Genomic DNA, 114,080 nt, shown 5'->3' on the forward strand with positions numbered 1-114,080 from the left:
GGTGCTTGCCCGGAACTTTCAAAGGGTATTTCGCGATTTTGGGACGGAGACTGACGAAGAGCTCACATTTGGAAAAACTCGGCCTGCTCAGCGGTGGTGTTGGGCGAGACCATTTGAGCGATTTTACGACGAATCTCATCAAGGGTTACCTGCTCAAGTACACCGAGGATTTTGCAAAGAAGCATCTGCACTCGAACCAGTTAAAGCAAGTTCATGTCGAGCGGGTCAACTTTAACTACGAGACAAGACGCTGGCAGTCTGGACACTTTGTGCTGCCATGGCATGCCGGCGACTACGTCATCCTCACGCCATGTGAGATTCTGACCCGCGACGAAGCATGGATTAACCAGGGGGACATGCTGAGTCAGTTCTTTCAGCTCCGACAATCATTGCCGGACGAGCATCTCCGCGCTCAGGTCAATGACCACTTCCTGAGGCAAATCAACGAACGTTCAACGCAGGACGAACGGAAAGCCGCAGCCCTGCGAACTATTGAGCAGTTCACTATGCTGATTGACCATTACATTAAATGGAAGGAGGAGAATGCGTCAGAAGCGCATGTCGTCAGCAGCAAGAAGGTTCAAGAAACCCACACGCAGTTCGTAGACAACATTCGCGAGTTGGTTCTGAAACACTTGGTCGGCACAGAGTTTTACGAGAAGGGAGACTCATACGAGGAAGCTCTGCAGCGAGTAAAGTACCTGAAACATGTCATTGAAGACAACGACGGCTATCGGGTCTTCTATGTGAGCGGTACGCCCGTCAAGCGCGAGAGCGACCTTCACACCATGTTTCGCCTGACTTGGTACGCAACGATGTTCGACGTAAACGCCGAGGCCAACAATGGTCGCGGTCCGGTGGATTACAAGGTCTCGAAGGGAAAGCGAAACGCTAGCCTTGTTGAATTCAAGTTGGCGAGCAATTCAAGCCTGAGGCGCAACCTTGAGAAACAGGTCGAAGTCTATGCGAAGGCAAGTCAAACGGACCGTTCTATAAAGGTTATTTTGTATTTTTCGGATACCGAGCTGGTGAAAATCACGGGCATTCTCCGCGACCTGAAGCTTCAGGATAGAGAAGACATCGTACTTATCGATGCAAGCCGTGACAACAAAATATCCGGGTCGAAGACCTGACTGCCCCGGAGTCGAGTGATTTGCTCACAGTCACCGCGTGATAGAAGCATAAGGCCAGCATTTCGATGCCCCTCGGATGTGCTCGAGCCCTTGTGTGTTTCCGTCGCTCCTCGGCCAAAATCCTGACCAGAAAAAAGAAAAGCCTGTAAGTATCTGGGCTTACAGGCCTCCTCGGCTTTGGTCATCACAGCTCTGCGGCACAATCAAACTGGACTATCAGGGCAGCGCGCCCCATAAATTTCTCAGTTTATGCGTCCGTTTTTCTCAGGTTATGGGGCTATCTACAACACCCCTCAAACATCAATATTCCCCGCCCGCAACGCGTTATTCTCGATAAACGCCCGGCGCGGCTCGACATCGTCGCCCATCAAAGTGGTAAAGATCCCATCCGCCGCGATCGCATCTTCGATCTGCACGCGCAGCAATCGCCGCACGTTCGGATCCATCGTCGTTTCCCAGAGCTGCTCGGGGTTCATCTCGCCGAGCCCCTTATAGCGCTGCTTGCTGACATTGCGTTCGGCATCGGCGATCAGCCACTTCATCGCACTCTTGAAGTCCGTCACCGCCATCGACCGCTCGCCGCGTTTGATCACCGCGCCTTCGCCGATCAGCCCCTTGAACGTGTCCGCCGTCGAAACGAGCTGCTTGTAATCCGCGGTCAGTTGAAGGTCTTCATCAAACACGGAGACCTTCACGTTGCCGTGATGACGTCGCTTGATATGCAGCGAGCGCAGTTCGCGCACTTGATCGTACGCCGCCCCGACGCTCACTTCCGGCTTGAGCGGATCGGCACGGAGACGATCTTCCAGACGCTTCGCCGATGCCTCCGCCGCTTCCTGCGACGACAGATCGATAACGACGCCATCCATCACCGCTTCGAGCGCGGTGGCGTCATAAATGCGACTGAGCCGGTCGACGACAGCTTGCGCCAGCAAATACGCCCGCGCCAACTCACCCAGCGCATCGCCGGAAATAGGATCGGCGCCTTCGCTCGCGATCAGCTCAGACCCTTGCAGCGCCAGCCTCAACATATGCTGGTTGAGTTCGTGCGCGTCCTTCATGTACCGCTCGTCCTTGCCCGCCTTGATCTTGTACAGCGGCGGCTGCGCGATATAGATGTACCCGCGCTCGACGATTTCCGGCATCTGCCGATAGAAGAACGTGAGCAAGAGCGTGCGGATGTGCGCACCGTCGACGTCCGCGTCGGTCATGATGATGATGCGGTGATAACGCAGCTTGTCGAGGTTGTAGTCATCCTTGCCGATGCCGCAGCCGAGCGCCGTCACCAGCGTCACGATCTGCTCGGACGAAATCAGCTTGTCGAAGCGCGCCTTCTCCACGTTGAGCACCTTGCCGCGCAGCGGCAAAATTGCCTGGAACTTGCGATCGCGCCCTTGCTTCGCGGACCCGCCCGCCGAATCACCCTCGACGATATAGATCTCTGATTTCGCCGGATCCTTCTCCTGGCAATCCGCGAGCTTGCCCGGCAAGCCGATGCCGTCGAGCACGCCCTTGCGACGCGTCATTTCGCGCGCCTTGCGCGCTGCGTCGCGCGCACGCGCCGCATCGACGATCTTGCCCGTGATGATCTTCGCGTCGTTCGGCGTTTCCTGGAGATAGTCTTCGAGCGCCTTCGCGACGATTTCCTCGACCGGCGCGCGCACTTCCGACGACACCAGCTTGTCCTTCGTCTGCGAGCTGAACTTCGGCTCCGGCACCTTCACCGACAGCACGCACGACAAACCCTCGCGCATGTCGTCGCCGGTGGTTTCGACCTTCGCCTTTTTCGCGATGTCGTTGTCGGTGATGTACTTGTTGATGACGCGCGTCATCGCTGCGCGCAAACCCGTGAGGTGCGTGCCGCCGTCGCGCTGCGGAATGTTGTTCGTGAAGCACAGCACGCTTTCGTTGAAGCTGTCGTTCCACTGCATCGCCACTTCGACGGTCACGTTCTCACGCTCGCCCACCGCGTGGAACACGGTCGGATGCAGCACCTGCTTCGCCTTGTTGATGTACTCGACGAAGCCCTTCACGCCGCCCGCGAACGCGAAATCGTCTTCCTTGCCGGTGCGCTGATCCGTCAAGCGGATGCGCACGCCGTTGTTCAGGAACGAAAGCTCGCGCATGCGCTTCGCGAGGATGTCGTAGTGAAATTCGACATTGCCGAAGATGGTCGCGTCGGCGAGGAAGTGCACTTCGGTGCCGCGGTTTTCCGTATCGCCAACAACGGGCATCGGCGAATATTGCACGCCGTCTTCCTCGACGATCTCGCGGTTCTGCACGACGCCGCGCGCGAACTCCATGAAATGCTTCTTGCCGTCGCGGCGAACCGTGAGGCGCAACCACTCCGACAGCGCGTTCACGCACGACACGCCCACGCCGTGCAGGCCGCCCGACACCTTGTAGCTGTTCTGGTCGAACTTGCCGCCCGCGTGCAGCTCGGTCATCACGATTTCGGCGGCGCTGCGCTTCGGATCGTGCTTGTCGTCGCGCTTCAGGCCCGTGGGCACGCCGCGGCCGTTATCGGTGACCGAAATCGAGTTGTCCGCGTGAATGACCACGTGAATGTCGTCGCAATACCCCGCGAGCGCTTCGTCGATGGAGTTGTCCAGCACTTCGAACACGAGGTGATGCAAACCGGTGCCATCCGACGTATCGCCGATATACATGCCCGGCCGCTTGCGCACGGCCTCCAGACCTTCGAGGATCTGGATGGACGATGCGCCATAGCTGTTATCGGGCTTGTTGTCGGGTTGCGAATTTGTGTTTTCAGTCATGGAGATTTTCCGGTTCTGCGTCACTGCCTGGGTTACTGCTCGAACTTTTCAAAACACCTTAAAAACGCCAAAGGGGCGCGCCGCCCCTTGGAGTGTTCCCGGTATTGACTGCGTCAGATGCGCATCGGCATCACCACGTACTTGAATTCCTCGTTCTCGGGAATCGTGATGAGCGCGCTGGAATTGGCGTCGCCGAGGCTCACGTTGAGCGTGTCGACTTTCAGATTCGCGAGCACGTCGAGCAGATACGTGACGTTGAATCCGATATCGACGGCGTCGCCCTGATAAGCGATCTCCAGCTCTTCCTGCGCCTCTTCCTGGTCGGCGTTGGTCGACATGATCTTGAGCTGGCCCGGCTCGACGAGGCAGCGCACGCCCTTGAACTTGTCGGACGTGAGAATCGCCGCGCGCTGCAGCGAGCGCTGCAACTCTTCTCGGCCGATTTCGAACGTGTTCTTGTGCGACTTCGGAATCACGCGCTGGAAGTCGGGGAACTTGCCTTCGACGAGCTTCGACACGAGCTCCACCTGGCCGAAGCTGAACTTCACCTGCGTCGCGGCGATGTCGATCTTCAGCGAATCGTCGATGTCTTCCAGCAAACGCTGAAGCTCGAGAATCGTCTTGCGCGGAATGATGACTTCCTGACGCGGAAACGAGCCTTCGATCTTCATCGACGAGAACGCGAGACGGTGGCCGTCCGTCGCGACCGCCATCAACTGGTCGCCGTCCACCACGAGCAGCATGCCGTTCAGGTAGTAGCGGATGTCCTGCTGGGCCATCGCGAAATAGACCATGCCGAGCAACTGGCGGAAAGTCTTCTGCGGAACCGAAAGGCTCGCGCCGAAGTCAGTAGCCTGGTTGACGGTCGGGAATTCGTCGGCGGCGAGCGTCTGGAGCGCGAAGCGGCTCTTGCCGGAACGCACCGTGAGGCGCTTGTCGGAAAGGTCGAGTACGACCTCGCCCGAAGGCATCGCGCGCAGAATGTCGAGCAGCTTGCGCGCGGCGACCGTGGTGGCGACCTGGTCGCTGCCGACGCCGAAGTCGGCGCGCGTCGTGATCTGGAGTTCGAGGTCGGTCGAGAGGAACGACACATCGGCGCCGTTCTTGGTAATGAGCAAATTCGCGAGGATCGGCAACGTATGGCGGCGTTCTACGATGCCGCTCACGGTTTGCAGCGGCCTTAGAAGATTATCTCGTTCGGTCTTGACCAGTTGCATAGAGTTCCTTCGTTGATGTGACGGCCTGTCCGCCGGTTTCGCCACCAGATTTGCCCAGCGGACAACCTCGTAACACGCGTTGCCGGCCCCCCGCCGGTCACTCGCGAAAACTGCGCTCGAAAGCCGCCCAGGCCACGGACGGCTAAACCTATATTGTGCCTCAAAACGGAACCGCTCCCTAAAAATGGGGGCGTTTTCATCAAAAAACAGGCTCTCGAACGCAATTAATGACGCGTACGTTCTCCGCGCCGCGTCAATCGATCCCTTAGCCCTTCAGCGTCTGTTCGAGGACGTGCAGTTCGTGGTTCAACTGTGCGTCGGTTCCGCGCTCGGCCGCGATCTTGCGCACCGCGTGCAGCACGGTCGTGTGATCGCGCCCACCGAAGAGCTCGCCGATCTCGGGCAGGCTCTTCTGCGTCAGCTCCTTCGCCAGATACATCGCGATCTGGCGCGGGCGCGCAATGTTGGCCGGCCGCTTCTTCGAATACATGTCGGCGACCTTGATGTTGTAGAAATCGGCCACCGTCTTCTGGATGTTTTCCACCGAGATCTGCCGGTTCTGCACCGTTAACAGGTCTTTGAGCGCTTCCTTGGTCAGCTCGATCGTGATGTCGCGTCCATGGAACTTCGAATACGCGAGGATCTTGCGCAACGCGCCTTCGAGCTCGCGCACGTTCGAGCGCAGATGCTTCGCGACGAAGAACGCGACGTCTTCCGACAGGCTCACGCCTTCGGACTGGGCCTTGCGCATCAGGATCGCGACGCGCATTTCCAGCTCGGGCGGCTCGATCGCGACCGTCAGGCCGGAGTCGAAGCGCGATATCAGGCGATCGTCGATGCCGGAGATTTCCTTCGGATACGTATCGCTCGTGATGATGACCTGCGCCTTGTTCGCGACGAGCGCCTCGAACGCGTAGAAGAATTCTTCCTGCGTGCGCGACTTGCCGGAAAAGAACTGAATATCGTCGATGAGCAGCAGGTCGAGCGAGTGGTAGTAGCGCTTGAAGTCGTCGAACGCCTTGCGCTGATAGGCCTTCACCACATCCGACACGTACTGCTCCGCGTGGATGTAGCGGATGCGCGCGCCTGCCTTGTCCATCAGCAATTGATTGCCGATGGCGTGAATCAGGTGCGTCTTGCCGAGACCCACGCCGCCGTACAGAAACAGCGGGTTGTACGAAATGCCCGGATTGTCGGCGACCTGAATGGCCGCCGCGCGCGCGAGCTGGTTCGCCTTACCGGTGACGAAGTTGTCGAAGGTCAGCACCGGGTTCAGTTTCGAACGCTCGTAGGCGGAATCGGTTTCACCGCCCGCCGAAGGCGCGCCGCCCGGGCGCCATGTGCGCCGGCCAGCGGCGGCTTCGTTGGCGTCGAGGCTCGGGAGGTCGAGATCGGCCTGATCGTCCTGCGTGGCCTGGGCCTGCTGCGCCGCCTCGGCGGCGAGCGCGTTGATGTGCGCGGTGGCGTTCGCGTGCGCGACGACCGAAGGCGCCTGAGGCGCGGCCGCGGAAGGCGCCGGCGCGCGCGGCGCCGCGGGTGCGCTCGCGGTCGGACGGGGCGCGGCATTCAGGCCGCCGCCGATCGCGTTGCGCGCGGTCGCTTTCGGATCGAGGACGAATTGCACGTCGATGGGCGCGCTGAAAAACTCGCGCGCGACATCGGCGATGCGGCCGGAGAACTGGCTTTTCACCCAGTCGAGCTTGAAGCGATTGGGAGCGGCGATGCGCAGGGTGTTCGCGTCGGCATCGAAGTCGACCGGGGTCAGCGGCTTGATCCACGTGACGTACTGCTGCGGCGTAAGTTCTCGCGCAAGCAGTGCGGAACAGTGTTCCCAGAAATCGTTCATCGAATGCGGTCGTTATGGTTGCTCCGCGCCTGCTGGCCGTGCTTGCCGAACGTTCGGACAAGTCCCGGCACAGCCGAGCAGGTATGCTCCGGAGGCTTACGCCGCAAGGGTTTGCGGGCGGACGGCGGGCCGAAGCAGCGGGCGGATATTTGGGAGTAAGGCGAGATTCTAACGCCAAACGAGGGCGGCGCGCGAGTTATCCACAGGGTCAAATCAGCGCTCCGGACGGGCTGGAAATCCGCCGGAATGCACGTTCGTTCACGCTAAACTATTGACGGTCAATAGGAAAACGGTTTAAATAGCGGGTTCCGCGAAAACAGAATTCCTGAACCTCCGGCCATCGCGCTTGCAGTGACCACACTGGAGCCAAGCCCGCGCGGTCAATCAACTCAAGTGAGAGCACCATGAAACGTACTTACCAACCTTCCGTGACGCGCCGCAAGCGCACCCATGGCTTCCGCGTTCGCATGAAGACCGCCGGCGGCCGCAAGGTCATCAACGCTCGCCGCGCGAAGGGCCGCAAGCGCCTGGCAATCTAAGTCTGCGGAGTGTTTGCTCGCGGTTGGATGTTGCACACGACGGCGAGCCGCTCACGCGCCGCACAGAAGTCTTGAGACAGGACATCGTTCAGTTGCCGGCGCAGGCCGCGTTTCCCAAGGCCGCAAGGCTGCTGAAAACGGATGAGTTCTCATCCGTTTTTCGTTTGCGCCCTTGGCGCCGCTCGCCGCATTTCGTTCTGTACGGCAAGCCGTCCGGAAAGGAAGCGCGGCTCGGGCTGGTGATCGGCAAGAAGCAGGCGCCGCGCGCCGTCACGCGCAATCTGATCAAAAGGCTTGCGCGCGAGGCGTTCCGGCTGCGCCGCGCGCAGCTGGACGGATTCGACATTCTCGTGCGACTGCACGCGAAGATCGACCGCAAGGCGATGCCGAGCGCGAGTTCCCCGCCGCTTCGGGCGCTCGTCGGCAGCGAGCTGGAAACATTGTTCGACCGTGCCGTGCGCGAAGCCGTGCGCCGCAAGGCCGAAACCGTGGCGGCGCCGCCCGAGGCGCCCGCCGTCGACGAATCATCCGGCCCGTAAGGGTCATGAAGCGCGGATCGCGCCAGATTTGCCGTCCATGGTAAATCCGGCGCGCGGCGCGAAGCTTATGCAAACGGCACTCATCGCGTTGTTGCGCTTCTACAAGGTTGCCGTGAGCCCTCTGCTCGGCAACCGGTGCCGCTTTTATCCTTCCTGTTCCGACTACGCGCGCGAGGCAATCCAGTATCATGGCGCCGCGCACGGTACGTATCTCGCCGTGAAGCGGCTGTGCCGCTGCCATCCTCTTTCGGCGGGCGGCGTCGATCTCGTGCCGCCTCCCCGCGGACACGTCGGCTCTGACGACGCATCCGAATCGCGCCCGAAGTCCGATGATTCCGGGCAAGACAAGCTTTCAACACTAAACGGCGCTGAAGCGCTTTCCGATCGACACTGAGACAACGCATGGATATCAAACGCACCGTCCTATGGGTCATCTTCTTCGTGTCAGTTGTCCTGCTGTTCGACAACTGGCAACGCGACCATGGGCGCCCGTCGATGTTCTTCCCGAGCGCGACGCAACCGGCCAAGACCGCCAGCAATCCGGCACCGGGTTCCGCCGCATCCGGCGCGCAGCCGTCCGAACTGCCGAACGCGCCAGCCGGCGCGGCCGCTCCCGGCACGACGACGCCGCCCGCCACAGCGCAATCGCAACTCGTCAAGTTCACGACGGACGTGTACTCCGGTGAAATCGACACGCGCGGCGGCACGCTGTCGAAGCTCTCGCTGATGAAGGAAGGCGATGGCAAGCAGCCGGACCTCTACATCACGCTCTTCGACCACACCGCGAACCACACGTATCTCGCGCGCACCGGCCTGCTCGGCGGCGATTTCCCGAACCACAACGACATCTTCACGCCGGTTCCCGGCCAGACGTCGCTGACGGGCGACGAGAAGACGCTGAAGATCGCGCTCGAATCGCCGGTTAAGGGTGGCGTAAAGGTCATCAAGACCTACACGTTCACGCGCGGCAGCTATGTGATCAACGTCGACACGAAGATCGAGAACGTCGGCACCGCGCCGGTCTCGCCCAAGCTCTACATGGAGCTCGTGCGCGACAACACGCCGGTGGAAACGCCGCGCTTCTCGCATACGTTCATCGGGCCGGCGGTCTACACGGACCAGAAGCACTTCCAGAAGATCGATTTCTCCGACATCGACAAGAACAAGGCAACGTTCGAGCCGTCGTCGGACAACGGCTGGGTCGCGATGGTGCAGCATTACTTCGCGTCGGCGTGGATTCCGCAGCAGGGCGTGAAGCGCGACATCTACGTGCAGAAGATCGATCCGGAACTGTATCGCGTCGGCATGACGATGCCCGCGCAAACCATCGCGCCGGGACAGACCGTGAATGTCGACGCGCGTCTCTTCGCCGGCCCGGAGGAAGAGCGCATGCTCGAAGGCATCGCGCCGGGTCTGGAACTGGTGAAGGACTACGGCATGGTGACGATCATCGCCAAGCCGCTCTTCTGGCTGCTCGAGAAGATCCACAGCTATGTCGGCAACTGGGGCTGGGCGATCGTGCTGCTCACCTTGCTCATCAAGGCGGTGTTCTTCCCGCTGTCGGCAGCGAGCTACAAGTCGATGGCGCGCATGAAGGAAATCACGCCGCGCATGCAGCAGATTCGCGAGCGCTTCAAGAGCGATCCGCAGAAGATGAACGCCGCGCTGATGGAGCTGTACAAGACCGAGAAGGTCAATCCGTTCGGTGGCTGCCTGCCGGTGGTCGTGCAGATTCCGGTGTTCATCTCGCTGTACTGGGTGCTGTTGTCGTCGGTGGAAATGCGCGGCGCGCCGTGGATTCTCTGGATCCACGATCTGTCGCAACAAGACCCGTACTTCATCCTGCCGGTGCTGATGGCCGTGTCGATGTTCGTGCAGACCAAGCTGAACCCGACGCCGCCCGACCCCGTCCAGGCGAAGATGATGATGTTCATGCCGATCGCGTTTTCGGTCATGTTCTTCTTCTTCCCGGCCGGTCTCGTGCTGTATTACGTGGTGAACAACGTGCTCTCGATCGCGCAGCAGTACTACATCACGCGCATGATGGGAAAGAGTAAGAAGAAGGTAGCGTAAGCGCTGCTTCTGCTTTGGATGTGCAAACGCCCGGCTCCGGCCGGGCGTTTGCATTTGGAACGGCGTTTCGAACAATCGGCTTATTTGAGTCGCTCGCCCAGGTCCTTCAGATTGCCGAGGACTGCATAGACGGCTGCCGTCACCTCCTCGACACGTCGACGGAGTTCGTTCTTTCGCGCGTTGTCTCCCCAAGGTGATAACGCTTCTGTCGCCTCGGGGTGAAGGATCAGGAGATGTGAGATGTCCTCGCCATCGAGCAACAGTTCCGCGGGATGGCCGAGCAGCCGAACCAGCGAGATACGGTTTCTTCCTCTCGGAATTGCCTCGGCGTCGAACCAGGCTTTGATCGCCGTGGATGACACGGTCGCGTCAGGGTCGGCATGTTCCAGCGCGCGCAGCAAATCGCCGGCATGTCCAACGCGGAACGACCTGCTTCGGAAATACGGCACGGTTTCCTGAATGGCAGGCATCGCTTGCACCAGTAAGCGCCCGAGTCCATCCGCGAAAATCTTCTTTGTTCGGTTGGTTGCCATGGCTGGCAGTGTGTTGGACATCGGCGGCATCGTGTTGCGGTTCAAACTTGATCGCCGAGAGTCGAACTTGAGTGCGCCGTGTTCGTGACGATAAGTGCGGGCGCTATAAAGCTTTTCGCCAACAACGACGTCAGATAGCTCTATCTGGAAAAGTTGAAAAATTTCGTCTGCGCGACTGTTCCCTCACCGCTTCATCGATCCATAAAACTGCTCGACGAGTTCCTCGAGCAAATACCGATGATGCGGCGACAGCGCCTCGATCTTCGTCGCCAGTTCGAGCGTTTCCTCGGACGCGGGATATTGCTCGTCGCGCGCGAGCGGTTTCGGCGTCCCTTGCGGGTTGCCGCTTGGCGGCGGCCCGTAGTGCAGCCAGTGCTGATCGACCTTGAACCAGTCGGCGAGCGTCTTCAGCTTGTCGACGGTCGGGATCGAACGCGCGGTCAGCCACTTGTGCGCCGTCTGCGGCGAGACAGATTCGCCTTGATAACGCAGGTTGAAATGCAATGCGAGATCGGTCGCGCCACGCATCTTTTCAGGTGCGCGGGTCATCGAGAATTTGAGCCGCTCGGAGAAGTCGGCTTTTTCTTGCGGTGTAGGCATGGGCTGGATTGTGCGAGGAAATCGTTGCTTGACAGTCAACCAATCGAGCGATTTTTGGCGCGATTCTGCATTCATTTATCTTGACTAAGAGTTAATTTTGACTGCCTTTTAGCAACAGTTATTCGCCGGGACGTGAGCTGCTACAAGCATCGATCCATTTCCGGCGCGAAATTCCCCTGTCCTCCTCCGATCACCCACTCTATCTCAAAAAAGATAACTTGCGCGCCCTACTTCTTTCAGCACAAGACAGTGGGATCGGGGCACCGCGATACAATGCCCGCATTCCAAAACCATCCCACCGCACCGCTGACATGCTGAGCAACGACACCGATCCGATCGTCGCAATCGCCACCCCGCCGGGGCGTGGCGGAATCGGCGTCGTGCGTCTGTCGTTCGGCCGCGCGGGAGAGGCCGCCGCACAAAAGGCCATGCATGCCTTGTGCGGTCAGGCACTCGCGCCGCGCCACGCGAGCTACGTGCCGTTCATCGACGCCAACGGCGAAGCGCTCGATCGCGGCATCGCGCTTTACTTTCCCGCGCCGAACTCCTACAGCGGCGAGCACGTGCTGGAGTTGCAAGGTCACGGCGGTCCGATCGTGCTGCAACTGGTCCTGCAACGGGCGATCGAAGCCGGTCGCGACTTCGGCCTGCGGCTCGCCGAGCCCGGCGAATTCACGCGGCGCGCTTTTCTCAACGACAAGCTCGATCTCGCGCAGGCGGAAGCCGTCGCCGATCTGATCGAAGCCAGCACGGAAGCCGCCGCGCGCTCGGCCGGCCGTTCGCTGGAAGGCGCGTTCTCACGCGAGATCCACGCGTTGGTCGAAGACGTGATCACCCTGCGCATGCTCGTCGAGGCGACATTGGATTTTCCCGAGGAAGAGATCGACTTTCTCGAAGCAGCCGACGCGCGCGGCAAGCTCACGCGCATCCGTCAGCGGCTCGAAACCGTTCTCGCTGAGGCTCGTCAGGGTGCGCTTTTGCGCGAGGGTTTGTCGATCGTGCTCGCGGGTCAGCCGAACGTGGGCAAGTCGTCGCTGTTGAATGCGCTTGCGGGTGCGGAACTCGCGATCGTCACGCCGATTGCCGGCACCACGCGCGACAAGGTCGCGCAGACGATCCAGGTCGAAGGCATTCCGCTGCACATCATCGACACGGCAGGGCTGCGCGAGACACAGGACGAAGTGGAGCGTATCGGCATTGAGCGCACGTGGAGCGAGATCGAACGCGCGGACGTCGTTCTGCATCTGCTGGATGCGCGCGAAGGCATGACGCCGGAAGACCGAACGATCGCGGCGCGCTTTCCGTCCGGCGTGCCCGTCGTGCGAGTGATGAACAAGACGGACCTGGCGGGTGTGCCGCCAGCCGCGCGCGATGCCGAGAATCACACACGCGAAGTCAATTTGTCCGCGAAAACCGGTGATGGCATCTCGCTGCTGCGCGACGAGCTCTTGAAGATCGCGGGCTGGCAGGCGGGTGCGGAAAGCGTGTATCTCGCGCGCGAACGTCATTTGATCGCGCTGCGCGAGGCACGCGATCATCTTGCTTTAGCAGCCGAACACGCCGATCAGCACTCGCAAGTGCTCGATCTTTTTGCGGAAGAACTGCGGCTCGCGCAAGACAATCTCAACGCGATCACGGGCGAATTCACGTCCGATGACCTGTTGGGCGTGATTTTCAGCCGCTTCTGCATCGGCAAATGAGCGCCGACGACGCTACGCGCCCTCCGGTTTGCCGACCTCGCGCAGTTCCGCGCTGAGCTTTTCGCTCTCATCCGGCCGCCCGTGAAATGCCGCCGGCGTGTTCTGGAACATCTCGATTCGATACACGCCATCGCAAAGCGACAGCACCATCGTCTGAATGGCGTTCAGATTCGGTTCGAGTTCGGTTGCGCCGCGCGGCCACATGCCCGCGACGGCGCGCAGCAGCAATGTCTGCCCGTTCGCCATCCGCCTCACCTCGCGCACTTTGGCGATGAAACGTGGCGTCGGATGCCGGGAGAAAATTGGCTGAAGATGCGCCTCGATGCACGTGCGCCCGTCGATCGCACTACCGTCGAAGCCGACGAGGCTGCCACGCTCCGTGAAGCGCGCCGCCATCGCGGCTGCGTCCTGCCTGTTCCAGTCCTCGAGCAGGCCGAAGTACACTCGGCGCGCGCTCGCGGTCCAATCCTCGGCCTGGCTCATGCCGCTTTCTTCCACGCCGCCGCGAAGACACCCGCGCCCATCAGAAGCGCGCCGCCCGTGCGGTTCACCGCGCGCTGCACGGAAGGCTTGCGAATCGCCTTGCGCGCGCCGGATGCGAGCAGCGCGTAAGCGAACGCATTGGCCGCCGCCAGCCCAACGAAGGTCGCCTCGAGAATCGCGATCTGCGACACGCTGGCCGCGTGAGGATCGACGAACTGCGGCACGAAAGCGACGAAGAAGATGATGCTTTTCGGATTCAGCGTCGTGACGGCGTAGGCGTGCGCCATGATGCGGCTCGTGCGAAGTTCGCCCATGGGCTGCACGGCGTCCGTGTCGACCACGGGCGCGCGCCACAATTTGAAGCCCAGGTACATGAGATAGGCCGCGCCGATCCACTTCACCACCATGAACAACTCCGCGGACGCCGCCAGCAGCACGCCGAGACCGAGCATCGACGCGGTCATCGCGGTCAGGTCGCCCAGCGCGACGCCGATGGTGGTCGCGAATGCGTACTTGCGGCCGTGGCCGAGCGCGTAGGACACGACGAGCAGCACGGTCGGGCCGGGAATCGCGACGAGAATCGCCGACGCGATCGCGAACGGCAGCCATTGAGCGAGGGTCATGCTTGTTCTCCTTGGTTCGAACTGTCGATTTATCCATGAACGCCGCACGCTTGCAATAGGCCGTTCAGCCAGCTTGACTGCTCGCGTGTGGAACTCGCGGTTGGTTGGCGTTGCCTCGCACCCGCTTACTGCGGCGCACCAAGGTCATTGAGAGGCAAATTGTCGCAGCCCTGATAGGTCAGACGCGGGCTTTCTTTTCGCTCAGGGGAGCATTTCGATGATTTTCTTTTAATCGGCAAATCGCGCAATTTATTTAAACCTCCCTGCGACATTCTGACGTGTTGCGGTCGCACACAACATATGCTTGCAACTTTGTCTCACTCAACTAGCATGAGTCTTGCGGTTATCCGCTTTTAAATACATAGCTAATTTCGAAACGGTTTCGTTTGGAGGCTATACATGAAGAAAGGCGCCGGCGCTCTTCTCGCGATGATGGGTTTGTTTGCGGTTGTTTCCGCAGCGCAGGCTCAAGACAATGTCATCCAGCCGCAGCAGACATTCACCTTCAGGCCCAATTCATATGGCTGCTTGTCCAAGGACAAGTTCGATTCGGCCGACCAGCACGCGAAAGCCGGCGAGCAACAGAAGATGCAGCAATTCTTTGAGGGCTTCGAATGTATTTCGACTCCCGTCGATTCGCATTTTCGCGTGATTCGCGTCGTCGGCCACGACGTCGAATTCGTCAACGCCTCTAATAGCGACACGCAAGGCATGTGGACCGCTGATCGTTTTATCGATCAATAAGCGGCTTGCGGTTGCATTAATTCAGCAGACCGGCGCGATTTTTGAGTTGCGCCGGTGTTTCGATTTATCTGCATATTATTCATCGGCATAAACTCGAAGCCGGATTCATGCCGTGCCAGTCTTTGCCGCGCTGACCGATAGAATGCGCGCGCCCAGCGATCTTCCAAATTTCCGTCGATTCCCCGCACAATGTCGGTTTCGCGCGCGATCGATCGCGCCGTATCGACAATTTCTTTCCGCCGGCCCAACAACCGGCGCCGATGCTGAATGGCTCTCAAATCCACCATCTACAAGGCAGACCTTCAAATCGCCGACATGGACCGCCACTACTATGGCGATCATTCCCTGACCATTGCGCGCCATCCGTCTGAGACCGACGAGCGGATGATGGTGCGCGTCGCCGCCTTCGGCCTGTTCGCCGAGGAGCGCCTGGAGTTTTGCAAGGGCCTGTCCGATACCGACGAACCCGATCTCTGGCAGAAGGATCTGACCGGGCAGATCCGGACGTGGATCGAGGTCGGGCAGCCGGACGAGCGACGCATCTCGAAGGCGAGCGGCCGTTCGGAGCGCGTGATCGTCATCGCTTATGCCGGCAAGACGGCGGATATATGGTGGAACGGCGTGAGGGGCAAGGTCGAGCGACTGCAGAACGTGACGGTCTACTCGCTCGCGGACGGCATCGCCGAAGCGCTCGGCAAGCTGGCCCAACGGACGATGCGCCTGCAGTTGATGGTGCAGGACGGCGAAGCGACGCTTGGCAGCGAGACGGTCGACCCTGTTGCTATTCGCTGGACCGTGCTGAAGGCCGGGGCGGCCTGACCTTCAGGCTTCGGGCGGCCCTTTGAGCTCGATCATGTTGCCTTCGGGATCGAACAGATAGAGCGACGGGCCGAAGCCTTCGGCGCCATAGCGAGACGCCTCTTCGCCGATACGCGCGCCGTGCTCTTCGAGGTGCGCGCGTAATTCATCCGCATCGAACGGTTCGACGCGCACGCACAGATGATCCATGTTGCGCCCCTCGCCCGGCCGGCCGTTCTCCGGTCGGTCGATCTTTGCGCCGACGGCCAGCAGATCGATCAGCGAGCGTCCCGCGCGCATTTGCACGAGGCCGAGATCGCGCTGCTCTTTCTCGATCGGACAACCTAGCACGGTGCGATAGAAGGCCACCATGTTGTCGAGATCGACGCAGCGAATCACGACGTGATCGATTTCGCGGATCTGGAAGCGCATGTCGTCCTCTCACGTTCGATGTGAGACTCAGTTTAGCGTGATGGGTAAGAGAAGCAGGCGGGCGGGGGAATGAAAAAGGGCTTGGGGTTTAAGCTAAGCCCTTTGGAATTCGTGGTGGAGAGGAGGAGGATCGAACTCCCGACCTTCGCATTGCGAACGCGACGCTCTCCCAGCTTGAGACCCTTCAAGATCAAGGGGTTAGTGTTTCGTGCCCCCGTCGTCAGACTGGCTTGTCACCCCGCTGTCACCCTCGGAGGAGTGATGGCTACCATTCGACAACGCAACGACCGCTGGCAAGCAATCGTCAAACGACAAGGCTACCCGGCGCAATCGAAGACATTTGCCCTGAAGAAAGATGCGGAGAAGTGGGCGAGACTGCAAGAACGCCTCATGGACGCCGGACAGTGGATCGACGGCCCGCAATATCAACAGATGACAACCTTGGGAGAACTCCTCGACCGATACGCCAAAGAAGTCAGTACCGGTAAGCGGGGAAATCGCGCCGAGTCTTACAGAATTGAAACCTTCAAGAAACACAGCCTTGCAAAGCACGCGCTCTCCTCGATAACGCCGCAGATGGTCGCGTCGTGGCGGGATGCCCGCCTCGGAGAAGTCTCGTCCGGCACGGCATTGCGAGAACTACAGCTTCTTGGACACGTTTTCAGCATCGCGATTCAAGAATGGGGTATTCGACTTCCGAACAACCCTGTCAGCCTCATCAGGAAGCCAAAGTCGGGCAAGGCCCGAGACCGTGTTCTCACCGACGAAGAAAGGACCGCGCTCATCTTGGCGTGCAGTCAATGTCAAAACCCGTGGATCAAGCCTGTCGTGACCTTCGCACTGGAAACCGCTGCACGACGCGGTGAAATCCTCGCACTGGCGTGGAAAGACGTTGATTTGATGCGCCGAACAGCGACCCTACATGTGACGAAGACCGGGCAGCCGCGAAGGATTCCGCTCTCCCCTACGTGTGTCGCCATGCTGGAATCACTCCCGCACAGCTTAGACGGACGGGTCTTCCCCGTTTCCATCGAAGCATTGAAGCAAGCATACGAACGTGCGGTCGCGAGGGCCGGGATTATCAACTTCACATTTCACGATCTGCGACATGATGCGCTGACGAGACTTGCAAAGCGGGGCCTTTCGGTGCTCGAACTTCGCGCCATATCCGGTCACACAACGGCGAATATGCTTCAACGCTACGTGTCGATTGACGCTGGCGACTTAGCGATGAAGCTCGGTTGAACGTCAGAGGAACGCCACGGAATTCGGTGCGTCACCTTTCAGCGACGGACCGAACCGAGAATTCGGCGCTACGATTCGTCGTCATCGGGCGGGCGCGTGTCGAAGCTAATGCTAGCGATCAGGGCGGACCGGCGAAACGGCACTGTGAACGCGACATGACACCACGACAAGCGGCCAGAGGCGGCGAGCGTTAACAGGCCCTGAAAATGTCCCTCTGTCATATCAATCACGCCCTGTAGCTCGGGTTTGATCGATATGAAGGCGCCAATGTTAGGCTGGTCGGCGTTACCAATACCCGGCTCGTCCGTTGGGGAGACTTGAATCAAGAACCGGGTGACATCACGCACCGGTTCGGTGAATTCCCCTTCCACCTGAATCGATGCGCGACTCTCGCGCTCCGGGGGACAACCGCGAGGCCGGTCCACACGCTCCGTCATACTCGCATGCCAACTTGTGACGCGTCCGTATCGACTCAGCAGTTCGCGTCGGCGGGGTGGATGCTTCGCTTTGGTCATACCTCGGTATCCGAACACAGACCACTGAACCACGGCGAACGGCAGTGACGCTTTCAATCAAACTGATTCTACGCCCTTGACCGGCACACCGAATTGACCGCACTGCTCACGTATCCAACTGATCCCACTCGTCCCCGAGCGCCCATCGAAGTGCGGACAGCTTGCCGTTAATCATGCCCCACTCGAAATCCGACCAAGGACCATAGTTTCCCTCGCCTAACTTGCGTTCTGCGTTCTTGGCGGACTTCAATGCCCCTCGCCAAATGTCGTCAGAAATATGAGTCTGGGTGTTCAGCTTCCGCTTCGCCCACCCCTCCTCCCACTCGTCTTTGCTGATGACCTTGACCTTGCCCCGCTCGATCTGCCACTCGGTGTATTTGTGCCGGTTGTACCAGACTTGGGTCGTCAACCGATCCATTGCTCGCAATATTTCTGTAAGACTTCTCGTTTCCTGCTCCCACTCTTGCTCCCACATAGCGTAGGTGACGCGCATCGGATCGATACGCCGCAAGCACTCGGCCAAGTTGATGAAGTACATTGACTTGATCTTCGAGAATAGCGAAGCGAAGTCGGAGTGCGGCTGCCGTTGGTCCCCACTGACGCGACTGAAGTCATGCTTGTTATGCGTGACGAACGCGAACCGCTGCCCCGTGCCCCCCATCGTCCGTATACATTCAAAGTACGTTTCGAGTAGAACCGCGTCAGCCATCGAGTTCTTGTTTTCATGGTGGCACGGGGCCTTCCGATGGAGGGCACGGTCTGCTGCACGTAGTTTGACGGCATCACTGACTTCGATGACTGTCGATTCCGAAAAGATGGCAGCAATTTTCGTCAGTTCAGACTCGGCGGCACCGCCCATGATCGGGATGCGATGATCCAAGTCTGACAGGTAGTCGAGTACGCGGGACTTCTGCCGTTTGTCACCATCGGCCCGACGTATGGCCCCCTTGACGAGGTTGAAATGCGTTGAAAGGCTCTTCGCGCTCGACTTGGCGACGCGGTCGCGATTCTTGTGAAACTCATCCACGACGATTCGCGGCACCAGCAATCGCATCTGTCGGTCCTTTAGGAGACTTTCGACCGCGTCTAGTAGAGGCGTTTGCTTCGCGTCTTCGGCGAGGTCCAGCCATACGCTTGTATCGATGAGAACGTTGAACACCGGCCGTTACCTCGATTCTGACTTGCCGGATATGCCTTCGCTTGGCCTTGCGGGGGTCGGGAGCGCCTCTCGCCGGAACGTCATCGAATGGCGCATCATCCGACAAACACCGTCGAGACCGGGGAACAGACTGGCTGCGGTAACACCCATGAATGCCAAGTCTTCGAGAGCCTCGCTTGCGAACGAAATAGGGACTTCGGCAGCTACCAGATATTGCGTCGTGTGATGACCTTCAATGTTGCAAATAAACTGCTCGATGTTCCCAACGTTGGACACAAGAAACCGCCCTTGTTGCGCATATAGACGCGGGTTCTCGCGCGGAGAGACCTGCAAGAAACAAACGTATGGTTCCAAGAAGGGCAACGTCACCATCCGTGGGCTGAACCGTTCGATGAAGGACCGGGTCAGTGCGTAGACCCGGACACGGGTAGCGTTCGGTCGAGAATACCTGTTCTCCAACGCATCTGAGAAGGCGAAAAACGCAGCGATGTATGGTGAATCGGTCCAGTCGAGCAACGGAGTGGGAAGTCCGTGATGCTGCGCCAATCCAAGCAATGTCGAATAATCAGCGGAGTCCCCAAGGTTCAGCCTGCGGTTCGTCACCGCTTCGACGTGTGAATGAAAGAGCGGCAATGTCTCCGCGCAATATCGACCAAGTTGCGTTCGGCCCGCGCGATAGAGACTGGTCTCCAATCTGAACGCGTGCGAGCCATGTCCCCGGAACGCCACCGCCCCGGCAGCGCGGGCACGACCAGCCCACTGTTTGAATTCATCCCATGAGGCGCACTGATAAATGTCTGCCACGCCTCCGCGTAGTGCCAACGGCTTAAACGAGATTTTTCCACCGGCCCCGTCGGCGTCCTGCCATGTCCCGGTCATCCCGTTCTTCGTGGTTTTGAGGGAAGCACAGGTGGAAAGCATAAGTCGCCGTGCATTCTCCTCTAAGGACGACTCGACCATCTGACCTCTTTCATCATGCGAAAAGAGTTTGAAAGCCTGATATTCCGACACGCCCTCTCGATGCGAGACCCGTCTCGCCCACACTGCCACCGTCGGTTGACCAACCACACCCCACCAGTGAAACATTACGTCGTCGGGCCGGTCTTCATCGCAGCACATCATCGCTGTGGCTTTTCCCGAACGGGTCTCTATCGTTCCGAATAGTTGCCTATCCATCGAAATTGCGATCCCTATAACAGTGAGCGTTCAAGCGGGCAGATACGTCCGCTTCAACGGAACGAGGCGCTTCGTCTCGGCGTCGGTGTCTTCGTAATGGTCGATCAACGCGCGCACGACATGGTCCGAAGTCCACAGCGTCAGGGGCACTGATGCACGGTCAGCTTCGTAGTACGCCTCTTTGCTGAATCCGCCAGTGCTTACGAACAGGCCACGATCATCTGGGTGGCGCCCGCCAAGGAAGCTACGAATCTGGTTCGTACCCATTTGGCCCTTCCGATGCTTCACCTCCACGATGATTCGAGGATGTTCGAATCCGAAGCCGTCAGGAGATGCGATGATGTCCTTTCCTCGGTCACTTCCAGCCGGAGAGACCTGAGTCTTGTAACCCATCGCCCGAAGGATTCCGGCGACCAGTTCCTGCATCTCGGCCCAATCGAGTTTGCTGACGATGTCCTTGATCTGTTCGAGCGCGAGTACTTCCATTCCCGACAACGGATCGGCTTCGACTTGCTCTTCCTGTAGCTCAGGGGCTGGCTGCATAGGCTTGCCCGTCGCCTCTCCAAGAAGCTCCTGCATGGCAAATTCCGCAACCACAAACACCGTCAGAGTCGAGCCGAGGCTATTCTTGGTAGCATCGGTCAGGCTGTCACGTTCGACTTCCTTTTCCTTCCAAGCAACTGTCCTTACCAGCGACATCCCCGCGTCCGCCAAATCAGCGCGATATTCACAGTTACCCGTCACTTTGCCGATCAGGTACGTGCGGTTCGCGGGAGAATAGGTAACGACGAGATCGTCCGCCTTGATCTCGTTCATAAACCGCCATACCTGCGAGGCGCCGGAGATCGCGGTCTTTTCTTTGATCGCCGGTTCAAGGGACCTGTATAGATCGGTCAAATCCTTTCTGGTCATGCCGACTTTGGCGTGAGCGGCAAGTTGGCCCCACCCTATGGCCGCGATACCTCGTTCGCGAAACTCCTCGTAGAGGCTGCCTCCGTCTGCCCGGATCATCCACATCATTCCCATCGAACACACCCCGTCTAACTAGTTTGTCGTGTTGCTGGCCGCGTCGATGATCGGTTACATCGAGTGCTGCCGGTTCGGCCTCTGCTGGTACGGTGATCACGTAGAAGGCTGCGAGTCACGCGCCGCCAAGCACCGGAACTGTACCTCTGCGGACGCGTATGTGCCGAAGCCCGAATCTCTGCCGGTACTACCGACAGGCGACATAACCCGCCCCTGTTTAGCACAGTATGTCGAGGCGTCTTGGAACATGCGGGCCTTGACGGCGCTCGCCGAGAAATCGGTGAACTTACCTAGACCACCAATCATGTACAAGTCCGGGCCAATTTGTACTACTCCGTCTGTTCCGGTGGTAGCACAGCCGGACAAAACAGCAAGTACCAGCCCGATTCCAATTGCACGACGCGTCATTCCGGCCCTCTCTACTTAGCCAAAGTCGGTATAACGGTCGCGTCGTCGATGGTCTTTAATCGATCCGAGTTCGTCCGGTTCCAGCCTTTCCGCAAACGTTAAACAAACTAGGGTGAAGTCGTGGCGATCAATTGCGGCGATTGCAGTGTCCGATGTCTACGGCTCTGCAAACATATTGGTCGTGACGATCCCCTTCCATGCCCTACGTTGGGTTGTTACTCTGCGATGTCGGTACTCTAACAATAAGGAAATAGATGAAGCGCGATCTCTTCCGAAACTTCTTTGACGAACTTCGTCGTGCTGGCGCTGGCGGGATTAACGCACCACAATTCAGTCTCGGCCAAGCGGGAGCCTACGAGCTTCGATACATACCGTTTGAATACGTGAACCACCACGCAAAACTGGTCATAGTCGGAATCACGCCGGGCAACACGCAGCTTTCGCTGGCCTATGGCAAGGCGCAGGAGCTTCTTAGGCAAGGGCATCCCACCGACCTGATTCTCCGAGAAGTCAAGAAGGTCGGTGCATTTGGCGGGCCTTCGATGCGCCCCAACCTGCTAAAGATGCTGCGGCACTTCCGGTTTGAGCACCTGCTCGGAATTGCGGACGTTGAATCGCTATGGGGATCGGACGCCGATCTGCTGCATTCGACATCGGTAGTACCCCATGCCGCGTTCAAGAACGGGAAGATGTTTTCCGGGAGATTCGATGAAGTCTTGGCATCACCACTTCTCCGCGAATGTTTCCACGACTGCTTCGTACCGTCAGTTGAAGAGATGAAATCGGAGGCGTTGTTTGTCGGCCTCGGTCCATGTCCCGAAGCCGCCTTGGAATGGTGTGTACAGCAAGGCGCCCTCCGCCGCAATCAGGTCTTGGGATCGTTCTGCCATCCATCCAGTGCTGGGGGCAGCACAACGCGCTACTACCTTCGCGAAGTGGCAAAGCACGAACTGGGCGCCAACAATCCGGTCCTTCGCCGGACCGAGTGGCTGGACCGCGCGTATGACAGGATGCACGCCTCGACCAGTGCGCTTCTCGGAGGAACTGCGCCGAAAGCGCCAGTTCGCAACGAAGCCTCAGTGATGTCGAGTTCCGACGAGGCTTCATTGACAAAAGTTACGCCCGTCGCTCGACAGGGTCGGGATACTGCCAAGCCAAGGGCAGTCTGCGACGATGTCGCCGTCATCCTCGCCGAAGTCCGAAAAGCCGGATTCAGGCAGACGAAGGAGACGTTGAAACTAGCGGAGTTCGAGGCCCCCTGCGGTCAGGTCGTTTATGTCGTGAAGACAACTTCAACGATGAACCGCATCAACGTGATGGTGCATCCCGCTCTGAAACGGGAAGCGATGTCCGCATTGCCCGGAGTAGCATCGGTCAGCGATAACTATCGGTTCCACTCGAACATGACCCGGTTTCCAAAGCGAATCAACGGCGGAGCCACTGAGATCGCGCATGGATGGCAGGTGTCACTGGATACCTTCGGCGACCTTCCGCGCTTCCTCACCGCGTTTGACCGAACCGGTGTCGATTAGCCGCCTGTTCTTAGATTTAGATAGCAACGCGCGATGAACATGGCCTCAATGGTGATGGTTGTCACCTCGATGGTGATCGTGTCACCTCAATGGTGACGCCTCGATGGTGACGGTGTCGCCTCAATGGTGACGGTGTCGCCTCAATGGTGACGGTTCTCACCTCGATGGTGATCGTGTCACCTCAATGGTGACGATGTCGCCTCAATGGTGATGGTTGTCACCTCGACGGTGTCACCTCGATGGTTACGGTGTCACCTCAATGGTGATGGTTGTCACCCCAACGGTGATCGTGCGGCCTTGCTGTAACGGTACGGTAACGACGCTGCGCTGCCATCCGTTCTCGCTGACCATACCACTTATGGTCACTTGAGACGGCGGCGCTTCCGAGCTTCGGTCCAATCGATCAATGCGCACGGCACGCCGTCAGGCCCCATCCCGCACCATTCGTTGTCTTCGGTACTCTGCTTCAGTTTCTGGCCCAAACGGGAGAGCGTAGACCTTGAACAGCCAGTCGCCGCGATGATGGTGTTCCAACTATCGCCTCGACGCAGCATGTCCATGATGGCGGCGTTACGCTGCTCATCTGGTTTGCGACCACGGTAGCCGCCAGATTCCTTCAGCTTGGCAATTCCTTGGGCCTGTCGGCGGCGTCGGTCGTCGTAGTCCTTACGCGCAATGGCCGCGAGCATGTCCAGCATCATCGAGTTAAGCGCATCGAGCATTCGTCCGGTGATGTCGTCGGACTGGCTGGTCATCATCCAAGAAGTCGGCAGGTCCAAGGCAACGACACGGACGCGCCGTGACTGAAGCTCGGCCTTCAGTTTCATCCAGTCCTCCGAATTCAACCGAGAAAGTCGATCCACCTGCTCAACAAGCAGCAGGTCCCCTTCATGGCAGTCCGACATTAACCGAAACAGTTCGGGACGCTGAAGTGAAGCGCCCGATTCATGCTCAACGTAGAAGGAAGCAATACGCAGCCCGCGTTCCTTCGCGAACGCAACCAAGTCCTCCTTCGCGCGCGTCGCATCTTGCTCTTTAGTTGAAGCCCGTAGATATGCCCTGACGTACATGCGGCACCTCTTATAGTTCGTTTTGGGTAGTTCGCATATTATCAGTTCTCAATGGGTAGTGTCCAGCCACATATCGAACCAGCACTTCTGCGGTTCTCTAAAGGCATACCCGAAAGACACCGGTTGAACATCTGATCCGACAACCTCAGACAATGCGCCGTGATGTCGGCATGGACAACTAATTAACATTTGTGTTATAATACAATTTCGATTTGACCAGCCCCGACGTTTCACCTGTGGGTCAAGCCGACTCACCGGTTGTCCACGGCTGCAATCACATCCGCAGTCTTCCCACGACGCATTCCCCCTTCGCCTGATCTTCGCGGCACAACCGCACCTGATCGGATTTCGTGCGCCACCACCGGACCAGATCAGCCCTTGATCAGGCCACCGGTTCGCGTTCAGCGACGAATCACTGGTTGTGTGATGACATCAAGCAGTACCTAGGCCGAGGCAATGAGTGCATGCGCAGCCGTCGTTGATGCACCACGAATCCGATCAGGTCTGATCGCGGCCCATCGATGTAGGAAGCAAGCGGGAAGACCGGCGTCTTGTTCGCCGCCACCGGTCATATCAACCAGTTAGTGAATTCGACGGCACGAAGGGGCGGCGATTCACGGGGCCGTAGGCACCGCTTCATCTAGATGAGATGTGTCGGACAGGACCTATCTGGCACCGATGAAGACCTGAGATAAGGAAGAACGACTTGGTCTTCAGTTGTCACGTCGAACAGCCGATGAATTCGACGGCACGAAGTGGCGACGATTCACGGGGCCGAAGGCACCGCTTGATCTAGATGAGATGTACAGGACCAGACCTCACCCGCACCTATGGGACCGGCCAAGTCCGCCTTCGTGATTCAACAAGCCGATGAATTCGACGGCACGGAGTGGCGGCGATTCACGGGGCCGAAGGCACCGGCATGAGGTACATATCGGCAGAGATGTCGCGGCTATCGGGTCTTGATGGAGTCACATGTGTTGCACGTCCGCTGCGCGTCCGAGCGTTGCTGGCCTACGCTGCGCTTCGGCCATCACGCGAACTTGTTTTTTCGATTGATCAAATCAGATATGAAAAAGATGTGACCAACTAGCTTCGGACTATAGGCGGACTATGGTTCGACAATTTCTGTCAAATTGACAGGGTTTCGAGGGGATGTCTTTATTCATCACCTCATTTCGTGAAAGGAGTTTGAAATGAAAATTCACCACAACCGGGGGAACACCCCCAATCAGCCACAAGAGACAACGAATTGTCAACACGAAACATCAAGAGCGAAATCAAGGACGCGGCACGGGTCGCAAAGCGAGTTAACGAGTACGCAGAAGAGCAGCTAAATACTGTTGCATCCGGCAGGTCATTAAAAGTACAGCTCCGGGTCTTCCCCGAATCACGATTTCCCAAGTGGGCGACCACTCTGGCATCAATGCTCTGCACCGACCCCGAACTGGCGAATCTGACAAACAAGAAACTTGCTGCCCTCATCAAGAACGACGACGGGGAATCAGGACTTGATTCCACCATCCTTTCGAAGCCTCTTAGTAAAGAACAACGCCACTACGTGGCCCAGATTCTTCAAGACTACGGATATGCCATTGACACTTTGGTCAAAGGCACTGACCTCAAGAGAATCATAAGGGATAACATCCGCCTTGAATCTCAGAAGAGCGATTCAACAAAATTCTTCGCAGATTCAATTGAAATCGATGGTACCAGATACTCGTATAAATTGCGTCGCAATCCAAGCGGGAACCGCCTGTCAGACTTCTGTATTCGTATGCAAGGTTGCGATATACCGTTGATGGTCGTGTTGAAACTTCGCCGTGTTGGTGTCAATGAATTTTACAACATAGATGAACAAGCATGCCAGTTTGCGCATCATGAACACACGGCGAAGCGCACGAATATAGAAGCGAAGAAGACACTAAACAAATCACTGGACAAGCTGATCGACTATACAGCACATCGAGAACGCGAAGTGGATCCGAATTACTACACCGGTACGCAGGTCTTTGAAACGATGCGCACATGGTACTTTGGTCTTAGCGCCGCGCGCCAGAGCATGGCTACATTCATCGATTGTTGGAATGAGATGAAAAAGAACCACGTCTTCGTAGATGGACTGAAAAAACTCGTCAATAAAAGCGAAGAAGCTGTTACCGTTGAAGCGCACGGGACTGAAGATCCGGCCCCGGCAGAGAGTTTGCTGAAAGGCGACTATATAAGCGACGCCGATGGGAACCTTGTTGATATTTCAACTCTTCTGAAATCGATCTCATCTAAAGCGAACAAAACGTCAGATTTGCTCGAACATGTTTAAATTCTGCGGCTGTTGCCTCAAACGAACGCAAACTCAATGATGATCGGCGACCGGTGATAGGAAGAAGTCCCCGGTCAACATTGGCACCGCGCCGGACCATTGGTCTTCGACCGTGGCGACTATCGATATCGTCATGGTCTGAACGTTCTGCGAAACCTCTGGCACGATTCACACCCCTCGACCATCATTCGATTCCACCAATTGGTCAACAGTCGTCGCGATGACTGTACATCGAGGCGTGGCAGCAATTTCACGATCTATCCCGTCTCATAGCCCTCATAGCCCACTCAGCGCACCGCCCGACAGTTCGAACCGCCAACTCCCCGACGACTCTCTACTACTGGTAAAGATCGCCGTTCCGAGCAAAGGGCCATCTTCGGACTGATTTCGTTCAAGTTTTGATAGCAAATGATAGTTGTTTTGTGGCGCTTCGCAGTACGCACATGCGCTACAAAATGGGAACTTCATTATCTTCCCTTTGAATTCATCGAAACGTTTAATCGGGTTCAATCCGAGTGATACTAGCTCATCGTTGCGAATGAAACCGGATATTTTTTCAAGAACTGATGATGCGTTTGCAACCGTCTTCGCGACCTCCCCATACACATCGATAGAATACCCATAAACCTGCTTTACTTGTCGCCCGCATTGCCAACACTTATCTTTCAAGAAGAGGATATTGTAATCCCAAGGCACTTCTTCCCATTCAAGCTGCCTGTTCAATGCGCCGACGATGAACTGTGACAATGACACGCCGAATTCGCGAATCGAAGGTTCCTCTCCCGAACTAAACCGAGTCAGGTGAAAAAAAGGGATTTCTCTTGACGGAGCGATGTATTCGCTCTTGAACTTCTCGCCGGACACGATCCACGCAACACGGACCCCTGACTCACGATATATCCGACTCCTTCGCTTTAGTTCTTCTGCCGTCTGATACGATAGTTGAACTTCAATGGCAACCTTTGCACTCCCTTTGTGACAGAAAACATCAGCAATCCATTCTTCGCCGTTTGGCGTACTTCCCGGCCATTCCGTCTTTACAGTCCAGCCAGCACGCTTTACCGCCTTCCCAATGAGGCTTTTGAGGAATATGTGCTCTTGCCCTTCCGGCGCTGACGGGCAGTCGCCACGCACGGCGTGCGCGAAGAAGAAGTTCCCAAGTTTACTCGTCTTTGGAACCGCTGTTCGGCCACAGCATGGCATATGGACAGCCAAGTCTTTGTAATCTGCTTTTAGGCTTGTCCAGCCGACCTCATCATAGTCGAAGGCCAGAAGCTCGGCGTCACCATAAGTTGCTCTGAGCGGCACGTTAATCGCCCAATCGGAACGCTGGCAGTGCCAGTAATCGAATCGCCATGCTCATCGCGAAGGTGGCATCGTTGAGCAAGTGCATTTCTGCCGGAAGTCGAGTGTTCAAGATGCGCTGAGAAAGATTCGATGGGTCGTCGATGGAGCGGTAATGGGTAAGCGGATTTCGCAAGTTCATGAGGCGGCGCAGATCATCTGCGTCTCCCTGCGTGATAACGCCCCGCGCGAGACACCGGTTCAACGTGTCGTTGAACGCGACCCGGTCTGGTAGCTTTTCGCCGTCAAGTCCAAGCATAAGGTAGGCGGCAAGAATATGTTCGGCGAGACCTTGGCACAGCAGCACGGTCGCCACGTAATTGCCGTGAACGAAACTGGACCGTGCTTCTGTCCAAGCCGCGAAAGCAGTCTCGCCACCCGGCATCATCGTCCCTGATGAACCGAGAGCAATGGATAGGTCCGCAAGCTGCCGGAACCGCGCGACCTTGCCCGCCACGTCGTCGTGCAAATCCGCAAGCAAGGTTCTTAAGACGTCAACGTCCGTGACTTCGGACAATAGTTCGGACTGGACTTGTTCCGCCATACTTTGCCGCTCATCTTTCACGCCGACGCCCCTTCAAACTTCCATTGCGTCCGGTGCATCCTTCGTCATCAACTGTTCAACGGTCACGCCCGGATGCTGGACAGCAAGAGGCGGCAGCGACTTCACGATCTTCATCGTTTCAAGGCTCACAGTCACAACCCGCTGAAACAGTTCCAAGGGGTAGCGCGGGTTGCTCATCGTCTCGACGGCGTATTCGTTCGCGTCGTTGACGATGCCACTGTCTTTGTCGGTCTTCACGCACTGTCGTTCCACGACCCAATCCAGCGCGGGCTTGCCGTTGACTACATATTCATAGGCTTCGACCGGGATGCCCTTCAGCGTGATCTTATCGTTGTAGATCAGCGTGGTCAGGTCCTTGTCCTTGCCGTTCTTGCCATACCGCATCTTCTCGACCCGGTAGTCGGCATCGGTCAACAGCAATCCGCCGCCTTCGATCTGCAACGGGTGCTTCTCGACCGTCTCGTAGCTGATATGCAGGTCGGCCAGCTTCCGTCCGGCCTTCGAGAACGCCCAGAAATCAGCGACCGCCTTCACGCAAGGGATGCGCGGCAACTCCTTGGACAGATTGTCGGCATAGCGTTCCCTGTACTCTGGCGAATGCAGCAACCCGTAGATGTAGTAGAAGATGGCTTCCGTGCCGATCTGTTCGCCCGGATATGCGGACTGAAAGTGGGCCAGACCTTCGTCGGTCAGTGCGTCCCGGCGTTTGCGTTCATGCTTGGCTGGCTGCGAAGCATCAAACAGTCCGCTTTGCCGCGATTCAGACCTGATCTCATCGCTTGCATCGTCATAGAGATATAACGGGAAACACTGAGTTCCGCCTTTCATGGCTGAAACGCAAAGCTCAGTCGGTACATCGGACATCAACGCCGTGAAGCCTGAAATGAATCCCGGCGCGGAAATACAGATCACTCGATTCTCCGCCATCGCATCTGGGAAGATACGTGGCATTTGATAGACCCGTTCATTGAAACGGCGGTTGTAGTACAGCCACTGTTTGGTAAAGGGACGGTACAGGCTTCGCGTCAGACACTCGACTTCGAACGTGAAATGCTGACCTTTCACAAGCTCCTGCTTTAAATTATGCGTCCAGCTTATCTTGGCTGGGTCTGGGTCGATAACGGCGTCCACCTTTGCTTCCCGCGACTTCTTGTCCAGACCGACGAAGACTTGGTCGAAGTGAGCGACTTCGCTGTTGTAGAAATCAATCATGCGCGTCATGTTGCTTGCCACCGCCGCCCGGGAAGCGTTGAAGCACCAAGAATCACGCTGCGTTTTGACACCATTGGAATAGTTGGCAAACAGCTTACTAGCTTCGGTGCCATCTTTGTCGCCCAAAGCGATATATCCGCCAAACTTATCGTCGCGCTGCTTGAGCCAGTCGCCATGCTCATCTGGCCTGATGGACAGCCAGCCACCAGCTTGGGTGATACCGACAATGCTGGCAAAGGTGCCGATTCGTTCCAGCTTTTCTTCGCGGCTCAGATAGTCGCCAATATCGTGGAACTGAATCTGACCCCGCTGCGCGGCGTTCGGATTCTTCACCAGAACGGAAATGGCAATGGGGGCGCGACTTCCGCCACCAAAAATCTTGCCCCCTTCTCTGCGCGATACTTCGCCAGAACTTCGCTGGTTGCCCCGGAGATGGAACACGTAGATGTTGGAAAATTCGTCAGCCAGACACTTGCGAAGACCAGTCCCGGTCATGCCTTCGATCCAGCCAGCGTTAGTCACGAAACCAATCACGCCACTATCGCCGATGCGATCAGACGCCCACCGGACTGCGCGGATGTAGCTGTTGTAAAGGCCATTCTTATTTTGCGCACTCGTCAGCGCCGCATAGGTGTCACGTATTCTGGAATCGAGAGTCGGGTACTTGATGTTGGCGTTATTGTCGTTCGCATCGTCCTGCCCCACCGAATAGGGGGGGTTGCCGATGATGACCCGGATGTCCAGTTTCTTCTGGCGCTTGCGACGGGCGCTGTTGTTCGCCTGCACCGCATCAACCATGTCTTCCTTCTCGTACATCTGAAAGGTATCTGCAAGACAGATACCTTCGAAAGGCTGGTACTTACCACCAACGATGCCGTGATACACAGCTTCGATGTTGATGCACGCGATGTAGTAAGCCAACAGCACGATCTCATTGGCGTGGATTTCGTGCTTGTACTTGTGCGGCAGTTCTTCCGGCTTGATGAGACCGCTTTGCAGCAGACGCGTCACGAACGTGCCCGTACCCACAAACGGGTCGATGATGTGGACGCCCTTGCTACCTAAGGTCTGGCCGAATTCGGACTGCAACACATGCCCGACGCTATGAATGATGAAGTCCACGACTTCGACCGGCGTGTAGACGATCCCCAACCGTTCGGTCATCTTCGGGAAGGCGTTGCGGAAGAACTTGTCGTATAACTCCACGACGATCTTCTGCTTGCCCGCCGCGTTGTCGATACTTTCCGCCCGCAGTTTCACGCTCTCATAGAACCGTTCCAGCGTGTCGGCTTCTTTATCCAAACGGTGTTCGTGCAGTACATCCAGCACGCTCTGCATCGCCAGCGACATCGGGTTGTGCTTCGCGAAGCTGTAGTCGGCGAACAGGGCGTCGAATACCGGCTTGGTGATGAGATGCTGCGCCAGCATCTCGATGATCTCGCCGTCCGTGATGCTGCTGTTCAGGTCGCCACGTAGTTCGGCGGCAAATGCAGCGAACGCTTTCCGTTCCTTCGCGTTGTCCGTGTTCTCGATGATGCCGGTGATGCGGTCGATGTGGGTGCGGGCGATCTTCGCGATGTCGTTCGCCCAATCTTCCCAATGGTGACGGTTGCCGACCTTCTGGACCAGCTTGGCATAAATGGCCTTCTCGATCTCGCCGATCTCGAATTGCAGTTCGTGCTGTTCCTGCGGCGTCCGCTTCTTGACCGCTTCGCCGATGGTGAAGCCGCCCTTACCAGCGTCCTTGTTCTTCGTCCCGTTGGTTTTCTGCTGTTTCTTCTGAATCTTGTCAGTAATCGCGATGACTTCCATCTTGCTGGTGTCCTTGCCGATCAAGTCGAGCTTGTTCACCATCGCATCGAATCGGTCATCGTGGGAACGCAGTGCTTGCAGAACCTGCCAGACTACGGCATAGGTCTTGTTGTCGTTCAGTGCTTCGTGCGGTTCGACGCCAGCCGGGATCACCACCGGCAGGACGACATAACCGCGCTTCTTCCCCGGTGCATTGCGCATCACACGACCGACCGACTGCACAACATCAACCTGTGAATTACGCGGCGTCAGGAACAGCACGGCATCCAGTGCCGGAACGTCCACACCTTCCGACAAGCAACGAACATTGCTGAGAATGCGACAGGTGTTTTCGGGCGTCTCGGCTTTCAGCCATGCAAGCTTTGCTTCCTTCTCGCTGGCATTCATGCCGCCGTCAACGTGTTCGGCTTCGCAGCGAAGTCGGGCCACCTGTTCGAATTCCTCCGTTTCCTCGCTATCCTGATACGCTTCGACGACCGCTTGGAACATCCCGGCGATCTGTTTCGAACTGACCTTGTGCGTCTTGGCCCCTTTCGAGACTTCGATGACCTGACAGAAGGCCACAGCACGACTCATCGGCTCGCCGTCGCCAACCAAGTCCCCGGTCAATCCCTGCTTAGATAGTGCCTTCCAGCAGCCGACGATCTTGGCAGCATCGTCCACCTTCAACTGATTGTTCTCATCCCGGAGAAGGTCTTGCAGACGCCGGTTGACGTGCGTCTCTTCGACCGCCAGCACGATCACCTTGTAATCGACAAGCAACCCGCGCTTGACGGCTTCCGAGAAGGTGATGACGAACAGTTCGTCGCCATATAGGGCCTTGTCGTCCATCGAGCAAAGCGCGACATTGTCACGTTCAGCCGTGGCCTTGGCCGAATCGCCATAGATACGCGGCGTCGCCGTCATGTACAGGCGCTTGGCGGCGCGGATGTAATCGGCGTCGTGAACCCGAACAAAGGTGCTTTCGTCGTCATCGCCGAACGTCGCGCCGGTCGTGCGGTGCGCTTCATCGCACACGATCAGGTTGAAATCGGCCAGACCGAAGTCTTTCTGGGCGCGACGGATTACGTCGAGGGAGTGATAGGTGCTGAACACGACGCTCATGTGCGACGCATCGTGCCGCTTTGTCATCTCTTCAGCCAGTCGGGCCGAATTGGTAGTTGCCGGATAGCGCAGTTCATGCACGAAGGTCTTAACCTCGTCGTCCTCTTTCTTGCGCTTCTTGCCAACGTCGCTGTCCGAACACACGGCGAAGCTATGTAGCGGCGTCCCGCTCTCCTGCGTCCATTCGGTCAGGGTCTGCGACAGCAGCGACAGGCTCGGAACCAAGAACAGGACACGCTTGCCCGGACCGGCAATCGTCTCGGCGATCTTCAGGGCGGTCATCGTCTTCCCGGTTCCGCATGCCATTATCAGCTTGCCACGGTCGGCATCAGCCAGACCATGAACAACCGAACTCAGCGCACCTGCCTGATGCGGACGCAGTTGCTTCTTTGCCTTGATGACCGGCGCAGCCTTCGGCTTGTACTGGCCCCAATCGATCTGACTCTCTTCAAGGGCGGTCAGGTCGATTTTGCTAACTGGCGGCTGCTGATCGAGCAACGCGTCTTCCGCGTGTTCGCTCCAATGATCCGTCGTGGCGACGATGATCCGCCGCGTGAATGGCTTCTTGCCCGATGCCGTGAAGAAGCTGTCGATGTCGCTCTTCTGGACCTTATAGTCCGGGGCGTACATCTTGCACTGAATGGCATGGACTTCATCCGTGCCGCGCGTCTTCGCCACAAGGTCAATCCCGGCGTCCCGCTTATCCAGCCCCTGCACATTTGCCCATTCGGCATATGTCCATACATCGCTGTACAGGTCGCGGTACGTGGCTTCGTTCCGCAGATAACAGACGATCAACTCTTCGAAGTAGGTTCCCTTCTCGCGCTCGGTGACGGCGGCCTGACGGAAGGTATCGAGAAGTTTTTCGAGGGCGGTCATGGTCTTTTTTGCTGGGGAGAGCGTGAGGCAAGGACGATATTATGCCGCCCCGATCCGTTGTTTCGGCCTCTTTCGTCTTACCACAATCAGGGAAATACCCGCAGAATGCCGGTTGACTGAATTCCGACCGAGACCGGACTCATGGCGACAATGAACGAACACGGGCATGTCATTGCGAACTGCCCGACTTGCAGTGGTGCGCTGACGGCCTTCCTCGTCGGCGACCCGCAACGCGGGCCATACGGGCAGATTTTTCGACAGATCGACGCAAACCAGACTGAGGTATACAGGCTGGCTCGATGCACGGGCTGTGGTGCTGGCGCACTGATAACGCTCTCGACGACCAACGTGCATGGCAGCGGGCAGATGGAACTGACCGATTTTTACCCGGAAGCGGAAGTTCGCCACGTCTTGCCGGACGCGGTTCCCAAGGGCATCGTTAAGGAATTCCGGGAAGGCGAAGAGTGCGCAGAGGCTCGGTGCTACCGGGCGGCGGCAGCCTTATTCCGATCTGTGCTGGACAAGACCCTGCGTGCCAACGGGTACAAGTTGAAGAAGGGTACGCCACTTGAACAGCAGATCGACTTGGCTGCCGCAGATGGCGTTATCACTGCATCACGACGGAAACGCGCCCACGAAGAGATTAGGACCTTGGGAAACTACGTGCTGCACGAAGAATGGCGACAAGTCACCCGGTCCGAAGTGAAGGTGGCGAAGGAATACGCCGCCTACTTGCTGCACGACTTTTATGATGATCGTGAAACCGTGCTGGCCTTGCTTCGAGAGAAGAACCGCATCGCTGACGAAGACCGCCTATCGGACGAGGCGAACTAACAGGCAAGTTCGGAGTGGGCGGTGAGGTCTTGTCGCGACCGTTGACCCCATCTTGGAGCGTATGCGATCCTTCGCCAAGACAGGCAACTTTCCTGTCACCCTGATGTCACCCGGCGGGGTGTCAAACCAAACGATGACGGAAGCAACGCCAAAAGAAAAACCGGCCTAAGTGCCGGTTTTTTAAAGGAAATTCGTGGTGGAGAGGAGGAGGATCGAACTCCCGACCTTCGCATTGCGAACGCGACGCTCTCCCAGCTGAGCTACCCCCCCAACGAACCAAAATTGTACCACAGCAAATCCGCCCAAAAGCAACCCCTCGGACGCCCCCACCCGCCCCTCACTTCTGCGGCGCCCCGGCCAATATCCATATGACGACGGTCTTGATATCCGCGTCGCTCATCTTTGGATGCGAGGGCATTGGAATCGAGCCCCACACGCCCATACCACCGCTCTTCACCTTGTTTTCGAGCTTCGCGCTCGCCTGCGGATCGCCTTTGTATTTCTCCGCGACCTGCTGAAACGACGGCCCCACGAGCTTGCGATCGAGCGCGTGACAACCCATGCATGCATTGCTGCGCGCAATCGCCATCGCATTGGCGGACGAAACAGGCTGCTCAGTAGCAAACACCCCGAAGGATGCGGCAACGATCGCCGCGCCGACAATCAAACGCACCATACTCATTTCACGTTGGAAGCCGGACTAGGATTGCCCGGATGCACGTCCGAATTCTTCACGGGCGCGGGCGACTGCGAATCGAGCGGACGCGAAGTCACGCCCGAATCCGGCACCGTGCCCACAGTCGCTTCTGCGGGAGCCGGTGCGCTCGACGCGGACACCGCGCTCGCATCGGATGCGGCGGCCGCTTCGAGCGCCTGTGCCTCTTCAGGCTTGATGTACTGGAACACCTTCACGACCTGCTCGACGCCCGGCACGCGCGCAGCGACATCCGCGCCATGCGCGCCTTCGTCCTGCGTCACGAGTCCCATCAGGTAAATGACGCTACGCTCGGACACGACCTTATAGAAGTTCGCGCGCAAGTCCTTCTCGCCAACCATCGCGGTCTTCACGCGGCCTTCGAGATACGAGTCGTTCGCGCGCGACGAGATCGAGCTCGCGCCCTGAACGGACAGTTCGTTGACGATGCTGCCGACGTTGTTGATGTCGCGCACGACCGCTTCGGCCTTCTGCTTCGACGCGTCGTCCGGCACTTCGCCAGTCAGCAGCACGCGCCGGTTGAACACGGTCACGTTGACATGCGCCGTATCGGGCACATTTTCGTTGATCCGCGAAAGCGCCTTCACCTGAATCTCGCGGTCTTCGGTCTGTGCGCCGAGCGTGCGGCGATCCGTGGCGATCAACGTTCCGCCGGCCGCCGCGCCGACGACCGCGAGCGCGCAGCCCTGCAACGTCAATGCGACTCCCGACAACATGCTCACCACGAGTGTGGCCTGGGCCAGCGTCGCCTTGACGCGTGTCTTGTTCATCAACTCCGTTCCCCCTTTTCAGTTTCAGTCGTCTCCGAGCAGCATCGCGTCGATGCCGTCGCACAGACAGTGAATGGTCAGCAGATGGACTTCCTGGATGCGCGCCGTTCGATCGGACGGCACGCAGATATGAATGTCGGTCTCGGCGAGCACGTCGGACATCGCGCCGCCGCCCTTGCCCGACAGCGCAATCACGATCATCTCGCGCTCGTGCGCTTCCTGAATCGCCGCGAGCACGTTGACCGAGTTTCCCGACGTGCTGATCGCGAGCAACACATCGCCCGACTGACCGAGCGCGCGAACCTGGTTCGAGAAGATCTGCTCGAACGCGTAGTCGTTGCCGATGGCCGTGAGTATCGACGTGTCGGTGGTCAACGCAATCGCCGGCAAGCCCGGGCGCTCGCGCTCGAAGCGGCCGATCAGCTGCGCGGCAAAGCGTTGCGCATCGGCAGCCGAGCCGCCGTTGCCGCAGACGAGAATCTTGTTGCCGTTCGCGAGTGCGCCGAAGAGCGTATCGACGGCGGCCGCGATCGGGACCGCCAGCATGTCGAGTGCTTCGAGTTTGAGTGCCGCGCTGTCGCGGAATTGCTGTTGAATACGTTCGACTGACATCGACTCTCGATCATCGGCCGCGACGTGCGGCGGTATATGACTTGAACGCTCAAAGCGTCGGCTGTTGCGCAGTTTACCGCATGGATCATGCGATGAGCCGCGCTCAGGCTTCGTCGGCGCGGAACGCATCGGGCAGCCAATGGATGCGGCCCGCATCGAACGCGACGACATCGAAACGGCACGCGGGCATCGCGCCGCGCCAGGTCGCGAGAAAATGCTGCGCAGCCAGCACGAGGCGCGCGCGCTTTTTCGCATCCACGCTTGCGGCGGCATTCGCGTAACGCCTGCTCCTTCTCGCCCGCACTTCGACGAATACGAGCGCGCCGCGTTCATCGAGCATGACGAGATCGATCTCGCCGCCCCGGCACGTCACGTTGCGCGCAACGAGGCGCATACGCCGCCGCCGCAGGAACTCGAGCGCGTGCATCTCGAAAACATCGCCGAGCGTTTTGGACAAGACGCCTCCATAAAAGTTGTCGACGGTTCGGGCGAATCGCGCATGGCAAAATGACGTCCTTTCCTTCGAAGCCCGCGCTCATGCTTCAGATCTCCGAACTCGCCGCCGGGCAGCACTATCCGACGGGCGCGCTCTATGTCGTCGCGACGCCGATCGGCAATACCGCCGATATCACCGTGCGCGCGCTGCACGTGCTCGAACTCGCGGATCGCATCGCCGCCGAAGACACGCGCAACACCGCGCAACTGCTCGCGCGTTACGGCATCTCGAAGCCCTCGATCGCCGTGCACGAGCACAACGAGCGCAGCGCCGCCCAACGCGTGATCGAGCATCTCAGGAACGGCGAGCGCATCGCGTGCGTATCCGACGCGGGCACGCCCGGCATTTCGGATCCCGGCGCGCGGCTCGTCGATGCCGTGCGCGATGCAGGGCTGCCCGTCGTTCCGCTGCCGGGCGCGAGCGCGCTCACGACCGCCTTGAGCGCGGCGGGCGCGTGGGTGAGCGGCTTCTCGTTCATCGGCTTCCTGCCGACGAAGGCGAAGCAGCGCGCGGCGCAACTGCGCACGCTCGCGAATCATCCGATGGCGCTGGTTTTCTACGAAGCGCCGCATCGAATCGTAGAAACGGTGCGCGCGCTCGGCGAGGCGTTCGGCGGCGAGCGTCAACTGCTGATCGCCCGTGAGCTGACGAAGTTACATGAGAGCCTGCATCGCTGCACCCTGGCCGAAGGGCCAACGTGGCTCGAAGGCGATGCGAATCGTCAGCGCGGGGAATTCGTGCTGGTCGTGGAAGGCGCGCCCGAAGCGCAGGACGCCGACGACGCCCACGATGCGCTGCTCTCGACTCTGCTGGAAGAGTTGTCGGTGAAAAGCGCGGCGCGCATCGCCGCGACGCTGACGGGCGCCTCGCGCAATGCGCTGTACGAGCGCGCGCTCAAGCTCGCCAAACGCGACGAAAGCGACGAAAGCGAAGAAGAATGAAAAACGGGCCGTCGCGAGACGGCCCGTCATGGTTTTGCGAAACGCGACGTGGATCAGTTCACGTTGTCGTCGGCGAGCGCCTGAGCCTGCTCTTCACGCGCCGCACGCGCTTCCTGCTGCGTGAGACCCTCGATCTTCACTTTTTGCGTGCCCGCGCCGCGCATGCCGAGCACCGCCGCGGCTGCGTACGACAAGTCGATCACGCGTCCGCGCACATAAGGACCGCGGTCATTGATCTTCACGACCACCGTCTTGTGGTTGGCTTCGTTCGTCACGCGCACCCACGACGCGAGCGGCAGCGTGCGGTGCGCGGCGGTCATCGCGTTCATGTTGAACTTCTCGCCGCTCGCGGTCTTGCGGCCATGGAACATCCGGCCGTACCACGACGCCTTGCCCTTCTGCTCGAAGCTGCTGGCGTCCGGGCCCGTCGTGATCGGCTGGGCGTCCGAGAGCGACTGCGCCGGTTGCGCAGGCTTGTCGGCCGGCACGGCGGAGAGGTGCGAATCGAACGCGAGCGGCGCCGCCGAGCGGGCACTGCTCGTGCTGAGGGAGTTTGTGTTCTGAGGATTGGCTGCGACATCGCCCGAACCCGGCGCGGCGCAACCCGCCAGCACGCCAACTGCTAGCAGGCTCCCGACATGTCGAATAAATCGAGCATTCATAGACGGTTTTCAACGATAAAGGAGCGGCCGCGCTGCGCTGGTCGGCGCGCGCAAGGCTGCTCGAGGCTTTGCCGTGCAAAGCAGAACGCCGCTCGGACAAGCGAACGGCGAACTGTGCTCGGATGCGGCGCACTCGTGCCGCAAACGCCCGGTTATTGTTCACGTCTGGCGCAACCTGTCCCCGGCAGCCTGACCAGACCCCACAAGCCGCCATCGAACGTGGCATCACGTTCGTGCGCTTGAAACTCAAAGTGAGCGCAGGAACGGCGGCGTAGGCCCCATCCGGCGTGACGGCTGCAAAGGCCATCTGACAGACGCGCGGCGTCTGGCCGGACAAGACGTGTGCACCTACTGGAGGTGCTTGAGTTGCAATTGCGAGGCTTTTGGCCTCCAACAGCGTACTGACAGCGATTGTAAAAACGCACTAGCGTTTTGCTAATCGCCTATTGACGGCATGGTTAAGTCCATGCACAAGTACCCCCATTATACAAAAAAACCGCGGTTCGGCTCGCAGGACCCAACGAATCGTCATTGATTTTCGCTATGACCGTAAGAATTGCCACTTTCAGGGCTTGGAGAAGCGTGCTCTCGGGTGCCGTTGCATGCATTGTGGCGCCGGTACAATGGACGTTTTTACAGGCCTTCGCGTTCCGACGTCAGCTATATGAAAGTCATTCTCGTTCCCGTGACGCCTTTCCAGCAGAACTGTTCCATCGTGATCTGCGAGACGACTCTACGCGCCGCCATCGTGGATCCGGGCGGCGACATCGAACGCATCATCGCGGAGGTCGAGCGTCAGGGCGTGACGGTGGACAAGATCCTTTTGACGCATGGCCATCTCGATCATTGCGGCGGCGCCAGAGCGCTCGCGGACCACTACGGCATACAAATAGAAGGACCGCATCGGGAAGATGCGTTCTGGATCGACCAGTTGCCCGCGCAGACTCAGCGTTTCGGGTTTTCGAACGCCGAAGCGTTTGCGCCCGAACGCTGGCTCGTCGACGGCGACGCGGTGCAGTTCGGCAACGAGTCGATGGAAGTCTATTTCTGCCCGGGGCACACACCGGGTCACGTCGTGTTCTTCAGCCGCGCGCACAAGCTCGCGTTCGTCGGCGACGTGCTGTTCGCCGGTTCGATCGGCCGCACTGATTTCCCGCGCGGCAATCACGCGGAACTGATCCGGTCGATCCGCGAGAAGCTCTGGCCGCTCGGCGACGACGTCACCTTCGTTCCCGGTCACGGCCCGGCATCGACCTTCGGAGAGGAGCGGCGCTCCAATCCATTCGTGCGCGACGGAGTGACAGCGTGAACGCGATTCCCGAAATCTACGTCAGCACGGATGTCGAAGCCGATGGCCCGATTCCCGGTCCGCACTCGATGCTCAGCTTCGCGTCCGCGGCGTACACGGCCGACAAGCAGCTCATCGGCACCTTTTCCGCGAATCTCGAAACGCTCGAAGGCGCCGCGCCGCATCCGGTTCAGGCCGCATGGTGGAAGACGCAGCCCGACGCGTGGGCCGCGTGTCGCCAGGATCTGCAGAAACCGGAGAGCGCGCTGCCGGCCTATGTCGAGTGGGTGGAGGCGCTGCCCGGAAAGCCGGTATTCGTCGCCTATCCGGCCGGCTTCGATTTCACCTATATGTTCTGGTACATGATGCGATTCGCCGGGCGCTGCCCGTTCTCGTGGTCGGCGCTCGACATCAAGACGCTCGCCTTCGCGATGACCGGCCTGCCGTACCGGAAAGCGATCAAGCCGCGCCTGCCGAAACACTGGTTCGACGAGTTGCCGCACACGCATGTCGCGCTGGACGATGCGATCGAGCAAGGCGCGCTCTTTTGCAACATGCTCGCCGAGTTGCGGACCTCGCAGGCGAAGCTGGCTCGGATGTCCAACGATCCCGCTGACGATATCGAAGGTAAAACCGCGCAGTCAGGCCAGTGAGTTAGGGAAACTCCCTCAGTGCAGGCGCGTTTGCATTGCGTTTCTTTTCCGGCGCCTCTACCATAAGAGTCAAATCGCGACCGAACGGAGGCGCAGTTGACTCTCGATACATTCTCACAAAAAATCTTGCGTCTTCTGCAGCTTGACGCACGGCGCTCCGTTCAGGAAATCTCCGACCAGGTCGGCTTGTCGAGCACGCCATGCTGGCGTCGCATCAAGGACATGGAGCAATCGGGCGTCATTCAGCGCTATACGGCGCTGCTCGATCGCGAGAAGCTCGGCCTTCATGTCTGCGCGCTCGCACATATCCATTTGACACGGCACACGGAAGGCGGCGTCGAGCAGTTCGAGCGCGAGATCGCCACCTGCCCGGAAGTGACCGAGTGCTACAGCACGACCGGCGAATCCGACTACATCCTCAAAATCGTCGCGCCGGATATCAAGGCATACGACGCTTTTCTCCACGACCGCATTTTCAAGATTCCTGCCGTCGCGCAGGTGCGAACGAGCGTCGTGCTTCGCGAAATCAAGTTCGACACGCAGTTGCCGCTCTGAGCGGCTTCAGCGGGTGCCGATCACACGCGCCGGCTTCGCTGCCGGCGCGAGGTTCAGTGCTTGCGCGACGTGAATTTCCCGCGCTCCGATCTTGCGCACGAGTGCGTCGAAATCGATCGCCTTCAGCCTGTCGACCGTGTCCGTTGCGCCAGACGCGGGCAACGTGACGTCGACATTGAAACCGCTGCTCAGATAATGCAGGTTCAATGTTTCGACCGATAAGCCTTGCTGTGCGAACACGGCGCGCACAGACTCGCTCACGCTCGAGCGCAACGGGAAATTACCCGGTAAGGGATTGAGTTCATCGAGTTCGGGATCGACATGAATGAGTGCGTCGATGACGCGCGTATCGGCCAGCACATTCGCTCGTGCCGATTCGGCAATGTAATGTCCCTCTGAAACCGAAATAAGCGGGTCGACGAGAATATGGGCATCGACGATGGCGAGGTCGCCCATTTTCCGCGTGCGGAGTTCGTGGACTTCGCGTACGCCTGGCGTGCTCGACAAAATGGCGCGCAAATCCTCGGTGGTCGCTTGATCGAGTGCTCGGTCAGAAAGATCTTGTAATGCATCCCACGCGAACGTCCATCCCATTCTTCCGATCAGGAAGCCGACGAGCGCGGCGGCGATGGGGTCCAGAATTCGGAATCCCGCCAGACTGCCGATAATGCCGAGCGCGACAACCAGCGATGATGCGGCATCGGACCGCGCATGCCACGCGTTTGCAACGAGCATGGCGGAACGCACGCGTTCGGCGGCGCGAAGCATATAACGAAAGAGCGCTTCCTTGGAAACGAGCACGATTATCGCGACCGCCAGCGCACCGGCCTTAACCGGCGGAATATCCTGAAGGTTGACGATTCGCGTCCCGGCACGCCAAAGCATGCCGACGCCAACCGCGACCAGCAACCCGCCGAGGAATAAAGAGGCCACCGTTTCATAACGGCTATGGCCATAGTTATGGTCGACGTCGGGCGCGGCGCCGGCATGTTTGTTGGCGACGAGAACGATAAAATCGGACACGATGTCCGCAAGCGAATGGACGCCATCGGCAATTAATGCCTGAGAATGCGCAACGATGCCCACGACAAGTTGCGCCGCAGTGAGAATGCTATTAAGCGCTATGCTCGTCCAAGTCGTTCTTCGAGCGACATCCTGCCTCTCTGCCGCGTGCGTCGTTGAAAGCGACATGTAATTTCTCTCGACCCCGATATTCTTCTATTTTATCAGTCCGTTACTCGTGGTGTTTTTAAACACAGCCCATACTTCTTAAGAATCATTGACTTACAGGCCCAACTGGCGCGGGTTCTTCGCGCGATAAAAATAAAAGGCCGCGTCATGCGACGCGGCCTTTAAGAGTAGTTTTTGACCGAGCTTACTTGCCGATCAGAAAATTGTCCCGATCTTGTCCAGCGATCCATTTCGGCGGCTTGCCGCGACCCGACCAGGTGCTGCCGCTTTCCGGATCGCGATATTTCGGCGCCACGCCTGACCGACTCCGCGCAGCCTTCGCGCCTTTCGCACCTCGGCCGCCAGCGAGTTCCTGAAGCGTGATGCCATAATCCGCCATTTTCTGCTTGATCTCGTTAAGCACTTCTGCGTATTCACGCGACTTCGCTTCTTCAATCTGGCGTTCGAGAGACTCGCGTTGTGCGAGGAGTTCCTTGTATGAAGGCATGGCAATTCCCTAAGTGGTTTGCTGACTTGCGAATCGGCGCGCTCGCTTTCAGTTATCAGTATAGCCCCGGACTGGCACGCAGATTAACACAGTTCCGAATTGCACGACATGTGCGATTTGCCACGCAATAAAAGTTTAGCAATTTGCTCGTAACAATTGCCGAAAATTCCGATGCTTTGGAACGGGTGTTGATCCGACGTAATAGGCTCGTCCGCCATTTCTCCGACACTTGATGGCACCGGATGAAAACATGCCGATAAAATCGATGGAAAAGTTTCATGAAGTGGCAACTTCGTACGAATCGTTTTGGCGAACGCTTCGCCGACGCTAAATCGGGACGCAACATCCATGATTTATCGCGCTCAAATGCTCCCTTGGCGCTCAAAACAATCGATAAGCGCCGCCTTCAGCTGCTCGTTTGTCAGTTTCGGGTAATCGAATGTAAAACGATTGCGAGTGCCGGCGAGCAGCAAATCACAGCCGTAACGGTCTATCCCTAATAATCGGAGATTCTCCGGGCGTCCTGCGTAAGCATCAAAATATTCGCATAGCGATGATTCGTCCTCCGCCGAAACCGGTGACAGCGAATCGAGTTCCTCGCCGGCGAGCCATCCCATTGCGCCGAATCCGCCGATATACCGCATGCGCTCCACCGTCATCACCCAGAAAGAGAAATCGCCGAGTTCCAGATAACGCTCCGCATCCGGGTGATAACGCAAATAGCGCCGCGCGAGTTCGCCGCTCTCTTGCTGCGTCGCGGACGCGAAGCTGCCGAGCATCGTAAGGCGCTGGCCTTCCAGCACGCCCCCGTCGGCCGCATGGGCGACCAGAAAGCCGGCGCGCGCATCGGCATGAAGGTTGCGCGTGTGCTCGGCGAGATGGCTGACGAGCAGCATCGGCATGTGACGCGCGGTGGGCGCGAACGGCAGCGCCGTCGGATAGGGAAAGCCGCGCGGCTCGCGCGAATGCGTGGCGAGCGTGCCCTCGGACACGCGATGCAGCAAATGAAGGGGCGCTTGCGGCGGAATGTTCATCCGGGCCTCGTGCGGTCGTAAATGGTCGATCGATGGTAATGCAGCGGGTCGAGCGTGTCGCCTGGCCGTTCGATAGAATCGAAAGCCTTCGCGTCCGATGGCAACATGTCCGATTGCCTCGCATCTCGCGCAACTTCAAAGAACGTTTCTTCCGTGTCCGATTCGACCACTGCTTCCGCCGCCTGCGAATCCAATCCGACGCTCGCATTGCATCGCAGCCTCCCGCACGGCACGCGCGTGCGTGCGCGCTACTCGACGATGGCCGTTTTTTTCATCGCGGGCATGATGTACGCGTCATGGGGCGTACACGTGCCGACCGTGCGCGACAAATTCGCGCTCAGCCCCGGCATGCTCTCGCTCGCGCTCCTCGCCGTCGCGGGCGGCTCGATCTTCGCGATGCTGATAACCGCATCGTGGATCGCGCGCGCCGGTACGCGCACCGCGTGCATGGCGGGCGGCATCACGATGATGCTTTGCGGCTCGCTGATCCTCGTGACGCCTCAATACTGGATGCTGCTGATCGTCCTGGCGATTTTCGGCTTCGGCATGGCGACGCTCGATGTCGCGATGAACGCGGAGGCGAGCGCGGTCGAACAGGCACTGGGGCGGCCGATCATGTCGTCGCTGCACGGCATGTTCAGCATCGGCGGCATGGCGGGCGCGGCCGTGGGTGGCGCGCTGCTCGCGCACGGGCTCGCGCCCGCCGCGCATCTCGCACTGGCTTCCGGCGTGAGCCTGCTCGTCCTGCTCGTATCGATGCCCGCCGTGCTGCCGCACGTGCCGCACCACGAAGAGCACGCGAAGGCGTCGTCGTCGAACCGCTGGCGTTCGGGCGCGCTGTGGGCGCTCGGCGGCCTCGCGCTCGTCGCGCTGATCGCCGAAGGCGCGATGTACGACTGGGCCACGGTCTATATGCGCGATGTCGTCGAGGCCACGCCGTCGGTGTCGAGCGCCGCTTACGCCGCCTTCTCGGGCGGCATGGCGGCCGGACGCTTCGGCGGCGATGCAGTGCGCGCACGTTTCGGCGCGCCGCAACTCGTCTTCGGCAGCGCGGGGCTCGCGTTCATCGGCATGGTGATGGCGCTCGTCGTTCCCAACACCGTGGTCACGATGACTGGCTTCACGCTGATGGGCCTCGGTCTCGCGAACATGATGCCGGTGCTTTTCGCGGCGGCGGCGCGCGTCGAAGGCGTCACGCCCGCGGAAGGACTCGCGCAGGTCGCGGGCCTCGCGTACTTCGGCTTGCTGCTCGGACCGGTGCTGATCGGCGGCGTCGCACAGATCAGCACGCTGCCGATCGGCCTGTGCGTGGTCGCGGCCTGCTGCCTGATCATCACCGTGATCGGGCCGCGCATTCTCAAGCGCTGGAGGATATGAAAAAGCGCGCGGCCCTTGCGGAGCCGCGCGCTTCTCTGGACTTCGGAAAGCCCGAGGGAAATTACATCTTCACGACGTCGAGCAGCGTCTTCTTGCCGCCCTTGTAGTTGTACAGCGAGATCACGCCGTGCTTCAGGTCGCCCTTCGAATCGAAGGTCGTCTCGCCGATCACGCCCTTGTAGTCCGTGTTCGGCATCGCAGCGACGATCTTCGCCGGATCGGTCGAGTTCGCACGCTTCATTGCGTCGACGATGATGTACACCGCGTCATACGTGAACGGCGCGTAGATCTGGATCGGCTGGCCGAAGCGCTTCTGGAACTTCGCCGCGAACTCCTTGCCGCCGTCCATCTTCTCGAGCGCCATGCCGGCTTCCGAGCACACGACGTTGTCGGTCGCGTCGCCGGCCAGATCCGACAGCTTTTCCGTGCAGACGCCGTCGCCCGCGAGCACCTTCGCGCGCAAGCCGAGCTGCTTCGCCTGCTTGGCGAACGGGCCGCCGGTCGCGTCCATGCCGCCGTACATCACGGCGTCGGGGTTCTCACCCTTGATCTTCGTCAGAATCGCGCGGAAGTCCACGGCCTTGTCGTTGGTCGCGTCGTGCGAAATCACCTTCAGGCCCAGCGACTTGGCGGTCTTCTCGAACTCGTTCGCGAGACCCTGGCCGTAAGCGGTCGAATCGTCCACCACGGCGACGCTCTTCACCTTCAGGTTCTTCGCGGCGTAGTTGGCGAGCGCCGGGCCTTGCTGCGCATCGGTCGCGACGACACGGTACGTCGTCTTGAAGCCTTGTTGCGTGTAGGTCGGGTTCGTCGCCGACGGGGAAATCTGCACGATGCCCGCATCGCTATAAATCTTCGAAGCGGGAATGGAGGTTCCGGAGTTCAGGTGACCGACGACGCCGACAACCTTGTCGTCAACCAGCTTCTGCGCGACCTGCGTGGCGGTACGCGGGTCGGCTGCGTCATCCTGCGCGTCGAGTTCGAGCGTGACCTTCTGGCCGTTGATCGTCAGACCCTTCGCGTTGATCTCTTCGACTGCGAGCCGCGCGCCGTTTTCGTTGTCCTTGCCCAGGTGAGCAATGCCGCCGGTCAGCGGAGCGACGTGACCGATCTTGACGACCTGGTCGGCTGCTGCGGACGTTGCCAACGTGGCGAACAGCACGGCTGCAGCGCTGATCGGCAACAGTTTGTGAAGCTTGGTGTTCATGTAAGTCTCCAGTTTCGGTCCCAAAAACAACGTAATCGCCCTGTGCCCCGTCTTTCATCACGATCGCTCAGTCCCGTGGACGACCACGCCGGATGCATCGTCATGCACTTGGCAAGTCCTTCCGGCAGGCCGTTCGTGGCAGCCGCCATCCGCACTGCGCGCAAGTGTAGGGTTGTCAAATTAATTTAGGGAAGTTTTTTAAGATACTGGTGTCACTACCAATTAGCGGCCAGTTGTGATGCGCCGCCGTTTGTGGTGGCATTCCCGCGAAGACGTCCGGTACATGCGGGTTTCCGCGAGATCGGCGCGCAAAGCTTTGACCGTCATTCAAGCTCGACGGGCGCGCGCCGATAATCTCCGCCGGCCGGCATCATTAAGCTGCTTTTAATGCGTGGATTTAGCATGCGTTTAGATCGGCGCCTCTAAAAATCCGGCGACGCGTCAAAGGGCATGCCAGGCAACGCGCAGACCTTCAGGGCGACTGAAAGGGAAAGCTGGCAAACTCACACGCCTCTCGTTATCACTGACAAGGAGTATCGACGTGACCGTATCCACGACTTCCCGCTGGATCGACATTCCGGTGGATGGCGACAGCTTCCAGGGTTATCTCGCGCTGCCCAAGACCGGCACCGGACCCGCCGTGATCATCCTGCAGGAGATCTTCGGGGTGAACGGCCATATTCGCAGCGTCGCCGATCAATACGCCGCCGACGGCTATGTCGCCCTCGCGCCGGATGTCTTCTGGCGCACGCAGCCGCGCGTCGAGTTGGGCTACGAAGGCGCGGATCGCGAAAAGGCGATGGAATTACTGCAAAAAACCAAACTCGATGCCGCGGTTGCCGACGTCGGCGCGGCAGCCAAGGCGCTGCGCGCGCTGCCCGAGGTGACGGGAAAGGTCGCGGCGATCGGCTATTGCTTCGGCGGCCGGCTCGCGTATCTCGCGGCGGCCGAGGGTTCGGTGGATGTGGGGGTCGCCTACTACGGCGGCGGCATTCAGAACGCGCTCGACAAGGCCGACCAGGTGAAGGTGCCGATGCAATTCCATTACGGCGAGCTCGACGCGCACATTCCGGGCGACGCGGTTGACGCCGTGCGCCAGAAGTTCGCGGGTCGCAAGGATTCGGCGGTATATGTCTATGCGCAAGCCGATCACGGCTTCAATTGCGGCGATCGGGCGTCGTACAACGCGAAGGCATCAGCGCTCGCGCACGGTCGCACGCTCACCTTCCTCGGCGAACATCTGTAAAGCAGCGCAATCAGGCGAGCGCGCGTCGGAATGCGCGCTCGCTATATCAGCGCGGGCAACCCTTCGACAAGCAGAAACGCAGCGAGCACGCCCAGTAGCGCGCCGAATACACGCAGCACATTGTTCTTGAAGTGCGTCGCGCAGGGGATAGCCCCGAGGAACAGCGCGCCAGCCAGCGCCATCGGGATGATCAGAATGAAGTCGCCGATCGTGAAATACGTCGTCATGGTGCGTCTCCCATCGTCCTGCTTCTGGCTTTATCGTCGCGCGTCGAGAAACTTGCATCGACGATTCGAGTATAGGCCGCTCCATGAAGCGTGTCGGCCCAACTTCGTGCGACGGCAAACCACAGCGATATTCGAAGTCCTTTTGCGACAAGGGCTTACACGCACGATTTTTTAAGTAGACGCGGAAAACCCTTAGCTTCTTCTAATTTCAATCGGCTTTCGGATTTCACGCAGCAGTGGTGCGCTCGCGCCGGTTCAGACAGGCGGCGCCCGCCAGCCCGACGAGCAGCAGCGCGCCGATCAGACCCGCCACGCCGGCCCATCCGAACGCGGTCCAGAAGTGGCCGCCATACGATCCGATCAGACTCGACCCGATGTAATACGCGAGCAAATAGAGCGCGGCCGCCTGGCCTTTGGCCTGCGCGGCGAGCCGACCGACCCAGCCGCTCGCGACCGAATGCCCGGCGAAAAATCCGAACGTCAGGCACGCGATGCCCGCGACGATCACCGGCAACGCGCTCGACAAGGTCAGAGCAATGCCGAGCATCATCAGAACGAGGCTCGCGATCAGCACGCGGCCGCGTCCGAATGCGTCGGCCATCTTGCCGGACCATGGCGACGCGACGACGCCCGTCAGATACACCGTGAAGATCGCGCCGATCTGCGTCTGATTCAGTCGAAACGGCGCGCCCAGCAACCGATATCCGACGTAGTTGTACAGCGTCACGAAGCTGCCCATCAGCACGAAGCCGATGAGAAACAGAAACGGCAAGCCGCGATGCCGAAGATGCCCCGCGAGCGACCGTCGATGATGCGCGAAGCCGACACCGCGCCGCGGCTTGAAGCGTCGCGACGGCGGCAACAGCGCGCGGAACGCGAGCGTGGCGAGCAAGCCCAGCAGCCCGATGCCGCCGATCGCGACGCGCCAGCCGAAGAGGTCCGCGAGGATGCCGCTGATCACGCGCCCCGCCATGCCGCCGATGGCCGTCCCGCCGACGTACAGACCCATCGCGAGACCGAGCCCTTCCGGATGCACTTCCTCGGCGAGATAGGCCATCGCGACCGCGGGCACGCCGCCGAGCGCGAAGCCTTCGAGCGCGCGCACGAGGAGCAGCGCGTGCCAGCTCGGCAGCACGGCGGCGATCACCATCAGCACCGACGAAGCAAGCAGCGAGAGCGTCATCAGCCGGTGACGGCTCCAGCTTTCCGAGACGAATCCCGCGATGAAAATAGCGATCGCCAGCGCTGCCGTGCTCACCGACACCGCGAGCGCGCTGACCGCCGGGCTGACGCCGAACGCGTTCGTGAACTCCGGAAGCAGCGGCTGCACGCAGTACAGCAGCGAAAACGTCGCGTAGCCGGCGAACAGCAGCGCGAGTGAAGCACGCCAGTAGGCGCGCGAGCCGCGCTCGAGATACGGCGCGGCTTCGGCGGCCCGGTCTGCGTTAGCGCTCACGAATGAAGTCTCCGCTGAAAAACCCTTAACGATACGCCGGTTCTACGGGTTTTACCTAATGCGGCACGCGCATTTCGGCGACGATCACCAGTAATTACTGCTAGTCGTCTGCGATCGGCAACACAACGAGGCGAATGGCGTCGCGCCGACGCGCCGCGATGCGCTAAAGTAAGAGCACAATCGTTCATGAAAGCCGCGCGTGTCGCGCTTCCCGCAACAAAGACGCGGCGATTATCTTGGTGCACGAGCCGTGAAAAGCCTGTGCTTGGTGAAATATACGACCGGCGCTTTGATCCCAGCCGGCGCTGAAACGGGGATTCATCATGCAAATCGGTTCGATTGTCCGCTCCGTGCATATTGCCGTGCCTCAAGGTGCGCGCGGCATCGTCATGCGCATTCTCGGCGACATGGCGATGGTCGCGTGGTACGCGGGCGAGCCCGGCGTGACCAAGCTGCTCAATACGGAGCCTTTCTTTCTCGAAGACCTGATCGATACGGGCGATGTCGTGCGCCCGTCGAATACGGTCGTGCACTGAGAGGCGACGCGCTCCGTTGCGGCACAATGCCGGGATGAACTCGATCCATCCCGATTCCCAGGCTGCGCCTGCCGGTGACGCGCCGCCCTTCTCCGGCCTCACGCCCGAGCGCGTGCTCGATGCGCTCGATAGCGTGCTGATGCCCGCGGGCGCACGCACGGACGGCCGTCTGCTTCCGCTCAACAGCTACGAAAACCGCGTCTATCAGGTCGGTGTCGAAGACGGGCCGCCGATCGTCGCGAAGTTCTATCGTCCCGGGCGCTGGTCGAACGCGGCGATTCTCGAAGAGCACGCGTTCGTCGCGAGCCTCGTCGCGCGCGAGATTCCGGCGGTCCCGGCACGCGTGCTCGAAGGCGCGACGCTCCATGAGTTCGACGGCTTTCGCTTTTCCGTCTTCGAGCGGCGCGGCGGACGGGCGCCCGATCTCGATCGCAGCGACACGCTCGAATGGCTCGGGCGCTTCATCGGGCGCATTCACGCGGTGGGCGCGATCGAGCCGTATCGCGAACGGCCGACGCTCGATATCGAGACCTTCGGCTACGAACCGCGCGAGTTTCTGCTGACGCACGGCTTCGTTCCCGCCGATGTGCGCGAGGCATGGGAAGCCGTCGTGTCGATGGCGCTCGAAGGCGTCACGCGATGCTTCGAACGCGCCGGCGACGTGCGGCATCTGCGTCTGCACGGCGACTGTCATCCGAGCAATGTGCTGTGGACCGACGCGGGCCCGCATTTCGTCGATTTCGACGATAGCCGCATGGGCCCGGCGATACAGGATCTATGGCTGCTGCTGCCCGCCGGGCGCGCGGATGCCTCGCGCGCACTCACCGATTTGCTCGCCGGGTACGAGGATTTCTGCGAGTTCGAGCCGCGCCAGCTGCATCTGATCGAAGCCTTGCGCACGCTGCGGCTGATTCACTACTCGGCGTGGCTCGCGCGCCGCTGGAACGATCCCGCGTTCCCCGCTGCCTTTCCCTGGTTCAACACGCAACGCTACTGGGAAGACCGCATCCTCGAATTGCGCGAGCAAGTGGGTGCGATGCAGGAAGGCCCGCTCTGGCCCGTCTGAAATTTTTTGTGACATTCGCGGACGCTCCGGCACGCGCAGAACGTTGAAAAGCGCTTTTGCGCGTGTAATGATAACAATTCTCATTTGTCCGCGTTTCATCGATCGCCGCGCGCCCGTTCGCGTCTAGCCGGTCGGGGCGCGGCTTTGCCTGCCAACGCCCGAATTCTGGAGAGACGCGTGAACGCGCCTGAAACCCTCAATCCGCAACCTTCCGCGACGAGCGGCTCGACGCATTATCGTCCGCATGGGCGGCTCATCGACGACGCCGAGCAGTTCGTCCGCAAGAACCGCTCGCGCCGCTCGACCTTCCTGAAATGGCTGCGCAAGGTGCATGGCTGGATCGGACTGTGGGGCGCGCTTCTGGGCCTGCTGTTCGGCACGACGGGTTTTCTGCTGAATCATCGCGCGCCGCCGCTGCGCATCTCCACCGGCGAGCCGCAGGTTTCGCAAATGCAGATGCCGCTGCCCGCCGAGGGCTTCAAGACGCCGCGCGACATGGGCGTGTGGCTGAAGAAGGAATTGAAGATCGACGGCAATCTCGGCCGCACGCGCAAAGAGCCGGCGCATCCGGTCGGCTGGGGCGACAAGAGCACGATGCAGCCGGAGCAATGGTCGGTGATGGTGGCGTCGCCGGGCGGCAGCGTGATGGCCGAGTACTGGGTCGGCAACAACTTCGTATCGGTGAAGCGCACCGAGAACACCTTCCTCGCGATGATGACCAACCTGCACAAGGGCGTGGGCCTGAGCGTGGGATGGGTGCTGCTCATCGATACGTTCGCGGGCAGCATCATTCTGCTGTCGCTGACCGGCGTGCTGTTGTGGACCGAACTGAACAAGAAGCGCACGGCGGGCGTGGTGATCGTGGCGGCGTCGCTGATTGCGGCGATCGTTTGCGGCTTGATCTGAACACGGAAGCAATGCGCAAGGGGCCGCCGGTCACGCGGCCCGCTTCGCCTTGCCTTTGCGCGGGTTATGCCGCGTCAGCCACAAATAAAGCCCGCTCCCCAGCACGACGATCGTCAGCATATCGAACGCCGCCCAGAAGACCTTGAGCGGCATCCCGCCGAAATCCCCGAAATGCAACGGCTGCGAACCGAGCAGCAGCTTCAGATACCACGGCAGTTCGCGTGACTCCGTGAGCGCGCCCGTCGAGGCATCGACGAGCACGGGCCGCATGATCCGCGTCGTCAGAATGCCGTCGCCACGCATCCAAACGGCGTAGTGGTGCGGGCTCGCAAAACGCGTCCCGGGAAACGCGACGAACGATGGAATCATGTCCGGCGCGACGCGTTGTGCGGTCTTCACGGCATCGTCGACGGAAGCGCGCACCGCTGCCGGCGGCTGTCCGCGATACGGCGCGACCATCTGCGCGAGCTGATCGTTGCGCCACGCGTCGAGCATCAGATCGGCGAGCGTGTTGATCGACCCCGTCGCACCGACGACGAGCGCCCACGCGAGCGTCAACATGCCGATCGCGTTATGCCAGTCGAGCCACACGATGCGCCGCTTCTTCTTCAGACGCACGCGTCCGAGTCCGACCTTCCGCCAGAACGGCAGATACACGACGATGCCCGACACGATCGCCACGAGAAACACGACGCCCATTGCACCGAGAAAGAGCTTGCCGAAGAGTCCGGCGAACATGTCGACGTGCAGCTTCAGCAGCACGAACTTGAGCGAGCCTTTGCCCGGCGGCATGCCGAGCGGCTGCGCGGTGCGTGCGTCGACGGTCGTGCTGAGCGTATCGTCGGGCGGCGTGTCGGCGCGCGCCGCCGTCACTACGACCGGCAGAAGCGGGTCGTCCGGCTCCCAGATCATGTATTGCGGCACCTGGCCGGAATGTTCCGCGAGCGCCGCGCGCAGCACCGCGCCGTAACTCGCGCGCGCATTCGCCTGCGATGCGGGCAGCGCAGGGGCTTCGATCGCATCGCCGGTGAGGATGTCGAGCTCGTGACCGAACACGAGCGGCAAGCCGGTCAGGCACAGCAGCAGCATGAACGCCGTGCAGACGAGACTCGTCCAGCGATGCACGATGGACCACGCGCGCAATGCGCGCTGGCTCATGCGGCGCTTGTGCGCAAACGCGCGCGAATCGTGCGAATCGGCCGATGCATCAGCGCGTGCGGATGCGCGCGGGTCATCGCCGGTCAGAAACTTGCCGGGCATTCAATGAAAACTTCGAACTGAGAGGGAAACGGCTTCACGTCGGCCGAACCGGCCACGCAAATGAGAATGGTTATTATAAAACCGTGTGCCGCGCGCTTCGACAGCTTTTTGTAATACTCGCGATGCCCTCAAACGCCACAGACTTCGCCCTTTCCCTCGACCTCGCGCGCCGCTTTCGCGCCTTCCACCTGCAAGAGCTCGGGCAGCGATACGCCGTTTTTCGCCGCCGTCACTTCCGCAAGGATCGACACCGCGATCTCCGGCGGCGTCCTGCTGCCGATATAGATGCCCACCGGGCCATGCAGCCGCGCGAGCTCGGCCTCGCTCAGATCGAACTCCTTCAGACGCTCGCGCCGCGCCGCGTTATTGCGCCGCGAACCCAGCGCGCCGACATAGAACGCCGGCGTCTTCAACGCTTCCATCAGCGCGAGATCGTCGAGCTTGGGATCGTGCGTGAGCGCAATCACTGCGCAGCGTTCGTCGAGCTTCATTTCCATGACGGTGTCGTCGGGCATGGTGCGCACGATCGTCGTGCCCGGCACGTTCCACTCCTCGGTGTATTCCTCGCGCGGATCGCAGACGGTCACCTGATAATCCAGCCCGACCGCGATGCTGCACAGATATCGCGACAACTGCCCCGCGCCGATCACCAGCATGCGATAGCGCGGACCGTGAATCGTCAGCAGCCGCTCGTCGTCGAAGAGCACGCCGTCCGTGGCCTGCGCCGGTTCGAGGCGCGCGTCGCCCGTCGCCATGTCGAGCGTGCGCGCGACGAGCCGACCGCTCTCCACCGCCGCGCACAAGTCCGCGATGCCGCTCGACAACGTCAAAGGCTCCAGCACGAGCTGGATCGTGCCGCCGCACGGCAAGCCGAAGCGATGCGCCTCTTCCGCGCTGATGCCGTACTTCACCGCTTCCGGCTTCGTCTGCTCGATGCCCCGCTGCCGCACGCGGTCGATGAGATCGTCCTCGATGCATCCGCCCGACACCGAGCCGACCACGTGACCATCGTCGCGCACGGCGAGCATCGCGCCTTCGGGTCTCGGCGACGAGCCCCACGTCTTCACCACCGTCACGAGCAACACGCGATGCCCTTCTTCGAGCCATCGCGCGCTGTTCTTCAGGACTTCGAGATCCACGCTGTCCATGATTTCTTTCCCTTTTCCTGCCCTTCCTGCACTTCCCCGCCGTTTTCATCGGCGGCCGCCTCATTCTGCGATTCCGGCCCGCCCTGCAGTTGCGCGCTGAATCGCTTGAAAAATTCTCCCGCAATCTTACGCGCCGCGCCGTCGACGAGCCGCGAGCCGATTTGCGCGAGCTTGCCGCCCACCTGCGCGTTCGCACTGTAGCTGAGCTTCGTCGTGTCGGCTTCGTCGCCGGGTTCGAGGTTCACGGTCGCGCTGCCCTTGCTAAAGCCGGCCGCGCCGCCCTGCCCTTCGAACACGATCGTATAAGTATGAGGGGCGTCGATATTGGTCAGCTCCATGCGTCCCTTGAAGCGCGCCTTCACCGGACCGACCGCCGCCGTCATCGCGACGTTGTAGGCGTTCTCGCCATCGGCGTCGATGCTGTCGCAGCCAGGAATGCAGACCTTCAGGATCGACGTGTCGTTCAGTGCGTCCCACGCGCGCGCCTGCGGCACCGGCAAGGTGTGAGTTTCGGTCAGTTCCATCTTCTGTCTCCTGTGTGCCGTGACAGCGCGGCCAGCTCCGCGCCGACTGCGGAAAGGCTGTCGAGGTTATGCGCCGCGAGCATCGCGTCGACGTGCGGCAGGATCGCGCGCACGCCCCGCGCACGCGGGGTGAATTCGGCGAAGCGCAATAGCGGATTGAGCCACACGAGCCGGTGCGCGAAGCGTCGGAGCCTTTGCATCTCGGCATCGAGCACATCGATGGCTTCGTGATCGAGACCATCGGTGACGAGCAGCACCGTCGCCCGACCCGAGAGCACGCGGCGCGCCCAGCGCCGGTTGAACTCCGCGAGCGTCGCGCCGATGCGCGTGCCGCCCGACCAGTCCGCCACGTTCTGCCCGAGCGTCGCGATGGCGACATCGGGATCGCGTTCGCGCAACGCGCGCGTCGCGTTCGTCAGCCGCGTGCCGAAGAGAAACACCTGCAAGCGCTCGCGCGACTGCAACAGCGCGTGGCAGAAATAGAGCACGGCGCGCGAATACGCGCTCATCGATCCGGAAATGTCGAGCAGCAACACGAGTGGCGGCCGGCGCTCCACCGCCGCGCGATATTTCCACACGGTCCAGTCGCCGCCCGAGCGCACGGCGTGACGCGCGCTCGCCTTGAGATCGGCGTGGGTGCCGCGCGATGCCGCCTTCAGCCTGCGCGTCGGCTCGGTCGCGAGCGGCATCCGATGCGCGCGAATCTGATGCCGCAGCGTGCGCCATTCGTCGGCGCTGAGCGTATCGAAATCGCGATGACTCAGACGTTCCTGCGCGCTGAACGTGATGCGCGCATGCGCTTCTTCGGGCTTCGATTCCGGCGCCTGCGCCTTCGATGCCGCGGCGCGCGTCGCGAGCGCGTCGGCGAGACGGTTGTTCCGCTTCGGCGGCGGCATGCCGCTCTTCACCTTCGGCAACAAGAGCGCGCGCAGCTTGCCTTCCCAGTCGGGATCGCGCCAGAAGAGATCGAACGCGGCGTCGAAGATCTCGCGCTCGTCGCTCGCATGGACGAGCAGGCACGCGAGGGTCGCGCGGACATCGTCGCGGCGGTTCAGATCGACGAAGCGCAGCGCATCGAGCGCATCGACCGCATGCGCCGGCGACATGCCGAGCCCCGCGCCGCGCAGAAGCCTCACGAAGTGCACGACGTTGCGGGCGAAAGGTTCCATCGTCATGGCGATGCGGAAAGGCATTGCGCGAGTGTGTCGGCGTCCATGCGCGCGAGATCGTCCTGATACTTCAGCAGCACGCCGAGCGTGTTCTGCACCGATTGCGGATCGAGCTCCGACACCGACAACGCCGCGAGCGCCCGGCACCAGTCGATCGTCTCCGCGACGCCCGGCGCCTTGAACAGATCGAGCGTGCGCAGCGCATGCACGAACGCGACGGCGCGCTTCTGCAACGCCTGCCCCGCTTCCGGCGCGCGGGCAGCGACGATCGCGAGTTCGACATCGCGTTCCGGATAGCCGATCCACTGATAGAGACAGCGGCGCTTCAACGCGTCGTGGACTTCGCGCGTGCGGTTCGACGTCATCACGACGAGCGGCGGCTGCGCGGCGCGCACCGTGCCGTACTCCGGTATCGACACCTGAAAGTCCGACAGCAGTTCGAGCAGGAACGCTTCGAAGGGCTCGTCGGCGCGATCGATTTCGTCGATCAGCAGAACGCGGCGCGCGTCGGGATTCACGGGATCGGGGAGCAACGCCTGGAGCAGCGGGCGCTTGAGCAGGAACTCGCCGCGATACAGCGAATCGTTCGACGGCGCTTCACCCGACGCCTCCGCGAGCCGCAGCGCCATGATCTGCCGCGGATAGTCCCACTCGTACAACGCGCTCGCGGTATCGAGCCCTTCGTAGCATTGCAGGCGCAACAACGTGGTGCCGCACAATCCCGCCGCCGCCTTCGCGAGCTCCGTCTTGCCGACGCCCGGCTCGCCTTCGAGAAACAGCGGCCGCTGCATCTTCAGGGCGAGAAAGAGCGCCGTCGCGAGCTCGCGGTTCGCGAAGTACCGATGCTCGCGCAGCCGCGCGAGCGTATCGTCGATGGACTGCGGCTCCTGGCCCGACATCGCCGGCTAGAACGACATCGCGCGCTCGATCGCGCGGCCCGCGAGCACCGGTATCAGATGCGCGCGATATTCCGCGCTCGCGTGCATGTCCGAATTCAGTTCGTCGGGCCGGATCGTCACGCCGCGCGCCGATGCGACCGAAAAGTCCTTCGACAACGCCGCTTCCAGCTCGGCCGGACGAAACACGGAAGACGCCGCGCCCGTCACGCCGACGCGCACGCCGTCCTTGAACTTCGCGACGAACACGCCGACGAGCGCGAAGTGCGACGCGGGATTGCGAAACTTCTCGTAGCCCGCGCGCTCGGCCAGAGGAAACTCGACGGCCGTGATGAGTTCATCGGGTTCGAGCGCGGTCGTGTACATGTCGATGAAGAAATCGTCCGCCGCGATGCGCCTTCTGTCGGTCACGACCGTCGCGTTCAGCGCGAGCACGGCGGACGGATAGCACGCCGCCGGATCGTCGTTGGCGAGCGAGCCCCCGATCGTGCCGCGCTCGCGCACCTGTCGATCGCCGATGCGTCCCGCGAGGTCCGCGAGGCCGTGCAACGCGCGCTTCACGTCCGCGTTCGATGCGACTTGCGCATGGCATACCGCGCCGCCGATCGTGAGCTTGTCGCCGTCGAGCGTGACGCTTTTCATCGACGCGATGCGCGTCACGTCGACGAGCGCCGAGGGCTGCGCGAGGCGCAGGCGCATCGTCGGCAAAAGGCTCTGGCCGCCCGCGAGAAATTTGGCGTCGTCATTGGCGGTGAGCGCCGCGACCGCCGCTTTTGCTTCGTCTGCCCTTTGATAATCGAATGAATACATGGCGGTCTCCTCAGGCGCGTTGAGCATCGTGCATCGCGGTCCACACGCGATGCGGTGTCGCGGGCATCTGCAAGTCCTTCACGCCGAGGGGACCGAGCGCGTCGAGAATCGCGTTGATGACCGCGGGCGGCGAGCCGATCGCGCCCGCCTCGCCGCAGCCTTTCACGCCGAGCGGATTGTGCGTGCACGGCGTGCCCTTGGCGGTTTCGACGGTGAAACTCGGCAGATCGATCGCGTGCGGCATCGCGTAATCCATGAACGAGCCGGAGAGCAACTGGCCGGTGCTGTCGTCGTACACGCAGCGTTCGAGCATCGCCTGGCCGATGCCCTGCCCCAGACCGCCATGCACTTGCCCTTCGACGATCATCGGGTTGATCACGTTGCCGAAGTCGTCGACGGCGGTGAACTTCTGGATGCGCGTTTCGCCGGTGTCCTGATCGACTTCGACCTCGCACACATACGCGCCCGACGGGTACGTGAAGTTGGTCGGATCGTAGAAGGCGTTCTCGTTGAGGCCCGGCTCCATCGTCTCGAGCGGGAAGTTGTGCGGCACATACGCTGCAAGCGATACGTCGACGAACGTCTTCGTGCGATCCGTGCCCGCGACGCTGAACACGCCGTTCTTGAACTCGATATCCTCCACCGCCGCTTCGAGCAGATGCGCGGCGATCTTTTTCGCCTTCGCTTCGACCTTGTCGAGCGCCTTCATGATGGCCGAGCCGCCGACCGAAATCGAACGCGAGCCGTACGTGCCCATGCCGAACGGAATGCGCCCGGTATCGCCGTGAATCACTTCGACGTTCTCGATCGCGACGCCGAGCCGGTCCGCGACCACTTGCGCGAAGGTCGTTTCGTGCCCTTGGCCGTGACTATGCGAGCCAGTGAAGACGGTGACGGAGCCGGTCGGATGCACGCGCACTTCGCCTGCTTCGAAGAGCCCGGCGCGCGCGCCGAGCGCGCCCGCAACGTTCGACGGCGCGAGTCCGCACGCCTCGATGTAGCACGAATAGCCGATGCCGCGCAGCTTGCCTTTCTGCTTCGATTCCTCGCGGCGCTTTTGAAAACCCGCGACGTCAGCGAGTTCGAGCGCGCGATTCAGGCACGCGTCATAGTCGCCGGTGTCGTAAGTGAGACCGACCGGCGTCGCATAGGGAAATTCGCGGATGAAATTGCGCCGGCGCAATTCGACCGGATCGATATTCAGCTCGCGCGCCGCCGTTTCCACCAGACGTTCGACCACGTACGTCGCTTCCGGACGGCCCGCGCCGCGATAGGCATCGACAGGCACGGTGTTCGTGAATACCGCCTTCACTTCGGCGTAGATCGCGGGCGTCGTGTATTGGCCGGCGAGCAGCGTCGCGTAGAGCACGGTCGGAATCGACGAGGCGAACGTCGACAGATACGCGCCCATGTTCGCCGTCGTATGCACGCGCATGCCGATGAACTTGCCGTCCTTGTCGAGCGCGAGCTCGGCCTTCGTGACGTGATCGCGGCCATGCGCGTCGGAGAGGAAGGCTTCGGAGCGCTCGGCCGTCCACTTGATCGGCCGCCCGACTTTCTTCGATGCCCACGTGAGCGCGACATCTTCGGGATACAGAAAGATCTTCGAGCCGAAGCCGCCGCCCACGTCCGGCGCGATCACGCGCAGCTTCGATTCCGGCAACGACAGCACGAACGCCGCCATCAACAGCCGCTCGACGTGCGGATTCTGATTCGCGACGTAGACCGTGTAACTGTCGTCGTGCTTCGAATAGCTCGCGTTCACGGCGCGCGGCTCGATCGCGTTCGGCACGAGCCGCTGATTCACGATGTCGAGCGTCGTCACGTGCGCGGCCTGCGCGAACGCGGCGTCGGTCGCGGCCTTGTCGCCGTGGCCCCAGTTGTAGCAGACATTGTTCGGCACGCTGTCGTGCACGAGCGGCTGGCCCGCGTCCGATGCGCTCGCCGTATCGACCGTCGCGGGCAGTTCGTCGTAATCGACCTCGATGAGTTCGAGCGCGTCTTTCGCCTCCTTCACCGATTCCGCGACGACGAGCGCGACCTGATCGCCCACATGCAGCACCTTGTCGTGCGCGATGACGGGATGCGGCGGCTCGTGCATCGGCGAGCCGTCGGTGCTGTGGATGAGCCAGCCGCACGGCAGCCCGCCGACGTTCTCGCCCGCCAGATCCTTGCCGGTGAAAATGCCGATCACGCCCGGCGACTTCATCGCCGCAGCGATATCGATGCGCTTGATCTTCGCGTGCGCATGCGGCGAACGCAGGAACACGCCGTAGCTTTGCTGCGGCATGACGACGTCGTCGGTGTACTGGCCCGCGCCCGTCAGGAAGCGATAGTCTTCCTTGCGCTTCACACCAGCGCCGATCAATTTCTGTTGCTCAGGGGCATTCATCGCGGTCTCCTTTTTAAGGCGCGATTCATCGTGTCGGAAAGGATCGGAGTCGGGTCAGGCGCCGGCTTTCATGTTCTGCGCGCCCTGCAAGACCGCTTTGACGATGTTGTGATAGCCCGTGCAGCGGCATAGATTGCCGTCGAGCTGCTCGCGCACTTCTTCTTCGGAGAGATTCGGTGACTGCGCGGCCAGCGCACTCGCGCTCATCACCATGCCCGGCGTGCAGAAGCCGCACTGCAAGCCGTGACATTCCTTGAAGGCCGCCTGCATCGGATGAAGCTGGCCGTCTTTCGCCATGCCTTCGATGGTCGTCACTTCCATGCCGTCGGCCTGCGCGGCGAGCATATTGCACGACTTGATCGCGCGGCCGTCGAGATGGACGGTGCACGCGCCGCACTGCGCGGTGTCGCAGCCGATATGCGTGCCGGTGAGCCTGAGTTGATCGCGGAGAAACTGGACGAGCAGAAGATGCGGTTCGACGGTGGCGGTCACGGGTTTCCCGTTGACCGTCAGGCTGATGCTGAGCGCCATTTCACTGTCTCCTAGGTGAGGACGATCCAGCCGCACGCCGTTGCACCTGCCTTACTGCCGCCGTGAGCGTTCAGCCGGGTTTGGTGTTATGTGGTTGTATCAGCGAGTAAAACATAATTCGGCGGCACTCGCCATCCGCTCGAACGCCCGTCCCAAATTTCAGCGACGACGCCCGTCAACGCAAAAGCGCCGCCTTGCGGGCGGCGCTTTTGCGTGGGGCGGAGACGCTCAGTGCGTCACGGTCTCGCGCTTTTTCCGCGCGTCGGCCGCCCGTGCAGCGACGCTCGGCGCTTCGAGCGGCGCGCGTCCGAGCACGGAGTGGCGGCGCGAATACACGAAGTAGATCGCGAGGCCGATCACGAGCCACACCGCGAAAGCCATCCACGTCAACGCCTGGAGATTGATCATCAGGAACAGGCATGACGCCACCGCGAGAACCGGCACGACAGGCACGCCCGGACAGCGGAACGCACGCGGCAATTCCGGATGCGTGCGGCGCAGGATCAGAACGGCGATGGACACCATCGAGAACGCGGCGAGCGTGCCGATGTTGATCAGCTCGGCGAGCACGTTGAGCGGCACGAGCGCGCCGATCAGCCCGAAGAAAATGCCGACGATCCACGTCGTGAGGAACGGTGTCGCGAAGCGCGGATGCACTTTCGACAGCACGGCGGGCAAGAGGCCGTCGCGGGACATCGCGTAGATGATGCGCGTCTGGCCGTAGCTCATCACGAGAATCACGGTGAGCATGCCGAGCACCGCGCCGAGATCGATGAAGCCCGCCACCCAGTTCTGGCCCGCCACCTGCAACGCGAACGACACCGGATGCGGATTGTTCGCGAACTGCGCCGCCGGCACGATTCCGGTCACGACAGCCGCGACCGCGACGTACAGCACCGCGCACACCGCGAGCGACGAGATGATGCCGACAGGCAGATCGCGCTTGGGATTCTTCACTTCCTCGGCCGCCGACGACACGGAATCGAAGCCGATGAACGCGAAGAACATCACCGCCGCCGCGCCGAACACGCCGGACCAGCCGTTCGGCATGAACGGATGCCAGTTTGCCGGCTTGACATGGAACACGCCCACGGCGATCACGAGCACCACGACGGTCACCTTGATCGCGACCATGATGTTGTTCACGCGCGTCGATTCCTTCACGCCGACCGAGAGCAGCGACGTGATCGCCATCATCACGAGGAACGCGGGGAGGTTGAAGAAGGTGACGTGGCCGGGCAGGGCGCCGGGCGCGGCGGACAGTGCGGTCGGCAGCGAAATGCCGAAACCCGAGAGCAGCGATTGCAGATAGCCCGACCATCCGACCGACACGGCGGATGTCGCGAGACCGTATTCGAGCATCAGGTCCCAGCCGATGATCCACGCGGCGAGCTCGCCGAGCGTCGCGTACGAATAGGTGTAGATGGAGCCGGCGACGGGAATCGTCGATGAGAATTCCGCGTAGGCAAGGGCGGCGAAGCAGCATGCGATTGCCGCGACGATGAAGGAAATCATGAGCGCCGGGCCAGCCTGCACAGCGCCGGTGCCAGTCAGCACGAAAATCCCCGTGCCGATGATGGCGCCGATCCCGAGGAACGTCAGATCGAGAGCGCCGAGCGTCTTTTTGAGCGACGTGCTGTGCGTGCCGGCCAGCATGTGCTCGATGTTTTTCTTACGGAACAACGACATTACGATGAGTCTCCTTCTGGCGCGTGCGGGCGCCCCTGCTGCGGGAAAACCCGGCATTTTATCGGAGACTCAAGGATTGCCTATCAAGAGGGCACGTAACGCACTTTTGCGGCGAAATATTACTATTCGTCGCTTTTATCCTATCTAAGATAAAATTTATCCAGCAATGGCGGGGTTCATGTCGACGAGACGGTTGCTCATCACGTAAAAAGTGAGCTCGGCATTATTGGCGAGCTTCATTTTCTCCAGCAACCGCGCGCGATAAACACTCACGGTTTTAACCGAAAGAGATAAAGCATCGGCGATGTCCGTCAGCCGCTTTCCCGATGCCAGCATGCACAGCGTCTGGTATTCGCGGTCGGAGAGTTTTTCGTGCGGCATGCGGTCCGTGTCGAGCGAAACGTAGGTCGCGAGCGCTTCGGCCATTTCAGGGCTGACGTACTTGCGGCCCGCGGCGACTTGCCGTATCGCGGCGACCATCAGCGCGGGGTCCGCCGTTTTCGAAAGATAGCCCGACGCGCCTGCCTTCAACGCGCGCACCGCGTATTGATCCTCGCGATACATCGAGAACATCAGAACGGCCAGACGCGGACTCTCGCGCTTGAGACGCTTCAGCACGTCGATGCCGTTGACATCCGGCAGCGCGATATCGAGCATCGCCACATCGATCGGGCTGCGCGCGGCGAGCGCGAGCGCCTGCACGCCGGTTTCCGCTTCCAGCACTTCGGACGCGACGCCGCGTTCTAGCAGCAATTGCGCGACGCCGCGGCGCACGATGGCGTGATCGTCGGCGAGGAGGATTCTGAGCATCGCGCGCGGCCTCAGGCGTTGACCACGCTGAGCGTGAAAAGGCCCGGACGCGCCGCGGCCCACGGCAGACGCGCACGCACGCAGGTGCCGGCGGGTTTCGCCGCCGCGACGCGCAGACTGCCGCCGAGCGCTTCGCAGCGCGCGCGCATGCCCGACAGCCCGAAGCGCCCGCTCTTGCGCCGCGCCGCCGCGCTGATGCCGATGCCGTCGTCTTCAACGAGCAGCATCACGCCCTGGCCATCGAGCGAGACCGAGACGCGTGCGCGCGCGGCCTGCGCATGGCGCGCGACGTTGCCGAGCGCTTCCTGCATCACGCGCAGGAGCGCGAGCGACATGTCGTGCGACATGCGATCCAGCCGCGCATCGGCGGGGCAGGAGAAATCGACGGAAATCGCCGTGCGGGTGCCGAAATTCGCGATCCAGTCGGCGAGCGGGGCGGCGAAGTTCGCGTCGAAGCCCGGCTTCTGCAACCCTTCGACGATGCGATGACTCGTCTCGCAGACGTCCGCGAGCGCCGAGCGCGCCTGATGCAGCGCGTCGGCGAGTGCGGCGGGCGCGTCGGCGGGCAGCCAGTGTTCGGCGCGCGCGAGTGCGAAGTTGGCGACGGTGAGCGCCGCGCCGGTTTCGTCGTGGAGATCCTGCGCGAGCGCCTGACGCGCGCGCTCTTCCGTCGCGGCGAGCAGCGCGGCGAGTTCCTGGACACGCGCGGTGAGGCGCTCGATCTGACGGTCGCCCGCGAGTTTGGCGTCGATCAGCGCGGAATAGGGTGAGGCAAACGACGCGCCGAAGCATTCCGGCGCCGGCGACGGAACCCCGCGAAGCGGGGCGCGGCGAATCTGGCTCTCATCGAGCGTGATCGTGGCCGATGGGTTCATTCACATTCCTCGCGTTGAGCGCAACTGGAGCTACGTCCTCGGTCGGTCTCACGAGCGGCGTAACTGAATTTACACTCTGTAACATCAACGATGGACTGCGGGGCCGCGCAAGCCATCTCAACGTAAACGGATCATATCTCAAAAATATTATAAATCCATGTCGGACAAGGCTTGGATGGACGAACTTCATGTCATTTGCCAAGTTTGCCGTCCACAATGTGTAGGAAAAACACCTACTGGCCAACGCCAATTTGTAACAGCGGCCTTCGCGCCGCCACATCGCCGAGGCGAAAAAAAACCGGAGCGCGAAGCTCCGGTCTTTCTGAACGCAACGTCCTGCCGATTCAGCCGACGAACGCCTTCTCCACGACATAGTGGCCAGGATGGTTGTTGCTGCCTTCCTGGAAGCCCATTGTGTCGAGCAGTTCGCGCGTGTCGCGCAGCATGTGCGGGCTGCCGCAGAGCATCACGCGATCGTTTTCGACCGAGAACGGCTCGACCGCGAGATCCGCGAACAGCTTTTTCGTTTCGATCAGATCGGTGATGCGGCCACGGTTCGCGAATTCTTCGCGCGTGACCGTCGGGTAGTACACGAGCTTCTCGGACACGATTTCGCCAATATGCTCGTGCGCCGGCAAGTGCTCGGTGATGAAGTCCTTGTACGCGAGTTCGTCGACGAAACGACAGGTGTGCGTCAGCACGATCTTCTCGTAACGGTCGTAGACCTCCGGGTCCTTGATGATCGACATGAACGGAGCCAGGCCTGTGCCGGTCGACAGGAGCCATAGCGTCTTGCCGGGCAGCAGGTTGTCGGCGACGAGCGTGCCCGTCGGCTTCTTGCCGATCAGCACGGAATCGCCGACTTTCAGGTGTTGCAGACGCGAGGTGAGCGGGCCGTCGGGAACCTTGATGCTCAGAAATTCGAGATGCTCTTCGTAGTTCGCGCTCGCGAGGCTGTACGCGCGCAGGAGCGGCTTGCCGTCGACTTCGAGACCTACCATCGTGAACTGGCCGTTCTCGAAGCGGAACGAGCTGTCGCGGGTGCAGGTGAAACTGAAAAGCGTGTCGGTCCAGTGATGGACGCTCAGAACGGTTTGAGAATTAAGGTTGCTCATGGCTTCTTGAACTGTGCTCTAACTGTGCGAAAGCGGGTGACGCTCCGACGCTCGCGGCTGATATGCGGCCGATGGCACGCCGGGCCAGCGTCGAAAAAGCGCGCAACGAGGGCGCTGCGCTGCCCGAACAGGGCGATCGAATGGGAAGTTCGCCGATTGATCCGAAACCCGGGATTCGAGGACAGCGCTTCACGCCGCGCCATGCGTGAACTCCGCGCAAAAAACCAGACAGCCCGGCGCAATCGGCTATTTTAACCCGATAGTCGTTTCGCGGTCCGAACGTAGATACGGCGGCGAAGGCGCGCATGCGTGCCTCGTGGGCGAACGTGCGTGCTGAAGAACTGCGCTTTCGGCGGGCTGCGCGGCGGGCGGCCGGGCTCGGCGGCGAATCGATCGCTGCCGAAAGGCCCCCGAGCCCGCATGATAGCAATGGATGCAGCCTCTATCCCGAAATACCCTTCTGGCGAAAGGCTGCGCGCGTCAGATGCGCTGATCGGTCGATGGCTTTTCCCACAGGTTGATGCCGCCTTCCTGCGCGTGCTGATCGATTTCGGCGAGCTCTTCCTTCGTGAACTCGAGATTCTTCAGCGCGCCGACGTTCTCCGCGACCTGTTCCGCCCGGCTCGCGCCGATCAGCACCGAGGTCACGCGCCCGCCCCGCAGCGCCCATGCGAGCGCCATCTGCGCGAGGCTCTGACCGCGCTTCTGCGCGAGTTCATTGAGCTTGCGCACGTGCGCGAGGTTCGCATCGCTCAGATGCTCCTGCTTGAGCGAGCCGCCGCCCGGCTTGTTGACGCGCGCGTCCTGCGGCACGCCGTTCAGGTACTTGTTCGTCAGCAGACCTTGCGCGAGCGGCGTGAACGCGATGCTGCCAGCGCCGACAGCGTCGAGCGTGTCGAGCAGTTCCTCCTCGATCCAGCGATTCAGCATGTTGTACGAAGGCTGATGGATCAGCAGCGGCACCTTGTGCTCGGCAAGCAACTTCGCCATTTCACGCGTCTTCGCCGCCGAATACGACGAGATGCCGACGTAGAGCGCCTTGCCGGAATGCACGGCCGTCGCGAGCGCGCCGGCAGTTTCCTCGAGCGGCGTGTCGGCGTCGAAACGGTGCGAGTAGAAGATGTCGACGTAGTCGAGCCCCATGCGCTTCAGGCTCTGGTCGAGGCTCGCGAGCACGTACTTGCGCGAGCCGCCTCCCTGGCCGTACGGGCCGGGCCACATGTCCCAGCCCGCTTTCGACGAGATCAGCAATTCGTCGCGATAGGGCCGGAAGTCGTCCTTGAAGATGCGGCCGAAATTAGTCTCGGCGCTTCCATAGGGCGGGCCGTAATTATTCGCGAGATCGAAATGGGTGACGCCCAGATCGAACGCGGTGCGCAAGATCTCGCGTTGCGTGGAGATCGGCGTCGTATCGCCGAAGTTGTGCCACAAACCCAGCGACAACGCGGGCAGCTTCAGGCCGCTCTTGCCGCAAGCGCGGTATTGCATCTGCGTGTAACGTTCGGACGCTGCTTCGTAGGCCATGACGGATTTCCTCTGCGGATTGCGAATTGGACAGACTGCGACGGGCAGGCGACGAGCACGCGGAATGCGCGAGCACGCGCGCCGCCGAGGGCGTCAATGGTAAGCCAATCGGAGCTGCGCGCGCTCGACGCGCGCCGCCGTCCCGCTATTCGGCATTGGCTGAATGGACAGCAAGGGGAACGAACGAACGCGATCCCGGACAAAAGCAAATTCCGCTTCCGACGAGCCCGCCCCATGGACCCAATCGACAGACTGCGCCCCGCCTACGATTCCTTCACCGCCATCGCCGTGACATACGGCATCGACATAGTGCTGGCGATCCTGATTCTCGCGATCGGCTGGTGGATTTCGAACGCCGTCGCGAACACGCTGCGCCGCACGCTCGGCCGCACGAACGTCGACGCGACGCTCACGCCCGTGCTCGCCAGCCTCGCGATGTGGGCGATTCGCGTTGTCGCCATCGTCGCCGCGCTCGGCAAGTTCGGCATCGCCGCGGCCAGCATCCTGACCGTGCTCGGCGCCGCCGGCCTCGCCATCGGACTTGCGCTGCAAGGCACGCTGCAAAACATCGCGGCCGGCCTCATGCTGTTGCTGCTGCGGCCGTTTCGCGTGGGCGATTACATCGAAGGCGTGGGAACGACGGCCGGCACCGTCAACGAGATCGGGCTCTTCACGACGCGCCTCACGAAAGCCGACGGTATCGTCATGTACGTGCCGAACAGCCTGATCTGGGCGAACGCCATCACGAACTACAGCGCGAACGACCGCCGCCGCGTCGTCATCAATTTTCAGGCGCAGCATGGCTTGAATGTGGAGCACGTGCTCGGCGAACTGCGCAAGCTGATGAGCGAAGATTCGCGCATCGTGCAGGACGGGCCGACGGCGCCGTGGGTCGCGGTGACCGACTACACGGACACCGGCGTCAAGTACAACCTCGGCGCGTGGACGAGCCGAAGTGAACATCAATACGTGATGGCCGATCTGCTGCGCAAGATCCAGCCGTACACGCGCGAGCAGTTGCAGGCCGCGTGAGCGGAGTGGACGCGCCCGCGCAGACCCGCTAACCTGACGCGCCTTCCCGATACGAGAACACGTTATGACCCGAGCGATTTCCGTGGCGCTGCTTGTCGGCGGCGTCGTGCTGCTCTATTTCGGCGGCCAGTCGTTTCATTCGCTCTCCAACGACGTCGCGCGCTTCTTCACGGGCTCGCCCACGAACAAGACCATCTGGCTGATCGCGGGCGGCATCGTCGCATCGCTCGCGGGGCTGATCGGCCTCGCGATGCCTTCCAGACGCTGAACTTCAGGCGAGCGGCACTTCCGGCTTCGACGCCGAGCGTGTGCCGGGCAGCGCCGCGTTGCTCGCACCGCGATACGTGAACACGAGCGAGAACTTCACCTGATCGGAAAGGTTCTTCCCCGCCGAATGCAGCGTGTTGCAGTGGAAAAACACGACGTCGCCCGGTTCCAGTTCCGGCGACACCGCCGTGCGGATCAGCGCCGCGTTTTCGGGCAGGTCGGAACGGAAGAATTTTGCTTCGTCGAAACGGTCGGACGTGAACGGCAGCTTGTGCGAGGTCGGCACGAACCACAGCGCGCCGTTCTCCACCGTTTCGTTGCCGAGCGCGACCCACGCGGACACGAGGTCGTCGCGCTCGAACGCCCAGTAGCGCACGTCGCGATGCCAGCCCGTCAGGCTGCCGTACGCCGGATGCTTCGTCATCATGCAGTTGTGATGCGCGCGCGACAGATACGGCGCCTCGCCGAAATACAACTCCATCCAGCCGCGCACTTCGGGCGACGTCGCGAACTCCGCGAAGAGCGGATGCCGCACGTAGGCGTCGAGCAGGCGGCGCACCGTATGCCCGCCGGGCGCGTCTTTCGAATCGGGCGCGCCGGGATATTTCAGGTCGGCTTCGAACTCCACCGGCGCGGCGGCTTCGGCGAGTTGCTGGCGCGCGATCTCGCGCATGGCGCCGCACCGCTCCTTCGATACGAGCCCTTTCACGATCACGTAGCCCTTTTCACGCAGCTCGTGCACTTGTTCCTTCTTCGATTTCAGCGGGTGTTGATCAGACATTTCAGTTCTTGCCTCCAACGGCTTTCGATTTATTCATGCCGTCGACGCTATATCCGGAATTGGGGCGAATACGGCGATTGTAAATCCGGCAGCGCGGGAAGGCCCGTGCGGCAATGCATCGGTCGATTTTTATCAGCATCCGCTTCATAAAATGGCAGGGAAAACGCGGACTTACCCGGGTAATACTGGTCCTGTACATTGGCCTGCATCAATTCGGTGCAACTTCGCATACGCAGTTGAATCGAATCGTTGAACACTATTTTTGAGACGACTATCGTCGAGTCTGCCTCCACGCAATCGACTTTCCTCCCGCCGACATGAACCACCGAATCGCTATCGGACTTACTCGCGTCGCCTCGCGAGCCGCGCGTCCTGCGCGCCGCGGCATGATCCGCGCGTTGCGCCATCACTCCACCCGCACGCAGTTGCTCGCCGAGCAACTGAAGAACGTGCATCCGGTCGACGGCATCCGATCGTGGTTCCGCGGTTTCTTCTTCAACTTGCGCGTACGCGCGGCCTCGCGCCGCGTGTCGTTGCGCGCGCTGCTGCGCCGTCCGGTGCAATTGCGCGCGCCGACGGCGAAGCCGAAGGCCGCCGCGCTTACGAGCCGACGTCCGCGTCGCGTGTCGGCGAGCAGCGCGGGCTGGTACGCATTCGCGGCGCGCTGAGCCGCTCAGTCGCGCCGGGCATCGTCGAGCGCCGGATAATCGGTGTAGCCTTTTTCTCCGCCGCCGTAGAACGTCGCCTCGTCGGGCGCGTTGAGCGACGCGTCCGCCCTGAAGCGCTCGACGAGATCCGGATTCGCGATATACGCGCGACCGAAAGCCACCGCATCGGCTTCGCCGCGCTCGATCCGCGCGTTCGCTTCCTCGGCTGTGGATTCGCCGCAGACGATGATCGCGCCGTCGAACGCCTCGCGCAGCGCGCAGCGATAACCCTCCGAAAGCGGCGCGCCCCCGGCCCAGTCGCCTTCCGCAAGATGCAGATACGCAATGCCGATGCGCTTCAGCTCGCGCGCCAGATGCAGCGATGACGCTTCGCCTTCGTCGTCCTGCAGATCGAATCCCGTGAAGTTCGGCGAAATGCGAATGCCGACGCGATTCGCGCCCATCACGCCTGTCACGGCCTCCAGCACGTCGACCACGAGCCGCACGCGGTTTTCGATGCCGCCGCCGAAGTCGTCCGTGCGCCGGTTGGTGCCCGTCGCCATGAATTGATGCAGCAGATAGCCGTTGGCCGCGTGCACCTCGATCATGTCGAAGCCGGCACGAAGGGCGCGATGCGCCGCATCCACGAACTGAAGCACGATGCCCGGCAACTCGTCGGTTTCGAGCGCGCGCGGATCGTCGGCGTCGGTCATGCCGTACGAGCCGTCGTCGTGTTTCACGAACACCTGCGTGCCGCGCGCGCGGACCGCCGAAGGTGCGACGGGCGGCGCGCCGCCTTCCTGAAGCGACCGATGCGACACGCGTCCCACGTGCCACAACTGCGACGCGATGCGACCATGTCGCGCGTGAACCGCGCCCACGACGGCCTTCCATCCCGCTTCCTGTGGATCGGAATAGATGCCGGGCGTAGCGAAATAGCCCTGACCTTGCCGCGAGACTTGCGTCGCCTCGGTCACGATGAGCCCCGCACTCGCACGCTGCGCGTAATAGTGGACGTTCATGTCGGCAGGCACGTCGCCGGGTTGCGACGCGCGATTGCGCGTGAGCGGCGCCATCACGACGCGATTCGGCAGTGCGAGATTGCCGATGGTGACGGGAGAAAGAAGCTTGTCGTACGGCATGGCGGCTCCGTGGATGATCGGTTGTGCCGTTCGTTCTCTTCGCAAGAAGCGCGCCGCGCGGGCGAAAAAAAACCGGCAGGCCCGATGCCTGCCGGTTCTTGTCTCGTCCGTTCAGCCGATGGCGTTACGCCACGCTCGCGACCGGCTCCGTGCCCGCCGCTTCCGCCAGAATGAGCGCCTTGTCGGTGGCTTCCCACGAGAATTCCGGCTCTTCGCGGCCGAAGTGACCGTACGCCGCCGTCTTTTCGTAGACCGGACGCAGCAGATCCAGCATCTGGATGATGCCCTTCGGACGCAGATCGAAGTGCTCCTGAACAAGCTTCGTGATCTCGGCGTCCGACACGCGGCCCGTGCCGAACGTGTTCACCATCACCGAAGTCGGACGTGCCACGCCGATCGCGTACGACACCTGAATCAGCGCGCGCGAGGCGAGCCCGGCCGCGACGATGTTCTTCGCGACATAACGGCCGGCGTAAGCCGCCGAGCGGTCGACCTTCGACGGATCCTTGCCCGAGAACGCGCCGCCGCCGTGCGGAGCCGCGCCGCCGTAAGTATCGACGATGATCTTGCGGCCCGTCAGACCGCAGTCGCCTTGCGGACCGCCGATGACGAAACGACCGGTCGGGTTCACCAGGAACTTGATGTCGCCCTTGATGAGTTCCTTCGGCAGCGTCGGCTTGATGACTTCTTCGATCACCGCTTCGCGCAGTTGCGGCAGGTCGATGTCCGGCGAATGCTGCGTGGACAACACGACCGTGTCGATGGAGTGCGCCTTGCCATCGACGTAACGCACGGTGACTTGCGACTTCGCGTCCGGACGCAGCCAGGGCAGACGGCCGTCGCGGCGAAGATTCGCCTGGCGCTCGACGAGGCGGTGCGACAGGTGGATCGGCAGCGGCATCAGTTCGGGCGTTTCGTCGCATGCGTAACCGAACATCAGGCCCTGGTCGCCCGCGCCCTGATCGAGATTGTCGTCATGCGCCTTGTTCACGCCTTGCGCGATATCCGGCGATTGCTTGTCATACGCGACGAGCACCGCGCAGCCGCGATAGTCGATGCCGAAGTCGGTGTTGTCGTAGCCGATGCGCTTGATGGTGTCGCGCGCGACCTGGATATAGTCGACGTTCGCGGTGGTCGTGATTTCGCCCGCGAGGACGACGAGACCCGTGTTGCAGAGCGTTTCCGCCGCGACGCGCGAGTACTTGTCCTGCGACAGGATGGCGTCGAGGATGGCGTCGGAGATTTGGTCGGCGACCTTGTCCGGGTGGCCTTCGGAAACGGATTCGGAAGTAAAGAGGTAGTCGTTCGACACGCTTCAGACTCCATTGAGTACGGTTGATCTTCACGTAGCCGACTTCGTCTGGAGTCTGAAGCGGCGACGCTTTAGCGGATATCTTTCCGGACCGGGGCCTTCCTGAAACATCGGAAGGCGCCGGACCGCTTCGCCCCGCAAGTTGTCCATTAACTCGGCGAAGGTTCTATTATACCGGCTTCCCTTGTTTTCACAGAATTGACCCTTTGGCTTCCTTGGTCCCGCTCCATTCATCCGCTCGCCGGAGTTCGTCATGCTAGGCCGTATCGGCGTGGCGCTCGCCATCGGTTTCCTCAAATTCCTGGCGCTCATTCCGTACGGCATCACCGCGCGTTTCGGCGACGGGCTCGGCTGGCTGCTCTATCAGATCCCGAGCCGCCGCAAGCGCATCGTTCATACGAACCTGAAGCTGTGCTTTCCCGAGTGGTCCGAAGAAAAGCGCGAAGACATCGCGCAGAAGCATTTCCGTCACGCGATCCGCAGCTATGTCGAGCGCAGCGTGCAATGGTTCGGCTCGGCGAAGAAGCTCGAAAAGCTGATCGAAGTGGACAGCGCCGTCGATCTAACCGACCCTGATCTCCCGCCCACGCTCTTTCTCGGCCTGCATTTCGTCGGCATCGAGGCGGGCTCGATTTTCCTGAACTATTCGCTGCACCGGCAGTGCGGCTCGCTGTATCAGCCTTTCTCGAATCCGCAAATCGAGGAGCTGGCGAAGACGCAGCGCGCCCGCTTCGGCGCCGACATGGCGAGCCGCGCCGACAGCGCGCGCATCGTGCTGCGCTGGCTGCGCGATCGAAAACCCGTGATGCTCGGCGCGGACATGGACTACGGCATGCGCAACTCCACGTTCGTGCCGTTCTTCGGCATCCCAACGTGCACGCTGACGGCCGTCGGCCGGCTCGCGAAGACCGGCCGTGCGCAGGTCGTGCCGTTCATCGGCGAGGTGCTGCCGAATTACAAGGGCTATCGGCTGAAGATTTTCGAGCCGTGGGACAACTACCCGACCGGCGACGACGAAGCCGACGCGCGTCGCATGAACGCATTTCTGGAAGAGCAGATTCCGCGCATGCCGGAGCAATACTATTGGGTTCACAAGCGGTTCAAGACGCGGCCGGCGGGCGAGCCGAGCTTCTATTGAAGTCTGAACGGCGCGAAACGCGGCACTACGGGTCACATACAATAGCGGCCATGAAACTGAAATTCACCAAGATGCAGGGCGCGGGCAACGACTTCGTCGTGCTCGACGGCTACACGCAGGCGCTCGATCTGTCCGCCGAACAGGTGCGCGCACTCGCGAACCGTCATTTCGGCGTGGGCGCGGATCAGTTGCTCCTCGTGGAAAAGCCGACCATCGAAGGCGTCGACTTCAAATACCGCATCTTCAATTGCGATGGCGGCGAGGTCGAGCACTGCGGCAACGGCGCGCGCTGCTTCGTGAAATTTGTGCGCGACCGGCGTCTGACGGACGCATCGACGGTGCGCGTGCAGGTGCAAAACGGCGTCATCACGCTGACGATGCAGCCGAACGGCGAAGTCGTCGTCGACATGAGCACGCCGGTATTCGATCCGCCGCAAGTGCCGTTCGATTCGCAAGCCCTCGAAGGCCGAAAGGAAGGCAACGACACGCTCTGGCCGCTCAATGTGAACGGTGAGACACGCTGGATTTCCGTCGTGTCGATGGGCAATCCGCACGCAGTGCAGATCGTCGGCGACGTCGAAGCGTATCCGGTCCTGACCGAAGGTCCGCTCATCGAACGTCACGCGCGCTTTCCGAAGCGCGTCAACGCGGGCTTCATGCAGATCGTCGATCGCCATTCGGTGAAGCTGCGCGTCTATGAGCGCGGCGCGGGCGAAACGCTCGCATGCGGCACGGGCGCGTGCGCGGCGGTGGCCGCGGGCATTCGTCGCGGCCAGCTCGAAACGCCGGTGCGCGTCGAGACGCACGGCGGCACGCTCACGATCAGCTGGGACGGCGCGCGGGACGAAGCCGCCGCGCTCTTCATGGCCGGTCCCGCCGCGACGGTCTTCGAAGGCGAAATCGAGCTCGATCGCATCGTTTAACGCATATACGCCACCATGAATCCACGCGAAGTCGTCGACTACCTGCTCGACAATCCCGATTTCTTCGTCGAGCACGCGGAACTGCTCGGCACCATCCGGCTTTCGAATCCGCACGGCAAAGCAGCCGTGTCGCTGCAGGAACGCCAGATGGAAATGCTGCGCGACAAGAACAAGCAGCTCGAACGGCGTCTCGCCGAGCTGCTGCGCTACGGCCACGAGAACGACAGCATCTCGACCAAGTTCAATCGCTGGACCGTGCGCGTGATTTCCCAGCGCGACCCCTATGCGTTGCCCGCGACCATCAGCCGCGGCCTGTGCGAAGTCTTCGACGTGCCGCATGCCGCGCTGCGCGTGTGGGATATCGACGAAGCGTATCGGCAAGCCGATTTCGCGCGCCAGGTCGGCGAGGAAGTGCGCATCTTCACGAGCAATCTCGCCGCGCCGTACTGCGGCGCGAATACCGGTTTCGCGGCCGCGCAGTGGCTGGGCGCGGCCAACTCGGCATCGGTGACGATCGCGCCGAGCGAAGGCCCGTCCGACATCGACCGCAAGATCGAATCCGTGTCGCTCATCGCGCTGCGCGATCCGCAAGCCGGCCCCGATGCGCCAAGCTTCGGCCTGCTCGTGATGGGCTCGCCCGATCCGCGCCGCTTTCACGACGGCATGGCGACCGATTTCCTCACGCAGATCGGCGCGCTCGCGAGCGCCGCGCTGTCGCGCCTGCTGCCGCACTGACCATGAACGCCGCTGAGCAAGCCTCGCAGGAAGTCCCATCGGACGACGCCATCGCGACTTATCTCGCGATGCTCGAGCATCAGCGGCATCTCTCCGAGCACACGCTGCGCGGCTACACGCACGAGTTGAGCGAACTGCGCGCGCTCGCCCGGAATCGTCCGCTCGAATCGCTGACCGCCACCGATATTCGCGGCGCGGTCGTGCGGGCGCATGCGGGCGGACTGTCGTCGCGTTCGATCGCGCATCGGCTGTCGGCATGGCGCGCGTTCTATCGATGGCTCGCCGAGCACGTCGACATGCCTGCGAATCCGGTCGCGACGGTGCGCGCACCCAAGCGCGAAAAGACGTTGCCGAAGGCGCTTTCCGTCGATGACGCAATGAAACTCATGGACGCGCCGCAAGCGGGCACGACCGAAGCGCTGCGCGATCACGCGATGCTCGAACTCTTCTATTCGTCCGGCCTGCGGCTCGCGGAACTCGTCGGGCTGGACATTCGCCACACCGATACGAGCGAGCACACGTCGGAAGGCTGGATCGATCTGGACAGCGCCGAAGTCACGGTTCTCGGCAAAGGCAAGCGCATGCGCAAGGTGCCGGTCGGCCGAAAGGCAATCGAAGCGCTGCGCGCATGGATCGCGGTGCGCGGCGAATTCGTCAAGCTGGATCCGCATGCGCTTTTTCTCTCGGTGCGCGGCAATCGCATGTCGCCCGGGGTGGTGCGCGAACGCGTCAAGCGGCTCGCGCTCCTGGCGGGCATTCCGTCAAACGTGCATCCCCACGTGCTGCGGCATTCGTTCGCCACGCACGTCCTGCAATCGAGCGGCGATCTGCGCGCGGTGCAGGAACTGCTCGGCCACGCGAGCATCACGGCCACGCAGGTTTATACGTCGCTCGATTTTCAGCATCTCGCCCGCGTCTACGATGCGGCGCACCCGCGCGCGAAAAAGCGCGATTGAATCCCGACAGCGCCTCGCGCGCTGCATTGATCACCGCAATGAACACCATCACGCTCAAACCGGCGAAGGACAAATCGCTCGTTCGCCGCCATCCGTGGATCTACGCGAACGCCATCGCGCGCATCGATGGCAATCCCGCGCCCGGCGCCACCGTCGTCGTGCGCGCGGCCGACGGACGCTTTCTCGCACGCGCGTCGTACAGCCCGCAATCGCAGATTCGCGCGCGCGTCTGGAGCTTCGAAGAAAGCGAGCCGGTCGATCACGCGTTCTTCAAGCGCCGCGTGCAGCGCGCGGTCGCGCACCGGCGCACGCTGGTGAAGGACACGGGTGCCACGCGCCTCGTCTTCGGCGAAGCGGACGGCTTGCCGGGCCTGATCGTCGATTACTACGTCGCCGATGCCGACAAGCACGCGCAACTCGTCTGCCAGTTCATGGCGACGGGCGTCGAAGCGTGGAAAGAGGCCATCGTGCAGGCGCTCGTCGACGCGACCGGTTGCCCGAACGTCTACGAGCGCTCGGATGTGTCGATCCGGCAAAAGGAGGGGCTCGAACAGACGACCGGCGTACTCGCGGGCGACGCGCCGCCCGACACGCTCATCACGAATGAATGCGGCGTGCGCTATCACGTCGACGTGCGCAACGGCCACAAGACGGGCTTCTATGTCGATCAGCGCGATAACCGCGTGCTCGTCGCGCAGCACGCGCAGGGCCGCGACGTGCTGAACTGCTTCTGTTACACGGGCGGATTTTCCCTCGCCGCATTGAAAGGCGGCGCGACGCGCGTGGTATCGGTGGATTCGTCGGGCGAAGCGCTCGCGCTCGCGCGCGAGAACGTGAAGGCGAACGGCTTCGACGCAGACAAGGCCGAATGGCTCGACGCCGATGCCTTCAAGACGCTGCGCCGACTCTACGACGAAGGCCAGCGCTTCGACCTGATCGTGCTCGATCCGCCGAAGTTCGCGCCGTCGAAGGAAACCGTCGATCGCGCCGCGCGCGCGTACAAGGACATCAACCTGAGCGGCTTCAAGTTGCTGCGTCCGGGCGGGCTGCTGTTCACCTATTCGTGCTCCGGCGCGATCGACTCGGACCTGTTTCAGAAGATCGTCGCGAGCGCGGCGGCGGACGCGCGCGTCGATGCGCGCATCCTCAAACGTCTCTCCGCGGGCGTCGATCACCCGCTGCTGACGGCGTTCCCGGAAGGCGAATACCTGAAAGGGCTGCTGTTGCAAATCGCCTGACCGGCCCCAGTTAATCGCGATCCACGCGCGCAGGACGCAGAAAGCGTCGGCTCCGCAAATATGTTCCAATATTCGATTCAGCGCGTTTCCCGAACTTAAAAGGCGACACCATGATTCCCGTAACCATCCTGACCGGCTTTCTGGGCAGCGGCAAAACCACGCTACTCAAGCGCATCCTGAACGAGAAGCACGGCATGAAGATCGCCGTGATCGAGAACGAGTTCGGCGAAGAGAACATCGACAACGAAATCCTCGTGCAGGAGACGAACGAGCAGATCATCCAGATGAGCAACGGCTGCATCTGCTGCACGATCCGCGGTGACCTCGCGCGCGCGCTCGAAGACCTCGCGAACCGCAAGAAGGCGGGCACGCTCGATTTCGACCGCGTCGTGATCGAGACCACCGGCCTCGCGAATCCGGGGCCGGTCGCGCAGACGTTTTTCATGGACAACACCGTCGCCGACGAATTTCTGCTCGACGCGATCATCACGCTCGTCGACGCGAAGCACGCGAATTCGCAGCTCGATCAGCACGAAGTGGTGCAACGTCAGGTCGGTTTCGCGGATCGCCTGTTCATCACGAAGTCGGATCTCGTCTCCGCCGAAGAGCTCGAAGCGCTGAAGCATCGGCTGCTGCACATGAACCCGCGCGCGGCGATCAGGGTCGTGAATTTCGGCGATGCCGACATCAAGGAAATCTTCGACCTGCGCGGCTTCAACCTGAATTCGAAGCTCGAGATCGATCCGGACTTCCTCGCCGAAGACGATCACGATCATGACCACGCGCACGACCACGACCACGATCATGCGACCTGCGGTCACGATCACAGCCACGATCACGAGCACGGACATCATCACCATCACGCGCATCACGACGACAAGATCAAGTCGTTCGTCTACCGCAGCGACAAGCCGTTCGATCCGAACCGCCTCGAAGACTTCCTCGGCGGGATTCTGCAGATCTATGGCGAACGCCTGTTGCGCTACAAGGGCGTGCTCTATATGAAGGGCGTGGATCGCAAGGTCGTGTTCCAGGGCGTGCATCAGATGATGGGCAGCGACCTCGCCGGCAAATGGATGCCGATCGAGAAGAAGAACAGCAAGATGGTGTTCATCGGCATCGAGTTGCCGAAGGATCTGATCACCGACGGCCTCGACGCCTGCCTCGTGAAGTAATCCGGCATGCATCTCGCTTGGATTGTGCGATTCAGGCGGGCGAAAACAGACGTTTAAGCAAAACGCCGCCGCGAGTTGGTTCGCGTGCGGCGTTTTTCAAGTTGGACTTTCGATGCGCGTATGTAGTCGCGCCCACGAACCGACATCGCTTTTTGCACGTCCAAGCGTTATATTTTTGAAATTCCGGCACAAATTGACAGGGTTTTCCGTAGGTTTAGCCGGAAATTGCGGTTCAGTTACAATACAGCCCCACTGGAGAAGGGCAGTTCCGTTGAAAGCGCGTCTACAGGCGCTCTGTCAGCGGATGTTAGGAGAAGGGATGTCCCGTCGGGACGATGTCTCGATTTGCCGGGGGAAGGCAAATCAAGTCAAAGCACCGGGGCCGGAATTCCTGGGCCATGCGCATGCGCCCGACTTTCCGGAGCATCATCCAAGATCGGTTTCCAGAGGAGTTCGGCCCCGCATTGACGCGTCGTGTAGCCGCAAGCGTACCGATGCGCTGCATGCGGGTAACGCAAGTGCGGGCGTTGCGAAGACATCGCCTTACATTGAAGAAGCAAGCAGATGACAACGAAACTCTTGACCGAAGCCGAAATCCTGAAGATGAGCGAGAAGGACTACATGAACGAGGATCAGCTCGCCTTCTTCAAGAACCGGCTCGAACAGTTGCAAGCGGACATTCTCAAGAATGCCGGCCAGACGACCGAAAATCTGCGGGAAACGGTGATCGTGCCGGACCCGGCGGACCGCGCGACCATCGAGGAAGAACATGCACTGGAACTGCGCACGCGTGACCGCGAACGCAAGCTTCTGAAGAAGGTGCAGCAGTCCCTCGCGCGCATCGAGTCCGGCGATTACGGCTGGTGCGAAGAGACTGGCGAACCGATCGGCATTCCGCGCCTGCTCGCGCGTCCGACGGCCACGCTCTCGCTCGAAGCCCAGGAACGCCGCGAACTGCGCCAGAAGCTTTTCGGCGACTGAAATCGCTGTCGGCCGGCGATCGTCGCGGGTCCGCCCGCCACGGGGAAGACGCCGCCGCAAAAAGTCGAAAAGGTAGTCGGCATCAGAAAAAGGCACCCATCGAAAGGGTGCCTTTTTTCGTTCGGGCGGTAAAAGCGGCATGCGCCGAAGCAGCACGTCTTGATAAATCTCCCGTCGCCCTAAAATGAACTCGACGCGCCCCGCACGAGCTTCATCGCGGCTGGCGCGAGCGCGGCGCCGTCCGCCCGAGGCCCTGACGCCTCGACGGAACCCCGCGCCGTGCACTCCATCGAATTCTCGACTGCGCGGCGGCTATGGCCGAAGGAAAGACCGAGCCGCCCCGCGTCCTTCTGGTTTTCACAAGGAACGCACATGGAACAATTTCACGGCACGACCATCGTCTCCGTGCGCCGCGACGGCAAGGTCGCGCTGGGCGGCGATGGTCAGGTGACGCTCGGCAACATCGTCATGAAAGGGGGCGCGAAGAAGGTGCGCCGCATCTATGGCGGCAAGGTGCTGGTCGGCTTCGCCGGCGGCACCGCCGACGCGTTCTCGCTGCTCGACCGCTTCGAAGCGAAACTCGAAAAGCATCAGGGCAATCTGACGCGCGCCGCCGTCGAACTGGCGAAGGACTGGCGCACGGATCGCATGCTGCGTCGCCTCGAGGCGATGCTGATCACCGCAGACAAGGACACGACGCTCGTCATCACCGGTAACGGCGACGTGCTCGATCCCGAGCACGGCATCGCGGCGATCGGCTCGGGCGGCGCGTACGCCCAGGCCGCCGCGCAGGCGCTCATCGAGAACACCGATCTCGCGCCGCGCGACATCGTCGAAAAGGCGCTCACCATCGCCGGCGACATGTGCATCTACACCAACCACAATCGCGTCATCGAGACGATCGAATAAAGGAACCCAGCGATGACCACCATGACTCCCTCCGAAATCGTCTCCGAACTCGACAAGCACATCATCGGCCAGGGGCGCGCGAAGAAGGCGGTTGCCGTCGCGCTGCGCAACCGCTGGCGCCGTCAGCAGGTCGCCGAGCCGCTGCGTCAGGAAATCACGCCGAAGAACATTCTGATGATCGGGCCGACCGGCGTCGGCAAGACCGAGATCGCGCGGCGTCTCGCCAAGCTCGCGGACGCGCCCTTCATCAAGATCGAAGCGACCAAATTCACCGAAGTGGGCTACGTCGGCCGCGACGTCGACAGCATCGTGCGGGATCTGATCGAGATCTCCGTCAAGCAGACGCGCGAGTCCGAGATGAAGAAGGTGCGGACGAAGGCCGAAGACCGCGCGGAAGACCGCATCCTCGACATTCTTCTACCGACGGCCCGGCCGGTCGGATTCGGCGCGTCGAACGCGATCGAGTCGAGCGGTGAGGGCGGCGGCGACAACGCCACGCGTCAGACCTTCCGCAAGCGCCTGCGCGAAGGCGCGCTCGACGACAAGGAAATCGAGCTCGATGTGGAAATGCCGCAGGTCGGCATGGACATCATGGGGCCGCCGGGCATGGAAGACATGACCGAGCAGATTCGCTCGATGTTCGCGAACATCGGCGGCGGCAAGAAGACGCGTCGCAAGGTGAAGGTCAAGGAAGCGCTCAAGCTTCTCACCGACGAAGAAGCCGGCAAGATGCTCAACGACGAAGAGGTCAAGAGCAAGGCGGTGCAGAACGTCGAGCAGAACGGCATCGTGTTTCTCGATGAAATCGACAAGATCGCGTCGCGCAGCGAAACCGGCGGCGCCGAAGTGTCGCGCGCGGGCGTGCAGCGCGACCTGCTGCCGCTCGTCGAAGGCACGACCATCAACACGAAGTACGGGATGATCAAGACCGATCACATTCTGTTCATCGCAAGCGGCGCGTTCCATCTCGCGAAGCCGAGTGATCTGATTCCCGAACTGCAAGGGCGTTTCCCGATTCGCGTCGAGCTGGATTCGCTGTCCGTCGGAGACTTCGAATCGATCCTGAACGCCACCGACGCGAGCCTCGTCAAGCAGTACAAGGCACTGCTCGCGACCGAAGGCGTGGAACTCGATTTCGCCGGGGACGGCATCCGGCGTCTCGCGGAAATCGCGTTCTCGGTGAACGAGAAGACGGAGAACATCGGCGCGCGGCGGCTCTATACCGTCATCGAAAAGCTGCTGGAGGAAGTGTCGTTCGCCGCGGGCAATCACGCGGGCCAGCCAGTGCGGATCGACGCGGCGTATGTGGAGCGCGCACTCGGCGACGTGGCGCAGGATGAGGATCTGTCGCGCTACGTGCTGTAACGGCGGGGGAAATGTCCACGGAAACCGGGCTGCGAGGCCCGGTTTTTTTGTGTCCGCCGCGAAAGGTACAGACGAAAAAAAGCCCGCCTAGGTTGGCGGGCTGAATCCATATCAGGAGGAGACATGGAGGAGACAGTTCCAATCATACACAGGCACTTGATGCGACGCAATAGAAATTTCGGTAAAAACCCCTATAGCTTCCGTTTGTGGTATCTGCGCGCCATTTTTCGGATTCTGCCCGCCGATGACAGCGCAAGAAACGGCGCGTAACCTCGTCTGCACGGCTCTACAGTGGTCACGTACCCACGAGCCTTCGAGGTCGTCATGAAAACCGCTACAGACTCTGTTTTTTCCTCCGATGAAAACCGCTGGCAGGCAGTCGTCGATCGCGACGAGCGCGCCGACGGTGCATTCTTCTTCGCCGTGCGCACCACCGGCGTGTTTTGCCGGCCATCGTGCGCATCGCGGGCGCCGCGTCGCGAAAACGTCGAATTCTTCCAGACGACCGACGCCGCGGAAGCGGCCGGCTATCGCGCATGCAAGCGCTGCCAGCCGACGAGCCTGCCGCGCGAACTGGCGATCGTCGAGCGTGCCTGCAAGGTGCTCGACGCCGATCCGCAGCAACGCATGACGCTCGCGCAACTGAGCGACGCCGTGCACGTCAGCCCGTTTCATTTGCAGCGCCTGTTCTCGCGCATCGTCGGCATCTCGCCGCGTCAGTATCAGGCGGCGCAGCGCGCGGGCGTGCTGCGCGACGCATTGCAGCGCGGCCGCGACGTCACGCGCGCAACGCACGACGCCGGTTTCGGCTCGCCGTCGCGCATGTATGAAGCCGTGCCCGCGGAACTAGGCATGACGCCGTCCGCCTACAGGCGCCGGGGCGCGGGACTGACCGTGCGCTACGCGACCGCCGCGACGCCGCTCGGCACGGTGCTGGTCGCCGCCACCGACAAGGGCGTCTGCAAGATCGCTTTCGGCGACGATGCGCATACGCTCGTCGATGAGCTTGCCGCCGACTTCGCGCAAGCCGAGCGCATCGAGGACGCGGCGAAGCTGGAGCCGTTCGTCGCGCAGATTCGTGCGTATCTGCAAGGCACGCGCGAGCGTTTCGACCTGCCGCTCGACATCGGCGCGACGGCGTTTCAGCGGCGCGTGTGGGATGCGTTACGCCGTATCCCGTACGGCCAGACGCGCAGTTACACGGATATCGCCGAATCGCTCGGTTCGCCGCGCGCGGTGCGGGCGGTCGCGAACGCGTGCGCGTCCAATCCGGTGGCGCTCGCGATTCCGTGTCATCGCGTAATCGGCAAGGACGGCGCGATCGCGGGCTATCGCTGGGGCAAACCGCGCAAGGAAACGTTGCTCGACACCGAGCGCGCGCGCAACGAAACGAACAAGGTCGCATGAAGCAAGGGCGCTCGCCGTCGCCATGACGCGCGAGCGCTTCGATTTTCCTCGCGAGCCGCCCGAACCGGCTCCAGAACGCGCCGCCACGCATCGCGCGGATGCCCTGAAAAACCCGCAATCCCTTGCTGGTTCTGGGTGCAAGCACGCCTTACACCGAGATGTTAAAGTGCCCGCTACCCTAAAAATACGACCGGGCGCATGCGCTCGCGCTCCTCGCAGAACGCTTCAATGGCAAACAAGAATTCCGCTCACTCCAAGTCCGGCGCTTTCGAGCGCAGGCTTGCCGCGCTCGCGTCCGGCCCGCACGCCGACGCGCTGCGCCAGGGCTTGCGCGGCATCGAAAAAGAAAGCTTGCGCGTGACGCCTCAAGGCAAGCTGGCGATGACGCCGCACCCGCGCTCGTTCGGCTCCGCGCTCACGCATCCGCTCATCACGACCGATTACTCCGAGGCGCTCGTCGAGCTGATCACGCCCGCCGAATCCGATGTGGCGATCACGCTCGAACGCCTCGACGCGCTGCATCGCTTCGCGTACGCGCATATGGGCGACGAGCTGCTGTGGAACGACTCGATGCCCAACTCGCTGCCGCCCGAGGACGAGATTCCGTTCGGCTACTACGGCACGTCGAATATCGGCACGTTGAAGACGGTGTACCGGCGCGGGCTCGCGCTGCGGTATGGCCGCACGATGCAATGCATCGCGGGCATCCACTACAACTATTCGCTCGACGAAGATGTGTGGCGGGCGTGGCAGGCGCTCGACAAGACGAGCACGCTTTCCGCGCGAGATTTCCAGTCCGAACGCTATTTCGCGCTCATTCGTAATTTCCGTCGCACGAGCTGGCTGTTGATGTATCTCTTCGGCGCGTCGCCGGCGCTGAACCGGCGCTTCGTCGATGACAAGGCACATCATCTGGAAGCCTTCGACGCCGACACGTTCTATCTGCCGCACGCGACCAGCCTGCGCATGAGCGATCTCGGCTACACGAACAATCCCGCGCAGGCCGATCTGCTGCCGAGCTACGACAATCTCGACGCCTATCTCGACGTCCTCGCGAAAGCGGTGAGCCAGCCGTATGCGCCGTATGAGGCCATCGGCACGCAGCGCGACGGCGAGTGGGTGCAGATCAACACGAACGTGCTGCAAATCGAAAACGAGTTCTACTCGACGATCCGCCCGAAGCGCGTCGCGCATTCGGGTGAACGCCCGCTGCACGCGCTGGCGGAGCGCGGCGTGCAGTACATCGAGGTGCGCTGCCTCGACATCGATCCTTTCGAGCCGACCGGCATCGCGCTCGAAACCGCGCGCTTTCTGGATGCGTATCTGCTTTACTGCGCGCTGGAAGACAGCCCGCTGTTGCCGCCCGGCGCGAGCATCGAGGCGAACGCCAACTTCAGCACGGTGGCGAAGGAAGGGCGCAAACCGGGCCTCCTGCTGAACCGCGACGGCGCGAGCGTGCCGATGCAGCAATGGGCCGAAGAACTTTTCGATGCGATCGCACCTGTCGCGAAAACGCTCGACGCGCTCAACGGCAACGACGATCACACGCGCGCGCTCGAAGCGCTGCGTCCGCGCATCGCCGATGCATCGCTCACGCCGTCCGCGCGCGTGCTGCAGACGATGCGCGACAAGCGGCAGACTTTCGACCAGTTCGCGCTCGAACTCAGCGCGCGTCACGCGCAGGGTTTTCGCGCGCGCCCGCTTTCCGTCGACGAAGAACGCATGATGGAAGAGCTTGCCGCGAAATCGCTGGTGGAACAGGCCGTGGTCGAAAGCAGCGACACTGAAACGTTCGATGCGTTCGTCGCGGCTTATCAGGTCTACAAGCTGAATCCCGCCGCCGCTTGACGCTTTCTCAGCAGTTTTTGCCGCGCCCGCGCGCGTGCACGCCGGTAAGGTTTGCCGGCTTATGCAACAGAGGGAAACGCGTCATAACGTCATCCGATTTAACGGGTCAAAATATGGCCGACTTTTCGACGATCGGGGGAGCAATGAAAAAGAGGTTCTTCGGCGCGGTCTGGCTGGGGGCTGCGTCTCTCGCGCTATTGGCCGGCTGCGCGGTACAGGACCAGGTCAGCAGCACGACCATGGAGCAGGCCACGCAACCGCTCACGTGCATGAGCCGCGCAGAATGCGACGCGTGGTGGGCGCGCGCCCAGGTCTGGGTGACGAACCATTCGGAGTACAAGCTGCAAACCGTCACGGATTCGGTCATCCAGACTGCGGGTCCGTCGAGCGGCAAGCGCGCGCTCGCGTATCAGATCACCAAGACGCCGACCAACGAAGGCACCGCGACGATCGGGTTCGCCGCGCATTGCGACCATCCACTCGGCTGCGAACCCAATCCGTGGCAGGCGGGCGCAGACTTCAAGCAATTCATCAAAAACGGCCCGGGACTGCGCAAGACCGAGACGCCGCAGGCCGCGCAGACCGCCGCGCCCCCGCCCGCGCCGCCGGGCGGCGTGCAGGTCAGCCCGCTCGATCAGCCGGTCCCGCTCAATCTCGAGAGCCAGCCGGGTCAGTCGGTCACGCCGCTCACGCCTCAGTAAGTCAGTGTCCCATCGAGGCTGAGGCGCCCTTCTTGGGCCGCGTCAGCCAGACCATCGCGGCCAGCACGAGAAACGCATAGAACGAAATGCGGAAGAAATCGTTGGTCGACATCATGTACGCCTGTGCCGACACGACGCGATCCAGTTGCGCCGTCAGCGCCTGCCCCGACAATCCGAGTCCCGACAGCAGGTCCGAATATGCGCTCGTGCCGGCCGAATACGGCGTGACCGATTCGGTGAGGCGCGCGTGATGGCGGATCATGTCGTTTTCCCAGAAGGTCGTGCTGACCGCCGTGCCGATCGCGCCCGACAGCGTGCGCAGAAAGTTCGACAGACCCGCCGCGCCGGCAAGCCGCTCGTCGGAGACGCTGGAGAGCGTGATCGTCGTCATCGGCACGAAAAAGCACGCGACGCCGATGCCCTGGATCAGGCGCGGATAAATGATCTGGTGAAAGGGCGTATCGAGCGTGAAGGTCGAGTTCCAGTGCGACACGAACGCGAACGTGATGAACGCGAAGCTCGCGACCACGCGCAGATTGAGCCGATGCATGTTCTGCCCGATGATCGGCGACAGCACGAGCGCGAGAATTCCGACCGGCGCGGTGGCGAGTCCGGCGAGCCACGGCGTGTAGCCGAGCACGGTCTGCAACCACAACGGCAGCACCACGACCGAGCCGAAGAACGCGAGAAAGCCGAGCGACGTGATCATGACGCCCATCGCGAAGTTGCGGTCGCGGAACAGGGACAAGTCGATCACCGGCTCCTTCTCGGTCAGCTCCCACGCGAACATGAACGCGAGCGACACCGCCGACACGATCGCCAGCGTGACGATGAAGTTCGAGCTGAACCAGTCGCGGTCCTTGCCGAGGTCGAGCATCATCTGCAGACTCGCGACGCCGATCACGAGCAGCGTGAGCCCGACGCCGTCGATGCGCTGCTGCGTCGTCTTCGTTTCGTGGCCGCGCAGCAGGAAGTACGCGATCGCCGCCGAAAACACCCCGATCGGAACGTTGATATAGAAAATCCACGGCCAGGTGTAGTTATCGGTGATGTAACCGCCCATTACCGGGCCGAAGATCGGCGCGACGATCACGGTCATCGCCCAGAGGCCGAGCGCGAGGCCGCGCTTTTCGGGCGGATAGCTGCGCATGAGGATGGTTTGCGACAGCGGGACCATCGGGCCGGAGACGAGGCCCTGCAGCAGCCGGAACGCGATCAGCGATTCGAAGTTGTGGGCCAGCCCGCACAATGCCGACGCGACCGAGAACAGCAGCACGGAAATCGTGAACAGCCTGACCTCGCCGACGCGCCGCGCGAGCCAGCCCGTCAACGGCACCGCGATCGCCGACGCGACCGAATACGAAGAGATCACCCACGTGCCTTCGCTCGTCGCCACGCCGAGGCTGCCGGAAATGGTCGGGACCGCGACGTTCGCGATCGACGTGTCGAGCACCTCCATGAACGTGCCGAGCGCGAGGCCCATCGTCAGCAAAGCAAGAATGCCGCCCTTGAGCGGCATGGGCGCGGGCGGCGCGGCGGGCGTATCCGTGGCGGATGTGGACATCGTCGATTCTCCTGCGCGTGAAGAGCGTTCGAAACGCGCATCGCACGCAAATTAATTCTTGTCGCGGCATTCTCTGCCCAGACAGTCAATCTGGCGCAAAATAATGCGATTTTCGTCGGATTAATCAGGGTAATTCATCATCGAACGCGCAGGGCGCGCAATCTCCGACCGGCGTATTGCCGACGATGCGCGCGAGCATCGAGACCAACGAATCCAGTTCAGCGCGGCTGAAACCACGCAACTGCTCGTTGAGCACGGCCGCGCCGATCGCCGGCAAGCGCGCGGCTGCGTCGCGGCCGCGCTCGGTCAGACTGAGTTCCACGATTCTACGATCCACTTCGCTGCGCGCACGGCTGACGAAACCCTTCTTCTCGAGCCTGTCGAGCATGCGCGTCATCGAGCCGCTGTCGTACGACATCTCGCGCGACAGTTCGAGCGGCGTGCGCGCCCGTCCCGACGCCAGCAGCAAAATCACGCCGATTTGCGGCGACGTGAGATCGAGCGGCTTCAACGCCTGGTCGGTTCGCATGACGAGCACGTTGCGCGCCTTCGCGAGATAGTAGCCGAGGCTCGTTTCGAGCTGAATCGTGGCGGGATCGTATAGCGGTTCGCTCTTCATGCGACATCGATCAAACGGCTGATGCGCGGCTGCGACACTGCGTCGCGTTTCGCGCAGACAACAATTGCGAAAAAGCAATCAGCAGTATCTTGAAAAGTAGTTGCACAGTCAATATTATTCTATGCAACGAGTTACGCGCCCGATGCGCCGCCCGAGACCATGTTCTGACCGCCCGCCGTCGTCACCGACGTCCGAAGGACCTTCCAATGACCCGCTTTGTCCGCACCGCCCGCCGACGCTTCGGCCCCATGAGCAGCATGATCGCCAACGCTTCCCGTCACTTCGTCCCGCCGAAGCTGAGTTCGTGGAAACTCGCGTTGTATCTGATCGTGTTCCTGCTGCCGGGCGGATCGTTCGTCGTGCTGGGCATGGGATGGTTCGAGAACCGGCATCGGCGCAAGGCGGCGTCGGCCACGCCCAGAAAGGCGGCCGCGCGACCGTTGCTCACTGCGCCGTGCTCGCCGTGTCCCGGAAGCGGCGGCGCGAGCGGCGCGTGATCTTCACCCGTAACGCGTCGTAAACGATTCCTCCCGCCGCGTAACACCCGCCTTACGGCGAAGCCGTTACGCTAACGTCTGCCTGACGAGCGCGCATCGCTTGCGCCCGTCGCGTTCCGTTACCATCCCGGCTTGCCGTGTTCGTCATATCGGACGGAGCGGCGCCGACAGGAATCCCGACAAGCAGATGCCGTATCGCCCCGCCTTTTCCGCTCCCGCCTTCGCCATTCCCGCGCTCACGCGCCGGCTGACCGCCACCGCGCTCGCCGCCAGCCTCGCGATGATCCTCGCCGGCTGCGCGGTCGGGCCTGATTATCAGCGCCCCACGACGACGATCCCGGCCAGCTACAAGGAAGCGCCCGAAGGCTGGAAGGTCGCGCAACCCGCCGACCAGACCGACCGCGGCGCCTGGTGGACCATCTATGACGACGAGCGCCTCAACGATCTCGAAGCGCGCGCGAACCAGTCGAACCAGACCATCGCGCAGTACGCGGCCGCGTACCGGCAGGCGCGCGCGCTCGTCGGTGAAGCCCGCGCGGCCTATTTTCCGACGATCGGCGCATCGGCATCCGCATCGCGTTCGGGAACGGGCTCGGGCAACCGCTCGACCACCAGTTCCAGCCTCGGCCAGCAGGGCTCGGTCAACAACCAGTTCAGCCTGTCGCTCGACGCATCGTGGGAACCGGACCTGTGGGGCAGCGTCTCGCGCACGGTCGCGTCGCAAAAGGCCGGTCAGCAAGGCGCGGCCGCGGATCTCGCGAACGCGCGCCTGTCCGCGCAGGCCACGCTCGCGCAAACCTATTTCCAGTTGCGCTCGCTCGACGCGCAGCAACGGCTCCTCGACGACACCGTCGCGGCCTACGAGCAATCGCTCAAGCTCACGCAGAACCAGTACGCGCAAGGCATCGTCGCGCGTTCGGACGTGATTCAGGCGCAGACGCAATTGCAGTCCGCGCAGGCGTCCGCCATCGATAACGGCGTCGCGCGGGCGCAGTACGAGCATGCGATCGCGGTGCTCGTCGGCGAACCGGCGTCCACGTTCTCGATTCCGCCGATCCCGCTCGACGCGACGCCGCCCACCGTGCCCGTGCAGATGCCCTCGGCGATTCTCGAGCGCCGGCCGGATATCGCATCGGCGGAACGCAAGGCGGCGGCGGCGAACGAGCAGATCGGCATCGAGATGGCGGCGTATTTCCCGACGCTCACGCTCTCGGCGCAGGGCGGCTTCGAAAGCTCGGTGCTGTCGCAATTGCTGCGCGCGCCGTCGCGTTTCTGGACGCTCGGGCCGGACATCGCGGCGACCATTTTCGACGGCGGGCTGCGCTCCGCACGCACCGAAGCCGCGCGCGCCACGTACGACCAGGACGTCGCGACGTATCGGCAGACGGTGCTGACCGCGTTCCAGGACGTCGAGGACAATCTCGCGTCGCTGCGCATCCTCGAGAAGGAAATCGTCGTGCAGCAGCAGGCGGTCGCGTCGGCGCAGCAGGCGCTCGCGATCATCAACAATCAGTACAAGGCCGGAACGGTCGCGTTTATCAGCGTGCTGACCGCGCAGACCACCGCGTTCACCGCGCAGCAGAAGCTCGCGAACATAGCGGGGCAGCGGATGGTGTCGTCGGTGGGACTGGTCAAGGCGCTCGGCGGCGGCTGGGATGCCGCGCAGATGGATCGCGAGACGGGCGCGGTGGAAGCGCCCGCGCCCGCCGCGAGTCCGGCGCAAACCGCCAGCCGCTGATCAGCGCATGAAGGTCAGCGCGACCGTGTCCGGATCGGTATGGCGGCCGAGCAGGTTGAGCAGGCCCGCGAGGTTTTCGCGCTGATCCGGCGCGGCGGTGGCGGTGCCCTGGAACGACGTCGATTCCTGTGAGATTGCGCCTTTGCCGGTGAGCATCAGCGGCCCTTTGCTCGTCGAAAGATCGATGGTCGCCGAGGCGCCCTGCGCCTGCAGCGCGACGCGGTACGAACCGAGCGGCTTGACGCGCGACACGCGCGAAGCCATGTCGTCGAGCGTGACGACCACTTGCCCGTAAGCATTGCGATTCAGCAGGCGGAACTCGGTCCACGAGAGCCGCACGTTTCCGTCGAAATCCAGCGTATTGAACGGCGCGCCCAGACCCGCGAGCAAGGTCGCGGGCACGGCGATCTGGCCTGCCGTGACCATCGCGCCGCGCGTGGTGGCGTCCACCGTCACCGCATCGGGCATCGCGTCGGTCTGGCGCATCGTCATGTGCACGCGGCCGGTGAAAAGCGGCAGAAAGGACGTCGTCCATTCGATGCGCCCCGGCAGGAGCGTCGCGCCCGCGCCGTCGCTGCCCGCCGCGAGCATCAGCGTCGCCGAGCCGCTCCACAACGATCCCGCCGGATCGACCAGATTCACGTGGCCGCCCGTCGCTTTCGAGAACTGCGGGACGATCCACGCGGCGGGCATCATCGCGAGCAGCGTGCCGGCGACCGAAATCACGATCACGAAAAGCGCCGGCAACGCGAGCCGGAATCGTCGCGTCCAGTAACTCATTTCGTGCCGGCCGGTTGCAGCGAGGCCGTCAAGTCCACCTGGCCGTCCGGCTTCAGTGCCGTCACGTGCGCCTCCGACACCTGCACCTTGAACTGCTTGCGCGCGTCGTCGAGCCATGCCGTCCAGTTCGGGAACGACGCATTCTTCAACTGGATCTGCACAGCCGCGCCGATCACCTGAACCTGCGTCGGCTGCATGCCGTTATCGGCGAGCGATTTCGCGAGCGCATCGCGCAGCGCGCCGCCCGTCGGCATCACGCCTTCGGCGGCGGGCGCGAGCGAGCGGGCGTCGTTGGCCTGCGCGGTCATCGTCGCGAGCTGGCGCTGCATCGCGGGCAAGGTCTGACGCAGCCGTTCGCGGCCTTCGTAGGCAGGCGCCCACAGCACGAGATACACGAGCGCGAGCCCGAGCACGAGGCTGCCCCACATGAGGATCGTCTTTTCGCGCGGCGTGCGCGCTTCCCAGAATTCCGACAGTGAACGTCCGATTTCCGCTTTCATTGGCCGCTCCTGATCGTCCATTTGCCGGTGTTGCTATCGATCGAACCGTTCAGGCCGTTCGCGGCGAGGCGCTTCGTGAGATCGGGATCGACCTTCGTCTCCGGCTTGAACGTCACTTCCAGATGACGATCGCGATAATCGAGGCCCGCGACGCCGTTCACGGGCACGGGACCGAGCGAGCGCGCGAGGCCGTCGGCGAGGGACAGGAAATCCGACGGCGACAGCTCGCCCGACGCCACGCGCAGGCGATCGAGATTGCGCGTCATCTGATCGGGCGCGTCGAGCACGACGGTCGTCTTCGGGAAAGCGTTGAGCAGCAACTCGGTTTCCTGCGCGCTGATCGCGTCGCGCTGACGCGCGAGCTGCAGCCATTGCACATTGACGCCGATGATCGACACGACGATCGACGCCGCCACGAGCGCGATCGGCACGCGCAGACGCCGCATCGTCGCGCGGTCGAGCCGCCACGGTTGCGCGGCGAATTCGAACTGGCACAAGTCGAAGCGGCTCGCGAGCGCGTTGCGCGCGAGGGCTTCGAAGGTGATCGGCTGCGCCCCGGCGACGGCCGCCGCGGCATTGCGCGAACCGGACAGGCGCGGCTCGTCGCCGGGAAGATCGACGAGCGAATAGAGCGTCGCCGGATGGTCTCCCGCGAGCGCCGCGAGGGTTGCCTCGATCGAATCGGCGGGCAGTGCGAGACCTTCGCCGAGCGCCGCGCGTTCGCCGCGCGCGATCGCAATCTCGATGCGCGGCGTAGCGATCGCAGCGGGCGAGGGCGCGGCCATCTCGCCGATCAGCGCGGGCGCGGTCGACACGACGTGACCGAGCAAGCCTGCGATGAACGGCGCAACCGGCGCTTCGACTTCCTCGCCTTCGCTGGCCGGCTCGACGGGCGCCGCGGCCGGGACCGGAAGACATCGCATCGCGGGCACGGCCTTCACGTTGCGATGCCCCGCGCCCGAGAACGCGCCGACCACGAAGCGGAACCAGCCGCGATCGATTACGCCGACGACGCGCTTGCCGTCGGCGAGTTCGACCGGATCGACGGCGATGTGGCACGTCTGCGGATCCTGAATCAGTTGATCTTCGACGACGTTCGGCAGCGCCTGCCGCAAGCGCGGCCCCTTGAGCGGCGGCAACGAGGCGGCGAGCAACAGCGTGTCGCGCGCGGCGACGATCAGCACCGTCGCACTCGCGCGCGGCAAAAGCCCGAGCGCCGCGCGGCCGGCACGTTGCGGCTCGCCGCGCTTGTCGAGCAGCAAAAACGGCAGATCAGGCAGGTGCCACTCTTCCGAGCGCACCGCGGGATCGCGCGGCGGTAACAAAACGATCAGTGTGCTCAAAAGCCACTTCCTCTCATCAATGACAGCGCATCGGTTTCACAGCGCGTCGCGCGTATAGACGATGCGCGTCGTATGCGTCGTCGGGTCGCGATACACGAGCGTCGTGCGCTCCAGTTGCGCGCGTTCATGCTCGACGCGCCCGTGGATCACGAAATACTTCGTGGTGACGTCCATCTCGTTCGAATCGATCGACACCGTCTTGACGCCCGCGCCGGTCAGCGCGAGCTGCACATTGCCGATGTCGTGAAAGAACACCGTCTCGCGGCGCGCGACGAACGCCTGTCCCTGCGACAGATTCATGCCCGGGATCAGGGCAGCTATCACTTCAGCCGGCGCGGTGTTCATGTTCACGGCGGTCGTGGTCGGCAGCACGGTGACGAACGGCCTCAGCTTCGCGACCGCTTCCGCCGAGAAACCCGGCACGTCGAGCAGCGAATCGACGGTGATCATCTGCAAGGGCGCGACCGGCGCGTTGCTGTCCGTGTCCTTCAGGCCGGGATCGTCGGTGAAGTTGCCGCCGCCCGTGCCGCCGCCCTGCGCAATCGCCGCGAGCGTCGTCGATTCGCTGTTCTGGCCGGCGGCCGTGGTCGCGCTGTTGCCCGTCTGCGTCTGGAAACGCGTCGCGGATCGCGCGAGACCGGCGCGCATCTGCAGCGCCACAGTTTTCGCAAGCGAGCCGTTGATGCCGAGCATCGTGAGCAAGCGCTGAAACGCCTGAATCTGCGCGACGTTGATGGTCAGCACGCCGGGCGTCGGCGTCGATACAAGATTGCGCAGGTTGAATTTGGCCTGCGCGTCCTCTATCGAGCCGGACAGATACGTCGATGCACCCTGCTGCGCGCGCACTTCACCGATCTGGCCGAGAAAGTCCGACAGCTTCGTCTTTGCGATCGGCACGCCCCACACGCCGCCGAGATACGTGACCGTCGGCGAGGTATCGGCTTCCGAGCGCAGGATGAGGCGCGTCCAGTCGAGCGCGCTGCGCGAAATCCATTGCGCCTGCGCAAGAAGCCGCTGATTCTCGATGCGGCGAATCTGCACCTGCTGTCGCCACAGCATGCCCGACACCAGAATGGCCGCGAGCGACACGACGAGCAGCGCGCTGATGATCGCGACGCCGCGTTGCTTCTTCCGGTTCAGGGCGCGCATGCTCATTCTCCGACCAGGAACACGCGCGTGAGCGGCGTCGCCAGCGTGCGCGCGCCGACCGCGACCTGAATGCCCGACACCGCGCGCGCAAGCGGTGCGTTGCCGAGCTGCGGCACCTTCAGGTTATTGTCGTTCTGGTTGATTTGCGAGAACACGTCGGTCATGCGCGTCGTCCAGCCTTTTTCCGGAATGTAGACGCGCGTCGCGAGCGACGCCACGCCGCCCATCAACGGAATCGAGCTCCAGCCGTCGCCCGAATCGCCCGACTGCAACGCGCGCCGCACCTCGCCGACGTTCGACAGCGGCGGCGACGCGAAGCGCACGATCCGTCCGTTCGACAGCCGGTAGCGCACCACCTGCAGACGCGGCGGCGTACCCGGCGCGAACACGCCGCGCACGATCTGCAGCGAGCCGCTGCCGATCTGCACGGCGGGCTGACCCGCTTCGTCGTCGGTGGCGGCCTGGCGCGCGTCGATGCGCATCTGGTCGAACAACTGCGCGACGATGCGCTCGTCTTCCATTGCGTTCTCGATCGTCGCGCGGCCGCGAATCACCGAGTCGAGTCCGCGCCACGACAGCACCGCGAGCACCGCGAGAATCGCGATGGCGATCAGCATCTCCAGCAGCGTGAAGCCGCGCTGCTTTCTGCCGCGGTCAGAGCGAGCGGTTCGTTTCATTCGCCACCACCGTGACCATTTGCGCCAGATAACCCGAGCGGCCCGGCGTCGTGACGAACATCTCGACGCGCCGGAAAATCGGATTGGGCGTCTGACTCACGCGCTGCGTGCACGAGAGCTTCAGGTTGCCCTGCGAGCAGTCGAACGTGCGCGAGCCGATCGCCGGAAATTGATGCGACAGACGCAGTTGCGCGAGCTCGTTGTCGGCGCTCCAGCCCGCGAGCAGCCGCCTGTGCAGATCCGCTTCGCCGGTCGCGAGCGAGCCGACCGCGCGCACCGAAGCGGCGAGCGCCACCGCGATGATCGCCAGTGCGACGAGCACTTCGATCATCGTGAAGCCGCGTTGACGATGCCGGCGCCGCATCACCGCACCTGATAGCGGCCATTGCCGCTGCCGACGATCGTCACGCGGCCGACCGCCGAGAACAACGTGATTTCCATGGGCGCGTCGATGGCCTCCGTGCCGAACACGAGCCGGTTCACCGTTTTGTCCGAGTCGAGGAACTGGATCGACACGCCGGTCACGCCGCCTTCCCAGCGCCGCTGACGAAACAGATCGTCGCGCAGCGGACGCCAGCCGTCTTCCGTGCGGATATCGAAGCGAAAGCCGCCGTCGAGCGGCTGCCACGCGATCGGCCGCGCGCGCACCTGCGCCTCGTCGCCCGCCGATTCGAAAAGCAGCGCGAGACGCTGTGCTTCCTCGTTGAGGTCGGTGCGCGGGTTGCGCGTCAGTTGCAGCGACGCGAGCGACACGAGCAAACCCGCGATCACCAGGACGACGAGCATTTCGAGCAGCGTGAAGCCTGCCTGACGCCGCGCCGACGAATGCCCGTTCACGATCTATACCGCCGGAGTTACTGCCACGAGCCGACGTCGGCATCGTTGCCTTCGCCGCCGGCCTTGTTGTCCGCGCCGTAGCTGAACACGTCGATTTCGCCGTGCACGCCCGGATTCAGATACTGATACTGGCCGCCCCACGGATCCGCCGGCAGGCGCTCGAGATAGCCGCCGTCCTTCCAGTTGTTCGGCACCGGCTCGGTCGTCGGCTTTTCGGTCAACGCGCGCAGACCTTGCTCCTGCGTCGGATAGCGGCCGTTATCGAGGCGATACAGCTTCATCGCCTGCATGATGGTGCCGATGTCCTGCTTGGCGGCGACGCGGCGCGCCTCGTCCGGGCGGCTCATGATCTTCGGCACGATCAGCGCGGCGAGAATGCCGAGGATCGCGATCACGACCATGATTTCGATCAGCGTGAAGCCGCGCTGACGGCGTCCTTGCGCCTGAGCTTGTTGAATTCGCATGCGGCGTTGGGTCCACAGTTGCATGAGTGCTACCTCTTGAATTAAAAATATCGTTTCCGGGCCTCATGCCCGGTGATTGAAGAAATTGTGCGGCTTCCCGTCTTGCGGAAGCCGCGGTCATTCTATCGATCCGCTTTCGTCGCGTGATTCGGCCGCAAGCGAGGCATCGCGTCGCGCTCAGCGCACCCAGATCGTCGGTCCGGGCGGATTCTTCGGCAGGAAAATCTCCGACTTCACGCCGTTGCGCTCGATGACGATCGACCGCGCGCGCACTTCCGAGAGCTTCACGCCCTGCGTGAGCGGCCCGCCCAGCGACACGGCCTTCGCCGCCTCGCCGCCGTAGCTCACGATGGCCGCCGCGCCGCCCTGCAACGCGAGAATGCCGAACAGATGCACATCCGAATTGGCCTGACGCTCCAGCCGTCCGCCGAAAATGGTCGCGGCCTGTTCGACCGACGGCGCGCGCGTCGCGGCCGCGGCGGGCAGCGGCGCGGTCTGGCGCGAGGTCAGCGTCACGACCCAATACGTCACCGTCACGCAAAAGAGTGCGAGCGCGGCGAGCGTCAGTAAGCGAGTTTGAAGGGCGTTCATCACTGCACCAGATTATTCAGTTCGATGATCGGCAGCATCACCGCGAGCACGATCACCAGCACGACGCCGCCCATCGCCAGGATGAGCAGCGGTTCGAGCAGGCTCGTGAGGAACATCGTGCGCCGTTCGAGCTCGCGCGCCTCGCCTTCGGAGGCGCGGTCGAGCATCGTCGTGACGTCGCCGGTCGCCTCGCCCGAGCGGATCAGGTGGACGAGCACCGGCGGAAACGTCTTCGTATTGCCGAGCGCGCGCGACAGCGACGAGCCTTCGCGCACGCGCACGATGGCGTCGTCGACGTTCTCGCGCATCGCCGTGTTGCTGAGCGTTTCGCCCGCGGCCTGCAGCGCGCGCAGGATCGGCACGCCGGCGGCGGTCAGGATCGCGAGCGTGCTGGCGAAGCGCACGGTGTTGTAGCCGCGCACCAGCTTGCCGATGAGCGGCGCGCCGAGCAGCCAGCGGTCGAACGACATGCGCGGCCCGGGCCGCGCGAGGATGGTCTTCACCAGCCACGCGAAAATCACGACGCCGATCAACACCGCCCACCAGTAACTCCGCACGAACGCGGACAGCGCCATCATCATGACGGTGAGAAAGGGCAGCGCCTGCTTCGTGCTCGCGAACACGTTCACGACCTGCGGCACGACATAGCTCAGCAGAAACGTGACGATGCCGAACGCGATGATCGTGACGATGCCCGGATACGTGAACGCGAGGATGATCTTCTGCTTCAGCGCGTTACGCTGTTCGATGTAATCGGCGAGACGCGACAGCACGAGACCGAGCTTGCCGGTATGCTCGCCCGCCGCGACGAGCGCGCGATAAATCTCCGGAAAGTCCTTCGGATGCTGCGCGAGCGCATTGGCGAACGAATGGCCGCCGAGCACTTCGGCGCGGATCGCGGCCATCAGCTCGCGAATGTAATCGCGTTCCGACTGCTCGGTCAGCACCGCGAGCGTTTCGCCGAGCGGCAGGCCCGCGATCAAGAGACTCGCGAGCTGGCGCGTGAGAATCGCCTGCTCGCGCTGCGACAGACGGCGCCCGAGCGACAGGCGCTGCTGGCGCTCGCCGCGCGTGCGCGTGCCCGCCGCCTCGACGATGAGCGGCGTCAGCCCTTGCGTGCGCAACTGGCTGCGCGCGGCGCGGGCGCTGTCGGCATCGAGCACGCCTTTCTGCGTCTTGCCTGCGTGGTCGATCGCCTCGAAACGGAATGCCGGCATCTGCTTATTCCCCGCCCGTCACGCGCAACACTTCTTCCAGCGACGTCACGCCCGCGGCGAGCCAGCGGTCGCCGTCCTCGCGCAGCGTGCGCATGCCTTGCTCGCGGCCCGCCTCGAGAATCTCGGCATCCGCCGCATTGCGATGGATGAGCGGACGGATCGTTTCGTCGATCAGCAGCAGCTCATAGACCCCGCGACGGCCGACATAGCCCGACTGGCCGCATCGCTCGCAGCCGGCCGGATGGTAATGCTTCGTGCCGTCTTCCTCGACGCGCTCTTCCTTGCACACCGGGCAGAGCTGGCGCACGAGCCGCTGCGCGAGCACACCGAGCAGCGACGACGCCAGCAGATACGGCTCCACGCCCATGTCGGTGAGACGCGTGACGGCGGACGCGGCATCGTTCGTGTGCAGCGTCGCGAGCACGAGGTGGCCGGTGAGCGAAGCCTGCACGGCGATCTGCGCGGTTTCCAGATCGCGGATTTCGCCGATCATGATGATGTCCGGATCCTGGCGAAGGATGGACCGCAACGCGCGCGCGAAGGTCATGCCGATGCGCTCGTTGACCTGCGTCTGGCCGATGCCCGACAGATCGTATTCGATCGGATCTTCCACCGTCATGATGTTGGTGGTGGTCGTCTCCAGCCGCGACATCGACGCGTACAGCGTGGTGGTCTTGCCGGAGCCGGTCGGCCCGGTCACGAGCACGATGCCGTGCGGGCGGCCGATCAGCTTGTCGAAGTTGACGAGCGTGTCGCGCGCCATGCCCAGCGTTTCGAGATTCAGGCGCTGCGCGTCCTTTTCCAGAAGACGCAACACCGCGCGCTCGCCGTGACCGGTCGGCAGGGTGGAGACCCGCACATCGACCGGACGGCCGCCGACGCGCAGCGTGATGCGCCCGTCCTGCGGCAGACGCTTTTCGGCGATATCGAGCTGCGCCATGATCTTGATACGCGAGATCAGCGCGCCGTGCAGGGCCTTCTTCGGGCGCACGACATCGCGCAGCGTGCCGTCCACTCGAAAACGCACCACTGATGCGTTTTCGAACGGCTCGATATGAATGTCCGATGCCTGTTCGCGCGCCGCCTGCGTCAAGAGCGCGTTGATCATGCGGATGATCGGCGCGTCGTCCTCGGATTCGAGCAGATCCTCGACTTCCGGAATGTCCTGCATCAGGCGCGACAGATCGACTTCGCCTTCCACTTCGCCGACGACCTGCGCGGCGCTGCCGTCGTTGCGTGCGTAGGCCGAATTGATCGCCGCGGCGAGTTCATCGGAGGGCTTGCGCACGATCGACAGCGCGCCGAAATTGCGCGCGACTTCGGCGAGCGCCGCGTCGGTCGTGCGCTCGCTGATCCACACTTCGATGCTGTCGGCATGCTGATGCGCGAGCAGGATCTGCCCGCTGCGCGCGAAGCCATAGGGCACGAGCCTGGCCGCCAGCGGCGACGCCGCAGTACTCGTGCTTTCGACTGCATCGTTGAGCGTGCTCACGGCCCTACTCCCGTTGCGGCATTGCCCGGCATCGCATTGGTCGCGCCGTTGGCCGGCATCGCGTTCGTCGCGCCGTTCGCGCCCGCCGGATACCGGCTTTGCGGCGGCAGCGTCGATTGCGGCGCGGTCTGCGTCGGCTGCGGCGCCGGACCGGCTTCCGGATTCTGGGGCAGCGTCGTGCTCGGGCCGGGACCGCGCGTCGTGTCGCTCCAGTCGAGCAGATTCTGTGCCGGCGATCCACCGCCTTCGCTCGGACCGAGCGGCTTGGGCGGCATCACAGGCACATTCTGATCCTTGACGATGCGGTTGTCCGTCGTCGAGCCGTATTGCTGGTTGCGCAGATAGTCATAGCGCGTGTTGGCGATCTGCGTGGCGGTCGCCTGATCGCGCACGATCACCGGGCGCAGGAACACCATCAGATTGGTCTTGGTGCGCGACTTGCCCTCGCTGCGGAACAGGCTGCCGATAAACGGAATGTCGCCGAGCAGCGGAATCTTGCTGTTGCTGTTGTTGTACTGATCCTGCATCAGGCCGCCGAGCACGACGATTTCGCCGTCGTCCGCGAGAATGGTCGACTGCACCGAGCGCGTATTGATCGTCACGCCGCCGGGATCGTTCTTCGTGGTGGAATCGACGCTCGAATCTTCCTGATAGATCTGCATCTTGAGCACGCCGCCGTCGGTGATCTGCGGCTTCACGTGCAGTGTCACGCCGACATCGCGGCGGTCGAACGTGTTGAACGCGGTGACGGAGGTCGCTGCATTGGCGGTCGGCGTCGCGTACGAGCCCGTCACGACCGGCACGTTCTGGCCGACGACGATCTTCGCTTCCTCGTTGTCGAGCGTGATGAGGTTCGGCGTCGAGAGGATGTTGGCGTCCGCCGAAGTCGACAGCGCCTGCAGGAGTCCGCCGAGTCCGAACAGATTGCCGAAGCGGTGCAGCAGACCGATGTTCAGACCTTGCGCGAGCAGGCCGGTCGTCGATGTGAGCGACGAAGGGTTCTGCGCGATCGCATTGCCCTGCAAGGTCAGGTCGACGATGTTCGTATTGCCGCTGCCGAAGCTCGAGCTGCCGTACAGCGCGTTGTTGCCGCTGTTGGAAAGCAGCGCGCCCTGCCACTGGATACCGAGGTTCGAGCCGGACGTCGCGGAAAGCTCGACGATCAGCGCTTCGATGTAGACCTGCGCGCGGCGGGCATCGAGCTGGTCGATCACCGTGCGCAAGTTCCGATAAACCGGATCCGCCGCGGTGATGATCAGCGAATTCGTCGCGGCATCGGCCTGGATCATGCCGCCGCCCTGATCGTTGCCCGAATCGTTGTCCTTGTTCGACGAGAAGCTCGAATCCTTGTTGCCGGTGCCGCCCGACATCGGATTGTTGCCGCTGCCGGAACTGCTGCCGCCGAGGCCGCCGGGAAGCGGCGGCGTGCCGGACGTTCCCGTGGACATCGACGAATTGCCGAGGCCGCCGCCGCTCTGACCGAACGCGTTCGAGCTGGTGTTCGACGTGTTGTCCGAGCCGCCGCTGCCTTTGCCGAGCATGCCGCGCAGCGTCTTGGCGAGGCGCGTCGCATCTGCGTTGCGCAGCGCCACGACGTGCATGTTGCCCGGCTGCGAGGTAGGCGCGTCGAGCTTCTGCGCCAGTTGCTTCGCCGCGGCGAGGCGCGCGCTGCTCGATGCGCGGAACATCAGCGAATTGGTGCGCGCATCGGGCGTGACGGTGACTTTCAGCGTCGCGTCCGTGCTGCCGACCGCGCCGGGATCGAGCAGCTTGTTCATCTGCTCCGCGACATCGATCGCGTTGGCGTTCTTCAGCGTGACGATGTCGACCGAACGGCCCGCCGCGGTGTCGACGCCCGCGATGATGCCCGCGATGCGGCGCACGTTGTCGGCGTAGTCCGTAATGACGAGCGTGTTGTTGGCCGGATAGGCCGCGATCGTGTTGTTCGGCGAGATCAGCGGGCGCAGCACCGGCAGAAGATTGTTCGCCGATTCGTTATGCAACTGAAAAACCTGCGTGATCACCTGATCGCCGCGCGCCGCGGGTGCATTGCCGACGTAGGTGGGCACGCCCTGCAACTTGGCGTCGGCTTCGGGCACGACCTTCAGGACGCCGTGATCCTGCACGAGTGCAAAGCCCTGCATGCGCAGCGACGACTGGAGCGTCTTCAGCGCCTGATCCTCGGGAACCGGATTCTCCGAAACCAGATTGAGTTGCCCCTTCACGCGGGGATCGACGATGATCGTTTTGCCGGTAGCGGCGCCGATCGCTTTCGCGACCTGGTCGATGTCCGCGTTGACGAAATTCAACGTCACTTGCGCGTGCGCGGCTTGCGCGACGATAAGTCCCGCCGCCAGCATTGCCGTCGCGAGACGACGCAGTGCCATAGGTTGTCTTCTCATGGATGTGATGTCAGAGCCGGGTCTCTGGAGAGCCGGCTAAGGCAGCACCGCTCGTCTGCCGAGAGCGCTGCCAACCGCGGTGTGGGACGGGCAGACCCGGACCATCGCGATCATTTTAAAAAATATGACGATAACAGCTTTGTGTAACGAAATTGTGCCGATTCGTTCCAGATCAGCTCGTTCTCTGGCTGCCAAAGGCGATTAAAAATCCAGCGCTCAAGCTTTCGAATAACTTGCCGATAGACCGTATCTGGGCGGTTCCAAAGATGGGCCGATGCGCGCGGGAGTCGAATTGTACCCCGTTCAGAAGTCTTATTATTCATACATTTAGAACATGTCCGCTTGACACGCCGGTGCGCTCGCGCGCAGGCGTTCGTCAGACGGTCGAACGGGCGTATGTCTGATAGACAACTTATGACCTGAATCGTCAGCCGGTATGATACGGTCGGTTCCGCATTCCGGGCGGTGACGAAATGGGCGGGGTTTTCCCCATGCAGCCCGGCCGCGGGCGTTGATTTGTTGGCGTTGGCGCCGAGGCGCCGCAACGGCGGCATGACGTTCCGCATGTGCGGATGGAGTAGATACAAGATGAAGAGAATCCTGCGATTACTGGCGATATGCGGGCCGCTCATGGCGGCCGCCTCCGCACACGCAGACTGCTTCGACGAAGCGGCGAAGTATCAGAAGGTCAACCCGCTCATCCTGCGCGCGATCGCCTGGCAGGAATCGCACAACAAGCCCGACGCCATCAACAAGAACGCCAATGGCTCGACCGACTACGGGCTGATGCAGATCAACTCGATCCATCTCAATACGCTCGCGCAGTACGGCATTTCGAGCGGCACGCTGATGGAGCCGTGCAAGAGCGTGTATGTCGCCGCGTGGCATCTGCGCCAGAAAATGAACAAGTATGGCAATTCGTGGCAGGCGGTCGGTGCTTACCATTCCGAAACACCCGCGCTGCGCGACAAGTACTCGGCACAGATCATCGAGATCCTGCGCCGCTGGAAGCTGCTCCAGGCCACGCGCTGATCCGTCGGCGCGTTGTTCCGCATGCGCGCCGCGCCCGGCGCGCATTTGATGCAAAATCCCCTATTCGATGGCTGGCGCCGCCCGCACGGCAGCGCCGGCTCGCGCTCGCGCGCTCCGTTCCCCTGTCACGCCCCATTGCGATGAACCACACGCCATTGCCCATCACCGTGCTATCGGGATTCACCGGCGCGGGAAAGACCACACTCGTCGATGCCTTGCTCGCCAACGCCCAAGGCGTCGCGATCGGCGCCGTGACCTACGGCAAGGCCGCGTCCGGCACGGATCGCGAAACCACCGAACTGCCCAACGGCTGCCTGCTCCTGACCCTCGGCGACCGGTCGATGCAAGCGCTCGAAAGCGCGATCACCTGGATTGCGCAACAGCAGCGCTTCGATGCGATCGTCGTCGAAGCGTCGGGCCTCGCTCAGCCGATGACCATCGCCGAGCATCTCGCGTTCGGCGACGACGACGACGCGACGCTCGCGGGCCGCGCGCATCTCGATACTTTCGTCACGATGATCGATGCTTCGAGCTTCCTGCGCGACTATGCCTCGTCCGATTCGCTGGCCGAGCGCGGTCTTTCGCACGCAGGCCACGAGGATGAAACCGATCAGACGGTCGTCGAGACGCTCGTCGAGCAGATCGAGTTCTGCGATGTCATCGTCATCAACAAGATCGATCTCGCCAGCGCAGACGAAGTCGAAAAGATCGCGAGCATTCTGCGTGCTCTCAATCCACGCGCGTTTCAGATTCAGGCGCAATCCGGCAACGTGCCTTCCGGCGATGTGCTGAACACCGGCCGCTTCGATTTCGATGCGACCGCGAGCGCGCCCGGCTGGCTCACGATCCTGAACGGCGACGAGCCGGCAGCGAGCGGCGAAACCGGTTCATCCGAAGTCGGCCACTTCGTGTATCGCGCGCGACGGCCGTTTCATCCCGAGCGACTGTGGAACCTGCTGCATCAGGAATGGCCCGGCGTTTTGCGCGCGAAAGGCTTCTTCTGGCTGGCGACGCGAAGCGATGTCGGCGGCTCGCTCTCGCAAGCGGGCGGCACGGTGAGACATGGTCCGGCGGGACTTTGGTGGGCCGCGCAGGATCGCAGCGAATGGCCGAAAGACGACCCCGAGCTCGAAGCCGAAATCGTCGCGGAATGGTATGGCGATCCGGATGACAACAGCATTGGCGATCGTCGGCAGGAGCTGGTGCTGATCGGCCTGAACCTCGATCCCGCCAGCTTGCAGGACAGGTTCGACGCGTGTCTTCTGACGGATGACGAATGGTCGCTCGGCGCCGACGCCTGGCAACGCTTCGCCGATCCGTTCCCGGCGTGGGAAGTGGACGATCACGATCATGACCACGATCACGATCATGGTCCCGATTGCGATTGCGACGATCATCGGCATTGATGGCCGGACCGGCCCGATGCAATGCCGGGTCGGCAGATGAAACACGCCGCCGAAAAAAAACCCGCCAAAGGCGGGTCATGTATAACCGGCTACCTCAGGTAGCCGCACAATCGGCAAGTAACTTACCGCTTGTTCACTGCGTCCTTGAATGCCTTGCCAGCCGTAAACTTTACCGTCTTCGCGGCCGGAATCTTGATGGACTCGCCGGTCTTCGGATTGCGGCCGGTGCGCGCTGCGCGCTTTCCCGAGCCGAAGCTGCCGAAGCCGATCAACTGCACTGCGTCACCTTTCGAGACAGCCTTCTTGATCACTTCGAGCAACGTGTCCAGCGTTTCGCCGGTTTGAGCCTTGCTGGCGCCGGTCTGAGCGGCTACGGCGTCGATCAATTCCTGTTTGTTCATTAAGGTTCCTTTATCAGTTTAGGTTGACACGAACAGCGCGAACGCGCCGATTATACGTGCGCAAGCCGTGCAGTCGAGTAGGGACGGCCTTCTGGCGTGCCTGCCCGACGAATCGGCGTGCTTACGCGCCATTTCACCGGCATTGCTCCACTTCGTCGCCTTCACGCCGCCTCTATACGCGGCGCTTGGTATGATAGCGCAGCGCAAACCCAATCAGGATAAGGGTTTCAAAGATTTACCCTTATATTTTTCAGGCTCCTGGCCGTTTTTTTTGGCGTAGAACACCTGGGTCCGATCCATGCTACGCGAGCTGATCATCGAATACGGTCTGCCGTTGGTTTTTGCCAACGTTCTGCTCGAGTGCCTCGGCCTCCCGCTCCCGGCCTTGCCCACATTGGTTTTGACGGGCGCGATCACGGTCTCGGCGAGCTTCGCATCGGTATCCGCTGTGAGCTTCGCAACGGGCGTTCCACCGGCTGCATGGGGACCGCTCGCGGCAATCGTCGTCACAGCGGGCATCGCCGCGCTCATCGGCGACACGCTCTGGTTCTGGCTCGGACGCCGCTACGGTAGCCGCGTGCTCGGCTTCATGTGCAAGCTCTCGATCTCGCGCGATACCTGCGTGAACCGCAGCCTCGACTTCTTCGGGCGCTTCGGCGTACGCATTCTCGCGGTCTCCAAATTCATTCCCGGCTTGTCGACGATTGCGATTCCCGTCGCGGGCGCGACCGGCATCGGCCTGGGCAGCTTCCTCTTCTATGACGCGCTCGGCGCGCTGCTGTGGTCCGGCATCGGCGTCGCGTTCGGCGCGACCTTCGCGGATCTCGTCGATAGGGCGCTCGCCTGGCTCGACCTGTTCGGGCGCGGCGCGATCGCGATCGCGGTGATCGCGCTCGCGCTCTATCTCGCCATGCGCTGGTGGCAGCGCGTGTCGCTGCTGCGCAGGCTGCGCATGGCGCGCATCGATATCGCGATGCTGCGCGCGCTGCTCGAAGGCGAGCCGCCGCCGCTCGTCGTCGACGTGCGCCGTCGCGAACGCCGCGCGATGGATCCGTTTGCCATTCCCGGTGCGCTGCTGCTGCACGACGACGCGGCGACGCAACTCGCGGGCATCGCACGCGATCGCAAGCTGGTCACATATTGCGATTGTCCGAGCGAAGTGTCCGCCGCGCTCGCTGCCAGGGAGTTGACCACGCACGGCTTCACCGATGTCGCGCCGCTGCTCGGCGGGCTCGCGGCCTGGCGCGCGGCGGGCTACGCGCTCGAGCCGCTGACGATCGAAGACGCCGTGAACGGCGCCATGCAGGCCGTCGCCAAGTCGTCTTCCGCTTGATGTTTCCTGATCTGCCGCATGACCGAATCCCTGCTTTTCGCCCCGCACGACCTTCCCGCGCGCTGGCGGCATAAACGCGTCTTCACCTTCGTCGATACGACTTTCAGCGCCTTTCTTTCGCTGTGGCAACGCTGGCGCGACGACGAAGCACGTTGCGAACGCCTGCATGTCGTCGCCATTGCGCAGCTCGCGGCGCTCGACCATCCGCCTTCGGCCGACGACGCATCGCCTCTCGCCGCCGAGCTCGCGCGCGCGTGGCCGATGCGCGTGCCGGGCGTGCATCGGCTGGCGTTCGACGAAGGGCGCGTCGTGCTGACGCTCGCCATCGGCGATGACGCTCAAGAGATGCTGTCGAAACTCTGGCTGTGCGCCGATGCATTCCATCTCGAACCGCCCGGCGATCCGCGCAAGCTCTGCAAGACGCTCGCGCGCTTCGCCGGCGACGGCGCAACAGTGTGCGCGATCGCATCCGAAGCGCAAGGTTCGACATTGCGGCGCGCGCTGGAATCGTCGGGCTTCGAATGCTCTCCGGCTGCATCGGACGCACGGCTCATCGCACGTTTCGCGCCGCGCTGGCGTGTGCGCCGCCATGACCCGCCGCTGCCTTGCGCGGCGGGCACGCGTGAAGCCATCGTCATCGGCGCGGGACTCGCGGGCTGCGCGGTGAGTTCGCGGCTCGCCGGGCGCGGCTGGCGGGTCGCGCTGATCGATCGTCACGCGTTACCCGCGCGCGATGCATCGGGCAATCCGGCGGGCGTGTTTCATCCGATCGTCTGGCGCGACGACAGCGTCGCCGCCCGCCTCACGCGCGCCGGCTTTCTCGATGCGATACGCCGATGGGACGCGCTCGAAGCGGCGAATCACGATTTGCATCGCAGCGGCGCGGGACTGCTTCAGATCGCCGATACGCACGAAGACGCCGATGCGCTCGCCGCGGCCATCGCGCGCTTCGCCTATCCCGCCGATTACGTGCAGCCGATGACACGCGCCGATGCATCGCGCATTGCCGGCGTCGATATCGCGCGGGGCGGCTGGTTCTTTCCGCGCGGCGGTGCGATCTCGCCCGCGTCCGTTTGCGCGGCGCAGCTTGCCGACGAAGCGGCGCGCATCACGCCGCGCATGAATACCGAAGTGGCGCGCATCGCGCACGACGGCCGCATCTGGCGAGCGTTCGACGCGAGCGGCGACGAGATCGCGCGCGCGCCCGTCATCGTCCTCGCGAACGCGCACGACGCGGCGCAGCTCGCCGGCCTGTACGGCGAACCGACGCGCCGCGTGCGCGGCCAGCTCACCGTGCTCGATCGATGTTCGATCGATGCCCTTCGTGTGCCGGTGATAGGCGAGGGTTACGCGGTGCCGCTTGGCGCGAACGGAACGCTCATCGGCGCGACGTATGACATCGACGATCCGGATCACGAGATCCGCGAAGCAGGGCATCGGGAAAACATAGAGCGCGTTGCGGGCATGTTGCCGGAGCTCGCGCTCGCGCCGACGCGAGTGAGCGCGGGCCGCGTTGCGTTCCGTTGCGTGACGAGCGACCGCATGCCAATGATCGGCCAGCTCGCCGACGAAAGCGCCGCGCGCCGCGACGCGCGTCAGCTGGCGGGCGCGTGGCCACTCGATCTGCCACGTATGGCGGGACTTTACGGCGCTTTCGCTTTCGGCTCGCGCGGGCTCGTCTGGGCGACACTCGCAGCCGAGCTGATTGCATCGCAAGTCGAAGGCGAGCCGTGGCCGGTCGAGCGCGAACTGGCCGAAGCCATCGATCCAGCCCGCTTTCTGCTCCGGGCGCTGCGTCATGGCGAGCTCGATCCGGCGTAGTTATCCTCGACAAGCTGTGGATAACCCATCGAATTGCACGCGAAAGTCGTGTGAACGCGTTGTGCACGTAAACGGGACAACTGGGGCATCCGGTTTACGCGCCCAAAGTTGTTCCATGTTTACCGCACCGCGCCAACATGTTTACGGCGCGCTTCTGCTTTCTCCAAATGATTGAATGAAAAGACAAAAGCAGCGTTATCCACAGAAAAGACGTTGCTTTGTTAACCACTACTACGTTTATATACAGGAAACCTGTAAACACCTGAAGGCGAGGTCATCGGACAGCCGCAAACCGAACGCCGGAGTGCCCCGACACACGCGGCCGGTCAGCTTTGCCATCGGGGGTTCGAGCGAGGCAGTCGCTTTTACTTCATAAGAATCATGAGCTTGGACTTTCTGTCAGGGGAACCGAGGTATGGCACAATCGCGCTTCTTTCCTGCGTCGCGCCGTTCGGACGGCGACCGCTTCAATGGAACGATGGTTGCGCGCCAAGAATCTGATCAACGAAGCCGCACCGTCGTTTGCTGTGTTCGGCCCGGCATTCGAGCGGGCGCCGCATGCGTTACCCGTGCCGCACGGATCCGAGATCTCCGGAGCGACATCGAGGGCGTGCAAGGCGCGCCGCAGCCAGCCGAACGCGTCGTCTAATTCGTGCACGGTTCGACCGTGACGCCGTGTTCGTTCGCATTTCGATTCGCCTGAATGAACCAACGCTCGCATAGCGGGCGGACGCGCCTCGCCGCGAGCGCGCGCCGTCGATGCGAGTCACGCAACGGAACGTGCACGCTCTGCTGCAGCAACGAAGGAGAAGCCAATACGATGAATTCGGCATTTTCATTTTTGCCCGCCTGGCCGCTCGAACCCGACGCCATTCTTTGGGCCGGGCTCGCGCTCGTCACGGCGGGACTCGCCGGAGAGCTGCTATGGCGCGCATGGCGCCTGCCGCGCATCACCGGTTTCGCGGTGATCGGGCTGATCGCCGGCAACGCGGGTCTGGGTGTGATCGACGCGAGCGCGGGCGGCCTGTCGCGGCCGCTGCTCGATGTCGCGCTCGGGCTGCTGCTCTTCGAACTGGGCGGCCGGCTCGATCTGCGCTGGATTCGCCGCAATCCGTATCTGATCCTGTCGAGCATCGCCGAGTCGACGCTCACGTTCGGCCTCGTGCTGATCGCGCTGACGCTGCTCAACGTGCCGACGATGCCCTCGGTCGTGATCGCGGCCATCGCGATGGCCACTTCGCCCGCCATGGTCATCCAGTTGAAGACCGAACTGCGCGCGGAAGGCCAGGTCACGCAGCGCCTTATGACGCTGACGGCGCTCAACAGCATGTACGCGGTGGTCGTCGAGAAGCTCGCGGCGGGCGTGCTGCATCAGGAAATCTACGGCAACGCGTTCGCAACGATTCTGCAACCGCTCTATCTGCTGATCGGCTCGCTCGTGCTCGCGTTCCTGCTCGCGCGCGCGTGCAACATGCTGGTGCGGCGTCTGCCCGCGAACGACGAGCATTCGTTCGTCGCGCTTTTCGGGCTCGTGCTGCTGGCCATCGCGGTCGCGCATATCTTCAAGCTGTCGACGATTCTCGCGCTGCTCGCCGCGGGCATCATCGTGAAGAACGCCGATGAGCGGCCGCAGCTCTGGCCGTCGCACTTCGGTTCGGCGGGCTGGCTGCTCACGGTCATTTTGTTTGCGCTGACGCTGACGTCGTTCCACTGGCGCGATATCGCGCTCGGCGGAATTGCCGCGCTCGGGCTGATCGTCGCGCGCTTCATCGGCAAGTTGGTCGGCGTGCTGATTTTCGCGAAGCCGAGCGGACTGAACCTGAAGCAGGGCGCCGCGCTCGGCGTGGCGCTGACGCCGATGTCGGCGCTCGCGTATCTGCTCGTCGACGACATGTACGTCCTCTATCCGGACTACGATCCGACGCTGCGCGCGATCGTCATGTGCTCGATCGTCGTGTTGCAGATCGTGGCGCCTTTCGTCGTCTACCGCAGCCTGTCGGCAGTGGGCGAGCGGCGCGAGTAAGCGCGCCCGTCCTGCTCACGTATTGATATTTCAAGAGGCGCCATGGCACTCGAACCTTTCATCAACTCCGAACCGTTCACGTTCGGCGTCGAGCTGGAGATCCAGGTCGTCAACACGCACGACTACGATCTGACGCGCGCGGCGTCGGATCTCATGCGTCTCATCAAGGACGAAAAGATTCCGGGCAACATCACGCCGGAAATCACCGAAAGCATGATCGAGCTCTCGACCGGCATCTGCACGACGCACGAGCAGGCCGTCACCGACCTTCGCAAGATCCGCGACGTGCTCGTCGCGGCGGCGGACCAGTTGAACGTCGGGCTTGCCGGTGGCGGCACGCATGCATTCCAGCAATGGAGCGATCGTCAGATCTACGACGCGCCGCGCTTTCAGTACATCTCGGAGCTTTACGGATACCTCGCCAAGCAGTTCACGGTGTTCGGCCAGCACGTCCACATCGGTTGCCCCGATCCGAACAGCGCGTTGTTCCTGCTGCATTCGATGTCGCGCTATATCCCTCATTTCATTGCGCTTTCGGCGTCGTCGCCTTACATCCAGGGCGTGGACACGGGTTTTCATTCGGCGCGCCTGAATTCGGTGTTCGCTTTTCCGCTGTCGGGGCGCGCGCCCTTCGTGCTGACCTGGGAGGGCTTCGAGGAATACTTCTCGAAGATGGTCAACACCGGCGTCGTCAACAGCATGAAGGACTTCTACTGGGATATCCGGCCGAAGCCCGGCTTCGGGACCATCGAAGTGCGCGTGATGGATACGCCGCTGTCCGTCGACAAGGCGGCGGCGATCGCCTGCTACATCCAGACGCTGTCGCGCTATCTGCTGCTCGACAAGCCGCTGACGCCGCGCGAGGACGATTACCTCGTATACACGTTCAACCGCTTCGAGGCGTGCCGCTTCGGTCTGGAAGGCACGTGCATCCATCCGCAGACGGGCGAGCGGCGCACCATCGGCGAGGATATTCTCGCGACGCTCGACGTGCTCGCGCCGCATGCCGAAGCGCTCGGCTCGCAAGCCGCGCTCGCCGAGGTGGCCGACATCGCGCGCGGCGTCAATGACGCAACCTGGCTGCGCGGCGTGGTCGACAAGGAAAAATCGCTGCACGAGGCAGTCAGGCAGCAATGTCTGCAGTGGCGTCGATGACGCGACGCTTTCGCTGACGTAAATCAGCGAGTAAGCACGAAAGGCCGCTTCCGCAAGGTTTCGAAGCGGCCTTTTTCTTTGGTCCGCATGAAACACATGCATGATCGGCAACCGAAATAACGCGCTCGCGGCAACGTTTGAGGAAGAACGGGGTCGATGTCTCTAAGGTTTACTTAGAAAAATCCGTATACGTCCGTAATAGTAGATAACAAGCCTTGCGCGATGCTGTGGAAAACGTCGAAAAGAGGTGCAGAGTCAACGCATTGGCACAATGATAAAGATGTGACTTGCGGCGTGTCGCCGGAGGCATTCTGGACAACGGAATGGCGCTCGAGAGGCGTCCAGTGTTATCCGGAATACGTCCGCATACAAAGAAGACGTTTTTCCACGGGTTATCCACAGTTCTGCGTGGATAATTAAGGTGTACGTTTGTTCTATGTCGCTTAGAATGGCGACTTTGCCGACATGGCGTTATAGTCGGCAGGAAAACAGCGCCACGCGCAGTACCATAAGAAGGCGCAGAACGAAGAGAGTTGCAACGTCCCCATTCAGGCACCGCTAATTGGCTTGGCACGCCTGAATTTTGAGACGGCGGGGACCGAGAACGAAGGACCGTACGCAAGGGGTTCGGAGAACTTTTCTGCGAATGGCGATTCGGACCAGGTGTTCGCTTCACGCGAACGTGCCGTCAAAACACATAAGCGGAACAACAAGCGAAAGACTATGAGTGAAGGCGTTTACGGAGAGCAGGCGACGGGGCGGGTGACCCACGGCCTGCTGAGGCTGAGCACCGCGATGCGCAGCCAGGCATGGGAATGGGCGGAAGGCGCGGGGCTGACGCCGACCCAGGGTGAAATTCTCGTTCTGCTGATGCAGCGCAAGGGGCCGATGCGCCTCGGCGAGATCGCACGTGAAACGGCGCTGACCGCCGCCACGACGAGCGATGCGGTGAGCACGCTCGAAGGCAAGGGTCTCGTCGAGAAACGTCGCGCGCTCGACGACGGCCGCGCGCTCGCCGTGCGTCTGACCGCTCGTGGCCGCACGGCTGCGAAGAAGGCGCTGCAATGGCCGGACTTCCTCGCGAAGGCGGTCGGCACGTTGCGCGAGGACGAGCAGGTGGCGTTCTATCGCACGCTGCTCAAGACCATCCGTCAGCTCGAATCGCAGCAGCAGATTCCGGCGCACCGCATGTGTCTCTCCTGCTCGCACTTCGAAGCGAGCAAGAATCCGAAGAAGACGCCGCATCACTGCGCGCTTCTTCAGATCGACATGGCGGACACGGATCTGCGGCTCGACTGTTCGGTATACGAAGAAGCCGACGTCGCGACGCAAAAGAAGAGCTGGAAGGTCTTCGCGCAGGTCGCCTGATCCGGGCGGACGGGGTAAAAGCCATCTGGCGTCATCCGGCGCTGTGGGGCCGCGGCGAGTCGGTTAGACTGTGCCCGTCGCGCCTCACCGCGAGGCGCGGCTCGTCACAAACTCGTTCCGAGCCACGCGCAGTCGACCTACGGAAAGCCGCCGATGAAACATGAAGTCCTGGCGATTCGCCACGTCTATTTCGAAGATCTGGGCAGCCTCGAACACGTGCTCGGCGATCGCGGCCATCTGGTGCGCTATCTGGATGTCGGGCGCGGACGCATCGATGCGCCCAATCCGCTCGATCCTTCCTTGCTCGTCGTGCTAGGCGGGCCGATCGGCGCCTACGAAGACGCGCACTATCCGCATCTCGCGCCGCTGCTTTCGATGCTCGAGAAGCGCATCGCGGCGGGCATGCCGACCATCGGCATCTGTTTGGGCTCGCAGCTGATCGCGCGGGCGCTCGGCGCGCGGGTGTATCCGTCGGGCAAGCTCGAACTCGGCTGGTCGCCGCTCACGCTTACCGACGCGGGGCGCGCGTCCGCGCTGCGGCATCTCGAAGCCGACGGCGCGCCAGTCCCCGTCTTCCACTGGCACGGCGATACCTTCGATCTCCCCAGGGACGCGACGCTGCTCGCCTCCACCGACCTGTGCGCGCATCAGGCTTTCACCTGGGGCGATCACGTGCTCGCGCTGCAGTGTCATCCGGAAGTGCTCGTGGAGCGCTTCGAAAGCTGGCTCGTCACGTATCCCGGCGATATCGCGAGGAGCGGCACGACGGTCGCCGCGCTGCGCGAGGAAACCGCGCGGCACGGCGCGACGCTCGAGCGGGCCGCCCGCGCGATGTTCGGCGAGTGGCTCGACCGCTTCACTTCGGGCGCGCGCTGAACGTGTGATGGTATGAACCATCGCGCGGCCGACATTTCTGCGCGTCGTGATTTGCGGTGCTATTCTCGATCGCTCCTTTTCTAGCGACGAGTCACCGCCATGAGCGCGCTGTTCACTCCCACGACCCTACGCAGCCTCCAGCTCCCGAACCGCATCTTCGTGTCGCCGATGTGTCAGTACTCCGCCGAGCGCGGGGAGGCCACCGCCTGGCACATGATCCATCTGGGGCAGCTCGCGTTGTCGGGCGCGGGCATGCTGTTCATCGAGGCGACGGCCGTCGAACCGGACGGGCGTATCACGGCGGGCGATCTCGGTCTTTGGGACGATGTCACCGAAGACGCGCTGCGTCCGGTGCTCGCCGCGATCCGCCAGTATTCGAAGATCGCGGTGACCATGCAGTTGTCGCACGCGGGCCGCAAGGCGTCGAGCCGCAAGCCGTGGGAAGGCGGAGCGCTGATCTCCGTCGCCGATGGCGGCTGGATGACCTGCGCGCCGTCCGCCCTTGCGCATAAGCCGGAGGAAACGCCGCCGCTCGCGCTCGATGCAGCCGGACTCATCCGCGTGAAGGATGCGTTCGTCGCGTCGGCGAAGCGTGCCGCGCGGCTCGGCATCGACGGCATCGAAGTGCACTGCGCGCATGGCTATCTGCTGCATCAGTTCCTGTCGCCGATCGCCAATCAGCGCACCGATGAATACGGCGGCTCGCTCGAAAACCGCATGCGCTATCCGCTCGAAATCTTCGATGCCGTGCGCGCCGCGTTTCCCGCCGACAAACCGGTCGGCGTGCGCGTCTCCGCGACCGATTGGGTCGAAGGCGGATGGAGCATCGAAGACACGATCGCGTTCGCATCGGAGTTGAAGAAACGCGGCGTCGACTGGGTCGACGTATCGTCGGGCGGGGTCTCGCCGTTGCAGAAGATTCCGCTGTCGCCGGGCTATCAGGTGCCCTTCGCACAGGCCGTGAAGGAAGCGACGGGCGTCAACACCGTCGCGGTCGGGCTGATCACCGAGGCGAAGGAAGCGGAAGAAATCGTCGCGAGCGGCCAGGCGGATTACGTCGCGATGGCGCGCGCGATGCTCTACGATCCGCGCTGGCCGTGGCACGCGGCCGCCGAGCTGGGCGCGTCCGTCACGGCGCCGCCGCAGTACTGGCGCTCGCAGCCGCGCGACCAGAAGAACCTCTTCGGCGAGATCACAATCGGGCAACGCTGAAACATCGCGGGCATCGCCCGGGCGGTTGAGCATTTGCGCATCGGGAGTGTAGGATACCGGTGTGTCGGACGGGACTTCGTTCGACCGAGCGAACGCGGCGGCATCGAAGCCACCGCGTTTTTTTTCATCCCGATGTTCATCCCGATCGCGCGGGAGCGAAGCGTTATTTAAGGATTCGTTCGATGAGTTCACGCAGGGTCACCGTTCGCCGCTCCGGCGTCCACGGCAAGGGCGTGTTTGCCGTGAAGCGGATCGCCGCGGGCGAGCAGGTGATGGAGTACAAGGGCGAGCGCATTTCGTGGAAGGAAGCGCTGCGTCGCCATCCTCACAATCCCGACGAGCCGAATCACACGTTCTACTTCGCACTCGACGACGGCCGCGTGATCGACGGCAAGATCGACGGCAACAGCGCGAAGTACATCAACCATTCGTGCGCGCCGAACTGCGAGGCCGAGGAAGTCGAAGGGCGCGTGTTCATTCACGCGCTGCGTGACATCGAGGCGGACGAGGAGTTGAACTACGACTACGGGCTCGTCATCGACGGCCGCATCACGAAGAAGCTCAAGAAAGAATACGAATGCCGATGCGGCGCGAAGAAGTGCCGCGGCACGATGCTCGCG

The 114,080-nt window shown here is 62.1% G+C and carries 105 protein-coding genes, 1 tRNA gene and 1 pseudogene (1 of these 107 running past the window's edge); 48 read left to right on the forward strand and 59 right to left on the reverse strand.

The window, feature by feature from the left end; all coding sequences use genetic code 11:
* Positions 1–1,133: hypothetical protein (locus U4Y90_RS17850; RefSeq protein ID WP_321796448.1), on the forward strand; the 1,133-nt coding region annotated here is incomplete at its 5' end.
* Positions 1,134–1,426: 293 nt separating this feature from the next.
* Here U4Y90_RS17850 and gyrB read toward each other — a convergent pair.
* From gyrB to dnaA, 3 genes are all read right to left on the reverse strand, one after another.
* Positions 1,427–3,910, reverse strand: coding sequence for a DNA topoisomerase (ATP-hydrolyzing) subunit B (gyrB, locus tag U4Y90_RS17855; RefSeq protein WP_321796450.1), 2,484 nt, complete (start codon positions 3,908–3,910; stop codon positions 1,427–1,429).
* Positions 3,911–4,023: 113 nt separating this feature from the next.
* Positions 4,024–5,127 carry a DNA polymerase III subunit beta gene (gene dnaN / locus U4Y90_RS17860; RefSeq protein WP_321796451.1) on the reverse strand — a complete coding sequence of 368 codons (1,104 nt, stop codon included), beginning with the start codon at positions 5,125–5,127 and terminating at the stop codon, positions 4,024–4,026.
* 265 nt (positions 5,128–5,392) lie between these two features.
* On the reverse strand, positions 5,393–6,973 hold the full coding sequence (dnaA, locus tag U4Y90_RS17865) for a chromosomal replication initiator protein DnaA (protein ID WP_321796453.1): 1,581 nt from the start codon (positions 6,971–6,973) through the stop codon (positions 5,393–5,395).
* A 404-nt stretch (positions 6,974–7,377) separates the two neighbouring features.
* Between dnaA and rpmH the strand changes: the two genes are divergently transcribed.
* The 4 genes and pseudogenes from rpmH (at position 7,378) to yidC (ending at position 10,124) form a co-directional block, all read left to right on the forward strand.
* Positions 7,378–7,512: a 50S ribosomal protein L34 gene (gene rpmH, locus U4Y90_RS17870; RefSeq protein WP_004198824.1), complete on the forward strand. Its 135-nt coding sequence runs from the start codon at positions 7,378–7,380 to the stop codon at positions 7,510–7,512.
* Positions 7,513–7,595: 83 nt separating this feature from the next.
* The gene (rnpA, locus tag U4Y90_RS17875; RefSeq protein WP_415749382.1) at positions 7,596–8,051 is read left to right on the forward strand and encodes a ribonuclease P protein component; all 456 of its coding nucleotides are present in this window, start codon (positions 7,596–7,598) and stop codon (positions 8,049–8,051) included.
* Positions 8,052–8,118: 67 nt separating this feature from the next.
* Positions 8,119–8,370: pseudogene (gene yidD / locus U4Y90_RS17880) on the forward strand (membrane protein insertion efficiency factor YidD); the annotation flags it as partial.
* An 83-nt stretch (positions 8,371–8,453) separates the two neighbouring features.
* Positions 8,454–10,124: a membrane protein insertase YidC gene (yidC, locus tag U4Y90_RS17885; protein ID WP_321796456.1), complete on the forward strand. Its 1,671-nt coding sequence runs from the start codon at positions 8,454–8,456 to the stop codon at positions 10,122–10,124.
* Positions 10,125–10,204: 80 nt separating this feature from the next.
* Here yidC and U4Y90_RS17890 read toward each other — a convergent pair whose 3' ends face one another.
* Positions 10,205–10,678 (reverse strand): hypothetical protein, encoded by a 474-nt coding sequence (locus U4Y90_RS17890; protein WP_321796457.1) that lies wholly within the window; start codon positions 10,676–10,678, stop codon positions 10,205–10,207.
* Positions 10,679–10,840: 162 nt separating this feature from the next.
* Positions 10,841–11,257, reverse strand: a complete 417-nt coding sequence (locus tag U4Y90_RS17895; protein WP_321796458.1) for a transcriptional regulator — start codon at positions 11,255–11,257, stop codon at positions 10,841–10,843.
* A 311-nt stretch (positions 11,258–11,568) separates the two neighbouring features.
* Here U4Y90_RS17895 and mnmE point away from each other — a divergent pair, with 311 nt between their 5' ends.
* On the forward strand, positions 11,569–12,957 hold the full coding sequence (mnmE, locus tag U4Y90_RS17900; RefSeq protein WP_321796460.1) for a tRNA uridine-5-carboxymethylaminomethyl(34) synthesis GTPase MnmE: 1,389 nt from the start codon (positions 11,569–11,571) through the stop codon (positions 12,955–12,957).
* Positions 12,958–12,969: 12 nt separating this feature from the next.
* Here mnmE and U4Y90_RS17905 read toward each other — a convergent pair whose 3' ends face one another.
* Positions 12,970–13,440 carry an SgcJ/EcaC family oxidoreductase gene (locus U4Y90_RS17905; RefSeq protein WP_321796462.1) on the reverse strand — a complete coding sequence of 157 codons (471 nt, stop codon included), beginning with the start codon at positions 13,438–13,440 and terminating at the stop codon, positions 12,970–12,972.
* Complete coding sequence (locus U4Y90_RS17910; protein ID WP_321796464.1) at positions 13,437–14,063, reverse strand: LysE family translocator; 627 nt, start codon at positions 14,061–14,063, stop codon at positions 13,437–13,439. The genes U4Y90_RS17905 and U4Y90_RS17910 overlap by 4 nt, the downstream gene beginning before the upstream one ends.
* A 399-nt stretch (positions 14,064–14,462) precedes the next feature.
* On the opposite strand from U4Y90_RS17910, the gene sap1 reads away from it, so the two are divergent.
* Positions 14,463–14,807 carry a surface attachment protein Sap1 gene (gene sap1, locus U4Y90_RS17915; RefSeq protein WP_415749376.1) on the forward strand — a complete coding sequence of 115 codons (345 nt, stop codon included), beginning with the start codon at positions 14,463–14,465 and terminating at the stop codon, positions 14,805–14,807.
* A 267-nt stretch (positions 14,808–15,074) separates the two neighbouring features.
* The gene (locus tag U4Y90_RS17920; protein ID WP_321796466.1) at positions 15,075–15,626 is read left to right on the forward strand and encodes a YaeQ family protein; all 552 of its coding nucleotides are present in this window, start codon (positions 15,075–15,077) and stop codon (positions 15,624–15,626) included.
* Positions 15,627–15,629: 3 nt separating this feature from the next.
* Here the strand turns inward: U4Y90_RS17920 and U4Y90_RS17925 are convergent, their stop codons facing one another.
* Complete coding sequence (locus U4Y90_RS17925) at positions 15,630–16,037, reverse strand: VOC family protein (RefSeq protein ID WP_321796468.1); 408 nt, start codon at positions 16,035–16,037, stop codon at positions 15,630–15,632.
* Positions 16,038–16,298: 261 nt separating this feature from the next.
* Here U4Y90_RS17925 and U4Y90_RS17930 point away from each other — a divergent pair, with 261 nt between their 5' ends.
* Positions 16,299–17,282, forward strand: a complete 984-nt coding sequence (locus U4Y90_RS17930) for a site-specific integrase (RefSeq protein ID WP_321796470.1) — start codon at positions 16,299–16,301, stop codon at positions 17,280–17,282.
* A 68-nt stretch (positions 17,283–17,350) separates the two neighbouring features.
* Here U4Y90_RS17930 and U4Y90_RS17935 read toward each other — a convergent pair whose 3' ends face one another.
* The 4 genes from U4Y90_RS17935 to U4Y90_RS17950 form a co-directional block, all read right to left on the reverse strand.
* A complete protein-coding gene (locus tag U4Y90_RS17935) occupies positions 17,351–17,797 on the reverse strand; it encodes a hypothetical protein (protein WP_321796472.1) in 447 nt (148 codons plus the stop codon).
* Positions 17,798–17,903: 106 nt separating this feature from the next.
* A complete protein-coding gene (locus tag U4Y90_RS17940; protein ID WP_321796474.1) occupies positions 17,904–18,956 on the reverse strand; it encodes a PIN domain-containing protein in 1,053 nt (350 codons plus the stop codon).
* 6 nt (positions 18,957–18,962) lie between these two features.
* Entirely contained in the window at positions 18,963–19,967 is a 1,005-nt protein-coding gene (locus tag U4Y90_RS17945; RefSeq protein WP_321796475.1) for an FRG domain-containing protein, read from the reverse strand.
* 195 nt (positions 19,968–20,162) lie between these two features.
* Positions 20,163–21,158, reverse strand: coding sequence for a restriction endonuclease (locus tag U4Y90_RS17950; protein ID WP_321796477.1), 996 nt, complete (start codon positions 21,156–21,158; stop codon positions 20,163–20,165).
* A 662-nt stretch (positions 21,159–21,820) separates the two neighbouring features.
* Here U4Y90_RS17950 and U4Y90_RS17955 point away from each other — a divergent pair.
* Complete coding sequence (locus U4Y90_RS17955) at positions 21,821–23,098, forward strand: hypothetical protein (protein WP_321796479.1); 1,278 nt, start codon at positions 21,821–21,823, stop codon at positions 23,096–23,098.
* Positions 23,099–23,460: 362 nt separating this feature from the next.
* Here the strand turns inward: U4Y90_RS17955 and U4Y90_RS17960 are convergent, their stop codons facing one another.
* Complete coding sequence (locus tag U4Y90_RS17960; protein ID WP_321796481.1) at positions 23,461–24,168, reverse strand: recombinase family protein; 708 nt, start codon at positions 24,166–24,168, stop codon at positions 23,461–23,463.
* Between the two features lie 1,252 nt (positions 24,169–25,420).
* Between U4Y90_RS17960 and U4Y90_RS17965 the strand changes: the two genes are divergently transcribed.
* Positions 25,421–26,488, forward strand: coding sequence for a hypothetical protein (locus tag U4Y90_RS17965; protein WP_321796483.1), 1,068 nt, complete (start codon positions 25,421–25,423; stop codon positions 26,486–26,488).
* A gap of 276 nt (positions 26,489–26,764) precedes the next feature.
* Here U4Y90_RS17965 and U4Y90_RS17970 read toward each other — a convergent pair whose 3' ends face one another.
* Genes U4Y90_RS17970 through U4Y90_RS17980 form a run of 3 tightly spaced genes read right to left on the reverse strand, consistent with a single transcriptional unit; the run spans position 26,765 to position 33,404 of the window.
* Positions 26,765–27,796, reverse strand: a complete 1,032-nt coding sequence (locus U4Y90_RS17970; protein ID WP_321796484.1) for a competence protein CoiA — start codon at positions 27,794–27,796, stop codon at positions 26,765–26,767.
* Position 27,797: 1 nt separating this feature from the next.
* On the reverse strand, positions 27,798–28,376 hold the full coding sequence (locus U4Y90_RS17975) for a hypothetical protein (protein ID WP_321796485.1): 579 nt from the start codon (positions 28,374–28,376) through the stop codon (positions 27,798–27,800).
* A gap of 33 nt (positions 28,377–28,409) precedes the next feature.
* Positions 28,410–33,404 carry a DEAD/DEAH box helicase gene (locus tag U4Y90_RS17980; protein ID WP_321796487.1) on the reverse strand — a complete coding sequence of 1,665 codons (4,995 nt, stop codon included), beginning with the start codon at positions 33,402–33,404 and terminating at the stop codon, positions 28,410–28,412.
* Between the two features lie 141 nt (positions 33,405–33,545).
* Between U4Y90_RS17980 and U4Y90_RS17985 the strand changes: the two genes are divergently transcribed.
* Positions 33,546–34,238: a DUF4145 domain-containing protein gene (locus tag U4Y90_RS17985; protein WP_321796489.1), complete on the forward strand. Its 693-nt coding sequence runs from the start codon at positions 33,546–33,548 to the stop codon at positions 34,236–34,238.
* A gap of 194 nt (positions 34,239–34,432) precedes the next feature.
* On the opposite strand, the gene U4Y90_RS17990 is transcribed toward U4Y90_RS17985, so the two are convergent.
* The 5 genes from U4Y90_RS17990 to U4Y90_RS18010 form a co-directional block, all read right to left on the reverse strand.
* Positions 34,433–34,508 (reverse strand) — tRNA-Ala (locus U4Y90_RS17990).
* A 67-nt stretch (positions 34,509–34,575) separates the two neighbouring features.
* Positions 34,576–34,914, reverse strand: coding sequence for a c-type cytochrome (locus tag U4Y90_RS17995; RefSeq protein WP_415749377.1), 339 nt, complete (start codon positions 34,912–34,914; stop codon positions 34,576–34,578).
* Between the two features lie 2 nt (positions 34,915–34,916).
* Positions 34,917–35,723, reverse strand: a complete 807-nt coding sequence (locus U4Y90_RS18000; protein ID WP_321796493.1) for a BON domain-containing protein — start codon at positions 35,721–35,723, stop codon at positions 34,917–34,919.
* 24 nt (positions 35,724–35,747) lie between these two features.
* Positions 35,748–36,335: a phosphoheptose isomerase gene (locus U4Y90_RS18005; RefSeq protein ID WP_321796495.1), complete on the reverse strand. Its 588-nt coding sequence runs from the start codon at positions 36,333–36,335 to the stop codon at positions 35,748–35,750.
* 103 nt (positions 36,336–36,438) lie between these two features.
* Positions 36,439–36,762 carry a YraN family protein gene (locus U4Y90_RS18010; RefSeq protein WP_321796703.1) on the reverse strand — a complete coding sequence of 108 codons (324 nt, stop codon included), beginning with the start codon at positions 36,760–36,762 and terminating at the stop codon, positions 36,439–36,441.
* A gap of 110 nt (positions 36,763–36,872) precedes the next feature.
* Here U4Y90_RS18010 and rsmI point away from each other — a divergent pair, with 110 nt between their 5' ends.
* Positions 36,873–37,772 (forward strand): 16S rRNA (cytidine(1402)-2'-O)-methyltransferase, encoded by a 900-nt coding sequence (gene rsmI, locus U4Y90_RS18015; RefSeq protein WP_321796497.1) that lies wholly within the window; start codon positions 36,873–36,875, stop codon positions 37,770–37,772.
* A gap of 53 nt (positions 37,773–37,825) precedes the next feature.
* Here the strand turns inward: rsmI and U4Y90_RS18020 are convergent, their stop codons facing one another.
* Positions 37,826–38,434: a septal ring lytic transglycosylase RlpA family protein gene (locus U4Y90_RS18020; RefSeq protein ID WP_321796498.1), complete on the reverse strand. Its 609-nt coding sequence runs from the start codon at positions 38,432–38,434 to the stop codon at positions 37,826–37,828.
* 664 nt (positions 38,435–39,098) lie between these two features.
* Here U4Y90_RS18020 and U4Y90_RS18025 point away from each other — a divergent pair.
* From U4Y90_RS18025 to U4Y90_RS18035, 3 genes are all read left to right on the forward strand, one after another.
* Positions 39,099–39,743 carry an MBL fold metallo-hydrolase gene (locus tag U4Y90_RS18025; RefSeq protein WP_321796499.1) on the forward strand — a complete coding sequence of 215 codons (645 nt, stop codon included), beginning with the start codon at positions 39,099–39,101 and terminating at the stop codon, positions 39,741–39,743.
* Positions 39,740–40,375: an exonuclease gene (locus U4Y90_RS18030; RefSeq protein WP_321796501.1), complete on the forward strand. Its 636-nt coding sequence runs from the start codon at positions 39,740–39,742 to the stop codon at positions 40,373–40,375. Before U4Y90_RS18025 ends, U4Y90_RS18030 begins: the two co-directional genes overlap by 4 nt.
* Before the next feature lie 96 nt (positions 40,376–40,471).
* Positions 40,472–40,930 (forward strand): Lrp/AsnC family transcriptional regulator, encoded by a 459-nt coding sequence (locus U4Y90_RS18035; protein ID WP_008352298.1) that lies wholly within the window; start codon positions 40,472–40,474, stop codon positions 40,928–40,930.
* A 6-nt stretch (positions 40,931–40,936) separates the two neighbouring features.
* Here U4Y90_RS18035 and U4Y90_RS18040 read toward each other — a convergent pair whose 3' ends face one another.
* The 3 genes from U4Y90_RS18040 to U4Y90_RS18050 all read right to left on the reverse strand — a co-directional run bounded on the left by U4Y90_RS18040 (position 40,937) and on the right by U4Y90_RS18050 (position 43,642).
* The gene (locus U4Y90_RS18040; protein WP_321796506.1) at positions 40,937–42,121 is read right to left on the reverse strand and encodes a cation diffusion facilitator family transporter; all 1,185 of its coding nucleotides are present in this window, start codon (positions 42,119–42,121) and stop codon (positions 40,937–40,939) included.
* Between the two features lie 184 nt (positions 42,122–42,305).
* Positions 42,306–42,608: an H-NS family nucleoid-associated regulatory protein gene (locus tag U4Y90_RS18045; RefSeq protein WP_086966518.1), complete on the reverse strand. Its 303-nt coding sequence runs from the start codon at positions 42,606–42,608 to the stop codon at positions 42,306–42,308.
* A gap of 362 nt (positions 42,609–42,970) precedes the next feature.
* The gene (locus U4Y90_RS18050) at positions 42,971–43,642 is read right to left on the reverse strand and encodes a pyridoxamine 5'-phosphate oxidase family protein (RefSeq protein WP_321796509.1); all 672 of its coding nucleotides are present in this window, start codon (positions 43,640–43,642) and stop codon (positions 42,971–42,973) included.
* Between the two features lie 153 nt (positions 43,643–43,795).
* Between U4Y90_RS18050 and U4Y90_RS18055 the strand changes: the two genes are divergently transcribed.
* Entirely contained in the window at positions 43,796–45,019 is a 1,224-nt protein-coding gene (locus U4Y90_RS18055) for an MFS transporter (RefSeq protein WP_321796511.1), read from the forward strand.
* A gap of 61 nt (positions 45,020–45,080) precedes the next feature.
* Here U4Y90_RS18055 and U4Y90_RS18060 read toward each other — a convergent pair whose 3' ends face one another.
* Entirely contained in the window at positions 45,081–46,226 is a 1,146-nt protein-coding gene (locus tag U4Y90_RS18060) for a branched-chain amino acid ABC transporter substrate-binding protein (RefSeq protein WP_321796513.1), read from the reverse strand.
* A 541-nt stretch (positions 46,227–46,767) separates the two neighbouring features.
* Here U4Y90_RS18060 and U4Y90_RS18065 point away from each other — a divergent pair.
* Positions 46,768–47,472, forward strand: coding sequence for a dienelactone hydrolase family protein (locus tag U4Y90_RS18065; protein ID WP_321796514.1), 705 nt, complete (start codon positions 46,768–46,770; stop codon positions 47,470–47,472).
* A gap of 41 nt (positions 47,473–47,513) precedes the next feature.
* Here the strand turns inward: U4Y90_RS18065 and U4Y90_RS18070 are convergent, their stop codons facing one another.
* Positions 47,514–47,699, reverse strand: a complete 186-nt coding sequence (locus tag U4Y90_RS18070) for a hypothetical protein (protein ID WP_061174146.1) — start codon at positions 47,697–47,699, stop codon at positions 47,514–47,516.
* Positions 47,700–47,925: 226 nt separating this feature from the next.
* Positions 47,926–49,155 (reverse strand): MFS transporter, encoded by a 1,230-nt coding sequence (locus U4Y90_RS18075; RefSeq protein ID WP_321796517.1) that lies wholly within the window; start codon positions 49,153–49,155, stop codon positions 47,926–47,928.
* A 323-nt stretch (positions 49,156–49,478) separates the two neighbouring features.
* Here U4Y90_RS18075 and U4Y90_RS18080 point away from each other — a divergent pair, with 323 nt between their 5' ends.
* From U4Y90_RS18080 to U4Y90_RS18090, 3 genes are all read left to right on the forward strand, one after another.
* Positions 49,479–49,691, forward strand: coding sequence for a hypothetical protein (locus tag U4Y90_RS18080; RefSeq protein WP_008352308.1), 213 nt, complete (start codon positions 49,479–49,481; stop codon positions 49,689–49,691).
* 34 nt (positions 49,692–49,725) lie between these two features.
* Entirely contained in the window at positions 49,726–50,757 is a 1,032-nt protein-coding gene (locus U4Y90_RS18085; protein WP_321796519.1) for a serine/threonine protein kinase, read from the forward strand.
* A gap of 177 nt (positions 50,758–50,934) precedes the next feature.
* Positions 50,935–51,663 (forward strand): PepSY-associated TM helix domain-containing protein, encoded by a 729-nt coding sequence (locus U4Y90_RS18090; RefSeq protein ID WP_321796521.1) that lies wholly within the window; start codon positions 50,935–50,937, stop codon positions 51,661–51,663.
* A 30-nt stretch (positions 51,664–51,693) separates the two neighbouring features.
* On the opposite strand, the gene U4Y90_RS18095 is transcribed toward U4Y90_RS18090, so the two are convergent.
* From U4Y90_RS18095 to mgrA, 13 genes are all read right to left on the reverse strand, one after another.
* Positions 51,694–52,923 (reverse strand): PepSY-associated TM helix domain-containing protein, encoded by a 1,230-nt coding sequence (locus U4Y90_RS18095; protein WP_321796522.1) that lies wholly within the window; start codon positions 52,921–52,923, stop codon positions 51,694–51,696.
* Between the two features lie 128 nt (positions 52,924–53,051).
* The gene (locus U4Y90_RS18100) at positions 53,052–54,071 is read right to left on the reverse strand and encodes an XdhC family protein (RefSeq protein WP_321796523.1); all 1,020 of its coding nucleotides are present in this window, start codon (positions 54,069–54,071) and stop codon (positions 53,052–53,054) included.
* On the reverse strand, positions 54,044–54,595 hold the full coding sequence (locus tag U4Y90_RS18105; protein ID WP_321796524.1) for a carbon monoxide dehydrogenase subunit G: 552 nt from the start codon (positions 54,593–54,595) through the stop codon (positions 54,044–54,046). The genes U4Y90_RS18100 and U4Y90_RS18105 overlap by 28 nt, the downstream gene beginning before the upstream one ends.
* The gene (locus tag U4Y90_RS18110) at positions 54,586–55,770 is read right to left on the reverse strand and encodes a vWA domain-containing protein (RefSeq protein ID WP_415749378.1); all 1,185 of its coding nucleotides are present in this window, start codon (positions 55,768–55,770) and stop codon (positions 54,586–54,588) included. The genes U4Y90_RS18105 and U4Y90_RS18110 overlap by 10 nt, the downstream gene beginning before the upstream one ends.
* Positions 55,767–56,663, reverse strand: a complete 897-nt coding sequence (locus tag U4Y90_RS18115) for a MoxR family ATPase (RefSeq protein WP_321796527.1) — start codon at positions 56,661–56,663, stop codon at positions 55,767–55,769. The genes U4Y90_RS18110 and U4Y90_RS18115 overlap by 4 nt, the downstream gene beginning before the upstream one ends.
* 6 nt (positions 56,664–56,669) lie before the next feature.
* The gene (locus U4Y90_RS18120; RefSeq protein ID WP_321796528.1) at positions 56,670–57,470 is read right to left on the reverse strand and encodes a xanthine dehydrogenase family protein subunit M; all 801 of its coding nucleotides are present in this window, start codon (positions 57,468–57,470) and stop codon (positions 56,670–56,672) included.
* A 10-nt stretch (positions 57,471–57,480) separates the two neighbouring features.
* On the reverse strand, positions 57,481–59,862 hold the full coding sequence (locus tag U4Y90_RS18125) for a xanthine dehydrogenase family protein molybdopterin-binding subunit (protein WP_321796530.1): 2,382 nt from the start codon (positions 59,860–59,862) through the stop codon (positions 57,481–57,483).
* Positions 59,863–59,916: 54 nt separating this feature from the next.
* Positions 59,917–60,393, reverse strand: coding sequence for a (2Fe-2S)-binding protein (locus U4Y90_RS18130; protein ID WP_321796532.1), 477 nt, complete (start codon positions 60,391–60,393; stop codon positions 59,917–59,919).
* 228 nt (positions 60,394–60,621) lie between these two features.
* Positions 60,622–62,082, reverse strand: a complete 1,461-nt coding sequence (locus U4Y90_RS18135) for an amino acid permease (RefSeq protein ID WP_321796534.1) — start codon at positions 62,080–62,082, stop codon at positions 60,622–60,624.
* 156 nt (positions 62,083–62,238) lie between these two features.
* Positions 62,239–62,892, reverse strand: coding sequence for a response regulator transcription factor RqpR (gene rqpR / locus U4Y90_RS18140; RefSeq protein ID WP_321796535.1), 654 nt, complete (start codon positions 62,890–62,892; stop codon positions 62,239–62,241).
* Between the two features lie 11 nt (positions 62,893–62,903).
* A complete protein-coding gene (locus U4Y90_RS18145; protein ID WP_321796537.1) occupies positions 62,904–63,767 on the reverse strand; it encodes a sensor histidine kinase in 864 nt (287 codons plus the stop codon).
* Between the two features lie 344 nt (positions 63,768–64,111).
* Positions 64,112–64,882: a ferredoxin--NADP reductase gene (locus tag U4Y90_RS18150; RefSeq protein ID WP_321796539.1), complete on the reverse strand. Its 771-nt coding sequence runs from the start codon at positions 64,880–64,882 to the stop codon at positions 64,112–64,114.
* A gap of 480 nt (positions 64,883–65,362) precedes the next feature.
* A complete protein-coding gene (mgrA, locus tag U4Y90_RS18155) occupies positions 65,363–66,406 on the reverse strand; it encodes an L-glyceraldehyde 3-phosphate reductase (RefSeq protein ID WP_321796540.1) in 1,044 nt (347 codons plus the stop codon).
* Between the two features lie 234 nt (positions 66,407–66,640).
* On the opposite strand from mgrA, the gene U4Y90_RS18160 reads away from it, so the two are divergent.
* A complete protein-coding gene (locus U4Y90_RS18160; RefSeq protein WP_321796541.1) occupies positions 66,641–67,438 on the forward strand; it encodes a mechanosensitive ion channel family protein in 798 nt (265 codons plus the stop codon).
* Between the two features lie 64 nt (positions 67,439–67,502).
* Positions 67,503–67,706, forward strand: a complete 204-nt coding sequence (locus tag U4Y90_RS18165; protein WP_321796543.1) for a DUF3185 family protein — start codon at positions 67,503–67,505, stop codon at positions 67,704–67,706.
* 3 nt (positions 67,707–67,709) lie between these two features.
* Here U4Y90_RS18165 and U4Y90_RS18170 read toward each other — a convergent pair whose 3' ends face one another.
* On the reverse strand, positions 67,710–68,486 hold the full coding sequence (locus U4Y90_RS18170; protein WP_321796545.1) for a phytanoyl-CoA dioxygenase family protein: 777 nt from the start codon (positions 68,484–68,486) through the stop codon (positions 67,710–67,712).
* A gap of 317 nt (positions 68,487–68,803) precedes the next feature.
* Between U4Y90_RS18170 and U4Y90_RS18175 the strand changes: the two genes are divergently transcribed.
* Positions 68,804–69,154 carry a hypothetical protein gene (locus tag U4Y90_RS18175; RefSeq protein WP_321796547.1) on the forward strand — a complete coding sequence of 117 codons (351 nt, stop codon included), beginning with the start codon at positions 68,804–68,806 and terminating at the stop codon, positions 69,152–69,154.
* Between the two features lie 5 nt (positions 69,155–69,159).
* Here the strand turns inward: U4Y90_RS18175 and U4Y90_RS18180 are convergent, their stop codons facing one another.
* Complete coding sequence (locus tag U4Y90_RS18180; RefSeq protein WP_321796548.1) at positions 69,160–70,275, reverse strand: alkene reductase; 1,116 nt, start codon at positions 70,273–70,275, stop codon at positions 69,160–69,162.
* Positions 70,276–70,399: 124 nt separating this feature from the next.
* A complete protein-coding gene (gene metK, locus U4Y90_RS18185; RefSeq protein WP_321796549.1) occupies positions 70,400–71,587 on the reverse strand; it encodes a methionine adenosyltransferase in 1,188 nt (395 codons plus the stop codon).
* A 232-nt stretch (positions 71,588–71,819) separates the two neighbouring features.
* Between metK and U4Y90_RS18190 the strand changes: the two genes are divergently transcribed.
* The 12 genes from U4Y90_RS18190 (at position 71,820) to U4Y90_RS18245 (ending at position 84,963) form a co-directional block, all read left to right on the forward strand.
* Positions 71,820–72,725, forward strand: coding sequence for a lipid A biosynthesis lauroyl acyltransferase (locus U4Y90_RS18190; protein WP_321796704.1), 906 nt, complete (start codon positions 71,820–71,822; stop codon positions 72,723–72,725).
* Between the two features lie 50 nt (positions 72,726–72,775).
* On the forward strand, positions 72,776–73,648 hold the full coding sequence (gene dapF, locus U4Y90_RS18195; protein WP_321796550.1) for a diaminopimelate epimerase: 873 nt from the start codon (positions 72,776–72,778) through the stop codon (positions 73,646–73,648).
* Positions 73,649–73,663: 15 nt separating this feature from the next.
* Positions 73,664–74,383, forward strand: coding sequence for a DUF484 family protein (locus tag U4Y90_RS18200; RefSeq protein WP_321796552.1), 720 nt, complete (start codon positions 73,664–73,666; stop codon positions 74,381–74,383).
* Positions 74,384–74,385: 2 nt separating this feature from the next.
* A complete protein-coding gene (gene xerC / locus U4Y90_RS18205) occupies positions 74,386–75,339 on the forward strand; it encodes a tyrosine recombinase XerC (protein WP_321796553.1) in 954 nt (317 codons plus the stop codon).
* 38 nt (positions 75,340–75,377) lie between these two features.
* Positions 75,378–76,577 carry a class I SAM-dependent rRNA methyltransferase gene (locus U4Y90_RS18210; protein WP_321796555.1) on the forward strand — a complete coding sequence of 400 codons (1,200 nt, stop codon included), beginning with the start codon at positions 75,378–75,380 and terminating at the stop codon, positions 76,575–76,577.
* Between the two features lie 110 nt (positions 76,578–76,687).
* A complete protein-coding gene (locus U4Y90_RS18215; RefSeq protein ID WP_321796557.1) occupies positions 76,688–77,752 on the forward strand; it encodes a GTP-binding protein in 1,065 nt (354 codons plus the stop codon).
* A 564-nt stretch (positions 77,753–78,316) separates the two neighbouring features.
* Complete coding sequence (gene dksA / locus U4Y90_RS18220) at positions 78,317–78,733, forward strand: RNA polymerase-binding protein DksA (protein ID WP_008352366.1); 417 nt, start codon at positions 78,317–78,319, stop codon at positions 78,731–78,733.
* A gap of 372 nt (positions 78,734–79,105) precedes the next feature.
* On the forward strand, positions 79,106–79,642 hold the full coding sequence (gene hslV, locus U4Y90_RS18225; RefSeq protein WP_014192734.1) for an ATP-dependent protease subunit HslV: 537 nt from the start codon (positions 79,106–79,108) through the stop codon (positions 79,640–79,642).
* Positions 79,643–79,654: 12 nt separating this feature from the next.
* Complete coding sequence (gene hslU / locus U4Y90_RS18230) at positions 79,655–81,007, forward strand: ATP-dependent protease ATPase subunit HslU (protein ID WP_321796558.1); 1,353 nt, start codon at positions 79,655–79,657, stop codon at positions 81,005–81,007.
* A 324-nt stretch (positions 81,008–81,331) separates the two neighbouring features.
* Complete coding sequence (gene ada, locus U4Y90_RS18235) at positions 81,332–82,414, forward strand: bifunctional DNA-binding transcriptional regulator/O6-methylguanine-DNA methyltransferase Ada (protein WP_321796559.1); 1,083 nt, start codon at positions 81,332–81,334, stop codon at positions 82,412–82,414.
* Between the two features lie 228 nt (positions 82,415–82,642).
* Entirely contained in the window at positions 82,643–84,262 is a 1,620-nt protein-coding gene (gene gshA / locus U4Y90_RS18240; protein WP_321796561.1) for a glutamate--cysteine ligase, read from the forward strand.
* Between the two features lie 143 nt (positions 84,263–84,405).
* Positions 84,406–84,963 (forward strand): hypothetical protein, encoded by a 558-nt coding sequence (locus tag U4Y90_RS18245; protein ID WP_321796563.1) that lies wholly within the window; start codon positions 84,406–84,408, stop codon positions 84,961–84,963.
* Position 84,964: 1 nt separating this feature from the next.
* Here U4Y90_RS18245 and U4Y90_RS18250 read toward each other — a convergent pair whose 3' ends face one another.
* Together U4Y90_RS18250 and U4Y90_RS18255 are read right to left on the reverse strand one after the other, a co-directional pair.
* The gene (locus U4Y90_RS18250) at positions 84,965–86,527 is read right to left on the reverse strand and encodes a DHA2 family efflux MFS transporter permease subunit (protein ID WP_321796564.1); all 1,563 of its coding nucleotides are present in this window, start codon (positions 86,525–86,527) and stop codon (positions 84,965–84,967) included.
* A gap of 124 nt (positions 86,528–86,651) precedes the next feature.
* Positions 86,652–87,146 carry a MarR family transcriptional regulator gene (locus tag U4Y90_RS18255; protein ID WP_321796566.1) on the reverse strand — a complete coding sequence of 165 codons (495 nt, stop codon included), beginning with the start codon at positions 87,144–87,146 and terminating at the stop codon, positions 86,652–86,654.
* A 248-nt stretch (positions 87,147–87,394) separates the two neighbouring features.
* Between U4Y90_RS18255 and U4Y90_RS18260 the strand changes: the two genes are divergently transcribed.
* Positions 87,395–87,643 carry a hypothetical protein gene (locus U4Y90_RS18260; RefSeq protein WP_321796567.1) on the forward strand — a complete coding sequence of 83 codons (249 nt, stop codon included), beginning with the start codon at positions 87,395–87,397 and terminating at the stop codon, positions 87,641–87,643.
* A gap of 187 nt (positions 87,644–87,830) precedes the next feature.
* Positions 87,831–89,381, forward strand: a complete 1,551-nt coding sequence (locus tag U4Y90_RS18265; protein ID WP_321796569.1) for an efflux transporter outer membrane subunit — start codon at positions 87,831–87,833, stop codon at positions 89,379–89,381.
* On the opposite strand, the gene U4Y90_RS18270 is transcribed toward U4Y90_RS18265, so the two are convergent.
* The 12 genes from U4Y90_RS18270 to gspD form a co-directional block, all read right to left on the reverse strand.
* Entirely contained in the window at positions 89,382–90,161 is a 780-nt protein-coding gene (locus U4Y90_RS18270) for a type II secretion system protein N (protein WP_321796571.1), read from the reverse strand. It lies immediately after the preceding gene.
* Positions 90,158–90,661 carry a type II secretion system protein M gene (locus U4Y90_RS18275; RefSeq protein WP_321796572.1) on the reverse strand — a complete coding sequence of 168 codons (504 nt, stop codon included), beginning with the start codon at positions 90,659–90,661 and terminating at the stop codon, positions 90,158–90,160. The genes U4Y90_RS18270 and U4Y90_RS18275 overlap by 4 nt, the downstream gene beginning before the upstream one ends.
* Positions 90,658–92,004, reverse strand: a complete 1,347-nt coding sequence (gspL, locus tag U4Y90_RS18280) for a type II secretion system protein GspL (RefSeq protein WP_321796574.1) — start codon at positions 92,002–92,004, stop codon at positions 90,658–90,660. Before gspL ends, U4Y90_RS18275 begins: the two co-directional genes overlap by 4 nt.
* 36 nt (positions 92,005–92,040) lie before the next feature.
* Positions 92,041–93,159 (reverse strand): type II secretion system minor pseudopilin GspK, encoded by a 1,119-nt coding sequence (gene gspK, locus U4Y90_RS18285; protein ID WP_321796575.1) that lies wholly within the window; start codon positions 93,157–93,159, stop codon positions 92,041–92,043.
* A complete protein-coding gene (locus tag U4Y90_RS18290) occupies positions 93,156–93,830 on the reverse strand; it encodes a type II secretion system protein J (protein ID WP_321796577.1) in 675 nt (224 codons plus the stop codon). The genes gspK and U4Y90_RS18290 overlap by 4 nt, the downstream gene beginning before the upstream one ends.
* Entirely contained in the window at positions 93,808–94,194 is a 387-nt protein-coding gene (gene gspI / locus U4Y90_RS18295; protein WP_321796579.1) for a type II secretion system minor pseudopilin GspI, read from the reverse strand. Before gspI ends, U4Y90_RS18290 begins: the two co-directional genes overlap by 23 nt.
* Entirely contained in the window at positions 94,194–94,667 is a 474-nt protein-coding gene (locus tag U4Y90_RS18300; RefSeq protein WP_321796581.1) for a GspH/FimT family pseudopilin, read from the reverse strand. Before U4Y90_RS18300 ends, gspI begins: the two co-directional genes overlap by 1 nt.
* A 17-nt stretch (positions 94,668–94,684) precedes the next feature.
* The gene (gene gspG, locus U4Y90_RS18305; protein ID WP_415749379.1) at positions 94,685–95,155 is read right to left on the reverse strand and encodes a type II secretion system major pseudopilin GspG; all 471 of its coding nucleotides are present in this window, start codon (positions 95,153–95,155) and stop codon (positions 94,685–94,687) included.
* A 153-nt stretch (positions 95,156–95,308) separates the two neighbouring features.
* Positions 95,309–95,722, reverse strand: coding sequence for a hypothetical protein (locus tag U4Y90_RS18310; protein ID WP_321796584.1), 414 nt, complete (start codon positions 95,720–95,722; stop codon positions 95,309–95,311).
* Positions 95,722–96,939: a type II secretion system inner membrane protein GspF gene (gene gspF / locus U4Y90_RS18315; protein ID WP_321796585.1), complete on the reverse strand. Its 1,218-nt coding sequence runs from the start codon at positions 96,937–96,939 to the stop codon at positions 95,722–95,724. Before gspF ends, U4Y90_RS18310 begins: the two co-directional genes overlap by 1 nt.
* A gap of 4 nt (positions 96,940–96,943) precedes the next feature.
* Positions 96,944–98,431: a type II secretion system ATPase GspE gene (gene gspE / locus U4Y90_RS18320; RefSeq protein WP_321796587.1), complete on the reverse strand. Its 1,488-nt coding sequence runs from the start codon at positions 98,429–98,431 to the stop codon at positions 96,944–96,946.
* Positions 98,428–100,818, reverse strand: coding sequence for a type II secretion system secretin GspD (gene gspD / locus U4Y90_RS18325; protein WP_321796588.1), 2,391 nt, complete (start codon positions 100,816–100,818; stop codon positions 98,428–98,430). Before gspD ends, gspE begins: the two co-directional genes overlap by 4 nt.
* 603 nt (positions 100,819–101,421) lie before the next feature.
* On the opposite strand from gspD, the gene U4Y90_RS18330 reads away from it, so the two are divergent.
* Together U4Y90_RS18330 and U4Y90_RS18335 are read left to right on the forward strand one after the other, a co-directional pair.
* Positions 101,422–101,865: a lytic transglycosylase domain-containing protein gene (locus tag U4Y90_RS18330; protein WP_321796590.1), complete on the forward strand. Its 444-nt coding sequence runs from the start codon at positions 101,422–101,424 to the stop codon at positions 101,863–101,865.
* Between the two features lie 140 nt (positions 101,866–102,005).
* Positions 102,006–103,271, forward strand: a complete 1,266-nt coding sequence (locus tag U4Y90_RS18335) for a GTP-binding protein (protein WP_321796592.1) — start codon at positions 102,006–102,008, stop codon at positions 103,269–103,271.
* A gap of 122 nt (positions 103,272–103,393) precedes the next feature.
* On the opposite strand, the gene U4Y90_RS18340 is transcribed toward U4Y90_RS18335, so the two are convergent.
* Positions 103,394–103,672, reverse strand: a complete 279-nt coding sequence (locus tag U4Y90_RS18340; protein WP_008352404.1) for an HU family DNA-binding protein — start codon at positions 103,670–103,672, stop codon at positions 103,394–103,396.
* 298 nt (positions 103,673–103,970) lie between these two features.
* On the opposite strand from U4Y90_RS18340, the gene U4Y90_RS18345 reads away from it, so the two are divergent.
* From U4Y90_RS18345 to U4Y90_RS18380, 8 genes are all read left to right on the forward strand, one after another.
* Complete coding sequence (locus U4Y90_RS18345; protein WP_321796598.1) at positions 103,971–105,005, forward strand: VTT domain-containing protein; 1,035 nt, start codon at positions 103,971–103,973, stop codon at positions 105,003–105,005.
* An 18-nt stretch (positions 105,006–105,023) separates the two neighbouring features.
* Positions 105,024–106,826, forward strand: coding sequence for a bifunctional tRNA (5-methylaminomethyl-2-thiouridine)(34)-methyltransferase MnmD/FAD-dependent 5-carboxymethylaminomethyl-2-thiouridine(34) oxidoreductase MnmC (mnmC, locus tag U4Y90_RS18350; protein WP_321796600.1), 1,803 nt, complete (start codon positions 105,024–105,026; stop codon positions 106,824–106,826).
* An 820-nt stretch (positions 106,827–107,646) separates the two neighbouring features.
* Complete coding sequence (locus tag U4Y90_RS18355; protein WP_321796602.1) at positions 107,647–108,849, forward strand: cation:proton antiporter; 1,203 nt, start codon at positions 107,647–107,649, stop codon at positions 108,847–108,849.
* Between the two features lie 42 nt (positions 108,850–108,891).
* The gene (locus U4Y90_RS18360) at positions 108,892–110,004 is read left to right on the forward strand and encodes a YbdK family carboxylate-amine ligase (protein ID WP_321796603.1); all 1,113 of its coding nucleotides are present in this window, start codon (positions 108,892–108,894) and stop codon (positions 110,002–110,004) included.
* A 723-nt stretch (positions 110,005–110,727) separates the two neighbouring features.
* Positions 110,728–111,372, forward strand: coding sequence for a MarR family winged helix-turn-helix transcriptional regulator (locus U4Y90_RS18365; protein ID WP_061116613.1), 645 nt, complete (start codon positions 110,728–110,730; stop codon positions 111,370–111,372).
* A gap of 153 nt (positions 111,373–111,525) precedes the next feature.
* Complete coding sequence (locus tag U4Y90_RS18370) at positions 111,526–112,248, forward strand: glutamine amidotransferase (RefSeq protein WP_321796605.1); 723 nt, start codon at positions 111,526–111,528, stop codon at positions 112,246–112,248.
* A 99-nt stretch (positions 112,249–112,347) separates the two neighbouring features.
* Entirely contained in the window at positions 112,348–113,460 is a 1,113-nt protein-coding gene (locus U4Y90_RS18375; RefSeq protein WP_321796606.1) for an NADH:flavin oxidoreductase/NADH oxidase, read from the forward strand.
* A 182-nt stretch (positions 113,461–113,642) separates the two neighbouring features.
* Positions 113,643–114,080: the 5' portion of an SET domain-containing protein gene (locus tag U4Y90_RS18380; protein ID WP_321796608.1), read on the forward strand. It continues 27 nt past the right edge of the window; 438 of the gene's 465 nt are visible here — the first part of the coding sequence; its start codon is at positions 113,643–113,645; the stop codon falls past the right edge of the window.

Source organism: Caballeronia sp. J97 (assembly GCF_905220305.1).
Taxonomy (GTDB): Bacteria; Pseudomonadota; Gammaproteobacteria; order Burkholderiales; family Burkholderiaceae; genus Caballeronia.

What these genes read in the sequence shown, in the direction of transcription:
- gyrB (WP_321796450.1), bottom strand. Translation starts at nt 3,910, where the DNA reads ATGACTGAAAACACAAATTCGCAACCCGACAACAAGCCCGATAACAGC.
- dnaN (WP_321796451.1), bottom strand. Translation starts at nt 5,127, where the DNA reads ATGCAACTGGTCAAGACCGAACGAGATAATCTTCTAAGGCCGCTGCAA.
- dnaA (WP_321796453.1), bottom strand. Translation starts at nt 6,973, where the DNA reads ATGAACGATTTCTGGGAACACTGTTCCGCACTGCTTGCGCGAGAACTT.
- rpmH (WP_004198824.1), top strand. Translation starts at nt 7,378, where the DNA reads ATGAAACGTACTTACCAACCTTCCGTGACGCGCCGCAAGCGCACCCAT.
- yidC (WP_321796456.1), top strand. Translation starts at nt 8,454, where the DNA reads ATGGATATCAAACGCACCGTCCTATGGGTCATCTTCTTCGTGTCAGTT.
- U4Y90_RS17890 (WP_321796457.1), bottom strand. Translation starts at nt 10,678, where the DNA reads ATGTCCAACACACTGCCAGCCATGGCAACCAACCGAACAAAGAAGATT.
- U4Y90_RS17895 (WP_321796458.1), bottom strand. Translation starts at nt 11,257, where the DNA reads ATGCCTACACCGCAAGAAAAAGCCGACTTCTCCGAGCGGCTCAAATTC.
- mnmE (WP_321796460.1), top strand. Translation starts at nt 11,569, where the DNA reads ATGCTGAGCAACGACACCGATCCGATCGTCGCAATCGCCACCCCGCCG.
- U4Y90_RS17905 (WP_321796462.1), bottom strand. Translation starts at nt 13,440, where the DNA reads ATGAGCCAGGCCGAGGATTGGACCGCGAGCGCGCGCCGAGTGTACTTC.
- U4Y90_RS17910 (WP_321796464.1), bottom strand. Translation starts at nt 14,063, where the DNA reads ATGACCCTCGCTCAATGGCTGCCGTTCGCGATCGCGTCGGCGATTCTC.
- sap1 (WP_415749376.1), top strand. Translation starts at nt 14,463, where the DNA reads ATGAAGAAAGGCGCCGGCGCTCTTCTCGCGATGATGGGTTTGTTTGCG.
- U4Y90_RS17920 (WP_321796466.1), top strand. Translation starts at nt 15,075, where the DNA reads ATGGCTCTCAAATCCACCATCTACAAGGCAGACCTTCAAATCGCCGAC.
- U4Y90_RS17925 (WP_321796468.1), bottom strand. Translation starts at nt 16,037, where the DNA reads ATGCGCTTCCAGATCCGCGAAATCGATCACGTCGTGATTCGCTGCGTC.
- U4Y90_RS17930 (WP_321796470.1), top strand. Translation starts at nt 16,299, where the DNA reads ATGGCTACCATTCGACAACGCAACGACCGCTGGCAAGCAATCGTCAAA.
- U4Y90_RS17935 (WP_321796472.1), bottom strand. Translation starts at nt 17,797, where the DNA reads ATGACCAAAGCGAAGCATCCACCCCGCCGACGCGAACTGCTGAGTCGA.
- U4Y90_RS17950 (WP_321796477.1), bottom strand. Translation starts at nt 21,158, where the DNA reads ATGGGAATGATGTGGATGATCCGGGCAGACGGAGGCAGCCTCTACGAG.
- U4Y90_RS17955 (WP_321796479.1), top strand. Translation starts at nt 21,821, where the DNA reads ATGAAGCGCGATCTCTTCCGAAACTTCTTTGACGAACTTCGTCGTGCT.
- U4Y90_RS17960 (WP_321796481.1), bottom strand. Translation starts at nt 24,168, where the DNA reads ATGTACGTCAGGGCATATCTACGGGCTTCAACTAAAGAGCAAGATGCG.
- U4Y90_RS17975 (WP_321796485.1), bottom strand. Translation starts at nt 28,376, where the DNA reads ATGGCGGAACAAGTCCAGTCCGAACTATTGTCCGAAGTCACGGACGTT.
- U4Y90_RS17980 (WP_321796487.1), bottom strand. Translation starts at nt 33,404, where the DNA reads ATGACCGCCCTCGAAAAACTTCTCGATACCTTCCGTCAGGCCGCCGTC.
- U4Y90_RS17985 (WP_321796489.1), top strand. Translation starts at nt 33,546, where the DNA reads ATGGCGACAATGAACGAACACGGGCATGTCATTGCGAACTGCCCGACT.
- U4Y90_RS17995 (WP_415749377.1), bottom strand. Translation starts at nt 34,914, where the DNA reads ATGGTGCGTTTGATTGTCGGCGCGGCGATCGTTGCCGCATCCTTCGGG.
- U4Y90_RS18000 (WP_321796493.1), bottom strand. Translation starts at nt 35,723, where the DNA reads ATGAACAAGACACGCGTCAAGGCGACGCTGGCCCAGGCCACACTCGTG.
- U4Y90_RS18005 (WP_321796495.1), bottom strand. Translation starts at nt 36,335, where the DNA reads ATGTCAGTCGAACGTATTCAACAGCAATTCCGCGACAGCGCGGCACTC.
- U4Y90_RS18010 (WP_321796703.1), bottom strand. Translation starts at nt 36,762, where the DNA reads ATGCACGCGCTCGAGTTCCTGCGGCGGCGGCGTATGCGCCTCGTTGCG.
- rsmI (WP_321796497.1), top strand. Translation starts at nt 36,873, where the DNA reads ATGCTTCAGATCTCCGAACTCGCCGCCGGGCAGCACTATCCGACGGGC.
- U4Y90_RS18020 (WP_321796498.1), bottom strand. Translation starts at nt 38,434, where the DNA reads ATGAATGCTCGATTTATTCGACATGTCGGGAGCCTGCTAGCAGTTGGC.
- U4Y90_RS18025 (WP_321796499.1), top strand. Translation starts at nt 39,099, where the DNA reads ATGAAAGTCATTCTCGTTCCCGTGACGCCTTTCCAGCAGAACTGTTCC.
- U4Y90_RS18040 (WP_321796506.1), bottom strand. Translation starts at nt 42,121, where the DNA reads ATGTCGCTTTCAACGACGCACGCGGCAGAGAGGCAGGATGTCGCTCGA.
- U4Y90_RS18045 (WP_086966518.1), bottom strand. Translation starts at nt 42,608, where the DNA reads ATGCCTTCATACAAGGAACTCCTCGCACAACGCGAGTCTCTCGAACGC.
- U4Y90_RS18050 (WP_321796509.1), bottom strand. Translation starts at nt 43,642, where the DNA reads ATGAACATTCCGCCGCAAGCGCCCCTTCATTTGCTGCATCGCGTGTCC.
- U4Y90_RS18060 (WP_321796513.1), bottom strand. Translation starts at nt 46,226, where the DNA reads ATGAACACCAAGCTTCACAAACTGTTGCCGATCAGCGCTGCAGCCGTG.
- U4Y90_RS18070 (WP_061174146.1), bottom strand. Translation starts at nt 47,699, where the DNA reads ATGACGACGTATTTCACGATCGGCGACTTCATTCTGATCATCCCGATG.
- U4Y90_RS18080 (WP_008352308.1), top strand. Translation starts at nt 49,479, where the DNA reads ATGCAAATCGGTTCGATTGTCCGCTCCGTGCATATTGCCGTGCCTCAA.
- U4Y90_RS18085 (WP_321796519.1), top strand. Translation starts at nt 49,726, where the DNA reads ATGAACTCGATCCATCCCGATTCCCAGGCTGCGCCTGCCGGTGACGCG.
- U4Y90_RS18095 (WP_321796522.1), bottom strand. Translation starts at nt 52,923, where the DNA reads ATGCCCGGCAAGTTTCTGACCGGCGATGACCCGCGCGCATCCGCACGC.
- U4Y90_RS18100 (WP_321796523.1), bottom strand. Translation starts at nt 54,071, where the DNA reads ATGGACAGCGTGGATCTCGAAGTCCTGAAGAACAGCGCGCGATGGCTC.
- U4Y90_RS18105 (WP_321796524.1), bottom strand. Translation starts at nt 54,595, where the DNA reads ATGGAACTGACCGAAACTCACACCTTGCCGGTGCCGCAGGCGCGCGCG.
- U4Y90_RS18110 (WP_415749378.1), bottom strand. Translation starts at nt 55,770, where the DNA reads ATGACGATGGAACCTTTCGCCCGCAACGTCGTGCACTTCGTGAGGCTT.
- U4Y90_RS18115 (WP_321796527.1), bottom strand. Translation starts at nt 56,663, where the DNA reads ATGTCGGGCCAGGAGCCGCAGTCCATCGACGATACGCTCGCGCGGCTG.
- U4Y90_RS18120 (WP_321796528.1), bottom strand. Translation starts at nt 57,470, where the DNA reads ATGTATTCATTCGATTATCAAAGGGCAGACGAAGCAAAAGCGGCGGTC.
- U4Y90_RS18125 (WP_321796530.1), bottom strand. Translation starts at nt 59,862, where the DNA reads ATGAATGCCCCTGAGCAACAGAAATTGATCGGCGCTGGTGTGAAGCGC.
- U4Y90_RS18130 (WP_321796532.1), bottom strand. Translation starts at nt 60,393, where the DNA reads ATGGCGCTCAGCATCAGCCTGACGGTCAACGGGAAACCCGTGACCGCC.
- U4Y90_RS18135 (WP_321796534.1), bottom strand. Translation starts at nt 62,082, where the DNA reads ATGTCGTTGTTCCGTAAGAAAAACATCGAGCACATGCTGGCCGGCACG.
- rqpR (WP_321796535.1), bottom strand. Translation starts at nt 62,892, where the DNA reads ATGCTCAGAATCCTCCTCGCCGACGATCACGCCATCGTGCGCCGCGGC.
- U4Y90_RS18145 (WP_321796537.1), bottom strand. Translation starts at nt 63,767, where the DNA reads ATGAACCCATCGGCCACGATCACGCTCGATGAGAGCCAGATTCGCCGC.
- U4Y90_RS18150 (WP_321796539.1), bottom strand. Translation starts at nt 64,882, where the DNA reads ATGAGCAACCTTAATTCTCAAACCGTTCTGAGCGTCCATCACTGGACC.
- mgrA (WP_321796540.1), bottom strand. Translation starts at nt 66,406, where the DNA reads ATGGCCTACGAAGCAGCGTCCGAACGTTACACGCAGATGCAATACCGC.
- U4Y90_RS18160 (WP_321796541.1), top strand. Translation starts at nt 66,641, where the DNA reads ATGGACCCAATCGACAGACTGCGCCCCGCCTACGATTCCTTCACCGCC.
- U4Y90_RS18165 (WP_321796543.1), top strand. Translation starts at nt 67,503, where the DNA reads ATGACCCGAGCGATTTCCGTGGCGCTGCTTGTCGGCGGCGTCGTGCTG.
- U4Y90_RS18170 (WP_321796545.1), bottom strand. Translation starts at nt 68,486, where the DNA reads ATGTCTGATCAACACCCGCTGAAATCGAAGAAGGAACAAGTGCACGAG.
- U4Y90_RS18175 (WP_321796547.1), top strand. Translation starts at nt 68,804, where the DNA reads ATGAACCACCGAATCGCTATCGGACTTACTCGCGTCGCCTCGCGAGCC.
- U4Y90_RS18180 (WP_321796548.1), bottom strand. Translation starts at nt 70,275, where the DNA reads ATGCCGTACGACAAGCTTCTTTCTCCCGTCACCATCGGCAATCTCGCA.
- dapF (WP_321796550.1), top strand. Translation starts at nt 72,776, where the DNA reads ATGAAACTGAAATTCACCAAGATGCAGGGCGCGGGCAACGACTTCGTC.
- U4Y90_RS18200 (WP_321796552.1), top strand. Translation starts at nt 73,664, where the DNA reads ATGAATCCACGCGAAGTCGTCGACTACCTGCTCGACAATCCCGATTTC.
- xerC (WP_321796553.1), top strand. Translation starts at nt 74,386, where the DNA reads ATGAACGCCGCTGAGCAAGCCTCGCAGGAAGTCCCATCGGACGACGCC.
- U4Y90_RS18210 (WP_321796555.1), top strand. Translation starts at nt 75,378, where the DNA reads ATGAACACCATCACGCTCAAACCGGCGAAGGACAAATCGCTCGTTCGC.
- U4Y90_RS18215 (WP_321796557.1), top strand. Translation starts at nt 76,688, where the DNA reads ATGATTCCCGTAACCATCCTGACCGGCTTTCTGGGCAGCGGCAAAACC.
- dksA (WP_008352366.1), top strand. Translation starts at nt 78,317, where the DNA reads ATGACAACGAAACTCTTGACCGAAGCCGAAATCCTGAAGATGAGCGAG.
- hslV (WP_014192734.1), top strand. Translation starts at nt 79,106, where the DNA reads ATGGAACAATTTCACGGCACGACCATCGTCTCCGTGCGCCGCGACGGC.
- hslU (WP_321796558.1), top strand. Translation starts at nt 79,655, where the DNA reads ATGACCACCATGACTCCCTCCGAAATCGTCTCCGAACTCGACAAGCAC.
- ada (WP_321796559.1), top strand. Translation starts at nt 81,332, where the DNA reads ATGAAAACCGCTACAGACTCTGTTTTTTCCTCCGATGAAAACCGCTGG.
- gshA (WP_321796561.1), top strand. Translation starts at nt 82,643, where the DNA reads ATGGCAAACAAGAATTCCGCTCACTCCAAGTCCGGCGCTTTCGAGCGC.
- U4Y90_RS18245 (WP_321796563.1), top strand. Translation starts at nt 84,406, where the DNA reads ATGAAAAAGAGGTTCTTCGGCGCGGTCTGGCTGGGGGCTGCGTCTCTC.
- U4Y90_RS18250 (WP_321796564.1), bottom strand. Translation starts at nt 86,527, where the DNA reads ATGTCCACATCCGCCACGGATACGCCCGCCGCGCCGCCCGCGCCCATG.
- U4Y90_RS18255 (WP_321796566.1), bottom strand. Translation starts at nt 87,146, where the DNA reads ATGAAGAGCGAACCGCTATACGATCCCGCCACGATTCAGCTCGAAACG.
- U4Y90_RS18260 (WP_321796567.1), top strand. Translation starts at nt 87,395, where the DNA reads ATGAGCAGCATGATCGCCAACGCTTCCCGTCACTTCGTCCCGCCGAAG.
- U4Y90_RS18265 (WP_321796569.1), top strand. Translation starts at nt 87,831, where the DNA reads ATGCCGTATCGCCCCGCCTTTTCCGCTCCCGCCTTCGCCATTCCCGCG.
- U4Y90_RS18270 (WP_321796571.1), bottom strand. Translation starts at nt 90,161, where the DNA reads ATGAGTTACTGGACGCGACGATTCCGGCTCGCGTTGCCGGCGCTTTTC.
- U4Y90_RS18275 (WP_321796572.1), bottom strand. Translation starts at nt 90,661, where the DNA reads ATGAAAGCGGAAATCGGACGTTCACTGTCGGAATTCTGGGAAGCGCGC.
- gspK (WP_321796575.1), bottom strand. Translation starts at nt 93,159, where the DNA reads ATGAGCATGCGCGCCCTGAACCGGAAGAAGCAACGCGGCGTCGCGATC.
- U4Y90_RS18290 (WP_321796577.1), bottom strand. Translation starts at nt 93,830, where the DNA reads ATGAAACGAACCGCTCGCTCTGACCGCGGCAGAAAGCAGCGCGGCTTC.
- gspI (WP_321796579.1), bottom strand. Translation starts at nt 94,194, where the DNA reads ATGCGGCGCCGGCATCGTCAACGCGGCTTCACGATGATCGAAGTGCTC.
- gspG (WP_415749379.1), bottom strand. Translation starts at nt 95,155, where the DNA reads ATGCAACTGTGGACCCAACGCCGCATGCGAATTCAACAAGCTCAGGCG.
- U4Y90_RS18310 (WP_321796584.1), bottom strand. Translation starts at nt 95,722, where the DNA reads ATGAACGCCCTTCAAACTCGCTTACTGACGCTCGCCGCGCTCGCACTC.
- gspF (WP_321796585.1), bottom strand. Translation starts at nt 96,939, where the DNA reads ATGCCGGCATTCCGTTTCGAGGCGATCGACCACGCAGGCAAGACGCAG.
- gspD (WP_321796588.1), bottom strand. Translation starts at nt 100,818, where the DNA reads ATGGCACTGCGTCGTCTCGCGACGGCAATGCTGGCGGCGGGACTTATC.
- U4Y90_RS18330 (WP_321796590.1), top strand. Translation starts at nt 101,422, where the DNA reads ATGAAGAGAATCCTGCGATTACTGGCGATATGCGGGCCGCTCATGGCG.
- U4Y90_RS18335 (WP_321796592.1), top strand. Translation starts at nt 102,006, where the DNA reads ATGAACCACACGCCATTGCCCATCACCGTGCTATCGGGATTCACCGGC.
- U4Y90_RS18340 (WP_008352404.1), bottom strand. Translation starts at nt 103,672, where the DNA reads ATGAACAAACAGGAATTGATCGACGCCGTAGCCGCTCAGACCGGCGCC.
- U4Y90_RS18345 (WP_321796598.1), top strand. Translation starts at nt 103,971, where the DNA reads ATGCTACGCGAGCTGATCATCGAATACGGTCTGCCGTTGGTTTTTGCC.
- mnmC (WP_321796600.1), top strand. Translation starts at nt 105,024, where the DNA reads ATGACCGAATCCCTGCTTTTCGCCCCGCACGACCTTCCCGCGCGCTGG.
- U4Y90_RS18355 (WP_321796602.1), top strand. Translation starts at nt 107,647, where the DNA reads ATGAATTCGGCATTTTCATTTTTGCCCGCCTGGCCGCTCGAACCCGAC.
- U4Y90_RS18360 (WP_321796603.1), top strand. Translation starts at nt 108,892, where the DNA reads ATGGCACTCGAACCTTTCATCAACTCCGAACCGTTCACGTTCGGCGTC.
- U4Y90_RS18365 (WP_061116613.1), top strand. Translation starts at nt 110,728, where the DNA reads ATGAGTGAAGGCGTTTACGGAGAGCAGGCGACGGGGCGGGTGACCCAC.
- U4Y90_RS18370 (WP_321796605.1), top strand. Translation starts at nt 111,526, where the DNA reads ATGAAACATGAAGTCCTGGCGATTCGCCACGTCTATTTCGAAGATCTG.
- U4Y90_RS18375 (WP_321796606.1), top strand. Translation starts at nt 112,348, where the DNA reads ATGAGCGCGCTGTTCACTCCCACGACCCTACGCAGCCTCCAGCTCCCG.